Here is a 115,343-nt window from a genome sequence, read left to right as displayed (position 1 = left end):
CTTGATAGATCCCATGAATAGATTTTTATAATATCATCACCTTCCACCCGCAAAAACAACTGAGAATTCGCCTTAATCCAAGTTAACTTGTAAGTCACCCCTGTCTTGAATAACCCCGTATTATAAAAAGCAGGATTGACTTCTGTCTTGCTAAATTCATTGTGATTAACGGCGGGATATTTCCTGACTCTGATATAGTCGTTTTTTGGGTTGTTATTGACCATAGGAAATGCCGCTAAACTTATATGAATGGCATTCATATTGAGCCAATACTTGCTCATTGTAGGTACTTTTCGATAATCATTCCACCGAGTAATATCCTTACTAAATTCTTTTGTGCCAATACCTGTAGCTTGAATAAAAAGAATATTAACATTCACTATTTCACTATCTGTTCGCGTAAAGTGATATTGAATTTTTAAGTTGCCTTGAAAAGATTGCTTTGTCCATAATACCGCGTGGTGTGCATCATCCCGGTTAATTGGGCCTGCAATTAATTCCATGCCATGTTTGTTGTGTACTACTTGAGCTTTTTCTCCATCGAGAAACCAGTTATCTTTCCAGCTTTTAGCGCCTAAATCTGAAAATTTTAACTGCCAATTTTTTAATCCATTTAATTGCTCAAATTTGTCTTGCTTTGTTTTCGCTGTTAAGGAAAAATTTACAAGCAACATGATAGGTATCCATAATACCGCTTTTTTTGAGCATAAAATGGAATAACAAGTTCGTTTGTTTTTCATAGTGCATTGTCCCTGTTTAAGAATATATAAGCGCTTTAGTACAAGCTACAATCTCACGCTTCTTAAATCTCCAGCGGCAAAATGGGTTGTTTTTCCGTTGAGTTTAATCTTAACCGCTTCAATATTATGTAAATAATAATGCCCGTCCTTTTGCTGCAGAACAATATTACTCTTACTCTGACTAACAGAGCGAATGGATATGCCGTTAGCTGATAATTGACTACCATTACCTATAAACAAAGTGAAATTGTCATTATTTTCTTTAGTAATTACCGCATAAGTTGCATCCGTAATGACTTGTTTGTACTTCACCGTAGCCATGCCTGTTGTTGAAAAAACTAAATCTTCTCTGCCTGACTTATGTATAACGTTGAGTCCAATAAATTCAGGGTTTTTGTTTTCATCATCAAATGATTCTATCTGTTTAATGCTTTTACCCTTAGCAGATGTAAAAGGTTCAAAAACAGAAACAAAGGGGTGTTGCCAAGCCTCGCCATGTTGTCTTGCAGTTAATGTTAAATAGGGAGATGTGCCCACGTCGTACGGTAAAGCGTGGTTTTTTCTAAACGCTTTATTAGGCGGAGATTTAATAGAAAACACTTCTCTTCCTGCTGTTCCTTTCATCCAAAGATTCATGAAAACATCATCCTGCCCATCAGGCATGTCAATTTTCCATTCGGCCTGATAATCCTCATCTGTCTTTAAGGACTTTTTCTCCCACATGTAGTCAAGCGCATATAGATGCCCCCCAGCAAACCCCATATCTTCACTTGGTGAAAGAGACAATGGCTTTCCTGACGGGTCCATGATTTGCATACTTTGCCCCAGATTGTGGTAATAATAGTCGTGAAACTTATCACCCTTTTTTTGTTTTTTAGAGCGAAAAATATCAAGGTAATATCCGGTTGTTTCGCCAGTTTTTACTATGCTGACCAGTCGACTCTGATCGCTGCTAGTTTCAGGCTCTAAAAAATATACATCAGAATATGTAATGTCAGGATAAAAGCCTGATTTTTGCTCTGATTTGGGATATTCATTATTGAGATCGAAAGCATGATTACTAAGCATTTCGGTATAAGATGATGTGCCATCGACCATAACGGTATTATGTGCCGGAAATTGAGAATAGTATTCTAAGTATATAGGCTCTAGGTATCCTGCACCTTTGCCGGGATCTGCCCCTTGAACAATGCCTTTGCCATACAATTCCATGTTTATTCCATTGGCGTGCATATGGTTACCAAGAGAGGCATTTAACGACACCATCATGCCGTGTGTGCCAGTACCTATTCTCTGAGCATGCCAGCTAACATTGGGGGCGTAAAAAGTTTGCGTAATATAATCTTCTAGTTTTGCTTGAGGGAAATTGGGGTTTAATACCAGCGGTTTGCTTGCAAATAGATCATCAATAGCAGCCCTTGTTTTTTTACTTTTATCAGACGACTGTATGGGAGAACTAAACAAACGATACATCGCTGTATATTTGTGCTCCATATCAGTATCTTTATTTTTTTGTGCAATGCGGATCATGTCGCTTATTGGCTGAGTATTTAAAACATCGTAATAACTGTCTCCAAAAGCAATGGTTTGGCCATTAGGAAATAAATATTGAGGCAATACCTGTACGGCCTTATGCATCACAGGCGCATAAGGCAAAAGGTTATGGTCGAAGGTATTATCAAAATCCTTAATAAAATGTGTTAAAGCACGAGTAACACCTTGAGAGTATCCGGGGCTTTCGGCCCATACACCGTTATTTTGGTCATAACCGTAGTTTAAAAACTTACTCAAAGACCATTGTCTAGCAGAAGTTACATTGAGTAAATAATTGAGATAATACTCACGTCCTTGTTTATCTGCATAATAACCATCGTCTCTGAGTACCATAGCAGCTTTCAAAATGATGTTAGCTTGATGCAGATTCCAGTTATTTTGTGGTACACCATTTTTAATAATAAGGTTTATCCATTTTTTAATGGTTGCCTCATACATATCAATATTTTCTGGATGATTTTTCTTAATGTACGTATTTAAAAAATCATATAAAACCGCGATTTCTTGTAAAGTGTTTTCATGAATAACTTGAAAACTTGTCAAACCAACCAATGTTTGAATATGACCATTTAACAAGTCTATCGGCTCACTTCTATAGAACATTCCTTGCATATAAACATGAAAAATATCGTAAGCGAATTTAGCAAAATTAGTGTCGTTTTCTAACCAATATAAAAAAGCAGCATTACGAGCTAAGCCCACAATATCTTGGTTGATTTTATGAATAATAGAGCCTGTTTTAGCTTGTTCTACCCACTCAAAAGGCTGTCCTTTTTTGCTTTTATTAGGTAAATATAACCCCCGAGGATCATCCATATAAGGCAATATATCTTCCAGTGCTGGTTTAGCATATGATGTATGATGGCTACGTGCACCGGTAAACCTTACCGTTGGTTTTGGCGCTTTTCCATCTGCATGGGAATAAGATGCTCCATTAACATAAACATTTTTAGCTTGGGTTTTCCAATACATCTGTAGTCTAGATGGCATCCACTCATTGTCATGCACATGCCTTTTAACATGCTCATCCACTGTTTTATGAATTTCTTCTACAACCTTCTGCGCCCAAGCCTCTTTACGAATTGTATTTTCTAAAGCCTTTTTTTCTTTTAACGTGGTATATATTCTTGGGTAATCTTGTTCAAGCTGGTTTGGCATTGGTATCTTAGTTTCAGCCAATACGTTTGTACTTTGAAAGGTGAGTATAAAAAAGAAGATGATAGCTTTTGAATTGATAAAGTACTTTCGAACCTTAGCTTTTATCTTACTCAAAAACATATTGGTTGTATAAATGAACATCGCTTCACCTTACATTTATTATTTCAGAACAAAAATTTCAGTACAATGACATCAACAACTTACGATTAATTAAGTACCTATAGGGAAAATCACAGCAGAGCGTATAACTTCACTTCTCTTATCATAAAGCTATACGCTTTGGCTGTTATTTTTAGTGCTCAACCTGCCTTGTTTTAGAAAGGTCTATAAATTTATTATCCAAGTCTGATGAATCTTTATATTTAATTCTCAGTTCTTTTAGTTGCGTTTTTAAACTCTCGGCAATCGCTTTATATTCAGGTTTATTAAATACATTATTCATTTCCTGTGGATCGTTTATACGGTCATATAATTCCCACTCATCAATATCATAATAAAAATGAACCAACTTAAACTCTTTAGTTACAATGCCATAATGACGTTTAACCATGTGTACTGATGGGTATTCATAAAAGTGATAATACACAGCATCTCTGTCCCATTCCTTGTCATTACCAGTCAAAAGCGGGAGCAAACTTTCGCCCTGCATATCACTGGGGACCTTGATTTTCGCTGCCTCTAAAAATGTTTGAGCAAAATCAAGGTTTTGAACCATTTCATCATTGGTAGTACCAGCCGTGATTTTGTTGGGCCAGCGAATTAATAAAGGCGTTTTAAAAGACTCATCGTAAATAAAACGTTTATCAAACCAGCCATGCTCTCCAAGATAAAACCCCTGATCGGACGTGTACACCACAATAGTGTTTTCTGCTAAGCCACTTTCATCTAAATAATCTAATACCCTACCAACGTTATCGTCAACAGACTCAATAGTCGCTAAATAATCCTGCATATAACGCTGGTACTTCCATTGTATTTTTTCTTTATCTGTCATTGTTGGCCAATTGGCTTCAAAATCAGCAGAGATAGCATCTAGCGTCTCATCATATTGTGCTTTTTGCTCAGCATTAGCTCTAGCATAGGTTTTATAACCCCAAGTTGTATTTCCTGGAATGACAGGCTGAACGTCTCCCATACGCTCTATTGTTTCAGCTCTTACCTTATTGTCACTGCTATATTTCATATGTTTCAAAATATTCATTTCCGCCGTCTTAGCCGCAGTGCCTCGGTTTTCATAATCATCAAATAGAGTCGCTGGCTCAGGGAATGTTTTGGTAGAATAAGCTTTAAACTTTTCTGGGCTAGGCCACCAGTTACGGTGTGGTGCTTTATGTAAATACATCAACATAAATGGCTTTTCAGGATCACGCTTTTCTTTAAACCAATTAAGGGTAAGATCGGTAATAATATCGGTTACGTAACCCGTTATGGTTGTTCGTCCTTCTTTGCTGATAAATTCAGGGTTTATATAATCTCCTTGTCCTGGCAAGATCATAAAATCATCAACACCTTTTGGGTTATTTCCAAAGTGAAGCTTTCCGAACATAGCCGTTTGGTAACCCGCCTCCTGAAACAGCTGTGGAAAAGTTACTTGCGATGTATCAAATGGCGTTAAATTATCTATTTTCCCATTAATATGCGTATGCTTACCTGTCAAAATAGTTGCTCTGGATGGAGCACAAATAGCATTGGTTACACTTGCATTGGTAAACAACATTCCTTCTTTAGCTATGCGATCAATATTCGGTGTTGTGGTTAGTGTATTGTCATAAGCACTAATTGCTTGGTAAGCATGGTCATCAGACATGATAAATAAAATATTGGGTTGTTTCGATACGGTTGCAGGCTTTTCACTCTGACTTTGACTACACCCGCTTAAAACTGCCAATAATGGTAATGTCATTATAAAATTGATTTTATTATTCATTTTTATATTTTTGCATTGGTAAGAAATGCACCTTTTATTAGTTAGAAAGTTGAGTTAAGTATTATATTAATTACCTTAAAGTACAGTTGTCTCTATTGTAATATTAAATTAATTTTATTGATTGCAGGGGCAATACCATTTTTATCAACGGTAGATTTAAATTCAAAACCGAAACCATACCCTGCAGGTAGATGACTTAAATCAAGCTGAGCAGGAATTCTTTCAACATGTTTGGCAAACCCTTTCTTATGTTGATATTGCTCTGTTACTTTTTGCCAATCAGTCCATTGGTCTATTTTACCGTCATTAGTAATATCAACGCCTACTCTAACGGTGACTGTATCTACCCAGGGCCCCGTACTAACAAAGTCTTTAGCTTGAGTAATTAAATAAAACAATCCTTCGGCAAAGCCAATATCTGGATCTGGATGACCTGTTTCACCAAAGTCTCCTAATAGCTCAAATTCTTTAGCTAAGCTATCGGAAGTAAAACGTGCAATGCTCATTTTAGCTTCTGCTGCTTGTCTTTCTTTAACATTGTTTGGTGCATGTTCAGCTTTATCGTAATCACCAAATAAATAATATTGCCCGCCAATTTTAATCATGCACCAATCCCCAAACGCATCTTGTGCTGGGCTATGCACTTGGTATTCTCCAATATCAGTATCCCAATCTGGATGAGAAGCCCAATGAGGATGTTTATAGCTTTTTGTTTTACCTGTTGGTGTTGTTCGTAAATCAACCGCGGGAGGAAGAATGGTAAAATCATCAAAACCATTTTTACTCACTGCATGTCCAGCAAGTGGTGAATCCCAAGCGCGCATCTCCGCATCAACCGGTGTCCAGTCTTCATAAATGACATGCATGCTTCCATCGGTTTCTCTAAAAAAAACAGTATCTGAACCATGAGATGGATCGTTAAATATCATGCCCATATTTTTACCCGGTACGCCGTCAGTTAAGTCTTCATCAATATATACATGGGGGTTTTGATCGTTAGGATAGTCATAATAAATATAGGTTTTACCCTCTACATATTCAGCTGAAGTAACCCACCGAGAAAACCATTCTGTTACTGGACCATGATGTACCCAGGTTTTCATATCACTACTTTGCCACGCATGATAGCCACCAAGAGGCGCTTTTAATCCTCCTTGTGAATCAAACTGGTTAGGTAGTGAAGTAGTAAATAAGGGGATGTCATAACCAGGTAAAGTGGTTTTTTTAGCTTTGAAATTAGGATCATTAAGGGTTTCACCATATCGACCGAACAACCAATAATCATTTGGACCTTTGGTTAAAAATACCGGCGCACTTTTTAAATTGATTGGCCCTACTTCACTTACGGGGGTCCAACTACGCCAATCATGGGTCTGCTCAAAAATGATAGATCTGGCCATGCGCTTATCTGAGTATCGTTTTACAATACTTTGATAATTCGCTGGTTCGCTAGCCATAACAGCTGTATGTCCCTGAAAGCTCACATTATTGCTGTGCTTAGTCGCATTTTCCCACTCTTTTGCTGTTTCAATAGCCCATGTTTCAGCTACAGCATTCCAACTGACTACTTGTATTAAAGATAGGGTTAAGACGTTTTTTATCGTTGTCTTCATTGAAATTTCTCAGCGCAATGTATCAGTAGAATTAATTTTGACGTTCAGTAAAGAAGTTGATGACTGTTAGTTATATCTATTTACCAAAGTCAAACGGTATTAAATTATTAAAACCCGTTCTATATAAATTAGTAAGGCAGTGCCTCATTTTTTAATGTCAAATAGAATTAGCACTTAAATACCCAAGTGATACCAAAAACTTCTCTAATTCAAACAGCGTCTCTTCGTATTTATTGTTTTTCTTAAATGTATTAAAAAAACCATGGGGTTGGCCTTCATATAAGAATAAATCACAGCGCCTACCATTTTGCTCCATTTTGTGCTTAAAAAGCTGTACCGTTTCTACAGGGATTAATTTGTCTTCTGTCCCTAAAAATACAATAGAGGGTGGGACACTTTCATCCAAATTATGTAGTGGAGAAAAGGCCCGCCAATAACTTTTTACAAGGTTATAACCAACACCACCAGGGCCATTATCAAAGGCGGGGTTGAATAGCGCTAATGCGTCGGGCCGCGCACTGACTGACAGATTTTCATTATCTTCATTGAAATCTTTAAGCACAGCCGTTGCTATCGCCAAGTGGCCGCCGGCAGAGCCACCACCAGCGGCAATCATTTGGGCATTAATTCCTAACTCTTTAGCATGGGACCGTACCCAGCGCATAGCTGATTTACTGTCTTTTACCGATTCTTTAGGCGATGTGTTATGTAAATGTTTAATACGATATTCTGCTGAAATAGCAACCATGCCTCTTGAAGCAAGGTATTGACTTTGTTCATAAAACTGCTTTGGCGTTCCCTTCGTCCACCCCCCACCAAAGAAAAAAACAATCGCGGGTTTATTATCACCAGCTTTATGATTTATTGGGTTAAATATGTGCAGCTTTAAAGTGGTATCGTTTATCACTTTATAAGTAACCACTTTGTCTGGCTGTATACCTGGGGCTATGGATAGCTCCGCATAAGCCATAGGTGATGCGATCAAGAGAATGAGCGGTATACTCATAATGAGTTTTATTAAACAAGTTAAACTAATGGTTATTCTTCTATTCATGTCAATGTCACCATAAAGTAATAATGCTTCAACGCTAAAGATAACTCATGATGAAGCGTAAATATTCAGCATTTGATATATAAGATTATTTAGCCGTTTCTAATAATGCATGTAGCGCTTTAACAACGTCTGGATTATCACTATACAAATTAGTCGTTTCTTCGGGGTCGTTTTCCAAGTCATAAAGCGTACCAACTGCTTGACCGGCTGCTGGAACCATAGTTTGCGGCGCAGTAAACCCTCCAGATCCTAAATGTGGCGTGTATTTCCATTTACCTTGACGAATGGCAAACACTCCGTCTAATGAGTGATGAATACTATAATCATGAATAGATTCAGCCAGTTCCGGATTAATGAAAGCCGGCCACATATTATAACTGTCTTCACCTGCACCTTCTGGTAAGGCTTCACCTAAAAGACCAGCAACGGTTGCCAATAAGTCTGTCGTAATAAGCACTTGGTCAGAGCGACTACCTTGTTTAATGTTACCCGGCCAACGAGCAATAAAGGGGACTCGATGCCCGCCTTCATAAATGTCTGCCTTTTGTCCTTTATAATTTGCATTAGCATAATGACCAGTAGATGCTTTATCCGATTCTCTCCAGTTAGAGCCATTGTCAGATGTAAAGATAATTAAAGTGTCTTTCGCTAAATCCATGTCATCTAGTACATTTAAAATAGCAGCAACAGAACGGTCCACGTCTAACACAAAATCACCGTAACGTCCTGCCTGAGATTTACCTGTCACAGCATCTGTAGGCAGCCAAGGGGTATGCGGGGCACTCATTGGGAAATAAAGAAAAAACGGTTCATCCTTGCCTTTTCTCTCTTTAATATAATCCACTGCCTTTGCTGTGAAAGTGGGCATTACTTGGTGAAAATCAAAGCTTGGCTGTACTTCACCAGCACGCCAAAAAATACCACGTCCATCGTTTTTCTGGGTTTTTCCGTAAGTATATGCAGTTGGTAATTCAATCATTTTTTGATTTTCTAAGTAACCATAAGGACTCATATCTAATGAGGCTGGAATAATATAAGAATAGTCAAAACCTAAATCATTAGGCCCTCCTTGCACAGCTTTGCTAAAATCAACATTAGTGTCTAAACCTTTAGGAAATTTGTCACTATTAGAAATTTCAACGATTGGCTTACTTGGATCTTTCGCTTGCCAATCTAAGCCTAAATGCCATTTACCAACAATGCCGGTGTGATACCCTTGTTGTTGTAGAAACGATGCAACGGTAGTGCGTCCTTGTTCAATTAATGCTGGTGAATAGCCCCAAGTCACACCTTTTTTTAGACGCGTTCTATAGGCATATCTGCCCGTTAATAAACCATACCTTGTTGGTGTACAAACGGCAGAATTGGAATGTGCATCAGTAAAGTGAATTCCTTCATTAGCGATAGTATCAAGTGAGGGCGTTTGTATCTTTGACGCTGTATTTAAGCTACTTAAATCACCAACTCCTAAATCATCTGCTAATATCACAATTATATTAGGTTTTTTAGACTGAACAGTGTCAATACCTGTACTATTTTTGGTAACACTAATATCTTCTTCGTTGCTAGTACAGCCTTGTATTAATACAAGGCTGATACAACATAAAATAACTTTCGACACAATTTTATTCACAACACTTCTCCACGAATATTCTATCGCTGATATTAAAAAGCTTAGGCTCTGTTTTGTTGCACTAAGCTTTCATATATTACTTATTAGTCTTTAAAAAACTCTGATCGCCACTTACATCACTACCAGAATTTATTATGTATGTTTGAACCCCCACTCATTGTTGATGGTTGAATGAAGGCACAATAAGCACACCTTTAATTTTTATTGATTTTTACCTTAAGTTTGACGCCATTTAACACCATTAATGCACTCCAGTCTTTTCCACTCACAAGCCAAGCATTATCTTCAACTTGTTCCACAGATTTAATTTTTACAGAGTCAGACTGTAACGAAGGCTCATAAACAGACACAAAAGGATTATTCCATGCCTCGCCTTGTTGCCTAACCAGCATAGTTGGAATGCGCTTATTCCAATATTTTTCATCATAGTTATGTCGTGCAGCACGGTTAGCTGGCGCATCAACTGCAAATACAGTCCGCCCTTCCCCCCCTAAAAGCCACACATCCATAGCAACCTTGTCGGTTTCGATTGCTAATGGGAAACGAGCATGAATCGCAGTGTCCGTTTTAACCGATGTCTCGTTGCCAAAATAGTCGTAACCTTCCATGTTGCCATTTTTTGAGGTTAATTCTGCACTTGATTTAAGGAGAAGATTTTTCAGCGCTAAAGAGTCTGCCATACCATGGTATAGCCAGTCGTGGTATTCATCAGGCGTTGCTTTATTTAACCGAGAACGAAATACATCAAAATAAAAGGCTGTAGTGTCGTTGATACGTACAAGCGCCAAAGTTCTTTGTTGCGTTGCAGCCGGCTCTTTATATTCAAAGCTAGCGGTTACGTAGGTTAAGTGTTGCCCGTTAGCTTGCTTGTCAAATGCAGGTTCAACCGCTTTAACTTGCATCGCAATCGTTCCCTCGCCATGACTCGGGTAATCGGCATTTCCATTTGGAATGACAGTATTATGGCTAGGTAAGGTTCGATAATACTGACCATGATCTTTTTGCCAGTAACTGGTACCTCTTCCAGAGTCAACACCCAGTACATGCCCTGCGCCATATAACTCAATGGCAAGGCCATTAGTATGCGCATGCCCACCGTTTGTGCCTAGCATACTTGCCCCAAGTGCATAGTTAATATCACCCGAAGTGGGCATACTTTGCAACATAACCAAGTTAAGTGGCTCAGCGAAATAAGTAGGACTTTGCTTCAATACTGTAGAAGCTGGCTTAGGCAATCTAGCGGTATAATTAATAATATTAAAAAGGGTTGAATTGGCTTCTCGCGAGTACTTGCCTGCTAATATTTCTGCTTCTATTATTGCTGAGAACTCTGCTGCTGTTTTCGCATCGCCTTCTTTAAGTGACCAACTGAGCATTAATTCCACAGCATGCGTGTTAATTCGAGTGTAACTTGTATCTCCCATTCCATGAGATGCGCCATTTGGGTACATTTGTCTTAATTGGTTAAACACCGCACGTTTTACGATAGGGTCTTCGAGCACTTTACGACCATTTTTGTCATTTGATAATAAAGAGGCTACTTCAATAATATTAGCGGTTGTGTCAAAAGCATAACCTGGCGCTTCTCCCCAAATAGCTGATTTTTGGTCGTACCCTTGCTTAATGACATGCATTAAACCTAATTGTTCAGGTAATTGAGCATTCAAAACAATATCGACATAATACTCGCGCCCTTTCCCATCTTTATAATCGTTATTAGATTTAAGCGCTAAGGCACCATAAGTAATTTTAGAAGCCTGGTGGAGGTTCCAATTACCTCTATTAAAACCGCCTGTAACAACAACATCAACGATACGTTTAATTCCTGTTTCAATAACATTACCATCAATATCTGATTTGTCAGCAATGTAATCACGTAAAAAGTCATAAGAAATTGCAATGCTTTCTAAAATGCCTTCATGAATAACTTCATAAGAAGTGAGTCCGATAATTCTTGTTAATTTTTTGTCTTCTTCTGGTACAAAAGGAGGTTTTACATAAGAAAAACCGTGCATATAGGTCCATAAAATTGGGGCTGCAAATTCCGCATATTTCACATCACCAGTAACCCAATAAACAAAGGCAGCATCAGCCGCTAATTGCATCAACTCACCATTAATTTTTTCAATCGTGTGACCGGTAATAGAGGGCTTAACCCACTCATACTGACCTGTTTCTTCATTAATTAGTTGGATCAGACCATTGCGATCACTGTATGGCTTCAGCTTTTCTATTTCGCTTGGGTAGTAATTTGTTTTCCAATCTCTTGCCCCAGCAAAACGAGGTGTCGGTACAGGAGCCCGTCCTTCTCCGCCGATTGATCTAGAGCCTTTAGTTAAGGTTCGTGTATAGTGCGTTTCCCAATTCATTGCTAAACGCGAAGTAACCCAATCGGATTTAACCTCTGTTTTAGCAACATAAGTATCAACACGTTTTTTAAGTTTATCATATCCCGTTTTTGCCCAATCAACCGTTTGTACTTTCTTTACAATGTCAGCATGTTGCTTATCTGTAACAAGTACTTGTGGATTAGCCGATACACAAACAGGGATTAAAAAAAACCCAGTGATTAAGGGTAAAATACACCTTTTTATGATTAAATTAGCCTTGTTCATTTTATTATGTAAGCTCCATTAATATTTTTTGCTCGGTGACATAGCGAAAAAGAATGCTAATAAACTCAACATTCTTTTTCGCAGTACTACTCAACTGATTACGGTATGTAAATAGATAATATCGACATTTAGAATCTCGCGGTGATGCCAGCAGTAATTCTGCGATCTGTCAAACCTTGAGCACACATTAATGCATCTTCATTTATACACCATTTTGTCGCATCGCTACGAAGTAAGTTCACCCCTTCGATGCCAACAGTCACACTGTCAGTGAAATCATAACTTGCACTCACATTCAGCTGTCCACGAGCACCTAAGATCCCTGGTAAATCAAAGCTATTTTTACTTTCTGTTTTATACGCTGAGCGCCATGTGTAGCGGGTACGCACACTTATCCCATATTTTTCATAAAATAAAGTAAAGTTATACGCATTTTCAGATAAATTAAGCAACGTAACACGCTCTTGTACAATGTCATCATCCAAGGTTGCAGTTGTAAATATCCGTTCGCCATTCTCGTCGAAGGTTTCACCATCAGTACGCCCTAACAAAATATTTAACGCATTCGCATCACCCGTTCCATCGTTAAATGCATCAAGGCTGCCTCCTGCCTCTTGATACGTGTAGTTAGCAATAAACCCAAAGCCTGAAGCCCAACCTAATGTATCCTCATAAGCGGCAAGATCATGTTGCACAGCAAACTCAATACCTGTTTGTGTTTCACCACCTTCAACATTAAATGGCGTAGATAACCCCACGCATAACCCCTGGCCTGGGATAGGTGAATATACACCTCTGTCTAACACATTGGGGTTCCATATACCGCCACCTGGACATTCAGGATCTATTTCTCGTTCACCTTGACCGTCTGAACCTATGACCTCAAGCGCGTTATCTATTACCGTTTCATGCAAGTCTTTTCGTTCTTTGTGAAAAACACCAACACTAAAGAAAGTTGAATCAGACATATAATAATCTGCCGATAAATCATACGAAACAACGGTTTCCGGTTTTAGGTTAGGGTTACCCGTTGTTATAGTGTCAGCCCCTCGGCCAAAGTTAATGGAGCTCGCCGTTTGACCAAAATCAGGGCGTCGAATATCTTTGGCAATACCAGCACGTACAAGTACCTTCTCAGTCACCTCTGCAGCAATATTAAACCTAGGGAGAAAGTAGTTGTAACTTCCTGTTGCTTCTTTAACGGTAGCGACTCCATCTATAATTTCATTCCCCAATGAAGATATGTCACTTTGAATATACCTTGCGCCAATATTACCTGTAACAAATATATCCCCAAGCTCCGTTTCAAAGTTACCCTGCAAATATAAAGCAGTTGTTGCTTCACTAATATCTGAAAAAGCAGAGCTAGTAACATTTGGAGCAGCCAAAGTGCCATAAGCCGTTTCGGCGGTTAAATTTCCAGCGGCAATTTGCGCTGCATTATTGGCTGTAATACCGTCATTAATTGCATTAATTACTTGTTCAGGGTTTTCAAAAGAAAGATCTTTATCAACCATTAAGTAATGCTCAATAAAAAGTGTTCTGCCATCTGCGTCATCGTAATTGTCGGGCCCCGGAGAAACCACGCTTGCAAACAAATCAGCTGTAGGCCTGTACTGAAGATTACCAAAGCTAGTTCCTACTGTTTCGAATGAGCCAGCCGAGGTAGTTTCGTTCCAACGAAAGCCTGCATCAACATCTGTGAAGAAGGGCACCATATCAGAGACATCGTAGTTCACATCAACACGAAAAGCGGTATCACTATTATCTCTGCTGGTTTTGCTATTTCCTATATAGCGTAATGCATAATTTGCAGGGTCAAGTAGTTCTGCTGTCGACGGGGTATATTCTTGCCCCTGTGCAATACCAAATTGCACCATAGAGCCGGTAACATCAAACTCAATAGGGACACCATTATCTTTACCAAGTGTTTCTGATGGCTGTGGCCCATTCGGGTTAATAAAATCTAATACACTTCTTAGGTCTGGGTTTCTAGACTCTGAGTCTGAATAAGACAATTCTGCGCTAATTGTCATCTTATCGCCATTCCACTCACCACCAAAAGCAAAAACGTTGCCCTTAGTTTGGCGCGCGCCAGCAGATGTCTCACTACGTAAATTAGGGTCAATGGCATTAGCACTTACACCAACACCAAGTATGCCATGTGATACAGCTTGAATTTCACCCAACACAAGTGGGCCATTAGGGCCATCTATTGTACCAAGATCAATTGTCTGAAAAGCCGTATTAACTGTAGAATCAGCTACATGGGTACCACCAGTACCTGAAATAGGCAAATTAGAAGTTCTTTGGGATTGAACTTGGTCATTCACAGTAAGGTCTAAGTAAAAATTTGTGTTGTCATTGGGCTCAAATTCAAGAGAGGTGGAAAGGTTTTTTGTTTCATACTCCTGACGCAACAGATGTTGAACGAAGTACTGTGTTTTTAAGAAAGTAAAATCTTCAGAGCTAGCATTATCTGAATTTGCAACATTAACTCTATCGCGGTCATAACGAGGACTAAAAGAGGCTACGTCTTGCTCTGCGTAGCTGCCTGTCATTACCAAACCAAATTTACCGATATCTGTTTCCCAATTATCACCAAAGGTTGCTGATATTCTAGGCGTAGTACTTTGTGCTAAATCACTGTGTTCACCTTTAATATTCACTGATGCTACACGTTTATTTAAACTTAAACCGCGTAAAGTACTTAAATTAATTGTTCCCCCAACAGAGCCTTCAATAGTTTTAGCTTCTGGTACTTTAATTACCTCTACTGAAGAAATAAGTGCAGCCGGTATATCAGTAAAATTCACACCAGAGCGTCCAGTACCCGACCCCACTGTTGAGACACCATTTATTTCTACTCTGTTTGAATCAGTACCGCGTATTTGAACACCACTACCAACACCATTCTCTCGTGTAATTTGCACGCCAGTAACATTTTCCAGCACCTCTGCTAGATTGTTATCTGGTAATTTACCGATATCTTCTGCTTTAATAACTTCTTTAAGGCTTCCCGCAGAGCGTTTCTCTGCCAATGCACTCGCTAACGCACTACGAATACCAGTGACTTCAATAACTTCAACAGCTCTTTCCCCACTTTCTGCTTTTGACTCTTGCGCTAACGCAACGCCTGATAAACTGTTTAGTCCAGCAGCTACTGCTAACGCCAAACTTAGTTTTTTTGTTTTAATTTTATTATTCATTATTGTATGACCCATTGTTTGTGTTTCTGTTATATATTGTATTTTTCTTTGACCCATAACCAAACCACTTACTTTGTTTCATCTATTTACATCAAGAGATTAGCTAACATAAAACCACATGGCTATACTAAGCAAACGATTTGTTATCGATAACACACCTTAACATGATGTTTTATGAAACTACAATAGTTTTATACTCAAAAATTAAATTAAAGAGAGGTTACATACTATATTATAGACATCAAACACTAGAAAACATAAGAGATGCGCCACAATAAATAGCAAGAACACCCTTTAAATACAAGGTCTTACATCAAAATATAAAAATAAAAGTTTATTTACTATTGTAAATAAACTTTTGCTTATTACTCGATGAATATTTAGTGATATCGATATCTTTTAATGGTTTTTGTATTCGTTTGAATAAGGTCATTGCCAAAATGGGGGGAGTTTATACCCTAGTACACATAAATCTATTCAGCACCTCACTTACTTTATAAGTCAATATTATCTAGGTGATAAGAATCATTAAAACGTTAAGGGTAGAATGACGGGGTTAACCTACAGGGTGGATGAAAAGTGTCAGGTCTCAGTTATGGCTGATTTAAAGAAAGCATCACAATGATTTTTAAAAGGAGGGGCGCTAATTAGTCTTACCAGTACCTTTGTCGCTAGCTGATTATACAGCCAAACTACGCAGTTTTTACCCTGCGCACTAGGCGAGCTGGAAGACGGCCTAGAATCGCTTTGTGATTATTTTCTAAAACCGTCTACTGGACTATATTTTAAATTGCTACTTACTCAGATAGCGCTAGATGCAAATAAAAATTAGCATCACCTAGCAAGCCAACCGCCATCAACAGCTAATATATGACCATTCACATACTGGCTCGACTCGCTCGCTAAAAAAATTGCTGCGCCCACTAACTGTTCCGCTTCCCCCCACTCACCTGAAGGAATTCTTTTTCTAATTTCTTGATTTCTTTCTGGGTTATCACGGAGTGCTTGCGTATTATCCGTAGCAAAATAACCTGGGGCTATTGCATTAACTTGTATATTTAAACTAGCCCATTCATTAGCTAAGGCTTTTGTTAAACCCGCAATAGCATGCTTACTCGCTGTATAAGCAGGTACCGTTAATCCGCCTGTAAAAGATAACATAGAGGCAATATTAATAATTTTTCCATGCCCTTGGTCAATCATTTTTTTACCCAGCATTTGGCTAATCAAAAAGGCTGCATTAACATTTACGTCAATGACTTTTTTAAATTCAGTCATTGGGTATTCTGCGGCAGGAAAGCGAGATATAGTTCCGCCATTATTGATAACCACATCAATTGTGCCATGTTCGGCTAATATTGATTTAAGCATAGCTTCAAGCTCTTCTGTGTTTGCTAAGTCTGCATGCACGCCAACCGCTTTTCCGCCAAAACTTTCAATGTCAGCTAATGTTTCTGCCGTGCCACCAGCTTTAGAGCTTGCACAAATAACTTTTGCGCCCGCTTTAGCGAAGCCAATCGCCAAAGCTTTCCCAATACCTCGGCTAGCACCCGTGATAAAAACTGACTTATTTTCAACCGAAAATAATTGTAAATCTTTCATAATATACTCTCTTGTATTATTTCATTGTTCATAGACGGGAAACTTAATCCCACAGTCTGGCTGCGCCCCTAAGAGCCGATGACTCACCCCAAACAGTAGGTAGTACTTGACCATGCCAGGTATCACTTAAAACATATTTTTGTATAATTTCAGGTAACTCATCGTACAAACTATTGATATTCGATAAACCTCCACCTAATACAACAACATCAGGATCTATAACATTACAAATACAGGCAATCGCCCTACCAATTCGATTAGTTAATGCATTAATTTCAAAAATAGCATTTGATTCACCTTTTTTTGCCAATGCATAAATCTCTTTGCCTGATTTCTTTGTTTTCGTTCGTTTTTCGTAACATCGCGTTAGCCCTGTACCTGAAATCCACTGCTCTAAACACCCTTTAAGGCCGCAGTAACATTTAGGCAAGTTATTCTCATCATAAGTCGCCCAAGGTAATGGGTTATGCCCCCATTCACCTGCAATGGCATTCACACCAGTAATTAAGTGAGAGTCAATCACAATCCCCCCACCACAACCTGCACTTAACATAATGCCACACACTACTTTTTTATTTTTACCAGCCCCGTCATGTGCTTCAGACAGGGTAAAGCAATTTGCATCATTCTCTATCTTAACCGGGCGCTGTAATACCTGGGCAAGATCGGAGTTAAGATCTTTATCGTTTAAGTACAGTCGATTGGAGTTTTTAACCTTGTTAGTAGCAGTACAAACTGAACCAGATATAGATAAGCCTACTGATGCGCTAACACCTAACTTACTTTCAATTTTTTTTACCAAAAATCTAATCGTGTTTAAAGCGCCATCATAATTGTCGGGGGGTTCGGCTACAATGCTAGTGATAATGCTCCCCTTCACATCCATAGCCGCCGCTTCAACCTTCGTTTCACCAAAGTAAATGCCAATTTTTATCACCAATAAGGCTCCCACGTTTGTTTAAATCTCGTTAGAGCTTCTAAATAAAAATAGTCACCCCAAATGCAATACTCGTCGACACCAACATTATTAGGCTGGTGATAAACACCATGTTCAATTAAACCATTGCCTGGCGTATGATTATTACTGGTGTAATTCTTAATTAAGCTGACCATAATGCTTTTGGCAGCAGCTTCGTAAGTTTCTCTATCTGGATCTGTTAGCGGTAAGCTTTTAAGTAGCTCTAATATGCCGCAAACGGCGATAGCTGCAGAAGATGAGTCACGGGGTTGATCACCCTCCGTAAAGTCTAAATCCCAATAACAGACTAAATCTTCCGGTAAGCGATTAAGAAAATAATTAGTAACTCGACACGCTTGTTCAATTAATGCTGGTGCAGGATAAAATCGATAGACTAATGGAAAGCCAGACATGCCCCAGGCTTGCCCTCTAGACCAACAAGAGTTATCCGAAAAGCCTTGATGGGTAGCCCCTCTCAATGCTTCTCCTGTAACTGTATCAAGAAAATACGTATGAAATGTCGAAGCGTCTGCTCGTATCAGGTACCGTAATGACTGTTTTATATGACGATTAGCCGCGTCTTTATAATTACTATTACCCGTCTCTTCACTAGCCCAATACAAAAGCGGTAAGTTTAAATTACAATCAATTATCATCCTACCGGCTTCATTGGGATCGTTTAAATCACCCCACGCTTGAATAATACCGGCTGGCTCAAGAAAACGTTCTAATAAACAATCTGCAGCCAATATTGCCGCAGCTTTGGCCTCAGTGTTGCCTGTATTTTTATAAGCTGCAATACAAGATAATGAATACAAAAATCCGAGATCATGATGATCAACTTGTTCGCGGTTTTTAATTCTGTGAGAGTATGATTGAATCTGCTCTAAACCAGCATTAAGAAAGACTTCATCATTTGATAATTCATAAGCAAGCCATAACTGACCACTCCAAAAACCACTAGTCCATTCATTGTTAGCAATTCTTTTATAGATACCGTCAACAGATGAAGGCTCTGGGTAACTATCAGCAAAGAGGCTAATGTTACTCTTCACTTTTACCAAAGCGTTATCGATCGCGCTTTGTAAAAACTCAGATGTGAAATCACCGTCAAGGTTAAACTGTGCAGGATTATTAATTTTTTCTCTTATGGACGACTGACCAACATCCTCTGACTTTTCACGGAAGTTAAGCATAACTAATAGCCTCCACATTAATGTTCTTCATTCTGCTACTACCTAGCGTAATTACCACCTGATAACTAACTGAACTCACCTTTGCAACCGACAAAGAAGTTGTATTGAAATTTGCCATAAAGCCCTCTTGATAAAAAACAACTAATGTATTTAAGTGCTCGATTAAAAATACATTCATGTTGATATATTGAAGAACAACATTATCTTCCCAAGTATTAATGTAACTGATTCATTAAAGAGAAAAATTAATAACCCAAGGGCATATCAAAACTCAAGAAGATAAAAAACTTGTACTCGAAGCTAACTAATAACTAGTTAAAGCAATATCAACCTAAAGCACATGTTATCGATAACAATACAGGAGTTCAAGCTTTTTATTGTTATTTAGAGCAAGGGCGTTTATTAAAAGAATTATTGAAACCAAACAAATCAATAATTAAGATGATTTAACTTGATAAAAAATAGTAATATATTCCATACTGGTTATACCAGCTTTCAACCCCATTCTGGGATATGCTAATAAAATATGTTATTGTTAACTTTGTTTTTAAAATAATATTAGCTAATTGTTAGTAACAATAAAGTGAGAATTTGACTTGAAAAAGGGCCTTTTGTTAAATAAGCAAGGAATCACCATTCATGATGTTGCAGCCTATGCGGGCGTTTCATCCATGACAGTTTCCCGCGTGGTTAATAACTCAGATCGAGTTAGTGATAAAATGCGTAAGCGTATTGAAGATGTAATTAAAGAGTTAAATTACATCCCAAACTTAGCAGCGAGAGCAGCAAGAAGTGGTGTACAGCGAATTGGCATTATCTTTACCAACCCTGACTCTTCAAATTTGGGTAATTTTTTAATGGGTGCTTTGGGCTCAGCCAGTAACTTAAGCTGTGAACTACTCATTGAGCCTTTAGTGGCTCACTCTACACCAATTGAGGCATTACAAGCATTAATTAATAAAGGCGTACACGGTGTTATTTTACCTCCTCCAATATGTGATTCATTAGATGTACATCAACTAGCCAGAAAAAACTCGATAATGGTATTAAGCTTTGCCTCGGCTAGTCCAAAGCTCTACTCTCCTGCTGTGCTTATTGATGACTTTTCAGGGGCTTGTGCTATGACTCACTACCTATTACAACTAGGCCATGAAAAAATTGCTTTTATTCGCGGTGATGCAAGCCACTCACCTGCAAATAGTCGGTATGAAGGTTTTGTCGTTGCCATGAATGAGTCAAATATAGCCGTTAATGAAAAATGGGTAGTTGATGGCGACTTTAGTTATAAGAGAGGAATGGAAGCAGGAAGAGAACTCTTAGATAAACCTAAAGATGAGCGACCAACAGCAATATTTGCTTGTAATGATGATATGGCTACAGCCGTTATAGCCGTCGCTCATGGGTTAGGCTTAAAGGTTCCTGAAGATATTAGTATTGCTGGCTTTGATGATACCGCCATTGCTTCTGCTGTATGGCCACAATTAACGACTATTCACCAGCCAATCAAAGAAATGGCCGCTAAAGCTGTAAAACTTATTGATGAGTCAATTAAAAATAGTGATTCAGAGAAAAAACCCAATCACTTTATCGCCCCTTTTGAACTAAAAGAAAGAGGCTCAACAGCTCCTCTGACAAAGTGATTTTTCAAGAAAATTGAGTTGCGTTATTACGTTAATTATTAGCATAACTCGGCCTAAGAACGCAAAAATGGTCAATAACTATTAATAATATAGTTGTAGAGACTCTTAACTTCATATTCACCAAGTTTTCAACATTAGGCACCTTATTCTAGCGAGCTTAATCAATTATTCTATTTTCTTTTGAGGAAAACTGATACAAAAAGTGCTTCATTTGTAGGTTTGGGTTATTCTAATAAATTTAGAATAACCCAAACTTTTATCGAATGAAGCTATTTTGTAAAGTTTTAATCTTGATTAGTTTGTTTCAATCTCTATTGTATCTCCACAACATAACCGATTGATATTTATAAAATTATTCAACTGTAACCGATTTTGCAAGGTTGCGTGGTTGGTCAACATCTGTGCCTTTGATAATCGCTACATAGTATGAAAGTAACTGTAAAGGTATGGTGTAAACAATGGGCGCGATAATGTCGTCGCAATGCGGTACGTTAATGACTTTCATGGTTTCGTCGCTTTCAAACTTAGCGTCTATATCGGCAAACACATACATTAACCCACCACGAGCACGTACTTCTTCTACATTTGATTTTAATTTTTCAATTAAGTCATTTTTTGGTGCCACCACAATAACGGGCATTTCAGCGTCAATTAATGCTAATGGACCATGTTTTAACTCACCAGCAGCATAGGCTTCGGCGTGAATGTATGATATTTCCTTGAGCTTTAATGCGCCTTCCATTGCAATGGGGTATTGATCGCCACGGCCTAAGAATAGCGCATGTTGTTTGTCTGCAAAATCTTCAGCAAGGTCTTCAATTAACGGCGCTAACACCAGCACTTCTTCAAGCTTATTGGGTAAGGTTAACAACGAGGTGGCAATGTTTTCTTGCTGCGCTATAGACATACCGTGATGTTTACCAATGGCTAACGTCATCATTAATAAGCCAACAAGTTGCGTGGTAAAGGCTTTCGTTGAAGCAACCCCAATTTCAGCGCCGGCTTTGGTCATGAATGACAGATCAGATTCACGTACCAATGATGAACCCGGCACGTTACAAATACTTAAGCTTGAGGTGTAACCAAGCTCTTTTGCTAAGCGTAATGCTGCTAAGGTATCTGCTGTTTCGCCTGATTGCGATAATGTGACTATCATTGAATTTTTAGGCACAAATGATTTACGGTATCTAAATTCACTGGCGATTTCGATATTACAAGAGATTCCCGCGAGTGATTCTAGCCAGTAGCGTGCCACCATACCTGAGTGATAACTTGTACCACAGGCAATAATTTGTACGTGTTCAACATTTTTGAAAATATCATCGGCGCCATGGCCAAAGGTTTCTATAGTAAGCTCAGAGCCTGACAAACGCCCTGCTAAGGTGTTTCTAATAGCCGTTGGTTGCTCATAGGTTTCTTTAAGCATGTAATGACGGTATTCACCTTTATCACCACTGTCGTGATTTACTGACGCTTCTTTTGCTTCACGTGTTATGGGGTCACCGTTAAGGTCAAATACATTGACTTCAAAGCGTGTGACTTCAGCCACATCACCTTCTTCTAAAAATGCAAATTTACGGGTAACAGGTAATAAGGCCATCATATCTGACGCGATAAAATTCTCACCTAAACCATAACCTATTACCAGTGGGCTACCTGAACGAGCAACAATAATACGGTCTTTATCTGTGCTGTCCATCACCACAGTGCCATACGCGCCTTCAAGTTTTTTTACGGCTTTTTGCACGGCGGCTAATAGGTTCTCACTGGTTTTTAATTCATGATGCACTAAATGGCCAATAACTTCGGTGTCGGTTTGAGAAACAAACTCATAACCGAAACTTTGTAACTGACTACGCAAGGCTTGGTGGTTTTCAATAATACCATTGTGGACAACGGCGATATTATCACTAGAAAGGTGTGGGTGAGCATTCACTTCGCTTGGCGCGCCATGAGTAGCCCAACGTGTGTGAGCTATCCCGGTACCACCACTTAACGGCTTATTTTTTAATGCTTGTGCTAATGCTTCTACCTTACCTAAACGCTTAGTGTTATGCAGCTGGTTTTGATGGTCTATGGTTGCTATACCTGCTGAGTCATAACCTCGATATTCTAACCGCTTTAAACCTTCTACTAAAATTTCTGTTACATCACGCTGTGCTACTGCTCCGACTATGCCACACATAGTTTACTTCCTTTATTTTAATTGTCTGTCGTAGCGCATATTAAGTTTACGCCTTGAGCTAATAATTGTGCTTTAACTGATTCAGACAAGCCGTCATCAGTTATGAGGGTGTTTATTTGTTGCCATGATAATTCTAAGTTAGGTATTTTTTTTGTGAGTTTATCTGATTCAATCATGACGATAACTTCACAAGCCACTTCTGCCATTACCCGACTTAGGCCAATTAACTCATTAAAAGTAGTGGTGCCGCGTTCAATATCGATACCATCAGCGCCAATAAATAGCTGGTCAAAATCATACGAGCGAAGCACTTGTTCTGCTACTTGTCCTTGAAATGCTTCTGAGTTTTCATCCCAGGTACCTCCGGTCATCAATAAGGTAGGGGCATTTTCTAAGGCGTGAACTTCATTGGCGATACTAAGTGCGTTGGTCATCACTACTAAGCCCTTTTTACTCTCTAATTGACTCACTAAAGCGGACGTTGTTTGGCCACTGTCAATAATAATGCGACTATGATCTTTTACTAAGGTTGCGGCATAGTTGGCGATTATTTTTTTCTGATTAGAGAGCTGTTCTTTTTTAGCCTCAAGCACCTCGCTTGGCAAGGCGATGGCACCACCATAACGCCTTAATAATAGGCCGCTAGCTTCTAAGAAGGCTAGGTCTTTCCTAATCGAAACTTCTGAAATATCAAACTGTTTCGCTAAAGTGTCAACGCTCACTTCACCGCTAGCATTAAGCTCTGTAATAATGGTTTGACGACGCTGCTGGGTGTTTCTTTTAGACATAGTGTGTGGGTTCAACTACCTATTACCTTTCACTTTGATTGGTATTATGTTTCATTTCGAAAGCTAACGCAATAACTGATTATTTATTGGGTAGCGGGTTATTGAACAAGAAGAACAGGATATAGAGCGGTTTTAGTGAATTTATCTGCGGCTTGTTTTAACTGCTTAACTATTTTTTTATCTGAGTTTTTATTTATCGCAATATAGCTTACTCGCTGATTTTTAGCGGTTATTGCTTTATGTCTAATGGCAAGATGACGCTGATTGATAACCGCTAGATACTTTTTAACATTGTTCGGGTCGCTGTAAACTAAGTCTATTTTACCGTTAACCAATAACTTAGTGAGTTGCGCTTCTGATGAAAGTATATAGAGGTTTTTTTGTTCTGAAAATCCTGCCAGTTTAAGCTCTTCGTGCGCTGCTGAACCTAAAATAACACCGGTAATTTTTTCTTTTGCTTGCGCTATGGTATCGGTGTGGTTTTCTGGCTTACTTGCTAAAGAAATAAAAACTCGCGCTGCTTGGCTAACTTTAATTATCCAGTGAAAACTATCTTCTCGCTCTGGGGTTCTAAACATACTTAAAATCAAGGTGTTCGGGTTATTTTTAGCGGTTGAAAATGCACGTGCCCAAGGCATAAATTTAACATCAGCCGCTAGGTTTGCCTCTGATAACACAGCATTAAGAATTTCAATGGTGGGGCCTTTATTCTCGCCCTTTTCTTGGTATTGAAGTAGCGCATGGTGCTTGGCAACTGCGGTTAATTGAGTTGATATATTCTCTTTGCCGACAGAAGAAAAGGGCTGTATAACAAGTAGAAGGGATAACCACTTAACAAGGCTAAGTGGCATGAAAATTTTTAACGACATGACTATTATCCCTTTATGTCAAACTCAGTAGTTTACTTTTTTACTGGTCGTTGCCAGCTTGGTATATTGCGCTGTTTAGAGCGGCCAATGGCTAAATCATTATTTTCAACGGCTTTTGCAATGACTGAACCTGCGCCCACTGTAGCCGTTTCACCAATAGTAACTGGGGCAACTAATGAGCTGTTTGAACCAATAAATGCATTGTCGTTAATAATGGTTTGAGACTTATTAACCCCGTCATAGTTACAGGTAATAGTGCCTGCGCCTATGTTAACATGTTTACCAATTAACGTATCACCAAGGTAGGTTAAGTGTCCTGCTTTACTCCCCTCACCTAAGGTGGTTTTTTTCATCTCAACAAAGTTACCCACATGAGAATCTTTATGCAGGGTTGTACCTGGGCGAATACGAGCAAATGGGCCCACTGAGCAGTTTTCACCTATCACAGCGTCTTCAATAATTGAGTTCGGCTTAATTTCAGCATTCTCACTTACAGTGCAATTTTTAAGAATAGAATTTGCCCCTATTTTTACGCCATTCGCTAAGACAACTTTACCTTCAAAAATACAATTAATATCTATTGATACCTCTTGTCCCACGGTTAATTCGCCACGAACATCGATGCGATTAGGGTCACGTAAGCTTGCGCCAGCAATCATGAGCTCTTCTGCTTGACGTAGCTGATACGCACGCTCTAAGTTAGCAAGCTGTACGCGATTGTTGGCGCCTTCTACCTCCACTGCTGTTTCAGGGTGTGCGGTAGCAATTGCTTTTCCTTCATTGTGCGCGGTTGCTATTATATCAGTTAAATAATATTCACCTTGGGCATTGTCGTTTGAAAGGTTGGCTAACCAGCGTTTTAGGTCGCCACCGTTAGCTAATAATATGCCTGTGTTACATTCATTAATTAACAGTTGCTCTGCTGAGGCATCTTTTTGTTCAACAATACCAATCACGGTTGATTTTTCATCCCGCACTATTCGGCCATACCCAGTTGGATTCGCTAAGTTAACCGTTAATAGCGCCATGCCATTTGCAGGTTTCACTTGGAGTAAGCTTTCAAGTGTAGAGACTTTTGTCAGCGGTACGTCACCGTATAAAACCAACACATCTTCGTCGTCTTTTAGAAAAGGACTGGCTTGGTCAACCGCATGGCCGGTTCCTAATTGCTCGGTTTGTTCAACAAAAGTTAAATCGTTACCTGAATTATCACGGGTCAGCGTTGCTTTAAGCACTTCTGCACCAAAACCATAAACGAGGTAAATGTTTTTTGCCCCTAAATGGCGTGCACTATCAATAACATGAGAAACCATTGGTTTGTCAGCAACAACATGCAGAACTTTAGGTAAAGAAGAGTGCATACGAGTCCCTTTACCCGCAGCAAGAATAACAACAGAGAGTGACATGATAAATCCGTTCAAGTAGTTTTTTGTTATGCTAGATATTGTACCGAAGTTTTTGCTCGCTTTGTTATTAATTTTTATTTATAAGTTATTTAAAAAGCGTAATGAGCAACTAACACCAATTAAGAGTAAACTAACCCGAAGTACATTCAACATAACAACCCGTATGGAACTACAATGAAATATATTATTGGCGCTTATGCTACAGCCCCTTCTACCGTTGCTTGGGACAAAGATAAAGAGACTAACTATTATCAACAATTAAAAGCTATTGATAATATTGGTGGCCTTGAACACCCTTTTACCGGGCAATTACATCCTTATGATGATGATTGGTTTCTAGAAAATATTAACCCCCAATGGCAGTTTGTCTTTACCTCTATTCCTGGTGTTATGGGTAACCTTAACAAAAACCCGCATTTTGGTATTGCTTCAACCAACGAAGCGGGCAGGTTAGCTGCAATTGATTTTTATCAACAAGCACAACAAGCCATTGTAAAACTGAATAACTACACAAAGAGACAAGCAGTGACTTTTATTAAAGTACACACTGCGCCACAAATCACGGCTGAGGCACAATCGTCTATTGCAGCCTTAGAAGCTTCTCTTGAAACACTGCTATCGTGGGATTGGCAAGGAGCCAAACTCGTGATTGAACATTGTGATGCCTATATTGAAAACCAAGCAGCACAAAAAGGCTTTATGTTGTTAGCAGATGAAATAACCGCGATTAAGAATATTAATAACAAGTGCAATGCTGATGTGGGTATTAGTATAAACTGGGGGCGCTCGGCGATTGAAACACGCAGTGTAGAGGGGCCTTTACAACATATTAAACTGGCGCAGCAAAACAACGTGTTAAAGGGTATTATTTTCTCAGGTGCTTCTGGTGTTGCAGGGCCTTATGGACAATGGCAAGATACCCATATGCCTCATGAGCAAGCATTTGATGTACCAAGCTATGCACAGGGCTCTTGTTTAACCGTTAATGAAATACAGCGCTCGCTTGAGCAGTGCCAATATCAGCAACTTGACTTTATCGGGAGTAAAATATCATTACGACCAAACGAGGCCAGTGTGGATGAGCGCATTTCTTATATCAAAAGCTTAAATACCTTACTTGATATAGCCATTAAAAATGCCACTATAAATAACCAATAACTTACTGATAGGCAATAAGTTCACAGTACTTAAAGGCTATTAATGACTTGATTAAAATATTAATTCTAAAGAATAAATTATTTTAGGGAACTTTTATTACTTATAGCACTCTTAATTTATGTAAGTTTTATTTCCCCTTAGTGTTATATGTTTTATGCGTCTATTTTTATAGACGCATTTTTTTTTGCTAAAAATTTATCTTTTTAGGTTACTGTCACTTAACGTTAGTATTTTTAAGTGATAACGGAATGCCAGCCATAATAAAGTCAACGCGAGTTGCTATTACTGCAATTTTTTGATGTAACCAACCGGCTTGGTCAACAAAATTTCGTGATAACTCCCCCATTGGTACAATGCCATGACCAACTTCATTACTCACAAGTAATATATTTACCTCTCTTGTTTGTGCGTATTTTGGCAACAGCTCAAGTAAGGCCTTTTTTTGTTGTTGCCAACAATGTTGATGAGGTGAAGTTAAACAATTTGATAACCACAAGGTAAGACAGTCAACCAGTATTGTAATACTGTCTTTAGCTTCTTTTTTATGCTTATTTTGTTGCACTAATATTAACTGCTCAATCGCTTTTGCTAGCTCAATGGGTGACTCTGTTAGCGGCCAATGATCGGGTCTTTGTTGTTGATGCTGTTTGATGCGTGCGAACATTTCACTGTCTAGCGGTTGCGCTGTTGCCAAGTAGTGAACCTGTGATTGTGTGCTTTTTTGGTTTAACTTAGCTTGCTGTTCAGCAAATGAACTTTTACCTGAGCGAGCACCGCCAAGAATCAAGTGAATAGACATTAGCTAATAATTCCTGCACTAACCGGCAACACATCACTGCCATAACCTAAAATCAATAAAGTTAAATAAATAACAATTTCACTACTTTGCTGCGCTGCTCCTAAACAGTCTCCGGTATAACCCCCCAGTTGTTTAGTAAACCAGGTGGCTAACAAGGCTCTAAATATAAATAAAATAATAAACAATAAAATACATTCGCTAAAAGATAAAAAACAAACACTCACTACCAGCCCTGTCAGCAGTAATATCATTAAGCTATTGCGCGATAAATGTTGCGCTAGGGGTTTAACTTTTGATGTTGCGTCTAGTGATACATAAGGCATGTCGTAAATTAAGCTAGTAGCAATGACTCGGCTAAGCGTATTAGCCAAAATAAGCGCCATAACCGGTGATGCTAACGCCATTAAACTTTGAAACTTCAATAATAAAAGAATAAATAACGCTGCAGCGCCGTATGTGCCTAAGCGACTATCTTTCATAATGTCGAGTTTTTGTTCGACAGTCCAACCGCCCCCAAAACCGTCCCAAGCATCAGCCCAACCATCTTCATGAAAAGCGCCTGTCACCAATATGCTTGCTGCCATAGCCATCAGCACAGCAATTGTTTTGGGTAAATATTGTGCTGAAGCGGCATAAATTAACGCACAAATAATACCAACAAGCAGGCCAACAAGAGCAAAGTATCGACTTGCTTGATTGAGTTGCTCAGCACTAATTTCGTCAGGTAAACGCACCGGTATACGGGTGAAAAAACTAATGGCTAATAATAGTAGCGTCACTTGTGGGTTGATTTTTTGTCGAAAACTGCACACGATAAACTGTCCTTGGTAAGGTGGTTAATGCTAAACGACCTTAGTTACTGCGGCTTGTTCAAAACTTGCCATATCATTATAAAAACCCACTGCTGCTTGAATGAGCGGTAAAGCTAAAGCAGCCCCAGTACCTTCTCCTAAACGTAAGCCAAGATCTAATAGTGGTTTTACAGCCAGCCATGCCAGCATTTTGTCGTGCCCTTGCTCTCCAGAGCAATGAGCAAAAATCATGTAGTCTTTCACTACAGGGTTTATTTGCACAGCAACCATGGCGGCAGCGGTACAAATAAAGCCATCAACGAGTATAGTCATACCTTGCTCTGCTGCAGCTAGCATGGCACCCGTTATTTGCACAATTTCAAAGCCCCCTAAGCAAGCCAGTAATTGTATGGGATCTGCTAGTTTACTTGCATGTAATTTAAGCGCCTGTTCAACCACTTGCTGTTTTTTAATAACAACCTCAGCAGATATACCCGTACCTTTTCCCACTGTGTCTACTGCTGAGAGTTGCATAATGGCAGCCATAATCGCTGACGCAGCGGTAGTGTTGCCAATGCCCATTTCACCAAAGGCAATTAAGTTACAGCCGTTTTCCTTGGTTTTTTTGATCAAAGACTTCGCTTTGTTAAAACCTGCTGTAACGGTTGCTTCCGTCATCGCCATTTTTAGGTGTAAAGGCTGCGTAATACCGCCTAATCTTTGGTTAATTACATTTAACTGTGGCGCTGGCTTTTTCAAAATACCTGCATCAACTACACTTAATTGCCAGCCTAGCTGCCGACAAAATACACTAATGGCTGCACCGCCTGTAGCAAAGTTAGCCACCATTTGCCCTGTTACTTCACTTGGGGCAATAGAAACACCTTCAGCAGCAACACCATGATCTCCCGCAAAAATAATAAGCGTGGGTTTATCAATAGTTAATGGGACAAGTAACGTTGATGATTCAGGCTGCTCTGCGCTAGTTGCCTGTACTCGTGCTAAAGCTTTGGCAAGGGTTTCTAGTTGCCCTAGTGCTCCTAAAGGTTTCGTTTTACCGTCAATAGTGGCTTGAATTTGCTGATCAAAATTATTGGTTATCGGCGTAATTTTAAATTGCATGTTTGTCTATTTTTTTTATTTGTTTTGTTTATATGATCGGGAATACCAATGGCTTTTGTATAATTGCTCTAGTGAAATAATTTATGCGATAAGCCTTTGCATAAATTACAACACAATTTTCGGCCAAACTTTTCCACCTTCATCCCGATATAAAGTTACTTTAATCAAACTGGCATAAGATACGTCAATTGCGTGCATATGCACTGTGCCTGGCATAGGTAAATTTAACATTCTAGCAAGTAAATGTTTGATCACACCGCCATGGGTAAAAACCAGAGTATTATGGTGGTTGTTATTTGCGCAGAAACTTAGCCACCAGCTATCAACACGGTTAACAAAATCAGCCATTGTTTCACCATTAGGCGGCTGATTATGCCAAGGGTTTTGCCAAAAATCACCTATTGCGCTGGTGTTGGGTTGTTTATCTATTTGCCATAAAGCTTGATAACTTTTACCATCCCAGTCGCCAAAGTCCATTTCTTGTAATTTATTTTCCACCTCTAGTGATAAATTTTGTTGCTGGCAATAAATATTAGCTTGCTCATAACATCGAATTAATGGTGAGCTAATACAGCGATCTATATTGTTTAGCTGCTCTGTCGCCCGTGCTATTTGCTCAATCCCCACTGCTGATAAAGCCACATCTGTTTTACCGGCTAAAATTCCTGGTGTGGCAATTTCACCATGGCGTAATAGATAAAGTGTACTTTCACCTAAAAGTGCCTGTTTTGATATTTTCTTTTCCAATACTCATCACCCATCGTTGCGAATATAAAAGCCTAATAAAACAATTTAAATAAAAAATTATATTAAGGGAACTTTTTAAGATTTGATCACTCTTAATAAGTGTATGTTTTATTTCCCTTAGTGTTTTATTTTTATGCGCCTATGTTAATAGGCGCATTTTTTTTGCCAAAAATATACTTGTCAGTGGTCTTTAGCTGCACTCTCTTCTGCTACCTTATCGTTTGCCTGCTTTAATCGTACCGGCATTTACAGCAATCTTACTATTTATTTGCCTTTTTTATTGATTAATTTGCTATGACAGTAAAATTATTTTATCTAACGGTTGCCCCCCTTATTGTTATGTTATAACATATCAAACAGTAAGCGATACAATCATAATACTGGTGAATAAAATGCGAAGAATATCAAAAATAGCGGCCTTAATAGGCTTGCTATTACCGACTAGTTTATTAGCACAGTCGATCCAAGGAGAAGTAAGGAATAACAATGGCCAAGCTATTGCTGGGGCAGCTGTACGCGTTGAAGGTACAGATAAGGTAACCATCACAGATGAAAAGGGCCGCTTCGTTATTGACGGCCTTATTTCTGGCATGAATGAATTTCATATTACTGCGTCAGGTTTTGCGCACCTTCATCAAGATATTGTTTTGTCTGACGATGAAACAAAAACCTTATCATTGGTGTTAACCCGTTCACCTATTGAAGTAATAGATGTTGTTGCCACACCTATTCATATGTCGGTAATGGAATCTGCAGCACCAGTGAGTGTGCTTTCTGGCGAAGCATTACGTCGACAGCAAGCCGCTACGTTAGGCGATAGCCTAGAAAAGTTACCGGGTGTACAAACTAATTTTCATGGCAATGTCGCAAGTACACCGATTATTCGTGGTTTAAGTGGCCCTCGCGTAATGATTGCGCAAAATGGCTTAGACGCGAGTGATGTGTCAAGAGTGGGCCCTGACCACTCTGTTGCTTCTGAAGCGTCTACTTCTCAACAAATTGAAGTACTTCGCGGCCCAGCAACTCTATTCTATGGTAGCGGCGCTGTGGGTGGTGTTGTCAATGTGGTTGATGGCCGCGTACCGTCAGACAGCACAACACAAGGTGAGTGGTTACTTGAAACCAACTCTGTAGATGATCGTAAACTCGCGTCATTTAACTTAACCACAGGCACTGAGTCATTTGGCTTTTATGCTGATGGCTATTGGCGTGAGTCAAACGACTATGAAGTCCCCGTAGCTGCCGAGATAGACGAAGACGGGCATGAACATGCAGAGGAGCACAACACGGGCAAGTTTACTGTGGATAACAGTGCTGAAAAATCGAATGGTTTTACTTTAGGTACAAGTTACTTGTTTGACCAAGGTTATATTGGGGTTGCTGTAGAACAGTTTAACCGTGAATATGGTGTACCTGGTCACTCGCATGGCGACGAAAGCGTATATGCTGACTTAGAACAAACGCGAGTGCAATTGCTAGGTGAATATAACTTTAAAAATCAATTTATTAAAAAAGTAAAATTAGCCTCAGGTTTTACTGATTATGAACACGCCGAAATAGAAGGCGGCGTAGTAGGAACATTATTTGAGAACCAAACCCAAGAAGTAAAATTGGATGTTACCCACAATATTTTAAACCACTGGAATGGCGGCATTAGCTTTCACTTTAAAAATAGCGATGTAGCAGCACAGGGGGCCGAGGCTTTTACCCCTCCTTCAAAAGCACAGACGCTCGCTGTAGCCATCATGGAAGAAAGACATTTTGGCGATGTATTGTTGCAACTGGGTGCGCGAGCTGAACAGGTAAAACTCACCGCAGATAACGTGTTACTACCTACTTTAGAAGCCCATCACCACGAAAGTGAAGACGAGCATGACCACGCACACGACGAACAAACAAGCAGTACGCGAGTATTCGCTGTTGATCATAAGTTCACCCCGGTAAGTTTATCTGCAGGTTTAGTGTGGGACTTTACACCGGGCTACAACCTAGGGCTTTCGCTTTCGCGCTCTGAACGCGCACCGTCAGCGTCTGAGTTGCTGTCGTTTGGCCCACATATTGGTACTAGCTCTTACGAAATTGGCGCCTTGTTTTCAACCCATGCAGATAGTGGGTTAATTGGCTTATCAAACAAAGTAATTGACCTTGAAACCGCCAACAATATCGACTTAGCGTTTAGAAAAACACAAGGTGAAATCGCCTTTGTCTTTAATGCTTTCTATAATCAAGTCGACAATTACTATTATCAAGCTGACACTGGGCTTTATGCTGAAAGTGGACACGACCACGGTGATGAGGGGCACGATCATGACGAGCATAGCGATGAATTGCCGGTTTACCTTTTTCAAGCGGATGACGTAGTACTACACGGTTTTGAGGCACAAGTGGCTTGGCAAGTTAGTGATACTTTTAAAACAACCGTATTTTCTGATTATGTCCGCGCTAAATTAAAAGACGGTGGTAATTTACCACGTACACCACCACTGCGATTTGGCACACAATTTAGCTACGAAAATGAAAAGCTTAGTGCACACCTTGATATTACACGTTATCAAGATCAAAGCGATACGGCTGAATATGAAATGCCAACCGATGGTTACACCCTGGTAGATGCTAGCGTTTCTTACGACTTAGACCTATTAAATCATGATGTTGCGCTGTATTTAAAAGCAACTAATTTAACAGACACCGAAGCACGCGTGCATACCTCCTTTATTAAAGACATTGCCCCACGCCCTGGCCGTAGCATTGCTATTGGCATTAGAGGCTACTTCTAATAAAAACACTCATATCAATTTAGTAAAATTGACCAATTAAGGAAAATTATTTGTGAAAAAATCATTCCAACTTAACCTGATTGCGGCTTCTATCGCTGCCTTATTTCTCAGTGGCTGTGGCGATGCAGAAACAAACATCATTGAGAAAGAGCCAATCTCTGTGCCTGACGACCATGACCATGACCATGACCATGATGACGAATATACCATAGAGTCATTAGGACGATTAGCCGTGTTACCTGCACAGGGTAATACAGCAACTGTTTATGATTTAGACCAAGGTGATTTACTAGAGTCCTTCTCATTGATTCATGATGACAATACTTTAACCGCTTCAGCAAGCTACCGCTTTGCCGTAATTACTAATAGAGACAATGATTATGTTGGCTTTATTGATGGTGGCTTATGGCGTGAAGATCACGTTGCCCACCTACATGATTACCAACAAGCGCCTGTTATGAGTGAGTATCAACTCAATGGCAGTGCGCCTACGCACATCATGAAAAGTGATGATGACATGATTATATTTTATGACGGTGATGCAGACTCAGGTGTACCTGCGGCTGTTCAGGTGTTACAAGATACGGATATTAGCAGTGAAAAAAGCGAACTTGCTCATATTAATTACAGCATAAATATGCACGGTGTGGCCTTATCTCAGGATGATTATTTATTAAGTACTATTCGCCGTGACGCTGCTGATAGTACTTCTGCAGGAACCTTACCCGATCAAGTAGGTGTTTTTCATTTACATGGCACTGAATATGAACAAGAGCAAATTTTAGACCTAACCTGCCCCGATTTACACGGTGCAGCGCAAAATGATGACTATGTAGTTTTTGGTTGTAGCGATGGTGTATTAGTAACTCATGCACATGATGGAGAGTACGAAGCTGTTAAAATTGTGAATACCGAAGCCATTGGTACCTCCCGTATAGGTACTCTTTATGGCCATGAAGAAAGCAGCTCATTAATTGGTATTGCGTCAGACGCTTTAGTTGCCATCAACCCTAGCGTCAATACTATGGAAAAAATTGAGTGGCAACTAGCAGACGATGTTAGCGCTGTTTCTTATAGCTTTTCACATGAAGCAAAGTACTTTTTAGTCTTAGATAACACAGGCTACCTTAATATTCTTAACTCACACGCGCATGATGGCGAAGCACACTGGGAACTGGTGACGAGTTTAGATATTTCAACAGAAGATGTAACGACCATGCCTGAAGGCTTGTCTTTTAGTATGACTGTTGCCCAAAATGGTGATTACGTGTACGTTGCTGACCCTATAGCGCAACACGTGCTGCAAATAAACTTAGACACTTTAAGCATTGAAAAAGAATATGCGGTAGGGTTTTCACCAAAAGCACTCACTTGGCTAGGTATCGCTGAAGAAGCACATGATGATGACCATATTCACTAGTCACGCCGAGTAACTACGGACAGTTTAATAAAGGGTTTCAAGAGATGAAGCCCTTTTTTATGTCAATAATAAACTTATTACTTTATATTCATTACAATAGTAAACATTACTTGCTACAGTGCTTAATAGCTTCACAGGCATTAGCCAATAACACAACAAAAACATAAGGCTGAACCATAATTAACGCGTTAAGCGAAATGAATTTGAGAGCAAAATGAATAAAGTTGATAAAATTATCTTACATGCAGAACAACATTGTAAAAAAAATGGCACGCGGTTAACCCCTAAAAGAACGCAAGTGTTGTCATCACTCATTCAATCAGAAAAAGCCCTTTCTGCCTACGATATCATCGACTTACTTGAGCAAAACTTTGGTGAAAAAACACCAGCGATGTCGGTATACCGCATTTTAGAGTTTCTTGAAAAAGAACACCTAGTGCACAAGCTAAGCTTGGCTAATAAATACGTCGCCTGCTCTCATATTACCTGTGATCATGACCATGGTGTACCGCAATTTTTAATCTGTGGTACTTGCCACCAAGTAGAAGAAATACGCATTAATAAATCGATAATTGAAGGGTTAAAACAAAATATAGAGCAGGTAGGATTTCAACTGGTTAGCCCTCAACTAGAAATGAACTGTCTCTGTAAAAACTGCGCTGAAAAATAGCGCTACAATCACACTTACGCGCGAGTGACCTGCTTCAAGAAGCTCGCTTCACTACCACTTTATCTTTCACTCAACCTCGCTCCCCCCATATACCTGCTCTCGCCACCCTAACATAACCATAAATAAATCAATTTTTTGCTAGGGGAACAATTAACATCTATTGAAATTAACCACTAATTTTGGTTAAATGGGCAGGTGGCCTTACCAATATTATTAATTAATTAACTAAAAAGAGTGTATTCAATGTTAGAAACATGGCGATGGTTTGATGAAAACGATTCGATTTCTCTAAAAAAAATAGCACAAGCTGGCGCAAAAGGCATTGTTAGTTCTTTGAATGAAATACCTACTGGCGAAACCTGGCCTTTGAGTAATTTATTATCAAGAAAAGCAATGATAGAAGCGGCAGGTTTATCATGGAGTGTTATTGAAAGTATCCCTGTTCATAATGATATAAAAACCAGAAAAGGTAACTTTCAACAATTGATAGAAAACTATAAACAGTCCATTATCAATGCCGCTGAAGCAGGTATTAAAGTTGTTTGTTATAACTTTATGCCTGTGGTTGACTGGACCAGAACAAACCTAAACTTTCCAATAGAAAACACGGGGTCAGCATTACGTTTTGATATGGTTGACTTTGTTGCTTATGATATTTTTATTCTTGAAAGACCTAATGCCGCACAAGATTATTCAAGCGCGTTATTTCAAGAAGCACAAGCCTACTTCAATACCATGACCTCAGAACAAGCACGCTTACTTGAAGGGAATATTATTGCAGGCTTACCAGGGGGTGAAGGCTCTTATACCCGTGATTCTATTAAAGCAGCCATTGCTGAATTTATTGAGTTAGGCGAAGACGGCCTGAGAGAAAATCTTATTCTGTTTTTGTCAGAAATAGTGCCGGTTGCCGAATCTGTTGGGGTAAATTTATGTATTCACCCAGATGATCCACCATTTTCATTATTTGGTTTACCCCGCGTGGTTTCAACGCAAGAAGATATACGTAAACTATTTGCAGGCGTAAACAGCAGAGCAAATGGTTTAACCTTGTGTGCTGGCTCTTTTGGTGCGCGTGCCGACAACAACCTTGTTGCTATGGTCAAGGAGTTTGGCCCTAAAATTCACTTTGTGCACTTAAGAAATGTTATACGTGAAGATAATGGTTCTTTTTATGAAGCAGAGCACCTCGACGGTGACAATGATATGGTAGGTTTAATTGACGCATTATTGTCAGAAGAAGACAGAAGAAAAGCCTCAGGTGAAGAAATGAGCATTCCAATGCGACCTGATCATGGTCATTTACTCGATGATGAAGCAGACCAACCCGATGTTAAGCCTGGTTATTCTTATCTTGGCCGTTTAAAAGGTTTAGCGGAACTACGTGGTGTAATTCATGCAATATCACACCTAAAGCAAACACAACGCAGTTAGCAATATACAGCAATAAAGCCGACAGTTGCTTCGCTTCATTGACTGATATAACAGCAATGAAGTGAACAACTTTCAGGGTTTTTAACGCAACAAATATAAGGCGTTTACCTTAACCATGACGACATTACTCTCAAAAAACTCACAATTCAATAAAGATATACAAACAACGCAATACCCACCAACAAACACCTCGCCAGGCATAGTGCATATAGGCATTGGCGCTTTTCATCGCGCGCACCAAGCTGTTTTTACTGATGACTTATTAGCGTCTGGCGACACACAATGGAAAATAACAGCAGTTAGCTTACGCTCGCCAACAATTAGAAACATACTGCAACCACAAGATAATTTATATTCTGTGGTTGAGCGTTCTGTTGATAAAGATAATATTCGTATTATAAGTGCAATTGATCACGTACTTGTCGCGCCAGAAAACCCTCAAGCCGTGGTTAATGCTATCGCTGAACCCACAACAAAAGTTGTGACAATAACAGTGACAGAAAAAGGCTATTGCCGTGACAAAACGGGGCTTCATTTAGACAAGGATAATGCCTTAATTAAACATGACCTAAATAATTTAGCAATGCCTAAATCATTACCTGGTTTTATTGTTTCTGCTTGTCAAAAACGCCGCGTATCTAATGAAAAACTAACAATAATTAGCTGCGATAACTTACCGGCTAATGGCGACATTACCAAAGCTATTGTTATGGAGTTTGCCAACCATGTAGATCCCTCATTAGCGCATTGGATTACTGACAATGTGCACTTTTGTAACTCCATGGTTGACAGAATAGTCCCAGCAACCACCGATGAAGATATTGCGCAAATATCGACAATATTAGGATACCAAGACAATGGCGTGGTGATTACCGAACCCTTTAAACAATGGGTAATTGAAGATAACTTTGCCTCTGACAAGCCAAACTGGCAAAAAGCAGGGGCGATATTGGTTGATGATGTAACCCTGTATGAAGACATGAAATTAAGGCTTTTAAACGGGGCTCACTCTACATTAGCTTATATTGGCGCCTTAATCGGGTACGAGTATATTCATGAAGCAGTCAACGACGAACATTGCTTAGCCTTTGTAAAACTATTACAGCGCGAATTATTAACAACACTACACGATGTTCCCAATATAAACTTACCTGAATACGCAGCAACAATATTAACGCGATTTGCTAATAGCCGAGTACCTTACAAAACGATGCAAGTAGCGAGTGATGGTTCTCAAAAATTACCACAACGGTTGTTACAACCTGCTCAAGTTATTTTAGAAGCAGGTCGCGTACCTTTACCTATTTGCTTTGTTATTGCTTGTTGGTGCTACTTTCTCGAGGGAAAAAATGAGATGAAAGCGCCACTGGTCATTAACGACCCTCAAGCAGAAACATTAACAACGTTAGCAGTGCTGCATAAAGACAACGAGGTTAAGCAGGTAACCACAATTTTAGCAGCATCGGGTATTTGTCATAGTCAGCAATTAAATAATGACGCTTTTATTCACAGTATCGTCACATTTTTACGCAGTATTCATCAACAGGGTATCAAGCCGTCACTTATTGAGTTTCTTGCGACTAAATAATACAGGGTAAACAGCGTATAAACCTCACGAATAAGGGGGTACGCTGTACCAGAACCGCTCTTTTGTGCTAAAGCACTACCCTGATAGCCGACTTACTGATTACTTTTTATTACTTAAATCGTTGGCAAAATAATTGCTCGCGGCAACTGTTGCATTTTCAATATGTTTTTTCATGGCTTTTTTTGCTTTTGCTGGCGACCTTTGCTCTAAGGCAGCGACAATATCTTTATGATCTTGAATAGCAGGATGCACACCTTTTTCACGTAATCGAATGGCAAATGCTGAACTTAAATCTGACTGGCTTCTTAACTGCCATAGCCAGTCTACTACCGATAATATGGCGCTATTATGGCTTGCTTGCGCAATAATTTTATGAAACTCCCCGTCAGCTTTTTCAGAATTATCTGGACGCTTTTCTTCTTCTTCCATGTCAACAATCGCGTCTTTTAACTGCTTTATTTGCTCATCAGTAATATTTTTTGCGGCTAGGGCACACGCTTCTGACTCTAAAATAGCTCTAATTTCGAGAATTTCAAAAGGCCCTATACCCTTGTCTTCTAATGTAATAAAAGGTTTTTTTTGCGTAACATAAATACCCGAGCCTGTTCTAATTTCAATAATGCCTGAAAGCTCTAAAGCAATCATAGCTTCACGAATAGTTGGCCGGCTAACATTGAGTTTTTCAGCAAGATCTCGTTCAGAAGGGAGGCGACTTCCTGGTAATACCACCCCATCACTCACAAGCTTAGACAGTTGTTCTGCAACTTTCACATAGAGTCGCTCTGTCTTAATTACTTGTAATTCCATACATTTCCTTAATATAAATGTAAGTTCTCTGCGAACTTAGTCGTCAAATCACAACTATCACGAAACGCAATATATTACCAAAGTAAATGCTGTTTAGGGATAATCATTTAGATAATAAATTTAATTTTTTCTGGTCTATAAATTGTTTTTTATAGCAAGATCCATTATGGTAAAGTGGCTTGACCAATAGTAAAGTATTTAACAGACAAATTTAGAGTAAGTCAATTACCAATAAAGCTCGCTTTTACCTTTTTAATGAAATAAAAGCTAATGCAACGAGTAACAACCAATGGCAATGAACGAATGACAAAATTCAAAAGTAAATTTTCAAAAACTCTCGCCCTTTTCTTACCTGGCATCTTTCTTTTAGGTTTTAATATTGGCACAGGCAGTGTAACCGCCATGGCTAAAGCAGGGGCTACTTATGGTATGTCTTTATTATGGACTATTGTAGCTTCTTGTTTAACAACCTACTTTATGATCAATTTATATAGTCGATATACATTAGTCACGGGGGAAACTGCCCTGCAAGCCTTTAAAAAACATATTCACCCAGCCTTTGGTATATTCTTCATTATTGCACTCACCTCTGGGGTAACAGGTAGTGTAATGGGGGTAATGGGCATAGTTGCTGACATGTGCCATGCTTGGTCAAAAACGGTAGTTGATGGAGGCATTGCGCCCATCTATTTTGCTGTTTTCTTTATTTCGATGGTTTTTTATATTTTTTGGCATGGTAAAACACAGTTTTTTGAACGCTCATTAGCGGTAATTGTTGCCATTATGTCTGCATGTTTTTTAATAAACTTTTTTATTATGATGCCACCTCCTATGGAAATTATACAGGGAATGATACCCAATATTCCTGCCGTAACAGATGGAGACAAAGGCCCTTTTCTTGTTATTGCATCATTAGTAGGTACTACCGTTTTTTCCGGCTTATTCATTATTAGAACCACCTTAGTTAAAGAAGCTGGGTGGACTATTAACGACTTTGGTAAACAGCGAAATGATGCCATTGTTGCGGTAGTGTTAATGTTTGTGATCAGCGCATCAATTATGGCTGCAGCAGCAGGAACGCTTTATATTGAAGGTATAGGGCTAAGCAACGCATCTCAAATGATAAGTATTTTAGAGCCCCTTGCCGGTTCATTAGCAACGTCTATATTTGCTATTGGGATTATTTCGGCGGGTGTCTCGTCTCAGTTTCCTAATATTTTAATGTTGCCGTGGTTATTGTGTGACTACAACGAGTCTAAAAGAGACATGACTTTACCTAAATATCGAGTAATGGTGCTTATTATTTCGTTGCTTGGTTTAGTCGTGCCTGTGTTTGAAGCTCGTCCTATTTTTGTCATGATCATCTCACAGGCATTTAATTCCATTATTTTACCCGCCACGGTTGCAGGTATTTTTTATTTGACCAATAGAGCAGATTTAATGGGACAATATAAAAATACTCGAACAGCCAATGTGATTTTATTACTTATCCTACTATTTTCAATTTTCACTGCAAGCATAGGGCTTAAAGGTGTCTTTGAGTTATTGAGCTAATATTTATGAATAAAGAAATAAACGCGCTAGCATACGTGCCCCTAAAACAGCTAAACAATCGAGTGTGGAGAACATATAACGGTGGCGCTTTAATCGACCGCTGGAAAGGTGTTAGCCCAGAAATAGATGCTGACATGCCTGAACAATGGATTATGTCAACAATCACTGCTAGAGGCAAAGATCGACCTGAGGACGAAGGCCTCACTATGCTTAAAACCCCCCTTGGTGACATGAGTTTAAAAGACTTAATAGCATCAAATAAATCTTTATTTTTAGGTGAGCGTTTAGCCAATAAATTTGGTACAACTGGCGTATTGATAAAAATGCTCGACTCTAACGAACGACTTACAATACAGGTTCACCCAGATAAAAAATATGCTCAAGACATGTTTCAATCTAACTTTGGCAAAACCGAATCTTGGTATGTATTGAATACACGCGAAGTAGGTGGTGAAGACAGTGTAATTTATATGGGCTTTAAAGAAGGTGTCACCAAAGAGAAGTGGGCTGCACTTTTTAAACGCCAAGATATTCAAGGCATGCTTGATAGTTTACATAAATTTAATGTAAGCCCTGGAGACGCTTTTATGATTTATGGTGGCGTCCCTCATGCCATTGGTAGTGGCTGTTTTTTGATGGAGGTTCAAGAGCCAACTGATTACACCATGCGGGTAGAGAAAGTAACCCCTGCAGGGCTTGAAATAGCGGGCGTATCAATACATCAGGGCTTAGGCGAAGAGAAAATGTTAGACTGCTTTCATTATGATGCATGCACATTTGAAGAGGCGGCTAGACGTTGGAAGATAACGCCATCAGTATTAGCAGGCTCTGAGGATTTCACCTTAAAATCAGTCTTTAATGAAACCCATACAGACTGCTTTGGCCTGAAAGAGTTAGATGTAGACGGTAAATGCGCTATTAAAGGTAATGGTACTTTTTTTGTTGCGGTTATTTATTCTGGCGCTGGCACTATTCTATGTCACAATAAGGAATATTCTTTTAAACAAGGCGATGAAATATTTTTTTCTGCTGCCATTGAAAAGATAAGCTTTCATTCAGATGAACCGGCTAAAATTTTACTTTGTTACCCGCCTAATGTGCGTGATTAGTACCAACCTTAAGCCACTTATTTCCCAAACGGGTTTATTAATCCGTTTGGGTCTTAATGATAGCCACATCAATCTTTGTCTTGCTCACTTTAGTAACAATCATTAAAGATCTGGCTTAATACGCTTGTTTTCCTTACTTCATGCAAGCCAGAAAGTTCCCTAATAAAAAGTCTAAAATTAATCTAAAGACAGCTTACATATTTAGAAACAATTAGGCTGGTCTTAATCTACAAACAATGAAATTTATTGAATGCTTAAAAGGTCTTTTCAGTCACCCTCTTTTATAACCCCTTTTTACTTAACCTTATAGGCATTTTTTATCATGACACTCTTTAAACCCTTTCTAATTAGCGTGCTAATTTCACTGAGCTTTATGTCGGAAGTAGCACTAGCCAAAGATGTAAATATCGATGTAAAAATACAACCCAAAGTCATTTTTTTTGACGTTAACGAAACATTGTTAGATCTGGGTAATGTTGGTAAATCAGTATCTAAAGCACTCGGCGGACGAGATGAACTTGTCCCTTATTGGTTTACAACAATGTTGCATTACTCATTAGTCGGCAACATGATTGGTGAATACAATAGCTTTGGTGAAATTGGCATCGCCTCATTAGAGATGATTGCTAATCAGCAAAACATACCACTAACAAAAGAAGAAGCACGTAAGGCAGTACTTACTCCTTTTAGAGATTTAGCCCCTCACCCTGATGTAGTTGAAGGATTAACAAAATTACGTGCAATGGGTTATACCTTGATCACATTAACCAACTCGTCTGATGCAGGTATTGCTGCTCAACTAAAAAATGCCAAGCTAGCAGAGTATTTTGACGGTTCATTAACTGTGCAAAACTTACAAACCTTTAAACCTGACTTAAAAGTTTATCAGTGGGCGCAAGAGCGAATGAATGTTACTCCTGAAGATGCCATGCTAATTGCCGCGCATGCTTGGGATATAGCGGGTGCTGAAAAAGCGGGATGGCGCACAGGTTTTATTCTTCGCCCGGGCAAAGCGCTTTACCCGCTTGCCGGAAAACCAGACCTTACAGGTAAAGATTTATTGGAAATAGTTGACCAATTAGCAGCGAATAAAGCTGACTAACTTTATTCATTTAACTCGTATATATGTGCCACAAATCCTATTGTTGCACATATAATCAAATCACTAATTATTAATAAAGAAGGCAGAAATACACTCATTTACTATCACTTATCTTTACTTGGCACATAAATCAAACTGCCGTCTTCCATTTGATAAGTTTCTCCAGCCTTAGTGCCTTGCCCTTCGCCTATTTCACCATTAGATTCATAACGGGTAAGTTTTTCGCCATCTTTTACGGTTATTTTCATATCCACTTTACCAGGATTCTCAATAACAACAACGTCTTTATTAGAGAATGGACTTAAAGGATTCGCCGCAATTACTGCCAGTAAAATACCGATAATAACCAAAAACAAATCAACTAAATTAACCACCGACAGAATAGGGTCGTCTGCTTCGTCACTATCAAGAAAGCGCATTTACTTGCTCCTTCGCTTTACTTTCTCGCTCTAAATCACGTAATTCTTCTAACAAGAATCGACGTTTTACTGTCAGCACCGCAAAAGTAATACTCGCCGCAACCAAAGAAAGTATTACAGCAGAAAAAGCGACAACCATATTACTTGAAACTTCACTGACTTGACCTTCTCCTAATGCTAATAAAGCAGGGCCAATAGAAATCATCGTAGCAACTAGCCCTAACATTGGCGCAGTACGAGTAACAATACGTAAATTTTCTAAGCGTTTTAATATCCACAACTCTACATCATCACTGTTAAACGCCGCCAATGTCTGGCTAAAGTTTGCAACTTCAGACGCATAAGCTTTACGTTTACGCTGCCAACACTCCATGAGGAATGCTCCTAAGGCAAGTAGCGAGTAAGCTAACGAAATTAAGATTAATGACATGATGGGAAATAAGAAGAAACGTGTTAAATCGTATAATACACTTTCAAATTCGTTCATTTTCGGGTTCCTAAAGAGTTAATTCTGTGTTGATTCATTCGTTGCTGATGTATTACCCCCCCCATAATTAGCCCAAGCATAATTAAAGCAATGAATATACGAATAATATCTGACGATGTTTGTATAGGTTGTTCTGGCACTTGCTGCAAGGTTTGCCCTGCCACTGATTTACTACCACCGCTTTGCCCGGCATTCAGTCCATAACCGCCTACTAATTCAGATAAAAAGTCCGCTGTTTTTGGGGCTGCTTGATGTTGTGGGTTTTCCTCTAACAACTTTTCGTAGCGCATCGCTAGTGCCGTTTTTGCTTGATCACTTGCTTGCCAATAATCTTTACGAATTGCCTCTGCCATACGCTCAATAATTTGCATTTGGGCTATGGGTTGTTGTTCATCAAACCATTCGTTTAGACCTAATTCATATTTGTCTTCGACAAAAACCTCACTGATTGCTTCCCATTGATCGTTACGAATCATATCTGGCGCTGTTGCTTGCCAACCAAACACATTATTTACGGTATCTAAAATTTCTAATGCGCCAGCATAGCCCTCGCCTTGCATGGCGGTAATCCAATTAGGATTAAGATAGCGGGCTCGCATTTCTTCGCTAATAAAGTCTGCCGCGTTAACAACACGCCCGGTTGTTTTACGTAAGTCACTGACATATAACGCCGGTGACATTCCATTGATTGACCTTACCGCTGCAGCCATTCCTCCTAAAAATTCAAAAGGATGATCGGTTGATAACATGCCATGCAGATTACTTGACCGCGACATTATTGCGGCATCGACACCTTTCAATTGTTGACCAAATAAGTTGATTCCGTGGCCAACACTTACTCCCCAACCTTTGCGTCCATAGCCATATTGTAAACGTGCTAAATATTGTTCAGCTAATGCGCCATCACCTTCCCAAGAGGTTGAGTCCATCGCTAAACTCGTCACACCCGTGCCATAGTCACCAGGTTCATTACTAAAAATTCTAAGCTCAGCTAAGTCTTTGGCCTGCGCTTGAGTAATGCCCTTGCTCATTAGCTCAGTTTTCGTTACTTGTGCATTTAAAGCAATGACATTGCCGTCATCTAGATCAACTAACCGTGCAATAGCATCTGCCAACAAGCCCATAAAACCATCAAATTGATCGCGATAAACACTGGTTACCTGAATAACAACGTCGATACGTGAATGAGAAAGTTCAGCTTGTGGAATAATAGCAAGTCGACTAACTCGACCATTACGGCCCCAAACAGGTTTTAACCCTAAGGAACGTAATACTTGACCTTCAACAACCCCCATATGGCGCTGAGCCTCACCAGACCATAATGAAAAAGCAAGCTTGTCTGGATATTCTTGATGCTCTCTTTTATAACTTTCAATAAGCTGTTCAAGCATTGCTGCGCTGGCTTCATATGCCGACGGGGTAGGTATTTTAAGAGGATCAAAACCATAAAGGTTAGTACCATTCGTTGTTTCAGGCATACGCACAGGATCGCCCCCTAAACCCGCCGCAATAAAACCACCCTGTAGAGCTTTCAGTAATGCCGGTATTTCTTGATTATTAATAAGGTGTTGATAATTCAATTGCGCTGTTTTCAATAGCGCTATTAATGGTTCATTTTCTGTTGGTAAAACCCGACCAATAACGGCTTTCTTTAATAAAATCATTGCTTTGCTTTGTTTGATATTATCAATGTTTTTTGCTAAAAGCTCTTCGCCATTTTCGCCTGCGGCAATGAAGTAATCTGGCCCTAATTGTTGTAATACCGTCAACAATAAATGTTCCGACTCACTACTTTGTCCGTATGTATGTAAACCTAAAGGCGTAACCGTCGCTGCCAAGGCATGTAAATGGTTGTGCAATGCTTGATAAAAACTGTCAAAGTTAGCCTTTATTTGTTGCTCACTAAAACCCAGTTCAGTGTCCAACGACATATTTTTCGCTTGGGCTAATAACCTGGCTTGCACCTCATTCTTTACTTGCCCTTCTGATAATAATTCATACTCATGAACCAAGTCATGAATATCTAACAATTCTTTATATAACCCAGAAGGTGCAAATGAGGGTGTTTGATGACTAAGCGTTGTTGCACGACCGCGACGCCTTGCTTGTAAAGCTTCAGTGACATTATCTTGAATATAAGGATAAATAACCGGCATGTTACCTAAAGTTAAGAAAGGATAGTCATTGCTACTAAGTCCTCTCGCTTTACCGGGTGTCCATTCCTGAGTACCGTGTGTACCAAAGTGAATCAAGGCATCAGTTTGGCGTAATTGCAATGCAAGATACGCCGCTAAATAGTAATGATCTGGCGGTACTTTAGTATCATGAGTGTCTGCCCCGACTTTCCCCGATCGAGGTGGTTGCGGCATCACCAATAAACTTCCCCAACGCGCAGCGGGTATAATAAACGCAGATTTATTATTAATATTCCGTAAAGCCCAATGAGAATCAGGTTTTCCCCATTTATCAGTCACTTCTGTTTGAATCAATTCAGGTAGCTTCTCAAACCAAGCTAGATAATCATCAATAGAGAGGCTAATAGCCAAACCTTGTTGCCATAAATCGAGCAGTTTTTCAGGATGGTACAAACCGCCGAGTAATAACTTACCTTGACTAATAACCTCTTCCTCTGTTTTTGTATCGACTTGATATCCTGCAGCCGCTAAACCTTTAGTCACTAACGACACACTGGTTGGAATATTGAGATTTGAGGCTGACATGTTTTCTTCACCTGATGGTGTATTCCAAAACATCAACGCTAGACTTTTATCTTTATTAGGTAAGGTTTGTAAACGGACTAAGGCTTTTAATTTGCCTAGCAATAGAGATACTTGCTCATCAATAAGCTGTGCTTCACCATTATGTATTGCAGCGATAACGATGGGATCCGTCATACCCCAGCCTTCAGGCACAGCCATCAAAGTTGCAGCCGTATTCGACGCAAGCCCTTCTGGCGAAGACAACCAATCTTGCTCACTCCCATCGCGGTAAGTTAGCGCTTGCAATACGGGAACATTTAATTGTAAAAACTCGGCTTTGCGCGCTTCGCCATTTTGCATGTGGGTCATATTAACCATAACACTTGGGTTAGCATCTTGCCAAAATTGAGTTAACCCTTTATCTTCAGTGCTTTTAAACCACATAAGCACTGGTGTTAACCCTGCTGCTTTGGTGCGTACATACAAATCATCTAAAAAATTAGTTTGCATATCACGAATTAAACTATTAGAAATCACAAAACCAATAAGTGGTTTATCTTTTAGAGATACATCACTCGCTAAAAAATCAGTTAAGCTGGCATACACTACATTGGGTGTGTACACACCTTGCTCTTTTAGTTGAACAGCTGGTGCTAAGGTAATGCTGGTTTCACCATTGTATAACGTTGCCACAGCAGCAAATAAGTACTGATAGTTTTGCGTAGTTCCATTGGCATAATAACCAATGAAACTACGTGCAACTTGCGGTGATAGTTGACCAAAGCTTGGTCTACCACCACCGACTTGAATCCACGGTACTTTTAGACCTGCGGTACCTTCAGGTAATGCACCCTCCGCCGCTGCTCTATCTGAAGGTCTAGGTCCATCTAGAATAATTAACGCAGCACTATTGAGTTTTTGCTCTGATAGCACGCCTACATTTTGTGCATTCACATACTCAACCCTAACCCCGTAATCTTTGCTAATCAGTGCTAGTTGCTCAAATTTATCTGCTGAAACAAAGTTCGAAGCAACAACAAGTACTGTTTTTGAGGTATTAGCAAAGGTTGAACTAGCGATCAAACCAAGAAATAAAATAAAAACTTTACCCATCATTAAAAACTCACCTGAGTACCTAAATAAAGGGTACGACCTTGTTCAACAAATTCAAATTCCTCTGATTCATCAGGTAAATATACATCCGTTATATTTTCAATACTGGCACGTAATAACCATTGCGAATTCATTCGGTAGTTTGCGCTCAGGTGCAATAATTGATAACTCGGTAACTTGGCATCATCAAGGTATTGCTCACCAACATATTCTAAACGCAATTGCGTATCTACATTTTCAACTGGTTGCCAAACAATTTCCGCATAACCTGAAGTTCTAGGTTTATTTTCTAATACCCTATCTTCAGTATTATTACGTGCATCAAGGTAATTGACGTTAGTTGAAACACTCACTTTATTAGATATTTTCCAACCTGCGTTCATTTCTACACCCGACAAGGTCGCACTTTTAATATTTCGATAGTTACGCAAAGCACCACGGCCATCACACCCTGATATACAAAAAGTCTCAATCAGACCTTGTGCCTTTGTTTCAAACATCGTCGTCGTTACATGCCAATCCTTTTCACCATATCGTGCTGATAGCTCGTACGACTTATTTGTTTCTGGTTGTAAATCAGGGTTACCTACAATATAAAATAAACCGCCTGCGGCAGACGTTTCATATTCACTTGAAAGTTGCTTTAAACTCGGCGCTTTAAAACCTTCACCATAACCGCCTTTAATAACCCAATGACCTTGGCTCCAAACCAAATAAGCGCGCGGGCTTGACTCCCAACCATAGGCATCATGATGATCAAACCTTCCACCTAACAGTAGTGAAAATTCGTTACTTATTGCCCAATCATCCTGAATAAAAGCAGATTGCTGAATAGATTCAGTCTCGCCTCTAGTATTAACAACACTGTCTTTAAGGTTCTGACGTTGCCATTGACCACCAAACTGAAGATGATGCATATCTAGCGTAGTACCTAATTTAACATCAGCGATATCTTCTGTTATTTCACTTGGAGATGTGACTGATATGTCATTCGTTCGGGTGTTTTTACGATCAACTTTAGTGCGATAAACTCGAACACTTGAATCACCCCACGCCCAATTACCTTGATGCTGCAAAGATAATTGTAAACGGTCAACTTCATCCTTGAAAACATAATAAGTTGAACTTGAAATAGTATCCCGCCAGCGGTAATCATCAACCACAGCAACAGAACCATTTAACGTTTGATTTTCTGCTGCCGCCCAATTTATTTGCAAACGAACATTATCCTTTTTTTGCCCTTCGATATCTGATTGGTTTGGATCAACGCGGCTAGGAACATCCGTTTGGTATTCACGGACCGCGGACACTCTAACCGTTAAATCATCATTAATAGCACCCGATGTAGAGGCATTCACACTATAGCTTTTCGCTTCTTCATCAGATAATTGCTGACCACCATTTAATGCTAGATTACTACGCCATTCTTTACTGACTTTTTTAGTAATAACATTAATAACACCTCCCAACGCATCAGTGCCATAGAGTGCTGAAATAGGTCCGCGAACAACTTCAATTCGTTCAATGTCGTTGACTGGAATTGAACTAAGTTCAAAATTAGAATGAGCAATTAAATCTGTAGAGCCACCAACACGTTGGCCATCAATTAAAATCAAGGTTTGGTCTGAATCCATTCCTCTAATTTCAATACCTTTACGACCAAAACCTACCGCAGTCAAATTGAGACCGGTTTGTCCACGCAAAGCATCTGATAAATCCATGATCACACGTCGGTTTAAATCTTCTTGATTAATAACACTGATACTTGCTGGCGCGACACTGAGTAACTTCTCAGAAGAACTTGAAGTGACAACAATTTGTTCAATATTTTGATCAGCACTTGCTGCTTGAATGGATAAAGAGATAACGCTTAAAGAGAGTAAAGTTGGGATAAGTTTTTTCATAGTGATAGTGGCACTGCTACATAGTAATTTAACCAACAAACGTCGGTAAACAGGGTTAAAAAAGATGAATTTATAAACTCAAACGGGTAAATAAATTTAGTGAGTTATTAATTTATAGAAATAAATTCTATTTGATATGTTATAACATATCAATAGGTGTTCTTGCTAAGATCAAAAAAAAGATGCTTTTAGTTGATTAGTTAAATAGAACTTAGCCTGAGTGGCTTGAGGTACAACTACCCCATAATGAGAAAGATGTGAATATTAAAATTATAAAACAGAGGATAACAACAGAAATATTGAGCTAGACCTTGTGAACAAATTATTTACTCAATGTAGTAATGTTCAAAAAAGAGATAATTTCCGCAGCATAGGATGATAAGTGGCTATGTTTAAAGCATACAACCCTCTAGCTCTATGCTTTTTAATTTCTGATAAGTAGGAAATAACTTATAAACTTGGCATCCCTGCAAGGCTTTTTGATTGAGACAAACTGTAGAGAAGGAGAATCACTATTTTTAACCCTTGAGCAGGTTATCCAGTTCTTTTCTGGCTAAGTACTTGTCCATGGTTGAGCGCAATAACTTGTATAGTAAAATTGAGCCGTCAATTTCTTCTTTACGGTTGGTTAAACTTTCAATATTTAAACCTAATGGTAAATCATACGGCACTAGCGCATCTAATATCTGCTGTAAGCTATTACAACAAATACGAATAGACTCATACAAAGGTTTTTCTGCATTCAATATACGCAAGCTGGTTGCTTCTGGAACACGCACACCTAGCCAGTCAATAAACTCTAACGTTTTTTTACTGCCGCATGGTGAGAAGGTTAAAATAATACGCTGTGGCTTTAACCCCTGTTTTTGGCATTCAATAGCGTAACGAGTTAGCATGTCAATAGTGGCTTGTGGATCATAAATCGCTTGTGAAATAAAGAAGTTACAGCCTTGTTGATGTTTTTCTATTAAGCGTTGATGTTCATTACCTTTTTTAGCATGACGCTCAGCAATGGTTATGCCGCCAATAAAAAAGTTATTCTGGTTTTGTACCAGCGTTTGATAAGCTTCACCAAGCGGTAAGCTAATATCATTATTTTTTGATGGGCTCCCTACCAACACTACATCACGAACACCAAACTTGTCCCATGCTTCATCTGCCCAATTATTAAAGGCTGTAACGTCTGACTGCACCACACTTTTATAGGTGATCACTGGACGTTTTGATTTTTTGTTTAATAACGATGAATATAAGCGTGGATCATGGGTGCTTTTAAATGGGAAAGGACGAGGAACATTGGTTCTTGAATCTTCATCTTGAATGTCATAAATAATTAGCCCGTCAAAGTCTATATCGCTGACACGATCCAGTAATTTAGTGGCGATATCTTCTACTTGTTCAATAGGGGTATCACTTTTTGGCGGTGTAGTGCCAATAAAGTAAACACCACGGGAATTATCGTTATACCTAATTCTTAATTCTGATTCATTGTCTAGCATAATTATTTCGCAAGTTATGAGTGAAAGCCGATTTTAAAGAGGATGGCTTATTAATGAACAGCAGTATATCAGTAAATTTTATATTTTTAAATAGACGTTTAGCCGTCTAGAAGACAAAGTTTCGCTCACCTCATATATGAGTCACTGCCATATATGAGGTTAAATTAACGCTACTTTTAAAACTGGTAAGCGGCGGTTAATCGAATATCTCTTCCTGCTTCTTTAATCCCAACAATGCTTTCGTAGCCTTCAATATGGCCATAGTCTCCTACACTTCCATGGCTTCGATAAGATTCATCCAGCAGGTTTTGCACAGCCAAATCGAAAGTTAAATTGTCTATTGGTGAATATTTAACATAAGCATCCACTACTGTGTAACTCGGCTTATCAATTGTTTCAAGCTCAGTAAGCCATCCTAACTCAATAGAGCGATGAAACACTTCAATGTTATTTAAGCTGGCAACATAGTTGATGTTAACGCCCATTTCTAACGCATCAGTCATTTCATAATTAACATTTACGTTTAATGAATCACCTACTGCATTACCTAAACCACCATATTCATAGGCCGCTAAATCAACACCGTCTAAAACAACCGTGCTAAATCCTGATGCATCATTGGCATCAGGCCAAACAAATGGGGCATTATTCAACTCAACAGTATTGCTGCTATAACTAACGATTATGTTAAAATTATTGGTTTGATAACCAACCGCTAACTCAAAGCCGGTCGTTTCTAAGTCACCAATATTTTCATAAAAGACACCTTCGCTGCCTTTAAATTTATCAAAAACAACATCGCTAATTTCACTGATATACGCTGAAGCTTCAAAAATAAAGGTACCATCATTATATTCTAAACCAAGTTCTTGGTTGGCAACGTTTTCTGGCTCTAAGTTATTGTTATGGGTTAACTCTCCCACTGTGAACGCATCAGCAACTTGTCTGCCACGTAATGCTTCAGCATAGCTAGCAGACAATTTTAAGTTGTCGGTAAAGCTATAAGCCACACCAAAGTTGCTGCTAAAACCGTCTTGTTTTTTAGTTGAAAAGGTTTCGTTTGTTGTTATTGGATCCCCACTCGTATCCGTTTCAACAACCCAATTACCATCCACTTTTATCCAGTTGGCTGACTGGCCAACATGGTCTAGCTCGTAGGAGTCATGACGAATACCAAAACTAACGAGTAATTCATCATTAAGCTGCCAATGATCTTGCACATAAACACCGGTAACTGTCCCTTCTTCATCATAAATACCGCCAAACTCTTCATAAGATTGTGCATGTACTTTGTCAACTTTGCGTTCAACACCATAAGTTAATGAATGCTCACCTAAATCACTGGTATTACGGATATCAAAACCTGTGGTTTCTATTGAAGCATCCCAAGTGTACAACTCACGTTTAAATGATGAGTCGGTTTGATAGAGTGTAGTTTCTAAATTAAGTAAATCACTTGCATACCAAGTGTGGTTGAGTACTATGGTTTCACGCTCACCCCAAGATTCAAATAAAGGGTCGCCTGCTAGCGGCGCCCAGTTAGTTTGCTTGCCAAATTTTCCTTCTTCTTTACGCCTTTCATAACTAAGGGTCAGTATTTGGTTTTCGGTTAAGTCAGCATTTAGTTTTACAAAGGCGAGTGTTTGATCAGCCCCAGTGCCAGGAATTTCTTCACCGTCACCGTCGTCCATATTATCGCGGCTAACGTTAACAAAGGATGCTAAAACACCAACCTTTTCTGTCACTTTACCGTATAAAGAAATGCTTTCTTTATGACCACTATTGGTGAAGTAACTTGCTTTAGCCATACCGCCAAACTGCTCATTTTCACTCAGTAAGTTATCCGCACTTTTGGTTTTAAAGCGAATAGCACCACCAACGGCTCCGGTACCAGCTGTTGCTTCACCTGCGCCCGCTTGTACTTCAACACTTTGTAATAATTCAGGTTCAATTGATACACGGCCAATATGATGGAATAACGTGCTGGTTTGTGGCGCACCATCAACAGTTACATTAATCATTGAGTCTTCTAAACCACGCACATAAATTTTTTGCGCGATACTTAAAGAACCACCCACAGTTACCGCGGGGGTTTGGCGAAATATATCAGCTAAATCATGTGCCTGATATTTCTCAAGCTGATCTGGTGTGATGTTGGTGTTAGTCGTTGCACCAACTACAACAATTTTTTCAATCGCTTTTACTGCCGCTATATTTTCTTGTTCATTAGCATATACGCTTGTATGTAAGGTGGCTGCGGCAACGCTGGCACTAACAAGTGCCTGACGAAATACATCTTTTTTCTTTGGTGTAAATAACATGATAAGTTCTCTGTTGTTTTGTTAATGAGAATTATTACCATTTAAACCAGCTATTCATACAACTTTTACATTTGTTACATTTACGTAATAGGAATTATTATCGTTACCACAAGACCGCCTGCTTGATGATTTTGCGCAAAGATGTCTGCCCTAACACTTTTTAAAAAGCGCTTCGCTAGTGCTAGCCCCAAACCAAAACTGTCACTGCCTTCTTTACGTGAATTATCCACTCGAAAAAACGGCCTGAATATTTTATCTAAATATTGCACTGGTACGCCAGGCCCTTGATCAATGACCTCAATGCAATAATGACGAGTTTGCTGGCTTAATTTTACCCCTACTGTCTTACCCGTAGGGGTATAACGTAACGCATTTCGAATAATATTTTCTAATGCCGGACACAGCGCTTGGTGATTACTGTTACTAATAAGTGCATTGTTAGGTGTTTCAAGTATTAATTCTCGGTCTGCAAATTCAAATTTAGCATCATCAATAACAACATCTAATAAATCTACTAAGTCTACCGATTCACGCTGAATAATAGGTTTTTCATTCTCTAGCCAAGCAAGTGTTAACGTGTCTTCCACTAATTTGCGAATATAGGTCGACTCTCTTGATATGCGTGCAAGGTGTTGATGACTATTGTCTATTTCAAAATTATTTACGGCAATATCTAAGCGAGTTAATGGGGTACGTAATTCATGTGACAGATCTGAAATAAGTTGTCGCTGATTAGCAATTAATTCGCCAATACGGCTAGCCATTTGATCAAAAGTAGACGCTAAATGAGCAAGTTCGTCATTTCTGCTGCCTAGCAATTTTCTCACTCTAACGTCAAAATTTCCTTTACTAAACGCCGAGGTCGCTTTGTCTAATTGATGTAAAGGCGTGATAATATGTCGATACAGCCATGTAGCAAGTAAAACTAATACTGCTAAAGGTAAAATTATTTGTAATACGATTCGGGTAGTTAACCAGTAAGCGCCCGGCCTCATTCTATCGGGTAACTCTATTAAAAAGCTGGCGTTAGTGTCTAAAAACTGCAACTCCATTGTTGGGTTATGTTCAAAATATAAATGTATTTTCCAATCAATATTACGCCCAAAGTGTTGGCCTGTTATTAACTCTTCGCTTAGTTGGTCACCGGCAATATGCTCAACTGCAAAACTCGCTACCGCCACCCATGTATTTTCTTTTTTGTGTAAGGTGTCTAACCACTGGTTTAGACGCTTCTGGTCACCTAATGAATAAAGACGTTCGGCTTCTGCACCCCACGCTTTTAATTGCGTACGATCTTTTTCGGCAATAAAGCTCATGCCTTCTTCCGCTTTAGAAGTTAGCACGCTTACAATATAGAAAAAAGCAACGAGTCCGGTAGCAATAATTAAACATAGTTTCCATAGATATTGCCTATTCATTTAAAACAATATCCTTTGCCATGCACTGTTTGTAAACGTTCACCTAACCAATTAGCTTCAGTAAGTTTTCTGCGTACTCGACTTAAGTGCATATCTAAACTGCGGTCGTATACACCGAGTTTTTTATTTAATACCGCTTGATATAAATCTGCTTTACTAATAGTTTTATCCTGCTGTGATATTAACTCCCACAGTAACTTAAATTGTATAGGCGTAAATTCAACCTTCTCACCATTTACCTTAATGAGTTGTTTAGCTGCATTAAGTGTTAAGCCATCAACACTTATTTCAGTTGTGTTGTTTGGCAATACTTTTAGCTGGCTTCGTCTAAGTAAACCTTCTATTCTTAGCAATAACTCTTGGCTATTAAAGGGTTTAGTTACATAATCATCTGCACCATGAATTAGCCCCAAAATTCGCTCTTCTTCTGCCCCTTTGGCAGAAATCATAATCACCGGTTGTTGGCTCGTTTGTCTTAACGCTTTTAATACAGAAACCCCGTCTAATTTAGGTAACATTTTATCGAGCAAAATAAGCTGATGCTGCTGTGTTTGCGCCAGTTTCAGCCCTGAAACACCATCAAAACATTGCTCGACTAGGTAACCTGTCTTAGTAAGGAGATCAGCAAGATAATTATTTAGAATACTGTCGTCTTCAATTAACAAGACTTTTATTTTTGACACAATGTAAACACGACCCAATAACAAATGATAACTATTACCATTTGTAACACTAATATTAATGTCTGTAAAAGTAAAAATAGATTAAATAACATAGCAACACTTGGGCTAGAAGCACAAACCTATATACCTGCTGGTAATGCACAACCTAGGGATGAAGCATGGCTAGTTAAGTTTACGTTGAAGAACTTGGTACTAGGCTATGAAGAAGGCTTATGTGAAGCCGTGTATCTACAAATGGCTGAGCAAGCTAAGTGCCAGCCACCGGTTTGGCAGTTAATTGATGCACCACCAAGTAGTGGAGCAAAAGCTTGGCTAGCACTTAAATGTTTTGACAATTTACCCAAAGAGCAAGGGTTACTGGCAGATAAACTGCAGTTTCGTCGCGCTATGTTTAATTTATTTGCAGCTAACCAAAATGACCACAGTAAGCACCGCCAACAAGTTATAATGTTCTAACAACCATTCCCCTTCCTGCTTGCCTTCTAGGCCAACTGTTCTGAATTTCCGGTTAGGTGACCGAAATAGTAGGTTATTGACGAAGTGAATCGAAATAATTAGAAGTGAAAAACTGGCTAAATACAACATTTTTAACCAGTTATATAGTGACTAGATATGACTTGAAATATTAATCAATATTCTGAGTTTGAATGTTAATTTTCAATTTATTAGTTTATATATATCAAATAGTTGAGGCATGGCTCTGTACGTAATATTGATTGTTAACCACCGATTTAACCACCAGCTGGTTGGTTCTTAATGTATATGGGCGTTCACTAAAACTAGCACACTAAGAAATCTACTAGTTTGAAATATACCAGCTTTATACTCTTTTCTCCATAAATGCGCTTAACTTATAACTAATGGACATTACTGTATCCATAAACCACTTTTTTATACTATAATGGATATTACTGTATCCATTATGGTTAAATATGAAATTTTCACTTTTAGATGACACTGATGTTAGCCAAGCTTTTGCAGCGCACCTTCGTGGTTTACGTGAGCAGGCTAAACTATCGCGAGAGGCGCTTGCCCAGCGTAGTTGTGTGCCTGCGCCTACCATTAAAAAATTTGAACTCACTGGGCAAATTTCTTTTCGCCAGTTACTTCTCTTATGGCAGTCACTTGACTCACTCGATAGGCTTTATCGGCTAACCCAGGTAAGCACAGAGCGCAATGCTTTGCCTACCAGTATAGAAGAGGTCCTTAAAGATGAGTTTTAAATCAATTCAAAAGCTCAACGTGCAACGAACGCTTACAACGGGTGAGACTGTGCCGGTTGGCGTATTAGCTCAAAACCGCCAAGGAGTGTTCTTTCAGTACTTTGATGAATACATTAGTAAGTTTGGAAACCTATCCCCGTTTACTTTACAAGCAAATGGACAGCTCCAACAAGCACCTAAAGAACCTCACCACGGGATTCATGGCGTTTTTGGTGATAGTTTGCCTGATGGCTGGGGATTGTTGCTCCAAGACCGAATATTTCGCCAACAAGGTGTTTTACCTGCGCAAGTTACAGCGATGGATCGTTTAGCGTTTGTTGGCAGCCAAGGTATGGGGGGATTGTCTTTTACGCCCGTATCAGCGTTTTCCCCTGAACAACATCAAAATATTGATATAGCAACACTTGGGTTAGAAGCACAAACCTTATTTGATCTATCTTTATCTGAAGAGTTAGATGGTAATACACAACACGTTTTAGCAACTTTGGTTGCTGTGGGGAGCTCTGGTGGGGCAAGGCCTAAGGCACAAGTTTATATGCCTGCTGGTGACGCAAAGCAATGCCGAACGCATGCACAGCCAGGAGATGAGGCATGGTTGGTTAAATTTACGTCGAAGAATTTGGCACTAGGTCATGAAGAGGGCTTATGTGAAGCCGTGTATCTACAAATGGCTGAGCAAGCTAAGTGCCAGCCACCCGTTTGGCAGTTAATTGATGCACCACCAAGTAGCGGTGCAAAAGCTTGGCTAGCACTGAAACGTTTTGACTATTTACCAAAAGAACAAGGATTACCGGCAGATAAAGCCGATAGCGAACATCATGCAGGGCGTTTGCATATGCATAGTGCCTGTGGCTTATTAGATGCCGACTTTCGTGCTCCTAACTTAGACTATAGTGACCTTATAAAAGCCAGTCGTCAGTTGTGTAAGTCTCCTGCGGCAGGGCAACTTCAGTTTCGCCGCGCTATGTTTAATTTATTTGCAGCTAACCAAGATGACCACAGTAAAAACTGGGGCTTTTTGCAAGGGGATGATGGTAACTGGCAGCTAGCCCCCTTTTACGACGTTACATTTAGCCCTCATCCCTTTAATGAGCATGCAACAGCTTTTGCAGGGTATGGAAAAGCGCCGCCACTCAAAGTAATGCAAAAATTGGCAGCAAGTGCAGGCTTTGCTAATTGGAAAGAGGCCCAGCAATGTATTCAAGAAGTCGTTGAAGCGATTGGTAACTTTGCATCCCTTGCAACACAACAAGCGGTTAGTAAAACGACAATGTCTGCGATTATTAAAACTCTTGATCAGCGCAAACAGGAAAATGCAGCGCTTTTACACCACGCCTTTCGGAAAGGAAAAACGCTGTGCTAATTCTGTCACGACAATGGGTTAAGGAGTATGTAGCATACCTAAAGACCTAATCGCATCATTACATGACCACAGTAAGCACCGCCAACAAGTTATAATGTTCTAACAACCATTCCCCTTCCTGCTTGACTTCCAGGCCAACTGTTCGGAATTTCCGGTTAAGTGACCGAAATAGTAGGTTATTGACGAAGTGAATCGAAATAATTAGAAGTGAAAAACTGGCTAAATACAACGTTTTTAACCAGTTATATAGTGACTAGATATGACTTGAAATATTAATCTACATTCTGGATCTGAATAATCATTAATTTAGTTTATTCAGTAATACTTCCACCGCTTTTTCAATTTGTTTATCTTGCCCATTTGCTGACGATTCAGGGTCATTTTTTACTTGATAGTCTGGCATGGTTTGGCTATTTTCTAGGTAGTTTCCTTTGGTATCTTTCATGCCCACTTGTGGTACGCCAGCACGAAAATCTCCTGATATACCCATTTCCCACCACACTGCGGTCATGGTTCCTGGTACAGGCATGCCAACCATTTCACCTAAGTTTAGCTCGTCATAGGTGTACGAGAATGCATGGGCATCACTATAGTTACCTTCATTAATTAACAGCACTGAGGGCTTGTTCCATTGGTCAAGCGGGTCACCTGCATATTGACGGCCACGAACATGCATGGTGAAGTATTCGTTACCACTGAGTAGTTTAGCTAAGTCGTTGTGTAACCAACCGCCGCCGTTAAAGCGTGTGTCAACTACAACAGCTTCTTTGTCAAAATGTTTGCCTAAAAGGCGAGAGTATACTGCCCTAAAACTTGGGTCGTTCATGCTTCGCACATGAACATAAGCCAGTCGCCCTTTAGACAGTTTTTCCACTAATGCTTCTCGCGAGTTTACCCAGCGGTCATATAACAAATGAGTGATAGTTTGAGTAGAAACAGGTTTTATTACTTCGTCAAAGTGTTCTCCTTCAACACTTTTAAAGGTAAACCTGACACGCTTACCAACTGTATGATTGAGCAACTGATACAAATTCTGTGTTGGTGTTAATTCAACCCCATTAACGGCGATAAGCATGACGCCCGGCTTAACTTTACTGTTGGCAGTATCAAAAGCGCCTTTTGCTAACACTTCTGCTACTGCGAATTGTTTAGTGTCATCAAAAAACAAACCTAAGCGCCCTGTGTTGTCATCTGTTTTATTGGCTTTTGGTCGATAAGACGAACCTATATGCGAGGCGTTTAGTTCTCCGGTCATTTCTGCAAACATATTCGCAAAATCACGTCCGTGACCAATAGATGGCAATTTTTTACGATACGATTTGCCGATAGCATCCCAGTTTATGCCATGAAAATCGTCACGATAAAACTTGTCCTTAATTATTCGCCAGCTGTGGTCAAACATAAACTCACGCTCTGAAGCTTTTTTTAATGCCATCACGGGGTTTACGCTAATTGGTTTTAAGGTTATTTTTTTACCTACATCGCCTTGTTGTAGTTGACCGTCGGCAAGAATAAATATTTTCTTACCGTCTGCACTAAAAGACATACTTGCCGAGCGAGCGTCAAGTTTTGCCACTAATTCTGTTTTTTTGTCTCGAATAGATTGACGCCATAAGTCATAGCCTTTTTCAAAGCGAGCTAAGTAGTACAATGCTTTAGCATCTTTAGACAGGTATGCTTCGCTCAAGTTTGAAGAGTGCACGGTAAGGCGAACGGTACGACGCTCAATGTTATCCCACTCAATATTTAATGGCTCAACGTTCAGTGGTTCACTGTTTGGAGACTCACTACTTGGTGCTTTGTCTTTAGTAGAATCGCCATCTTCAGGCTGGTCTTTTTTAGCGTCTTCTTTTTTGTTTTCTAATTCTTTTTGTAGCGCATACTCTTCCTTTGACAAGTTAAACTTGTCGTAACTATCTTTTGTTAAAAAAGCGGCGAGCACGTCTCCTTCGCGCCCCCAACTGCCATGGTCACGCTGACCAAACCGAGCACTCCACCATAATACGGCTTCACCATCGGTATGCCATGTTGGTGCGTCGTCATTGTAACCAGACAAGCTAATGTCTTTCGGTTGTGCTGAGCCGTCAGATGGAAAAACACCAATATTATTAATAAACATACGGCCGCGTGGTGAGAAACTTGCTGTCATCCAGTAACTGTCTGGCGCCCAAGCAAAGGATATGTCGCCATCAGCATAGGAGTAATTGTGTTCTTTTCCTAAAGCGACATTCACTTTTTTACTTGCGCGGTCAATCACCTGAATTTCATCACGGTTTGATAAAAAGGCAACTTTTTTACCGTCAGGAGAATAAGCGGGCTGAAAGCTATCGGAGTCGGTTAAGTGAAGCACCTCTTCTTTTAGAACGGTAGCAGCAAAAAAGTAAGGCTCAGACTCATTTTCAATACTGGTTTCATATAAACCCCAGTGGCCTTCGCGCTCTGCTGCATAAAGCAGCGTTTTACCGTCGTTATGAAAAGACACTGAGCGCTCTTGCTGCGCTGTGTTGGTGATTGCCCGGGTTGTTTTAAATTCTGTGCTTGCAACAAATACTTCACCGCGAGCAATAAAGGCGACTTCTTTGCCGTTTGGCGATACGGCGTATTCTGTAATTTTTCCGCCTAAAGAAACAGGCAGCAAATCATCTTCTTGTACATCGTTAGCTATTGTTATTTTTACATGTTTGGTTGCGCCTTTTTTGTTGGTATATACGCTACCGTGGTGAACAAAGGCTAATGTTCCATTATCACTTATTGATAAACTACGTACTGGGTGTTCTTTAAAGTCAGTTATTTGTATTTTTTTGCTGCGATTGATATTGGCTTGCCAAACATTAAACACGCCTGATTTTTCTTCAGAGGTATAGTAAAAGGTATTTTTGTTTTGCCATACGGGGTTGTGATCCGCCCCTGCAAATGTTGTTAGCTGTTTGTGTGTACCAGAAATAGTATCGTACAACCAAATGTCGCGAGCAAAGGCTGATGTATCGTGTTTTCTAAATTGATTTTCATAGGACTTTTCATCGCGGTATAGTATTTGTTCTCCGCTGGGGGAAAATTGAAGTTCTGATGCTGGCGTAGTCGACAGTAGTGTTGGAGTACCACCTTGAACCGCGACAGTATAACTTTGAGTTAAGCGGGGGGTTGGAAATACAGTTGATAGTGTTGAACCCATACGACTTGAGGTAAACAATATCTGGTTACCATCCTTAGTGAAGTCTTGAGGAATATCATGGGCTGAGTGATAGGTTAGTCGCTTTGCTTTTCCACCAGTAGCTGGCATAAGGTAAATATCTAAATTGCCATTTCTGTCACTGGCAAAGGCGATATTTTTCCCATCTCGAGACCAAACAGGGTGGCCATCCCAAGCTTGATGAAGAGTTAAGGCACGCGCTGTCCCGCCTTTTGTTGGCACCGTATATATATCGCCTTTATAGGAGAAGGCGATAGTTTCGCTATTAGGTGAAATACTGCTATGTAAAAACCATTCTGAACTTATTTCAGTTGCGGTGGTAGCAGTGGTAAATAACATTAAAGCCCACAAAATATATTTTTTTGGCATGATAACTTCCTTTAGCAACATACGGTGTTTATAGTGTTTTGTATGTAGTTTTTTGGACAAGGGTGTTGATGTTATAGCATGGGCAAAAGCTATGCTAGCACCGATAAAAAAAGCTATGATGGATAAACTTTGTTAATGTACAATTTATTGCACGCGAGACTTAGTTAATTATTCTTTTTTAAGTACTGCAATTGGTTTAGTCGTTGTTATTTTTAAATAAACAGTTTGTTCATCTTCCAGTTTTATGTCGTGCCGGGTTCTTACTTTTAATAAGGTATTTGCCATCTTAATTTGATATAAACGGCTGCCACCTTCAAAACGCATTGAAAAAACTTTGCCTTCTCCGGTAGAGCCCGCTATAGGCTTAGTTGTTACGGAAAAGTCTTCTGGTCGTAATAATAAATCAACCTCGCCTATTAATGTTGTTGGGTCAAAAGACTGCTCAAAGCCTAGTTCAGCAATTACACATTTTTTGTCTGGGGTGATAACTGCAGGAACAAAGTTAGTTTCACCTAAAAAGCGTGCTACAAAATGGTTAATGGGTTGGTTATAACAGCGCTCTGGTTTATCTACTTGCTCTAGTTTACCAGCACGTAGTACGCCAATACGGTCACCTACTGATAGTGCTTCTTCTTGATCATGAGTCACCCAAATAGCAGGAATACCGGCCGTTTTTAGTGCGCTGCGAATTTCCCAACGTAAGTCATCCTTTAAGGCAGCATCTAAATTTGATAATGGCTCGTCTAACAACACAAAAGATGGTTGATGCGCTAGTGTACGTGCTAGTGCCACGCGTTGTTTTTGTCCGCCTGATAAGTTACTGGGTTTAACATGTCGAAAGTTTTGTAAACCTAACAATGCTATCCAGCGCTCTGCTTGGCTGGTATCACTTAACCTAAACGCTATATTTTGCTCTACCGTTAAATGGGGAAACAAGGCGAAGTCTTGAAAAACCATGCCAACATTACGTTTTTCTGGGGCCACATAGCGCGTGGTATTTGCCCGCCAACTTTGATGGCTGATGTCACCTGCAGATATTGGTATTAAACCCGCTAGCGCCTTTAAGATTGTTGATTTACCACACCCTGTAGGGCCAACAAGCATCAGTATTTCATCACTTGCTAGGTTAAGGTTTAAATTATCAACCACGGTAGTACCATCGTATTTAATGGCTAAGTTATTAATTGTAATCATTAACGGGGGGATCCTTCATTTAACGTAAGGCTACCCCAACGCTCTGTACTAAACATGACTGCTAACCCTAAACCAGAAATGAAAAAAAGCAAAAGGCCGGGAATAGCCGCTCTGCCAAAATAGCCTGCTTCGTAAACACGCCATAAGTAGGTAGATAAGGTTTCAAACTCTATCGGGCCTAATAATAGCGTAGCGGGTAATTCACGCATCACCTCTAAAAAGACTAAGGCCGCGCCTGCAACTACACCACGCATAGTAAGTGGTAAGGTAATACGACGATAAGCTTCCTTGGGTTTAGCCCCTAGAACACGCGCTGCACTTACTAAAGCGCTATCTAGCCTTTCGGTTGAACTGCGGATTGTGCCAACAGCCAAGGGTAAAAACCTTAGCACATGCGCCAACACCAACAAGCCCAATGTTTGATATAAAAATGGTAACTGTAGCCCTGCATAAACTAACGCTGTGCCCATTACTATGCCGGGAATGCCAAAACCAATAAAAGTTATTCTTTCCATAATACGCCCTACTCTCCCTTTAGTGGCAGCATAAGCTAAAGGTAATGCAAAAATAACAGCAACTAATGCGGCAAGTAAAGAAGCATAGGCTGAGTTGAAGGCATATTGAATATCAAAATAACTAACACCTTCACGCCATAACCATAAAGAAAATACCGCTAAGGGCAAAAATATCGCCAAGATCACTATTGGTAATGTCGCTAGCAATAACAACCTAGACTGCCAAGGGTTAGGCCAAAATGTTAAGTGTCTGCCTGGTGCCTCTTGGCCCACCTTAACTTTTGACTCCATATATAACATTAAGGCAACTACCGCTAATAATTGCAAAGACAGCATTGCTGCCTGACTTAGTCCAAACGCATTGTATTCAACATAAATTTCGCTAGTGAAAGTATCTAGTGCCATAATTGCTGGTGTGCCAAAATCAGACAAGGCATACATAGCAGCTAACAGTGCGCCGCCTGCTATTGCGTTACGAATACGTGGTAACACCACAAACCATATACTAGGCAGCAATGACATCCCAAGTGTTCTTGCTGCATAAACCTGGCTGGCGTCTAAACTACTTAATGCTGCCCTTGTACTGAGTAATACAAAAGGATAGGTGTATAGCACCATAATTAAACTGGAACCAAACAAACCACTTAGCACTGGGGTTGTAATACCAAACACATTTTCTATTTCACCCCCAGCGCCAAAGGCAGCATAAAAAGTAAATGCGCCTAAATAGCTTGGTAACGCCAAAGGTGCGGTTAATAAAATTAACCAAAAACGTCGCCAAGGAATATTAACGTAGGTCAGTATTAACGCCAAAGGTACGCCTATAATAACAGCGCCTAAACCAGTAAATAGCATTAATAAGAGGGTATTACTAAGAATATCAAGGTTACGCGCATCAAACATTTGTGCGTTATCTGATGCGAGCGTAAACAAAATAATGACAGGTAAAAAGGCCAATGATGCAATAATTAACGATAAACTATAAGATAATGGCCAGCGTTTAATGCAAAGGTTTAGTGTTTTAAACATAGTTTGCTGCATATTTGTCACTATAGCGCTTGTTATCATATAAATTATAAAACCCCTGCATTACGCATTAACACTAAGGTTGGCCTTAAATCAGCCAGTTTGGTTAAATCTATAACGGGCGGTGAAATTTCCGTCAAACTTGGAATACCGCCTGGTGGGAGCAGTTGCCCCGCTAAAGGGATCTCATAGGCTTCACTTGAAAGGTAATTTTGCACTTCTTTAGATAATAAATAGCGAATAAAGTCTGTTGCCGTTTTGTTGTCGCTCAGTGCTAACACGCCCGACGCATTGACTAAGCTGCCGGCATCGTTTTTAGTGAATGCTAAGGCTAAATTTGCCTGAGGCTTACCCGATTTAAGTCGTAAGGTGTAATAATGATTAGCTAGGCCTATGTCAACCTCGCCTCGCTCAACCGCCATAACAACGCCTAATTCACCGGCATATTTTTTAGCTTTTTTATTCATGGCTTTTAGCCACTTTGTTGTTGCTTCATCGCCTTCGAGTATACGCATAGCAGTTACAAAAGACTGAAATGACGCGTACGCAGGTGCCCAAGCTATCGATAAACCTGATTCTGGTAATGCCATAATATCATCAGGTATTTTGTCTACAGTTACCCGCTTAGGGTTATAAGGTAAGGTACGGATACGCCCAGAAATAGGCGCCCAATGACTAAACCGAAATTCACGTTGGAGTTGTTCAGTTAAATCTGTTGGTAACTGTTGTGCCAACCCTGCACCAACTATTTGGCCAATAGCACCGGAGTCTACAGCCCAAAATAAATCTGCTTGGCGCACACCTGCTTTAGCTTCTGCCATAATGGTATTTGCTAAAGCAGCCGTTGGCCCACGACGTACACGTAAGGTAAGGTTAGGATTGCGTTTTTTAATTGCCTCAAGAACATCTTCGTATAACCCACCCTCACCTCGGCCTAAGTATAAGGTTAGCTGCCCAGTTAACTCGGGTAAATCATCGACCGAAACATCTTGGCTAGGTGCAGCAAAGCTTAGTGCAGACAAAAAAGGCAACACAGTTATAGCCAAGATATACGCGAGGGTTTTCGTAAATGTTCTAGATTGCATAAATTAGAATATATCCTTTTTAGTTTTTGCTTTATTGGTCAATAAAATTTTAGCTTTCGTTAGTTTACCACTCATTACGGTTACAATATCACGTACTTGATCAACAGTTTTATTGTTTTTAATGGCTAGTGGTAAAGTTACGTTAAAATCTTTTTCTAAGCTTTCAACTAATTCAGCGTCTAAAGCGATCAACTCTCCTTCAACACCCTCAAATAAGTTAAGGTAGGTGTCATGCACCATATTTGTTGCAGTATCTGTTAGTTTTTCTGCATACTTAGCCACAACAGAATGTAATTTTTGGTCAATAATAACAAGGGCTTCAATTGAGTTTTTAGGTGCTTCATCCATTACGGCAACCTCGGCCAATAAACCTTCACTTTGAAACTTGGCCGCCATTTTAACCGCGCCTAATGCTTGCCAAAGGGCTCTTTGTAATTTTTCTTGCTCTGTTTTAACATTCGCAAGCGAAGATTTTTCATCAATAGCCGTTTTAACACCATATAAACCTTGCCAAATTGAAGCATAAATAAGCACATAGTTAGTTTCAATTGCCGCATGAAAATCAACCGCTTCCCAATGCGCTATTAAAGCTTCTGGCTGTGCCGCTTTAGCGCCACTTTTTTTATAAGTCGTGACTATGTTGTCGACCTTAGTGGCTAGCCAATTCACTTCTTCTTCATATTTTTTTATATTATCTGACAGGTGGTTAACATGTTCCCCAATGTTGCCATTAGCCAATGCTTGAAAGGCTGTAAAACCAGTGAGTAATACTAACGTTGACAACACCTTTTGAACTTTTTTTGAGCATAATTTCATTATTAAATTTCCTTAAGTAATCATGGTTACATTATATATAAATGATAATCATTCTCAAGTCTTGTCTTGCTAAAGAGAATGGTGTTCTCGGCAACAGTTCTTTTTAAACTTAGTTATTATCGTCACTAACAAAAATGCCCTGTCACTTTTGGTAACAGGGCATTTAACATTTAATTCACTAAACCTATAGTGTTTAACTTCATTAAAGCGTTTGTTTAGCTCTTTTTAGTTGTCACTTGAATAACACGTAATTGCGCAACTGCGCGTGCTAATTCAGCGGCGGCAGTAGCATAATCTACATCAGTGCCATGGGCATTCATGTTTGCTTCTGCACGCTGTTTAGCTTCTAAGGCGGCTTGTTCATCTAAATCACCAGCACGTGTTGCTACATCGGCAAGTACTGTTACATGATTTGGTTGAACTTCTAACATACCACCTGAAAGGTAGATAACCTCTTCGCTACCGTCCTTTTTAGTGATAAGTGCCATTCCAGGTTTTAGTGAGGTCAGTAAAGGTGCGTGACCAGGTAAAATACCTAATTCACCTTCACTACCTGTGATCTGTAATGATTTAATAAAGCCAGAAAATAAACTTTCTTGTGCGCTTACCACATCCAGATTAACAGTTAATAATGCCATTTGACTCAACCTCTTAAGTTGTAGGTTGGGCGTTAGCCTATCATAAATTTATATGACACCTTAAAAGGCAACCTACCGTTGATTACATCTTGTTAGCTTTCTCTACGGCTTCGTCAATAGAACCAACCATGTAGAATGCTTGCTCAGGCATAGCATCATATTCACCAGCCAAAATTCCTTTGAATCCTGCAATAGTATCTTTTAATGATACATATTTACCTGGAGAACCTGTAAATACTTCTGCAACAAAGAATGGTTGAGATAAGAAACGTTGAATCTTACGTGCGCGAGATACAGTTTGCTTATCTTCTTCAGATAATTCATCCATACCTAAGATGGCGATGATATCTTTTAATTCTTTATAACGTTGTAATACTGTTTGTACACCACGAGCTACTTCATAATGCTCTGCACCAACAACTAATGGATCTAGTTGACGAGAAGTTGAATCTAATGGGTCAATTGCTGGGTAAATACCCAGTTCAGCAATAGAACGAGAAAGTACTACAGTTGCATCTAAGTGAGCAAAGGTCGTTGCAGGGCTAGGGTCAGTTAAGTCATCCGCTGGTACGTATACCGCTTGGATTGACGTGATTGAGCCTTTGTTAGTTGAAGTAATACGTTCTTGTAGGATACCCATTTCTTCAGCAAGTGTTGGTTGGTAACCAACCGCTGATGGCATACGGCCTAACAGTGCTGATACTTCGGTACCGGCAAGGGTATAACGGTAAATGTTATCTACGAAGAATAATACATCACGACCTTCGTCACGGAATTTTTCTGCCATAGTTAAGCCTGTCATGGCAACACGTAAACGGTTACCCGGTGGCTCATTCATTTGACCATAAACCAGTGATACTTTATCAAGTACGTTAGAGTCGTTCATTTCGTGATAGAAATCGTTACCTTCACGTGTACGCTCACCAACACCAGCAAATACTGAGTAACCACTGTGTTCAATCGCGATGTTACGGATAAGTTCCATCATGTTTACTGTTTTACCAACACCAGCACCACCGAAAAGACCAACTTTACCACCCTTAGCGAATGGACAAACTAAATCGATTACTTTAATGCCTGTTTCTAACAATTCGTTAGACATTGACTGTTCTGCGTAGGCTGGTGCTTCACGGTGAATAGCCCAACGATCTTTTTCGCCGATAGGTCCTGCTTCATCGATTGGCTCACCTAGTACGTTCATGATGCGACCTAAAGTCTCAACACCAACAGGTACTTGGATACCATCTCCTGTATTTTCTACATTCAGGCCACGACGCAAACCGTCTGAGCTACCCATTGCAATAGTACGTACAACACCGCCACCAAGCTGCTGTTGAACTTCAAGTACTAAACCGGCAAGGTCGCCTTCGGTTATTTTTACTGCGTGGTATACCTGAGGTACGGCATCTTGTGGAAATTCAACATCCACAACTGCGCCAATGATTTGGACGACTTTACCTGTACTCATGTTTATTCCTCTTAATTTAAGCTAATCGACGCTTTGCGAAGTTAGCTTGTCGTTAAATTACGAAAACGTTGTGTACTTCACTTAACAAAGTGAAGCAAGTTATTCTTTAACCAACCGCTGCTGCACCTGCAACAATTTCACCCAATTCTTGAGTTATTGATGCTTGACGTGCTTTGTTGTATACCAGTTGTAAATCATCAATTAAGTCGCCAGCATTATCTGTGGCGGCTTTCATGGCTACCATACGGGCAGCTTGTTCACAGGCTAGGTTTTCTACCACACCTTGGTATACTTGCGACTCTACATAACGAACTAATAGTTTATCTAACAAAATGTTAGCATCTGGTTCGTAGATATAATCAAAGCGATGCTTAATATCAACATCGTCAGATTTAGGTAAAGGCAATAACTGATCAACAGTTGGTGCTTGAGTCATAGTATTAACAAACTTGTTGTACACTATAAACAACTTATCAATTTCACCATTATTATAAGCTCTGAGCATAACCTGCACACTACCAACTAAATCAGTGAGTGAAGGTTTATCACCTAAGCCAGATATTTGTGCAGTGACTTTAGCGCCCATGTTGTTGAAAAAAGAGGTTGCTTTTGAACCAACCACTGCAAATTCAACTTCAGCTCCTTGACCCTGCCAATTAGCAGCATCAGCTAGCACTTGTTTAAATAAGTTAATATTTAAACCACCACACAAACCACGGTCTGTTGATACAACAATATAGCCAACACGCTTAACTTCACGCTCTTCCATATAAGGATGGCGATATTCTAAGTTACCCAGCGCAATATGACCGATCACGTTTCGTATATTTGTTGCATACGGACGAGAAGCTGCCATGCTTTCTTGTGCTTTACGCATTTTAGAAGCGGCAACCATTTCCATAGCGTTTGTGATCTTTTGAGTGTTTTTTACACTCGCAATTTTGGTTTTTATTTCTTTACCAACGGCCATGACTCTCTCTCCGAAAAGATTACTTAATTAAAAACGTCTTACCAAGTTTGGGTAGACTTGAAATTTTCAAGTGCTTTTGTCAAACCTGCTTCAATGTCTTTATCGTAGTTACCTGACTCGTTGATCGTAGCCATAAGCTCAGCTGCTTCACTGTTCATGTAGCTTTGTAACGCGTCTTCAAAGTCATTAACTTTGCTAATTTCAACGTCGTTCAAGAAGCCTTTTTCAGCAGCAAATAAAGAAACAGCTGTTTCAGCCACAGATAATGGACTGTATTGTCTTTGCTTCATTAACTCTGTTACACGTTGTCCATGCTCTAATTGAGCACGAGTCGCGTCATCTAAGTCTGAGGCAAACTGAGCAAAAGCTGCTAATTCACGGTATTGAGCCAATGCTAAACGAACACCACCACCTAATTTTTTGATGATTTTCGATTGCGCTGCACCACCAACACGAGATACTGATAAACCAGCATTTACCGCAGGACGAATACCCGAGTTAAATAAATCAGACTCTAAGAATATTTGACCATCAGTAATTGAAATTACGTTTGTTGGTACGAAAGCTGATACATCACCGGCTTGTGTTTCAATAATAGGTAATGCTGTTAATGAACCTGTTTTACCTTTTACTTCACCGTTGGTGAATTTTTCAACATAAGCGGCATTTACTCTTGAAGCTCGTTCTAATAAGCGGCTATGAAGGTAAAAAACATCACCTGGGTAGGCTTCACGGCCTGGCGGACGACGAAGTAATAATGAGATTTGACGGTAAGCAACTGCTTGCTTTGATAAATCATCATAAACGATTAATGCGTCTTCACCACGGTCACGGAAGTATTCACCCATTGAACAACCAGCATAAGGTGCTAGGTATTGTAACGCTGCTGCTTCAGAAGCTGATGCTACAACAACAATAGTATTAGCAAGTGCGCCGTGCTCTTCTAAACTACGTACTACGTTAGCAACAGTAGAGGCTTTTTGGCCAATGGCTACGTAAATACACTTAATACCTGTGTTCTTTTGGTTGATAATGGCGTCTAATGCAATCGCTGATTTACCGATTTGACGGTCACCAATGATTAATTCACGTTGGCCACGACCAATTGGAATCATAGCGTCAATTGACTTAATACCAGTTTGTACTGGTTGGTCTACTGATTGACGGTCGATAACACCCGGTGCAACAACTTCTACAGGAGAGAAGCCATCGTTATCAATTGGGCCTTTGCCATCAATTGGTTCACCTAATGTGTTTACTACGCGGCCTAAAAGACCACGACCTACAGGTACTTCCAAAATACGGCCAGTACCTTTAACTTTTTGTCCTTCGGCTAAATCAGCATAAGGACCCATAACTACCGCACCGACCGAGTCACGGTCAAGGTTTAACGCGATAGCATAACGGCTACCAGGAAGTTCGATCATTTCACCTTGCATTACATCGGCAAGGCCATGGATACGAATGATACCGTCTGTTACAGAAACGATAGTACCTTCGTTGCGAGCTTCGCTGACAACGTTAAACTGTTCAATACGGTTTTTGATCAGTTCAGCGATTTCAGTGGAATTCAGTTGCATGCTCTGTTCCCTTATCTAGGATTGTAGTGTTGTTGCTAAACGGCTTAATTTACTTTGAATAGAGCCATCAATAACCAGGTCGCCTGCTTGGATAGTTAAGCCTGAGACAAGGTTTGCATCAATATTACAATTAAGCTTTACTTTACGTGCCAAGCGCTTTTCAAGCGCGGCGCTAAGTGCTGTTTTTTTCTCTTCTGTAATTTCTACAGCAGAGGTTACTTCCACAACAATTTCTTGTTCAAACTCAGCTTTTAACGCTAAAAAGTGTTCAAGAATAAGTGGTAGCACCAACAAACGTTCGTTTTCTGCCAAAATTTTTATAAAATTTTGGCCCTCACTGTTTACTTGCTCGCCACATACATTTAAAAATAATGTTTGTGCCTGCTCAACCGAAGCACCACCTGATAAATAACCTTGAATGGTTTTATCTTTTGCTACTTCAGCAGCAAAAGATAATTGGGAAACCCAGTTATCAATTGCTCCAGCTTCAACGGCGCTCTTTTGCTGAGCGAAATCGAACGCTGCTTTAGCATAAGGACGAGCGATGGTTGTCAATTCAGACATAGCTCTATCCTCTTAAAGTTCAGCGACGAATTTGTCTAAGATGTCGCTGTGTGCAGCGGCATCGATAGAACGTTCAAGAATTTTCTCGGCTCCGGCAATAGCAAGAATAGCGATTTGTTGACGCAATTCTTCTTTTGCACGGTTACGTTCAGTTTCAATTTCTGTGTGACCAGCCGCTAAGATTTTTATTTTCTCAGCTTCTGCTTTCACAGCAGCTTCTTCAACTATTTGCGCTTCACGTTTTTTTGCGACTTCAATAATTTCAGCCGCTTGCGCTTTCGCTTCTTTTAGTTGGGCCGTAGCTTTTTCTTGGGCTAATTCCAAGTCTTTTTCAGCACGGTCTGAAGCAGCTAAACCATCTACGATTTTTTTCTGGCGAGCTTCAATAACATTGTTTAATGGTGGCCATACAAACTTCATGCAGAACCAAACAAAAACGATAAATGCTATTAATTCACCAATTAGAGTGGCGTTTAAATTCACAACCGCTCCTCCTTAATAGTAAGCTGTTCAAAGAATGAAATTAAAGTACAAACAATAATACCATCGCGATACCAACACCGATCATTGCAACAGCATCGATTAAACCAGCTAAAATGAACATTTTAACTTGTAATGATGGTGCTAATTCTGGTTGGCGTGCACATGCTTCTAAGAATTTACCACCCATATTACCGAAACCGACAGCAGTACCGATAGCACCAAAACCGATTAGTAAAGCAACAGCGATAAACTTAACTGCTTCAGGCATTGTTAATAATTGTTCCATTTTTTTTCTCCAGAGTTTTTAATTATAAATTAAAGTTAAAGTTAAAGTTAAAGTTAAAAATTAGTGATTGTCCGAACTTGCCATACTTAAGTAAACAATCGTCAGCATCATAAAGAGGAATGCTTGCAATGTAATTACTAGTATATGGAACACAGCCCAAACAAAGTGCAACGGAAGTTGCATTAAACCTATACCGCCAATTAAGATGAAGATTAATTCACCAGCATACAGGTTACCGAATAAACGCAGTGCTAACGAGAATGGCTTAGCGAATAATGCAATTGTTTCAAGTAATAAGTTACAAGGTATTAAAAACACCATGGCAAGTTTATTATCTGAACTAAATGGGTGTAAAGTCAGTTCTTTGATGAAACCAACAAGCCCTTTGATTTTTATTGAATAAGCTATCATCAACAAAAACACACCTAAAGCTAAAGCTGCTGTCAGGTTAATATCTGTTGTTGGTACTATTTTCATATAAACATCATGTGAGTCCATACCAAATGCAGTTTCACCTACAAAACCAGCAAAGGCGGGTAAGAAATCAACAGGTATTAAATCCATTAAGTTCATTAAGAATACCCAAACAAATATAGTTAGGGCCAATGGAGCTATTAATTTACTCTTGCCTTGAAAGGTTTTGCTGGCATTATCACCAACAAATTCAATAATTATTTCAATAAAACATTGAAATTTTCCAGGTACACCTACAGTTGCTTTATTAGCTGCTCTACGGAAAAGCCATAAAAACAATAGACCTAAACCAATAGACCAAGCGAGGGTATCTACATGCCATGTCCAGAAACCACTGTCACTACATGCTTTATTAAATGCTAAACCACTATCGGTTGTACACATTTTTGCATTAGTTAAATGATGCTGGATATGGCTTGAGAGAGTAACTTCTTCTGCCATTTTATTATCCCAAAGTTAAAGTTTATAAATTTTTTTTACCAATATATTTAACGTTTTGTTAAAAATATTGGCTGTAGTAGTGGAAAAAAAACCACTACGCAATATGTACTTAAAAATGCTGAAGGTATAACTTCTAAAAACTTAAAAACCAACGCAAATAATAACGCGGTATATAGCATTTTCATTTTTACGCCGCTATAAAAGGACTCAACCACTTTTTTAGCCGACTGTGCCCCTGCATATTTAAATGCTTTAAAGGCGAAAATAACATTGGGTATTATGGCTACTGTGCCACCAACAAAAGCTGATTTGGCATGAGTAACACCCCATATAAGGTAAATTACCAAGACTGTTAATATCATTAAAGCAGTGGTGAATAATATGTGTGACAGGGCAAATTTACGCCCTGCTTTTACTAATCTATTACTCATAAACGTTACTAAAAAACTGGTTTTAAAAGCTATTAACAATAATCACTGTTTTATTACGAATACAATCGTATTTTAACGAGTCTTTTAAAGTAAAAACTTTAATGATAAAAAGTTTGCGCAAGTATACTTAAGTTGTCTTTTATTGCAAGAAAATAGGGCGTTTAACTCATTTTTTTTATGCTAATAATTAACATAAATTTAAAAAATACAACTAAAGTAGTAAAAGTTTACAATGAGAGTTACCAAAATGTAAAAAAGTTATCTTTTGTCGCTATAGCTAATGAAGTCAGTTGAATTAAACTATTTTGCATGAGCTCTATTTCTGCAATATTGTTCAAACATAATCCCCCTAACTTTATCCTTATGAGTATTATTTTATTTTAGACATAAACGCTTCTAATTCTGCTAAATTGGCGTACGAGATTACCAGCTTACCTTTACCTTTTTTATTATGAGAAACAGCCACTTTTAAGCCTAACTTTTCTGTCAGGTTTTGTTCAAAATCCATACTTACGGGGTCTTTTTCTTTTATCTTTTTTTCTTCTTTGGGGCTTTCTGAATTAGCATTTTGAATTTTTTTAATTAACGCTTCTGTTTCTCTAACAGTTAGCTCTTTTGTCGCAACTGTTCTTGCTGCCTCTGCTTGTAACGAATGCTCCAGTGCGAGTAATGCACGAGCATGACCCATTTCTATATCACCATTTTCTAAAAATGTTTTTACTTCACTGTCTAGGTTATTTAACCGTAGAAGGTTTGTTACTGTAGTGCGTGACTTTCCTACCGCTAAAGCTACTTCTTGGTGGGTGAGATCAAATTCACTTAATAAGCGATTTAATGCAACCGCTTCTTCCATGGCATTGAGATCTTCTCGTTGAATGTTTTCTATTAAAGCAATGGCTACCGCTGATTCATCTGGTACATCTTTTATTAAGCAGGGGACTTCTTTTAGCTGGGCTAATTGTGCAGCACGCCAGCGACGTTCACCGGCGATAATCTCATAAAACCTTTCACCATTACTGTCAGTATTAATTAACCGAACCACAATAGGTTGAATAATACCTTGCGACTGAATAGACAATGAAAGCTCTTCAAGTGCTGCATCAGACATATCTTTACGTGGCTGGTACTTGCCTGGCGACAATTTATTAGTGGCTATTTTACTTAAATCACCGTCTTTAAGCGTGTTTTTGTCGGTATTTTCTTCACTGTGTTCTTTTACTGGGGAAGTTTTTACTTGCGGTGTAAGTAATGCGTCGAGGCCTCTGCCTAAACCTCTTTTTTTTGCTGGGCTCATAATATTCCTTGACATTATTCTGCAGATTCTTGGCTAGTAATTGGCTTACTATTAGCGGTATTCGTTGTATTGTTTTTTTCAGTGTTATTTTTACGTAAAACTTCACCCGCTAATGCTAAGTAGGCTTTGGCTCCGGTTGAGGATTTATCATAATACATGACTGGTGAACCAAAGCTAGGTGCCTCAGCTAAGCGGACATTTCGGGGAATGACACTCCGATAGACTTTATCACCGAAATGACGCTTTAATTGTTCAGAAACATCGTTGGCTAAACGGTTACGCGGGTCATACATAGTGCGTAAAATACCTTCAATGTGTAGCTTGTCATTCACCACTGCGGTGAGTTTTGATATCGTGTCCATTAGGGCGGTTAACCCTTCTAAGGCATAATATTCACACTGCATTGGTACTAAAACTGAGTCAGCGGCTGTCATTGCATTTACCGTTAACATATTTAGTGAGGGTGGGCAGTCTATAATAATAAAATCATAATAGTTTTTAACTGGTGCTAGTGCGCTTTTTAAACGTTGTTCACGGGCAAAAACTTCCATTAATTTTATTTCCGCAGCAGTTACATCTGTATTTGCTGCAATTAAATCATATAGGCCGGTTGTTTCTTGCTGTACAACCTCTTCAACTGATTTTTCCTCTATCAGTAATTCGTAACAAGTGGCGGATACATTATTTTTATCGATGCCGCTGGCCATAGTTGCATTGCCTTGCGGATCAAGATCGATTAATAATATTTTACGTTTAGTCGCTGCTAACGAGGCAGCTAGATTAACTGCCGTTGTTGTTTTGCCGACACCACCTTTTTGATTTGCAACAGCTATTATTTTTCCCACAAATGCCTCTATTATTATTTTATAACGCCTACTTAAAGTAGGGTTAGCTATTCTGTAGCTTTTTCAAGATAAGCACATGACGTTCGCCTATTAATTCAGGCACCTTAACTTCATGGCTTGATACTAAAGTAATATTGTCTGGTAAATTAGACAATTCATCAATGGGGTATTGGCCTTTTAATGCAAAAAACTGACCTTGTTCACTTTCAATTAAATGGGAACACCAGGTAACCATATCATTAAGTGATGAAAAGGCTCTGCTTAATACACCGTCAAAAGGTAGTTCACCTTGGTATTCTTCAACTCGAGACTTAACTGCTTGAACATTGGTTAATTTTAATTGAAATATTACTTGCCTAAGAAAAGTTATACGTTTTCCTAAACTATCTAATAAAACAAATTTTCTTTGTGGGTATAAGATTGCCAGTGGGATACCGGGTAAGCCTGGGCCTGTACCTACATCAATAAAACGTTCGCCTTGTAAAAATTCACCAACCATTAAGCTGTCCATAATATGCTTAATAAGCATTTCTTGTGGATCTCGAACAGAGGTTAAGTTATAAGCTTTATTCCACTTATGCAACAGCTCAACATATTGAACAAGCAAGTCTACTTGTTGTGGTGAAAGTTGCAAAGTAGTTTTACTCAGTAAGCTTTCAAGTTTTGATATTAAGGTCATATTCGTTTTTCTAAATAAAATTATTATCGGATTTAGTTTAAGTACGGTTTTACGCTATTTTTTTACTGAGTAATCCATGCTTTTTCAAATAAACCAATAATAAGGAAATAGCCGCTGGTGTTATGCCTGAAATTCTTGAAGCTTTACCGAGTGTTTCTGGACGAGCATCTTTTAATTTAGCAATCACCTCATTTGAAAGGCCTGATATTTCTTGATAATTAAAATCTTTTGGGATCAAAGTATTTTCATTTCGCTTCTTTTTTGCTATTTCATCAAGTTGTCTGTCAATATAACCTGCATATTTTATTTGTATTTCGATTTGTTCAGCTGCTTGCGTGTCGGCAATTGCTGGACCTAAACCTTCTATTTTCATTAAATCTTCATAACGTACTTCTGGACGACGTATAAGATCTTCAAGGCTAGCTTCTTTACTCATAGGTGCTTTGAGTAATTTATTGACTTGTTCAATATTACTTTGATCTTTTTGCACCCAGTTATCTTTTAACCGTTGACGTTCTAGTTCAATGTTTTCCATTTTCTCGTTAAAACGTTGCCAGCGAAGATCATCTACTAAGCCAACTGATCGGCCTTTTTCAGTTAAACGAATATCAGCATTGTCTTCTCGTAATAATAAACGATATTCCGCTCGTGAAGTAAACATACGGTAGGGTTCTTTGGTCCCTAAGGTAGCTAAATCATCAACTAATACTCCCATGTAGGCTTGGTCACGGCCTAAGGTAAACTCATCCCGTTCTTTTACGCGGTTTGCTGCATTAGTGGCGGCAATTAATCCTTGCGCACCAGCTTCTTCATAACCTGTGGTGCCATTTATTTGCCCAGCAAAATATAAGTTTTCAATAAACTTACTTTCTAATGTTTGTTTTAAATCTCTTGGATCAAAGTAATCATACTCTATCGCGTAACCAGGGCGTGTAATAAATGCGTTTTCAAAGCCTTTTATTGAACGTACTAAATTCATTTGTACATCAAAAGGCAAGCTAGTTGAAATGCCGTTTGGGTAAATTTCATGGGTGGTTAGCCCTTCAGGTTCAACAAATATTTGATGTGATGTTTTATCAGCAAAGCGTGTTATTTTATCTTCAATGGAAGGGCAGTAACGTGGACCAATTCCTTCAATTACTCCTGAATACATCGGGGATCTATCTAAACCATCACGAATAAATTGATGTGTTTTTTCATTCGTATGGGTAATAAAACAAGAGACTTGTCTAGGATGATCCTTTGCTGATCCCATAAATGAGAATACCGAGTCTGGTGTGTCACCAATTTGTTCTTCCATTACAGAAAAATCTAGTGACCGGGCATCTAAACGGGGTGGGGTTCCTGTTTTTAAACGATCCATTCTAAAAGGCATATCGCGCATTTTAGTCGATAAATTCATGCTTGCAGGATCGCCAGCTCGCCCACCTTGGTAATTATTTAACCCAATATGTATTAAGCCTGATAAAAAAGTACCAACAGTAAGCACTACTGTTTTTCCTTTAAATTTTAGCCCCATTTGAGTAGAAATACCCACGACACGATCATTTTCTAAAATTAAATCGTCGCAAGGTTGTTGAAAAATAGTTAAATTTTCTTGGTTTTCTAAGTAATGACGAACAAAATTTCGATATAGTACTCGGTCTGCTTGTGCTCTTGTCGCTCTAACTGCAGGACCTTTACTTGCGTTGAGTGTTCTAAATTGAATTGCGCTGTGGTCTATTGCTGTGCCCATTAAACCACCGAGTGCATCAATTTCTTTTACCAAATGTCCTTTACCAATACCACCAATGGCAGGGTTACATGACATTTGTCCTAATGTATCGATATTATGGGTTAGCAAAAGCGTTTTACAACCCATTCGGGCAGATGCTAACGCAGCCTCAGTGCCTGCATGGCCACCACCAACAACGATCACATCATACGACTCTTGATACCACATAAATTTTAACCTTAGAAAATATAAGTAAAGAAAATAACTTTAACAAAAATTAGGAAACGTATTTTACCGTTTTTTTTCCAATTGTGAAACGATCAAATGCGTAAAAAGATCCTCGCTCGATCTCTCTAATATATATAAGATCTTTAAATAGATCTTATTACTTTTACTTATTAGGCAAGCCATTTTTTGTGGGTAAGTATCTTTTCTTTAATGATCCTATTGGTTTAACGCAATGATAACTTTGTGATCAAGAGATGATCAAGTCACTTATAAGCGGTGATCAGAAGTGGTAGTTATGCACAGGCTAATAAAAAACTTATTCTACACACGGAATAATAATAGTAAATTAATAGGTTATGCATGTTTTTATCCACAATATGGTTTTTTAAAGCACATTTTTGTGAGTAATTAATGTATAAAAAGTTATAAAAGATCTTTGTTTTGCGTTAACCATAATTGTGCAAGATCTTCTGGATCAATATCTTTACTCATATCCAGGGTTTTAACTTCTAGTAAGGCCTTACAACCCTTTGTTATTAATATGTTATTTAAATCAAAGCCGGCTTTGCAAAAGGTATCGTAACTAGAATCTCCTATGGCGATGATCATAAAACTTATTGAGGATAGATCTTGTTCACAATTTTTAAGATCTTTAACAAATTCTTGTATGTTGTCAGGAAAATCACCAGCGCCGTGAGTGGAAGTACAAATGAGCCAAGTGGTTTTTTTGGCAGGATCTTGTGAAAAAGTTGCTTTAAGGATCGAATTAAAATTAGGGTTTAAGTGTAAATTTACGTCATGGTTAAGTTTATTTAGCTGTTCTTCACAGGCTTCACCAACATATTCTGTGCCACCAAGCATGCTTCCTACGATTATTTGAAATGTATTCATGTTTAATTTTTGCTCATTAATGGGTTAATAATAGTCTTATTGTATTATTATAATTGCTTTAACTTAACTGATATTTTTGTTGTTTAGCTTTATGGTTTGATGCCAGATCACTTATCATTATGTGCTCGGTTGATGAGTTTATTATTGTATTAAATAATAGCGCTTACTTATGCACTATATATGCGACAATGAACATTACAGGTATTGGATCAATTTACAGATGTTGTTACTTTTGGTGTGATCAAATGGCAAGGCGGTAGAGAATATTTCAGTGTTAAGGTCGGGCAAGAAACTTTTTGTGTACAGTATGCGTACCGTTAAAATAGGTAAATATTTTAACGGTTTTATGTTAATTTAAGGTTTACTTTCCAATACAAAAAGAGCTAAATATTTTAGTTAGCAAGTCATCGCTGGTGAATTCACCGGTGATTTGATCAAGTTCCAACTGACAAATTCTTAGTTCTTCTGCAAGAATTTCACCGGCTACATAAGACTCTAGTTGATCTAACCCTGTCAGTAAATGCTGATGAGCATTATTTAAAGCGGTTAAATGGCGTCTTCTAGCCATAAAGCCACCTTCAGTGCTACCTTGGTAGCCCATAATCGCTTTTAAGTGCTCTTTTAAGCTGTCAACGCCTGCACCTGTTTTTGCTGATAAGGTAATTGAGATATGATCTTTATTATTTTCATCGGTAAACTCAGCTAAACCAATATCTTTTTCAAGAATAGCTTGGTTTAAATCGGCTTTATTTCTTACCAAGGTTAAACCAATGTTGTTGGGGAGCTTTTCAAAAAATTCAGGATAATAATCTTTAATATCTTGTTCGCTTTCTAAAATATCATGATTGGTACTGGCATCCACCATTAACAATACGCGATCCGCTTGTTTTATTTCTTGCCAAGCGCGTTCAATGCCAATTTGTTCTACTTTGTCATCACTATCGCGTAAACCAGCAGTGTCTATAATATGCAGCGGCATACCATCAATGTGAATTTGTTCTGTTAATACATCACGTGTAGTACCGGCAATATCGGTAACAATGGCACTTTCTTTACCGCTTAACGCATTGAGTAAGCTTGATTTACCAGCATTAGGCCGGCCGGCTATAACCACTCGCATTCCTTCACGAATAATGCTGCCTTGTTGTGCCTGTTTTCGAACCGCTTCAACATTACTAATGATGGCTTTTAGGTCAGTAACAATTTTTGTGTCGGCAAGAAAATCAATTTCTTCTTCTGGAAAATCAATAGCGGCTTCTACATACATGCGTAGATGAATGATATTTTCCACCATTTCGTTAACTAATTTAGAAAAGTTACCTTGTAGAGAGTGCAGGGCAGACCGAGCTGCTTGTTCTGAGCTTGAGTTAATTAAATCTGCAATAGCTTCTGCTTGTGTTAAGTCGAGTTTATCGTTTAAAAAAGCCTGCTCACTAAACTCGCCTGGCTTAGCCATCACAATATTAGGTAAGGCTAGAATAGCTTTTAATAACATATCTAGAATAACAGGGCCGCCATGGCCTTGAAATTCAATCACATCTTCACCTGTAAATGAATTAGGCGCTTTAAAGTACAAAGCAATCCCTTGATCAAGTATTTCATTGTTAGCATTTGAAAAAGGTAAGTATTCCGCTTTTCTTATTTCAGGAACTTTACCTAATATTGCTTGGGCAACATTTTTTGCTTCCGGACCTGAAACGCGAATTATACCAACGCCTCCGCGACCTGGTGCGGTAGCTTGTGCTGCAATAGTTGATTTTCCACTGGGTAATGATGTCATTGAGTAATTTATGCCTATAAATTGTTGAATCGTTGAAAATAATACTTGGTCTGTAGAAGTGACTACCTTCACATACGGCTAGGTTATTATTTTACGTTAATTTATTAAAACTAACAAAAAAGCGATTTCTTATTAAGAAATCGCTTTTTATCGTCAGTTTATTATCAGCTAAATTTATTAAGTTTTAGCTTTGTTCGCTAGTTTTTTCTTTTCAATGCCACTAAAGATTACTTTCATTTGTGCAATTGAAATGACGTTACTGATAAACCAGTAAAGTACTAAACCAGAAGGGAACCACGCCATAAAAATAGAGAATACAACGGGCATATATTGCATTATTTTTTGTTGCATTGGATCTTGTATTGTCATTGGCTGCATTTTTTGCATTACAAACATACTAATCCCCATTAATGCAGGTAATACGTAGTAAGGGTCCATTGCTGATAAGTCTTGAATCCAGAAAATAAAGGGGGCGTGCCTTAATTCAACACTTTCTAAAAATACCCAATAAAGCGCAAGGAAAATAGGCATTTGTAAAAGTAAAGGTAAACAACCACCCGCGGGATTTACTTTTTCTTTACGGTACATTTCCATGGTAGCTTGCGACATTTTTTGTCTGTCATCACCAAAGCGCTCTTTTAATTGTGCCATTTTGGGTGCTAATTCACGCATTTTTGCCATTGAGGTATATTGCGCTTTTGTTAAAGGGTACATAGCACCTTTTACAATTAAAGTAATAATTATAATAGCTACACCCCAGTTTGTAACAAAGCTTTGAATGGTTAGCAGTAACCAGAATAAAGGTTGGCTAATCATCCATAAAAACCCATAATCAATGGTTAAATCTAAGTTGGGTGCAATCTTTTCTAGTACTGCTTGATCTTTAGGACCAACATAAAATATAGCCGAAGTATTCCCTTGTTGACCTGCATCTATAGTAATCGCAGGCGCTTTAAAACCAATAGTCGCTTCTTGGTTATTACTATAATTAGTATAAAGCTGGTTGTTATCCGCACCATTAGGTACCCAAGCAGAAACAAAGTAATGTTCTAACATGGCAACCCAACCACCAGGTGTTGTTTTATTTAGGTTGGCTTCAGAAATATCGTCAAAATCATATTTTTCGTAACGGTCTTCACTGGTAGAGAAAGCAGCCCCACGGTATGTAGGCAACATGCCTGAAGAGGTGTCAGCAAGTGTAGACTGTTTTAGTTGGCCATACATCTGCACTGAAATGCTATTGCTAGTGTTATTTTTTATTAAGTAATTAACATCAACACTGTAGCTACCGGCAGCAAAAAGAAAGCGTTTTGTTACGTCTAGGCCATTGTTATCTTGAAAAGTTAAATCAACGGTTAAAGTATCACCTTCTAATTCGTAGTTACTCTGAACGCTGGTGTAAATTGGGCGACCTTTAATGACTCTATCTACCCCATTAGCACCGGTTAAACCAGATTGAGCAACATATTTTAGCTTACCGTCTTGCATAATAGTGTAGGGGATACTGCTGCCTTGCTCTGTTTCAAAATTAAGCAATTTAGCTTCAATAATATCACCACCGCGAGTATTAATTTTAATACGCAAAGTGTCGGTAGTTACACTAATGATTTTGGCACTTGAAGCAGTATTCTTTGTTATAGGTGCGGATGAATCGGTTGGTTCAGGAATAAATTCACCCTCTGCAGCAAGTTCATCGTTACTATGTTGGCTAGTAGTAGACAGTTCAACTGCGGGCGAATTTTCGGTTTGCCACTGACTAAAAAGTAAGTAAGTTACAACCATAAGCGCAATAAAAAGCAGACTGCGTTGAGATTCCATAAGATTTATTTCTCTTTATTTTGTGTTGGCACGAGGAGATTTCCTCTCGCATGTAATTTATATAGCAGGCATTTTAGACTAGGTTTAACTGCAAACCAATACTCTTTTAGCTTTCGTTTAAATTTGAGGCTATAAAAGAGCTCTGCTTTTGCTAACGCTAATATTATTTTTCTTTTTCAAGTGGTGGAACCGGATCATCACCGCCTTTATTTAACGGATGACACCTAAGTATTCTTTTACTTGCTAACCAGCTTCCTTTAATTATACCAAAGCGTTCTATTGCTTGGCTTGCATAACTAGAGCAGGTGGGTTGAAATCGACAGTTTGCGCCTAATATTGGGCTAATAAAGCGCTGATAGCCTTTGATACAGGCTAGTGCTAATTTTTGTGGCGCTGAATTATTTTTCGCCATATTTTTGTCAATTCTTTATTGATTTCTTTGTTCTCGAGTTGATCAATACCAGACTTTACCATAACAACCATATCGATAGCAGGTAATTCATGCTGATGTAAACGAAAGCTTTCTCTAATAATTCTTTTTATTCGGTTTCTTTGGACGGCAAGTTTAACGCGTTTTTTGGCTATAGCTAAGCCAAGGCGATTATTTTTACACGAATCATCAGGTAAATTGGTAGGAGTAATAAGTATTGTAAAGTGGCGAGAGCCAAATCTGATAGGTTTTTCAAAGACTGATTGAAAGTGACCGGGAGTCAATAAACGAGACTCCCGATTAAATTCATAAGTAACCTGATTGGTTACCATCTTAATTAAGCTTCTAACTTAGAAGTAAAATTAAGATTAAGCACTAAGGCTTGCACGGCCTTTGGCACGGCGGCGAGCTAAAACAGCACGACCACTTTTTGTTGCCATACGAGCACGGAATCCGTGGTTACGTTTACGCTTTAATACGCTAGGTTGAAATGTTCTTTTCATTACGCTAATCCGTCGGTTATTGTTGCCCTGACAAAAAAGTTGAGCACACAGGTCTAAAAAAAGAGGCCGAATTTTAAACCTAATTCGCCTTGTTGTCAATGTATTATATATACAATTTACTAAAAGATCCTTGGCGGATCACTGTGATCCGCCAAGGATCTAGCTGGAGTTAAATATTTATAGCTGATGCTAGCGTAAAAGGCATGATAATAATAAATATCCACAGGCTTATGCAAAGGTTTTGCTTAATCCTGTAGTTTTCTATTTTTATTCACATAAAAAATTGACTAAACCATATTATGTAGTGCTGTTTAAATCTGAAAAACCACCATTAAGCCAATTAAATTAACCTTTAGCTATTTATTATCAAAATAATTGCGAATAGTTGTCTGTCAATATTGCACTTGTGGATAAGTATAGAGATAATGGCAGTACATAATAAAAAACTTCCGTTTGTATTACTTTTTAGGTGATTTTATCGCCTGAAGTTATAAACAATGATCTTTTGTTTATTTACCAACTTTTTATTTTAAGTATTTACGTTAATAAAAAGGCAATATGAACAACAAACGGACAAAATTTTTTTCTTTGGAGTTTTGGTTGGAACACTCTCTTTGGCAGCGATGCCTATCTGTTCTTCAAGAAGAATTACCGGCACAGCAATTTAGTATGTGGATTCGTCCGCTACAGTGTGTTGTTACAGATAATATTTTAACGCTTTATGCACCTAATCGTTTTGTTTTAGACTGGGTGTGTGATAAATATGTTAATAGAATCAATGAATTGATTACTATGGCAGATGGCGGTGAGTCATATTTATTACGTTTTGATGTTGGCAGTAAGCCGCTAAATGCCCCTGCTAAAAAAAATACAGCTGTTTCAGGAAGTGCTAATTTCAGTCCTAATACCAAATCAGCGCCGGTTGTAGACGTAGAAACAAATATACCAAAAAAAGCCAACGTTCGTGTTAAATATACTTTTGATAACTTTGTTGAAGGTAAGTCGAATCAGCTTGCTAGAGCAGCGGCTTCACAAGTGGCTGATAATCCTGGCTCGGCCTACAATCCATTATTTATATATGGTGCAACAGGTTTAGGTAAAACACACTTATTACACGCTGTAGGTAATGGTATTTTACAAAATAACCCAAATGCTAAAATCGCTTATATGCATTCAGAGCGCTTTGTACAGGATATGGTGTTAGCGCTAAAAAATAATGAGATGGAAAAGTTTAAACAATATTATCGTAGTGTTGATGCGTTACTTATTGATGATATTCAATTTTTTGCCGGTAAAGACAGAACACAAGAAGAATTTTTCCATACCTTCAATGCGTTACTTGAAGGTAATCAGCAGATTATTTTAACCAGTGATCGTTACCCTAAAGAAGTTGCTGTTGAAGACCGTTTAAAATCACGTTTTGGCTGGGGCCTCACAATTGCTATAGAGCCGCCAGAATTAGAAACACGTGTCGCTATTTTAAAACGAAAAGGGCAAGAGAGTAATATTAATTTAGCCGATGAAGTGGCTTTTTTCATTGCTAAACGTTTACGTTCAAATGTGCGTGAATTAGAGGGCGCGCTTAACCGTGTTATTGCTAATGCTAACTTTACCGGTAGGGCAATAACGATTGACTTTGTTAGAGAAGCTTTACGCGATTTATTAGCTTTACAAGATAAGCTTGTTACTATTGATAATATTCAACGAACAGTGGCAGAATACTATAAGATTAAAGTCGCTGATTTACTCTCAAAAAGAAGAAATAGATCTGTCGCTAGACCTAGGCAGCTAGCAATGGCATTATCTAAAGAATTAACTAACCACAGTTTACCTGAAATAGGGGATGCTTTTGGTGGTAGAGATCATACAACAGTGTTGCATGCTTGTCGTAAAGTTAAATCTTTACGAGAGGAACTACATGATATTAAAGAAGATTACTCTAATTTGATTAGGACATTATCTTCTTAAAACTTAATGGTTTTTACTATACTAGTTGTATCATCTTTTATTTAATTTATAGCACTATAATTACCAACTAAAGTTTAACAACAATAAAATTTACTTATATGCAGGAACATCAATGAAATTTGCACTCAATAGAGAGTTATTACTTAAACCCTTATTGTTAGTTTCGGGCGCTGTTGAACGTAAAAGTACTTTACCCATTTTAGGCAATATTCTTTTTGATGTTCAAGGAGCCTCTTTAACATTAACAGCCACCGATCTTGAACTTGAAATGGTGTCGCACACGGAAATTGATAACCAAGGTGAAAATGGTAAAATAACTATCCCGGCTAGAAAATTACTGGATATTTGTAAAAGCCTTCCTGAAAACTCAATCCTTAATTTTACCACTGAAGGTGACACTGTTAAATTAAGCTCTGGTAGAAGTAGGTATTCATTATCAACACTCGCAGCAGAAGACTTTCCAAATATTGAAGAGTGGCAGGGTGAGGTAGAGTTCACGTTATTAAAGTCAGAATTATTACGCTTAATTGAAAGCACACATTTTTCAATGGCGAACCAAGATGTTCGTTATTATTTAAATGGTATGTCGATAGAAAGTGAAGGGAATGAAATACGTTCAGTTGCCACAGACGGTCATCGTTTGGCTATTTGTAAAATATCCAATGACTCACTTACGCTACCAGAAAGACAAGTTATTGTTCCGCGTAAAGGGATTTTAGAAATTATTCGATTACTGGCACCGGTAGATGAGACCATACAAGTTTACCTTGGTGCTAATCATATCCGAATTATTGATACCGAGTTTTCATTTACCAGTAAGTTAGTAGATGGCCGCTTTCCCGATTACCGACGTGTACTACCGCGCAATGGAGATAAAGTATTTGTAACGGAGAAAGAGCAATTACGTCAAGTGTTGTCACGTGCCTCTATTTTGTCTAATGAAAAATTTAAAGGTGTGCGTTTAAACTTTTTAAATTCGTTACTAAAAATTACCGCTAACAACCCAGAACAAGAGCAAGCCGAAGAAGAATTAGAAATAGATTTCCCTTATGAAGAATTGGAAATAGGCTTTAATGTGAGTTATGTATTAGATGTACTTAACGCGATTAAAGACGAGCAAGTTAAATTTACTTTAGCTGATGCTAATTCAAGTGTTGTTATTGAAGGTGCAGACTCAGGCGAAGCCCTTTATGTTGTTATGCCTATGCGTTTATAGCCTTGTGGTTATTGTTGAAATTAATTAGATGAGTGTTGCAAAATTAGTTACCCATAATTTTCGTAATTTAAATAACGCAACAATTGATTTACATCCAAAATTTAATTTTATTGTAGGCGATAACGGTAGTGGTAAAAGTAGTGTATTAGAAGCTCTATTTTTTCTTGGCCATGGTAAATCTTTTAGAACAAGTAAATTAGATGCGCTTGCTTGCCATGAGCAAAGCGAGTTTGTTGTCAGTGTTAAAGACAGCAATAGTCGTCAACTGGGGTTAAGTCGTGATATTAACGCGGGCCTAACAAAAATAAAAATTGATGGTGAATTTCAACGTCGCTTATCTGTTTTAGCAAAAAACATTGCAGTACAAATTGTTACCCCAGAAAGCTTTAAGCTCTTTTTTGGTGGCCCAAGAGAGCGGAGACGGTTTGTTGATTTAGGTATGTTTCACGTGAAACATTCTTTTGCCCAGCAATGGAAAAGCTTTAATAGGGTCCTAAAACAGCGAAATGCTTGTATAAGATTGGGTAGTAACTCACGTGAAGACAACGCTATGCTGATGTATTGGACCGAGCAGTTTTGTCAAATGTCTATTGAAGTTGCTAGCGTAAGAGAAGAATATAGCGCAGCTGTTATAAATGAACTTGAACACTGGTTAACGATTTTATTACCAAGTTTGAAAAATAGGGTAACAGTACAATATTTACGAGGTTGGCCACAAAAAAAAACATTACAAGAAGTGCTTTTTAATAACCAAGAACGAGAAGTGAAGTATGGTTATAGCCTATATGGTGCGCATAAGTTCGATGTAAAATTCCTTCTTGATAAACAACCACTAGAAACCCAGCTGTCCAGAGGGCAGCAAAAGTTGTTTTTACTGGCTTTAACTTTTGCACAAGTTAACTTAATTGCAAGCGTTGAGCGAGTAAAGCCAATTTTATTAATTGATGATATTGGTTCAGAATTAGATATTAACTCTCGTAGAGCACTGTCAGAAGCGCTAGAATTACTTGATTGCCAAGTAGTGATAACAGCCATTGAATGTGATGTATTAACGCCATTTTTTGATAAGTTCAGTTTGGTTACTGACAAAATTACTGAAACCAGCGCTACGACTGTTAATGAAAATTCAAATAAAATAGAAAGTTACAAAGTGTTCCACGTGAAACATGGTGAAGTATCTACTGTGTATCCAGATGAATCTGACGTAAAATCAGAAAAAGCAATTGAATAGGCTAAAACTATGACAATAGAAAATGAATATGACTCGGCCAGTATTAAAGTATTAAAAGGACTTGATGCAGTACGAAAAAGACCTGGTATGTATATCGGCGACACCGATGATGGTACTGGTTTACACCACATGGTTTTTGAGGTTTTAGATAACTCAATTGATGAAGCCTTGGCGGGGCATTGTAATGAGATTGTTGTTACTATCCACTTAGACGGTTCTGTTTCTGTAAAAGATGATGGCCGTGGTATACCAACGGAAATTCACCCGGAAGAAGGTGTCTCTGCGGCTGAAGTTATCATGACTGTATTACACGCAGGTGGTAAATTTGGTGGTGAAGACTCTGGTTATAAGGTTTCTGGTGGACTTCATGGGGTAGGAATTTCAGTAGTTAATGCGTTAAGTAGCAAACTAAAGCTGAATATTCGTCGTGAGGGTAAACTTTACGAGCAGTATTATCAAATAGGTGAGCCACAGTCACCTTTAACTGTTGTTGGTGAAAGTGACAGAACAGGAACAGAAGTACGTTTTTGGCCAAGTACAGATACCTTTACCAATGTAACTTTTCACTACGATTTGTTAGTAAAACGTATTCGAGAGCTATCATTTTTAAACTCAGGAGTTTCTATTCGTTTAATTGATGAACGTGAAGAAGGCAAGGAAGATCACTTCCATTTTGATGGTGGTATTCAAGCATTCGTTGATTATTTAAATACAAATAAAACGCCTGTAAATGAAGAAATTTTCTACTTTGACCTCGCACGTGAAGATGGCATTATTGTTGAAGTTGCTATGCAATGGAATGATGGCTTCCAAGAAAGCATTCACTGCTTTACGAATAACATCCCACAGCGCGATGGCGGCACGCATTTAAGTGGCTTTAGAACGGCATTAACGCGCACGCTCAATAGTTACATGGTTAAAGAAGGCTTAAATAAAACTAAAAAAGGTGGCACGGAAACTAATGCTTCCGGAGATGATGCTCGTGAAGGGTTAACAGCTGTTATTTCAGTTAAGGTACCAGATCCTAAGTTTTCTTCTCAAACCAAAGATAAACTCGTATCTTCAGAGGTGAAAACTGCTGTTGAGCAAGCAATGGGTGAAAAACTAGGTGAATACCTATTAGAGAAACCAGCAGTAGCTCGTACTATTATAATGAAAATAGTTGATGCAGCTAGAGCGCGTGAAGCTGCCCGAAAAGCGCGTGAAATGACACGTCGTAAAGGGGCACTAGATATTGCAGGCTTACCAGGTAAGTTGGCTGACTGTCAGGAAAAAGACCCAGCACTATCTGAACTCTATATTGTGGAAGGGGACTCTGCTGGCGGCTCTGCTAAGCAGGGACGAAACCGTAAAAACCAAGCAATTTTGCCGTTAAAAGGTAAGATATTAAACGTTGAAAAAGCGCGTTTTGACAAAATGATTTCTTCGCAAGAAGTTGGTACATTAATAACAGCTTTAGGTTGTGGTATTGGCCGCGATGAATATAACCCTGAAAAGTTGAGATACCATAGCATTATTATTATGACCGATGCTGATGTGGATGGCTCTCATATTCGTACACTATTATTAACATTTTTCTATCGTCAAATGCCTGAAATTATGGAGCGTGGACATATATTTATTGCTCAGCCACCTTTGTATAAGGTTAAAAAGGGTAAACAAGAGCGTTATATTAAAGATGATGAAGGCTTAACGGAATACTTAACAACCTTAGCCTTAGATACAGCCTCTATCCATGTTAATGAGAGTGCACCTGCTATTTCTGGGCTAGCTTTAGAGCAACTTGTTAATCAATTTCGCAATACCATGGAAACGATAAAACGTATTTCTAGACAAATCCCTAGTGATATTTTAGAAAAAATGATTTATAGCAATAATATTGCGAAAGAAGATTTTTCTGATAAAGCGAAAGTAGACGCTTGGGCGAAAGACTTAATTACTCAACTTGATGAACAAGATGGTAATGGCTCGCTTTATACACTTAGCGTAGAACATAATATTGAGCGTAATATTTACTACCCACAATTTATCGTACGTAAACATGGTATTGATAAAGTGTATAGCTGTAATTATGACTTTATTGAGTCGAATGAGTTTGCCGCTATCATCGCATTGAATGATGCAATTAATGGCTTAATGGAAGAAGGTGCTTATGTTAAACGTGGCGAGAAAGTAAAGCCAGTTGCTACTTTTGAAGAAGCACTAAATTGGTTAATGGCTGAATCGAAACGAGGACAGTACATACAGCGCTATAAAGGGTTAGGTGAGATGAACCCAGAACAGTTATGGGAAACCACCATGGATCCAGAAACACGTCGTATGTTGCAGGTAACCATTGAAGATGCTATTGCAGCAGATCAACTATTTACTACTTTAATGGGTGATCATGTAGAGCCACGCAGACACTTTATTGAAGATAATGCATTAAATGTTTCTAATTTAGATTTTTAAGTGCTGTGTATTTACGCCCAATATATAATTACAGTAATATATAAGTGCCGTATAGTTACGCCCATGTAATTAAAGGTACAGATGAAACACAAAATTTTATCTAACCCATATACATTGTATGCTCGGTCATCAAAAACTGAGCATTTCTTTTTTCAAAAACGACATGTTATTACTTCGTGTTAATTTATAACTTATAGTGAATTTGAAAACCCATGACTAGTTTCAATTGTAAAACATTCCAAGGCCTAATCTTGCAATTGCAAGATTACTGGTCAAAACAAGGCTGCGTAATAGTACAACCCTTAGATTTAGAAGTGGGTGCGGGTACATTTCATCCGATGACTTTTTTACGCTCTATAGGTCCTGAGCCTATCAGCAGCGCTTATGTTCAACCTTGCCGACGACCTACTGATGGGCGTTATGGTGAAAACCCTAATCGACTACAGCATTATTACCAATTTCAAGTAATGTTAAAACCATCACCAAAAAATATCCAAGAGTTATACCTTAACTCATTGAAAGAGTTAGGAATAGATCCACTAGTTCATGATATTCGTTTTGTTGAAGATAATTGGGAATCTCCTACCTTAGGTGCTTGGGGCTTAGGTTGGGAAGTTTGGCTAAACGGTATGGAAATTACACAGTTTACTTACTTCCAACAAGTAGGTGGCTTAGAGTGTACACCCGTTACCGGTGAAATTACCTACGGCTTAGAGCGCTTAGCTATGTATATTCAAAATGTCGACAGCATATATGATTTAGTATGGACTGACGGCCCAATGGGTACAGTATATTATGGTGATGTTTTTCATCAAAATGAAGTGGAACAGTCAACCTATAACTTTGAATATGCTGACGTAACGGCATTATTTAATCAATTCGATCAATGTGAACTAGACAGTCAAAAATTGATAGAGGCTAACTTACCCTTACCGGCGTACGAGCAAGTAATGAAAGCATCACATGCATTTAACTTACTTGATGCACGTAACGCCATTTCGGTAACAGAAAGACAACGTTATATCTTACGTGTGCGTACTTTATCAAAAGCTGTAGCTGAAGCTTATTACCAAAAGCGTGAAGCGCTAGGGTTCCCATTATGTAAAAGTAATGAAGAGCAAAATAATAAAACCGCCAACAATGTTGTAACCAAAGGAGATAAATAATGACAACAGAGACTCTCCTTATTGAGCTAGGCACTGAGGAGCTGCCACCAACATCACTAAAAACATTAGCGACAGCTTTTTATGATGGGATTAAAAGTCAACTTGATGCGAACGATTTAACCTATTCACACATAAAGTGGTTTGCAACACCACGCCGTTTAGCCGTTCAAGTGACTGAACTAGTAGGGAAGCAAGCCGATAAAGTTGTTGAAAAACGCGGCCCTGCAACTAATGTAGCTTTTGACGCACAAGGCCAGCCAAGTAAAGCCGCTATAGGTTGGGCTCGCTCAAATGGTATTACTGTTGAACAAGCTGAGCGTTTAACTACACCAAAAGGTGAGTGGTTATTACATAAGGCAACAGTGACAGGGAAAACCATTAGTGAATTAGTGCCTAACATAGTCACTACAGCCTTAAATAAACTACCTATTGCTAAGCCCATGCGTTGGGGTGCTGAGCGTATACAATTTATTCGTCCAGTCCATACATTAACTTTAATGTACGGAGAAGATATTATTCAAGGCGCAGCCTTAGGTGTTAACTCAAGCAACCAGATACAAGGCCATCGTTTTCATCACCAAGGGCTAATTACCCTTAAGCATGCCAATGATTACCAAGCAGAATTAGCTAAAGCTTTTGTTGAAGTTGACTATCAAGCGCGTCAAGAAAAAATTATTGCGCAAGTAGAAAAAATTGCGACCGATATGTCAGCGGTTGCGTTAATAGATGAGGATTTACTCGAAGAAGTAACTTCATTAGTTGAATGGCCAGTTACGTTAGTAGGAACCTTTGATAAAGATTTTCTTAATGTACCCGCTGAGCCATTGATATATTCGATGAAAGATCATCAAAAATACTTCCCAGTGACCAATAATGAAGGTGAATTAATTAATAAATTTATCTTTGTTACCAACATTGAGTCGAAAGACCCTAGTAAGGTTGTTTTTGGTAACGAAAAAGTTATTCGTCCAAGACTAGCCGACGCAGAGTTTTTCTTTAATAAAGATCAAAAGCAAACACTTGAATCAAGGTTATCAACACTTGAATCAGTATTATTTCAAAAACAATTGGGTACGGTAAAAGCAAAGTCAGTGCGTATTGCACAACTGAGCCAAATTATTGCCGAACAATTAGGTGAAAATAGTGCTGATGCATACCGTGCGGGCTTGTTGAGTAAAACAGACTTAGTGTCTGATATGGTGTCGGAATTTCCACAAGTGCAGGGCACTATGGGAAAATATTATGCGCTTAATGACGGTGAAAATGCGGCAATTGCACAAGCATTAGAAGATCAATATCGTCCACGTTACTCTGGCGATAGCTTACCTGAAGCCAATATAGGGTGTGCAGTTGCTATTAGTGATAAAGTTGATACCTTGGTAGGTATCTTTGGTATTAATCAGCCACCTAAAGGCGATAAAGACCCCTTTGCGCTACGAAGAGCAGCCATTGGTTTGATACGTATTATTATCGAAAAACAACTTGATTTAGACCTAGCAGATTTGATTAATCAAAGTATTGAGCTGTTTGGCGACAAGTTAGCCAATAAAGATACTGCCAGTAATGTTTTAGATTTTATTATGGGCCGTTTCCGCGCATTTTACCAAGAGCAAGGTATTAGTATTGATGTTATTCAAGCGGTGTTAGCGAAAAAACCAAGTGCACCCTTGGATTTCGACAAACGTATTAAAGCCGTTACTTTCTTTGGTGAATTACCTGAAGCCGCAACATTAGCCGCAGCAAATAAACGTGTTGGAAATATTCTTGCGAAGTTTGATGGTCAGCTTTACTCTACATTTAAATCCGAATTGGCAAGTGAGCAAGCAGAGCAAGACCTGGCGAAAACATTAGAAGAGATTAGCTTAAATGTTGCACCGCTTGTAAATAGCAAAAATTATCAAGCAGCACTAACAGAGCTAGCGCAATTAAAAACACCTATTGATAACTTTTTTGATAACGTGATGGTAATGAGTGAAGATGAGGCGGTGAAGGTTAATCGTTTAACTTTGCTTAATGAGATACGTAATAACTTTTTTGCTATTGCAGATATATCACTATTATAGCTGAAGCTAGGTGGTGACAAAGACATAAAAAAGGGCATAGTAATATGCCCTTTTTTATGGAAAAACAACAGCCATCGTTGGTTTTTAATTAGCAAAGCCCATTAAAAATAATTAAGACTTTTGACGCCTTACAGAAGCAAACGCTAATAAACTTAAAGCAAAGATAAAAACAGTTTTAGGCTCAGGAACAGGCACCTTACCGACAACAATGTTATCTAACTCAAAAGCGACACCGCTAGTATGAAATTGAAAAGCGGTAAATGTATCTGCTGGACTAAAGTGCACATTTACATAAATACCTTCGTTGGTTCTATCGCCTGAAGTTAAGTTAAACTCATTAATGATAGAGTTTCCAGCTAGTTCAGTATTAGAGATGAAATTGGCTCCATCCATATAACCAAAAGACATACTATTGTAGGTGTCAATAGAAGCAAACCACATGCCTATATAGTTAAACGAGGTTAAATGAGAAATATTCAGTAAAGCAGTGTAATCAATCGTTACTGTTGTGCTGGATATATTGTTTAAACCACCTAATATAGGGGTATAGCCATAACATGTACTATTAGAAGTATCATGAGCGGCATGAGTATTTTGACCCGAGGTAACACCAAAACCACCAATGCCAGCATCAATGGCTAGAGGGCCATTACCTGAATTAATAGTACAGCCGTCAGTGATACTGAAAGGACCACCACTTACACTTGAATAAAATTGCTCAGTGTTGCCATCAAATGTTTCTAGAAAAAAATCACTATTTATATCTAGTATATTGGCAGCGTCTACGTAGTTGCTGGTGATGGTGCCATCATCAGCATCTTGGCCACCGAAGGATATTAGCGCACTATGTGCTGTGCTGGCAGCAAATATAATAGAGATTGCCGCAAGTTTAAAAGCCTTGGTTACTTTATTCATAAATTTCACCTTTTTATATTGCTATTAAATTAATTTACATCAAGGTTGAGTCACCCTATAAAGGTAAGCATATAATGCGCCATAATTTATTGTTATTTTAAGTGATTGTTTTTTTAGAGGTTTGTTTTTGGTCGCCAAGTTTTATCTAAAAAGTGTAAATTTTTAAGACACTTATATTAGAGTTTTTCGATTACATATAAATAAGGCTTTTTGTCGACTCTTTTAGCAATGAGTTTATGTTCCATAAACTGACAAAAGCTAGGTATATCACGTGTAGTCGAAGGGTCGTCACAAGTGATTAATAGCGTTTCACCTCTTGCTATTTTCCGGATATTTAATCGAACCATCATCACTGGCTCTGGGCAGCGTAATCCTATTGCATCAAGTTGATGGTCAGTTTGTTGAAAAATGTCGCTTAGCATAGATACCTAAATAAGAACGTAAAGGGGATTTAGTCAAAATGTCTTTATGGTACTATTCTACTTCATTTTTATTTAAACTGCTTTGCCTTTATGCTTAAGCAGAAGGACCTTTAGTGCTTGGCATTCGCCTATTAGCTTTGTTTGGGTATATACTTTCACTAGGTAGGAAATATGTTTTTGGAAAAGAGAGATTAATGCTGAGTCGTATTGTAGTAAAACTAGTATTTACCTTAACTATCATTAGTTATAGCTTACAGGCGAGTGAGCCATTAACTATAACAATAGATAAAACACAGCAACAAAATTTTATTAAAGCAGAGAAACTGATTTACAAAAGTAATTCGGTACAATATCAAAGGCTTTATCAGCAACTTCATTATTACTCTTTGCAACCCTATTTAGACCAACGGCGTTTAATGAATAATATGCGTTTGTCTGCTGCTAAAGAAATATCAGATTTTTTAGCAAAGTATGAAGGCACACCACTGGATTGGCCATTAAGAAAAAAATGGCTAACTTATTTGGCAAAGAGAAAAAAAGGGGCGTTATACTTACGAGATTATAAGCCTACTTCAAATGCAACTTTAGTGTGTCATCAATTAAGTTTTGCTTTGAAGTCAGGGGTAGCAGAAAGTAAAATTTTACCGAAAATTACTAAATTGTGGGTCGTAGGTAAATCACAAGATAAAGCTTGCGATCCCTTATTTGAGCGTTGGCAAAAAGCAGGGTATCGAACAAACGCCTTAGTGTGGCAACGTATAGGTTTAGCCGCTGACGGAGGACAACATACACTTATTCCTTACTTAACTAAGTTATTACCACCAGAGCAGCAATACTTAGCCAGTTTGTGGCACAAAGTTAGGCGTGACCCCTCTATGGTGAGTAAGCTTAAATATTTCCCGAATAACTCAATAAGAGAAACAGAAATACTAACTTATGGGTTTAAGCGACTTATCTGGCACTATCCTGACTCAGCCATTCGTAGCTATAAAAAAGCGCAATTAAGGTTTTCTTTTACCCCAGAGCAACAACAGCAAATTACTGAAAAATTTGCCTTAGCGTTATCTTCTAAAGATCATCCAAGTGCTCAACTGTGGCTAGATAAACTAGATTTTAACCTTTTAAATGAGGGCATGTTGCAACGACGTTTATCAGAAGCGTTAAAGCAGAATGATTGGGAAAGATTAATTGTTGAACTAAAACAACTACCGAGTACGCAAAAAGATGAATTAAAGTGGAAGTATTGGTATGCGCGTGCATTAATTGCAACAGGCGCTTCGCAACGTGGTCAATTTTTATTGCAGCAGTTAGCGAATGAACGCCATTACTATGGCTTTTTAGCAGCTAGTTACTTAAAAATGCCGGTAAACTTACAAGACAAACCACTTAAATTTACTTTAGCAGAGAAACAAAAAGTGATTAACTATCCTGCTGCTAAAAGAGCTTTTGAGTTTTATTCTTTAGGGCGTCACTATCATGCCCGTTCAGAATGGAACTACTTACTTCGAACACTAAATAACCGTGAGAAACTCATTGCTGCAAAAATAGCAAATGAAAACCAATGGTTTGATAGAACAATTTTCACCTTAGTAGATGCAGGTTATTTGGATGACGTGGGTTTACGCTTTCCCAAAGCCTTCAATAAAGAAATAAACCACTACGCTAGCATGCAAGAAATAGCGCCTGCTTGGGCTTTTGCTATTGCAAGAAGAGAAAGTTCTTTTATGAAAGATGCTCATTCCCCAGTGGGCGCTAAAGGATTAATGCAATTAATGCCCAATACGGCAAAAAGTCTCAATAAAGGCAGGTCTAGTAACCGCTATTTATTGAACCCTGAGAATAATATTCAACTGGGCACGAAATACTTAAAAATATTGTTAAGTAAAAACAAAGGAAACCAAATACTTGCAACGGCTTCTTATAATGCTGGGCCTTATAGAGTTAGCACCTGGGTCGATGATATCAAACCTGTTCCTGCTGATATTTGGATTGAGACTATTCCTTTTAAAGAAACCCGAAACTATGTAAAAAGTGTTTTAGCATACCAAGAAATATATCAAAACAAGCCAGGACAGGTAAGCGAGTTATTTGAAAAAGTCATCAATATGAGTATTGGGGGTTAATGACAAAGTATGGTCAGTAAAAAGAAACGCTGTAACAAAAGTTGCACAACTTGAAAATGAGCACAATAGTTGGATAATAGCTTGAAAATACAGGGCTATGCTATGATAGATAAAAATTTAAGTAAGGCTTTATAAGTATGCTAACCAGTAAATTAAAAGAAGAGTATTCAGCACATATCAACTGTTTACAACACAGAACAAAGCAGGCGTTATTATGTGATAATTTTTCAGGTGTTGTTATTCATTCAGGCCAAGAGATAAAAGCATTTCTTGATGATAATGCCTATCCATTCAGAGTAAACCCCCATTTTAAACATTGGTTACCGCTAATAGATATTCCTAATTGCTGGCTTATTGTTAATGGCGAAGACAAACCTACTCTGATTTATTATCAGCCAGTTGATTTTTGGCATAAGGTTATTCCGCTTACTGAAAGTTACTGGAGTAATTTTTTTCATATTGAAATACTGCGCAAAGCAAGTGATGTTGATAAATTACTACCTTATGATAAAAAAGACTTTGCTTATATTGGTAGCCATATTGAAGTAGCGAAAGCTTTAGGTTTTGAAGAGATTAATCCCGAGCCCTTGTTAAACTACTTTCATTATCATCGTGCTTATAAAACAGCTTATGAGCAGGTTTGTTTACGTGAGTCGAATAGATTAGCAGTAAAAGCACATAATGCGGCTAAAGAAGCTTTTTTGAGTGGCGCAACAGAATATGATATTCAACAAGCTTATCTTAGCGCTATAGGGTATACAACTAATGAAACGCCTTATAGCAATATTATTGCCTTAAATGAAAACTGCGCTGTTTTACACTATATGGCGTTAGATAAAGAGCCACCAGCAGTGCATAAATCTTTTTTAATTGATGCTGGCGCGAACTTTCATGGCTATGCCGCTGACATTACACGTACCTATGCTTTTAAACAAGGAAGGTTTGCAGAATTAATAGCACGTATGGATCAATTAATGTTAAAGGCCGTTGAAGGCTTAAAACCAGGCATTAGTTATGTAGATTTGCACATTGCCACCTATCGCGAAATTGCCCAGGTATTAGTGGAGTTTGATTTGATTAATGTAAGTGCCGATACAGCCGTTGAAGCGGGTATTGTTAGCACATTTTTCCCTCACGGACTTGGGCACCATTTAGGTTTACAAGTGCATGATGTAGGTGGTTATATGGCCGATGAGCGCGGTACTCATATCAACTCTCCAGACAATCATCCTTTCTTACGGACTTCAAGAACTATAGAGGCGGGGCAAGTGTTTACTATAGAGCCAGGCCTTTATTTTGTTGACTCTTTGCTGGCTACATTAAAAGAGTCAAACAACAGTGACCAAATAAATTGGCAAAACATTGAAGCAATGCGTGGCTTTGGTGGTATTCGTATTGAAGATAATATTATTGTTCACCAGTCATATAATGAGAACATGACCCGTGATCTAGGGTTAATGTAAAATAAGCATTTATGACAAAGTCTTATAAAATAGCGGTGAACAAGGTCGAACATGAAACACTTGTTAATCGCAGCCGGTTTATTTGCTATTTAGCTCCTTGTGCTAATATTGACGAAGCTAAGGCGCAAGTTAAGCAATGCCAACTTGCGCACCCGCAAGCAAGCCATCATTGTTATGCTTTTTTAACCAAAGCAGCAGATGATAGCTTAGGATATGGTTATTCTGACGATGGTGAGCCAAGCGGTACCGCAGGGAAGCCCATGCTAGCTGTATTACAAGGGGGCGGTATTGGACAGGTCTGTGCGGTAGTGGTGCGATATTTTGGTGGTACTAAGTTAGGTACTGGCGGATTACAGCGCGCTTATGGAGATAGTGTACGCCAAGGTTTAAAGTTTTTACAGTCTAAAACAAAAATAGCAATGGCGACAAAAACCTTAGCATGTCAATATAGTCAAGTTGATGATGTGTTACATATTATTAACCAAGTAGCAGGGCAGGTTATTGAACAAGAATATTTACAAACAGTGCAATTTAAGTTGTTATTACCGCAAGCGGAATTAGCTTTGGTTGAAGAAAAGCTGCAAACCTTGTCGGCCGGAAAGTTAACCTTGCATTCTGTTGACGATACATAAACAAATCAAATAACGATGTTAAAATAAAACGTGCAATATAAAAATATTATTCGAATATTAGGTTTGTTAGTCGCACTGCTCAGTGTCACTATGCTACCACCAGCCATGGTTTCTATGATCTATCGCGACGGCGGTGGTGTCCCTTTTTTAATGGGCTTTTTGTGTTGTCTATTTACTGGCTTCTTGGCTTGGTATCCCTTTAAAAATGAAAAAAAAGATTTAAGATCTCGAGAAGGCTTTTTAATTGTTGTACTTTTTTGGTTAGTGCTGGCAAGTTTCTCCGCTATTCCGCTTATTTTATTAGATCAACCGTCCTTATCGGTTACCGATGCCTTTTTTGAATCATTTTCGGGGTTAACTACTACAGGCGCAACCATTTTAAATAAAATAGATGGCTTACCCCATTCTGTTTTGTGGTATAGGCAACAACTACAGTGGTTAGGTGGCATGGGGATTATCGTTTTAGCCGTTGCGGTATTGCCTATGCTAGGTATTGGTGGCATGCAGTTGTATCGAGCAGAAATACCTGGGCCAGTGAAAGATTCAAAAATGACGCCGAGAATTGCCGATACAGCTAAACACTTATGGTATATCTATTTATCATTAACAATTGCCTGTGCTATTGCCTATTGGTTGGCAGGCATGTCGGGTTTTGACGCAATATGTCATTCATTTGCAACTGTCGCTATTGGTGGTTTTTCTACGCACGATGCGAGTATGGGGTACTTTAATAGCCCGACCATTAATTTGGTGTGTGTGTTTTTCTTGATTATCGCAAGCATTAACTTTTCCTTGCATTATGCGGTAGTTCAAAGTAAATCCCTTAAAAATTACTTTAATGACCCTGAGTTTAAAGCCTTTCTTGCTATCCAAATTACCCTAACATTGATCTGTTTTACTGTGCTGCTTAATTTTGGTACTTATGAAAATGCTGACCAAGCATTTGACCAAGCATTATTTCAGTCTGTTTCAATTAGTACCACCACAGGGTTTACTACTACCTCTTTTGCAGACTGGCCAACACTACTACCTGTATTACTTATTCTCTCTAGCTTTATTGGTGGTTGTGCTGCTAGTACGGCAGGGGGCATGAAGGTTGTTAGGGTGTTATTACTTTACTTGCAAGGGGTGAGAGAGTTGAATAAGTTAGTGCATCCTAAAGCAATATTTAAGATAAAAATGGGTAAAAAGGTTTTGCCTGACCGTGTTGTTGAAGCCGTGTGGGGTTTTTTCTCTGCCTACGCAGCCGTCTTTGTTATTTGTATGTTATTGCTTTTAGCGACCGGCATGGATGACATTACTGCCTTTACAGCGGTTGCGGCCACTATTAACAACCTTGGCCCTGGTTTAGGTGAAGTAGCGGTTAACTTTTCTAGTATTACTGATGCAAGTAAGTGGGTATTAATTATGGCAATGTTATTTGGTCGGTTAGAAATTTTTACTCTATTGGTCTTGTTTACTCCTGGATTCTGGCGTACTTGATGTTTGTAACATCAGAAATAAATAGCACTGACTTGGAAAAGTTTTTCAACATTACCAATATAACGCTTATTTACTAAAAACAAAATAACATGGTCTTCTTCCATAATAACAGTATTAGAGTGCGCAACTAAAACTTCTGTGCCTCGCACAATAGCCCCAATGGTTGTCCCTGGTGGTAGTTTAATGTCTTTAATAGCTTTGCCCACCACGTTAGAAGATCTCTCATCGCCCTTAACAACGATTTCAATTGCTTCAGCAGCTCCACCTCGAAGGCTATAAACATTTTTAATAGTACCTCGCCTAACATGGGTTAATAGTGCAGAAATTGTTGCTTGTTGGGGGGAAATGGCTATATCAATAGCACCACCGTGCACTAAGTCTATGTAAGCATCACGCTGAATAAGTACCATAGTTTTGCGAACACCAAGTTTTTTAGCAAGCAATGAAGACATAATATTTGCTTCGTCATCATTAGTCACGGCGATAAACACATCGAACTGGTCGATATTTTCCTCTTTTAGTAATTCAATATCAGAAGAGTCACCATGAAAAACTAACGTTTTGTTAAGTTCAGAAGTGAGTTTTTCTGCGCGTTTGGCTGAGCGTTCAATTAATTTAACTTGATGGTTATTTTCTAATATGCGGGATAAACCAGAGCCAATATTACCGCCACCAATAATCATAATGCGTTTGTAAGCAGGTTCTAATTTTTGCAGTTCATTCATTACTGCGCGTATGTGAATGCTAGCAGCAATAAAAAACACTTCGTCATCAGCTTCTATGACTGTTGTAGCTAATGGGCGAATGGGTTTGCCATGACGATAAATTGCGGCCACACGCGTATCAACATTGGGAATATGGTCTCTTAAGGTTGATAACGCATGGCCAACGAGTAAGCCGCCATAGTATGCCTTTACGGCAACTAGGCTAACACGCCCGCTGGCAAACTCTAACACTTGCAATGCGCCTGGGTAGTCAATTAAGCGTGCAATGTCACGAGTAACGAGTTCTTCAGGGGCGATAACATGGTCAACCGGAATATGGTGTTTATGGAATAATTGGGTTGAATACTTTAATATTTCGCTTGAACGAATACGGGCAATTTTTTTATGGGTGTTAAATAAAGAAGAACAAACTTGGCAGGCGATCATGTTGGTAGCATCGTCAGAGGTTACGGCAATAATCATATCTGCATCTTCAGCGCCGGCACTTTGCAATACATTGGGGTGGCATCCTTGGCCAGTAACCACTTTAAGATCCATTCTGTCCTGTAGTTCGCGTAGCTTCTCTCCGTCAGTATCCACAACAGATATTTCGTTATTCTCGCCAACAAGGTTCTCTGCTAATGTTCCGCCGACCTGGCCTGCACCAACTATAATTATTTTCATCTATTGCTACTATTTCAAATTTAACTTTATGAGGGTTAATGCAAACGCATTTTATTCGGCTTTTATTTTTTGCAATTTAGCATAATAAAAACCATCCATATTGTCTTCGCCGGGTAATATTTGCCAACCAATGGCTTCTTTACTTTGAACGCCAGTGATAGGAATTAATTTTGCATCAGGAGTATTTTCAAAAAAACGTAATATTTGCTCATTGTTTTCTTGCGGTAAAATACTACAAGTTGCATAAAGTAAAGTACCACCGGGCTTAAGTAATGACCATGTTTCTTTTAAAATTTGCTGTTGCAGAATAACTAAAGCGTCTATGTCGCTAGCTTTACGTAACCACTTTATGTCAGGGTGGCGACGAATAACACCAGTGGCAGAGCAGGGGACATCTAATAAAATACGGTCAAATTGTTGACCTTGCCACCATGTTTTAGCGTTAGCTGCATCAGCAGCAATCACCTGGGCTTCTAAACCTAAACGCGTGAGGTTTTCTTGTACCCTAACTAAACGACTCGCCTCTATGTCTAGGGCGGTCATTGAAGCTATCGTTGGGGCTTGTTCTAAAATATGACAAGTTTTACCACCTGGTGCAGCGCAGCAATCAAGAACTGTGTCGCCCTTTTGGCAACCTAATAACCGGGCAGCTTGTTGTGCAGCAGCATCTTGAACAGACACCCACCCTTGCTCAAAGCCCGGCAGTTTTAGTACATCGCTAGCTTGTGCTAACTCTATCGCTTGGCTTAATGGCTCAACAGATTTTACTGCAATATCAGCCGTTGCTAAAAGTGCTTGGTAATTCGCACTACTATGATGCCTTGCATTAGCCCTTAGCCACATAGGAGGCTTTTGTTGGTTATTATTCAGTATTTGTTGCCACTGTTCAGGGTAGCTTTTTTTTACTTTTTTAATAAACCAACTGGGATGATTATATTGTATTGAAAGTGGTGGCGTGGTGTCTAAAGCTGATGGGCTTGTCGCTGCGCTTTTTTCTCTCAAACGCACAAAGTTACGTAATACGCCGTTGACCAACGCTTTCATTTGACGGTTTTTAAGGGGGCCTGTGGCGGCGACTGTTTCACTGACTGCAGCATGGTTTGGAATGCGCATATATTTTACTTGATAGACGCCGACCAATAATAAAAAATGAAAAACACGTTGTTTACCCGTTAATGGCTTTTGCATCAAACCACGCACATCATGCTCTAATTCAGGTAAATAACGCATAATGCCATAACAAATCTCTTGTAATAAGGCTCTGTCTTTTGCTAACGCCTTATCTTGTTGTTTGGGAAGTTCGTCACCTAAGCTGCGTCCTTGGTCAATTACGCTATAACAACATTTAGCGGCTAAGGCTCTTATATTTACTGGCTTGGGCTTATTTTGTTGGGGAGCTATTATTGTCATTTAGTTCACAACACTGTTGATATTGGCGCCATTAATAAAAGCACCGACGTTAAACCAGTCGGCTCGACCATTTAATATGTCTTGGACAGGTAAGGCTTTTTTATTGGGTAATTGTAAAACTTCCAAACAGATTGCACCTTGGCTTGTTGCAACAACAATACCTTCTTTACTTGCTGAAATGATGCTGCCTATAGGGCTACTTGTTTTAATATTTTTAACTGAAGCTTGCCAAACCCGAATTCTTTGTTGTTTATTAGGTTGAGCATCATCAGTAAAGGTAAATTGTGCGATAGGCCAAGGAATGTAAGCACGAATTTTTCGATCTATCTCATCTGCTGTTAAGTGCCAGTTTATCTCAGCTTCAGTTTTATCTAGCTTATGTGCATAAGTTGCCATCGTATCATTTTGGCGAATGGCTTTATGGCTGCCCGTTGCCATTAGTGCTAACGTATCGACTAACGCTTTAGGGCCAAGCTGTGCTAGTTTTTCATAAAGGCTAGCACTGGTGTCAGTCTTTTCAATTTTACACTCGGCGGTTAAAATCATATCACCGGTATCCAGGCCTTTATCCATTTGCATGATGGTGACGCCAGTTTTTTCATCGCCTGCCTCTAGTGAGCGTTGAATAGGAGCCGCTCCTCGCCATTTGGGTAATATAGAGCCATGTACATTAATACAACCTAGGCGTGGCGTTTGTAGAACTACCTCGGGCAGTAATAAACCATAAGCCACTACAACCATTACATCAGCATGATATTGTGCGAGTTGTTGTTGAGTGCTTATTTCTTTAAAGTTAATAGGTTGTTCAATGGGGAGGTTGTGTTCAAGCGCGAGTACTTTAGTTGCACATGCAGAGAGTTTTTTACCGCGACCAGCGGGTTTATCAGGTGGGCAATACACAGCAACAATATTGTGTTGGCTATTGATAAGTGCCGCTAAATGCTGAGCAGCAAAATCGGGTGTTCCTGCAAAAATAATATTTAATGGTTTTGACAAGGTAGTTCCTAAAGGTTGTGGCACGTTGCTATGATTTACACGTTAGCTAAACGCTCTTCTTTTTCTAATTTTGCTTTAATTCGCTGGCGCTTAAGTGGCGATAAGTAATCAACAAATAAAACGCCATTTAAATGGTCAAGTTCATGCTGAATACAAATGCTTAACAAACCTTCGCCTTCCAGCGTAAATTCCTCACCGTTTTTATCTAAAGCTTTTACCGTGCAGCTGGTATGTCGATCAACTTTGGCGTAAATACCTGGCACAGACAAACAACCTTCTTCATTAATCAAGGTCTCTTCACTTTTAGCAATAATTTCTGGATTAATAAGGACAATGGGTTGATCGCCATTTTCAGAAACATCCATCACAACAATGCGCTGATGTATATCAACTTGCGTGGCGGCAAGTCCAACGCCATTTTCGTCATACATAGTTGCTAGCATGTTATCTATAATGGTTAGTGTCTCGCCTGTAATGTCATTTACAGGCTTAGCTTTTGTTTTTAAACGCGGATCTGGAAACCGCAATACAGTTAAAATAGTCATAATATTACAAATGTTTGGTAAAAAAATTAGCGATAATGCTTTTAGGGTGTTATGTTTATCATTATAACAACTAATAATACAGCATTTCTATAAAAGCATGAAATACCCCCACATCAAGATAGGAAATAAAGGAACTAGCCACATGCTAAAAAAAATAATGTTAACAGTGACTCTGTTTGCATGTTCTTTAGTAACATTAGCGGAACAATTAACAATTAATGATGAGGCCCCAACGACTTATGTTGTAAAAAAAGGTGATACTTTATGGGATATTTCCGCTATATTTTTAAATCAGCCATGGCTTTGGCCTAAGCTTTGGCGTTTAAACCCTGAAGTAAGTAACCCTCATTTAATTTACCCAGGTGATATTCTTTCACTTGTTTTTGATGAAAATGGCGAGCCTAGATTGGTGCTTAATGCCGCAGAAGGTAAGCCTACCTATAAATGGTCTCCTAAGATTCGTCAAAAAAACAAACAAGATACCGCAATACAATTACTGCCTTTAGAAGTGATAGCTCCCTTTATCAAGTATGACCATCTATTTAGTGAAGAAGCGCTTAAGCAGCTACCATATGTAATTGGTAGTGACGAAGGCTATAAATCAAGTATTAATGGCTTTAATGTTTATATAAATCAAGACTTATCACTCGCAAAAACCTATGCGGTTTATAATAAAGGTGAAGAAATCATTGATCCAAACACAGGGGAGTCACTAGGCTTTTATGTTGACTTAGTCGCGACCGGGCAAGCAACTGTTAGTGGAAACATGGCAGAGAAGATCCCTGCAACACTTAAAATAAGTACAGCTAAGCGTGAAATACGCGCTGGTAATTATGTTGTCCCTGTACATGAAGGGCAAATATTACCTTCTGCTTTTAACATGAAACCGGTTAATAAAGAATTTCGTGGCTCAATTATTAAAGCCGCAAGTAATGGTCGAGAATTTGGTAAATTAGAAGTTGTAATGCTTAACCGTGGTGTTGACCATCAAGTAACGGCAGGTGATGTGATGGCAATAAAGCGCTTAAGTCCGGCCGTGGTAGAAACAAGTAAGGGCCCTAAATATACAAAGGAAGCATCGCGATGGGATCGTCTACTAACTTCGAGTGGTTCAGATTATAAAATGCCCGAAGAGCATTTGGGGGAATTAATTGTTTTTAAAGTATACCCTAAGGCGAGTATGGCACTAATATTAAGAACCGACAAAGCGGCACGGTTAAACGATATACTTACCGCGCCATAATCACTGTAACTCGATAGCGTTTTGGGCTAAAGGTAAGTGTCTTAGGGAGAAGACAAATGCATAAAAACAAAGTTCAATACTGGCTAGCTTTAAAGTTGGTACCACGACTATCTATTGATAAAAAATTAGCGCTCGTTGAACACTATGGTTTAACAGCGCTTTTTTCATTCTCGAAAAAATCACCCTCTAGTTTAACGTCAGCCAATAACTTATCAGCAAAGCAACTCGCAGCATTTCATCAGCCTGACTGGCAAAAAATAGATGAAATTATTTATCACAGTGAACGTTGCCAAAGTGAAATAATTACCTATGATGAGCCTGCCTACCCACAACGGCTAAAAGAGATTTATGACCCACCCTTAGTGCTTTTTATAAAAGGTAATAAGGCCTTGTTAAATAAGAGACAATTGGCAGTTGTCGGTAGTCGCTCAGCCAGTATTAACGGTAAAGAAACGGCTTTTGAAATAGCACAACAATTGGTAGTTAGGGGGTTAGTGATTACTAGCGGGTTAGCTTTGGGAATTGATGCTGCAGCACATAAGGGAGCATTATCTTATACTGCTAGCACGATTGCTGTTGTGGCGACAGGGCTAGACCAAGTTTATCCTTCAAGGCACCGTGCACTGGCAGCAGAAATCATTGAAAAAGAAGGCGTTGTAGTTAGTGAATATATACCTGGGACAACCCCTAGGCCAGGTAACTTCCCAAAACGTAACCGTATCATTAGCGGCTTAAGTGAAGGGGTGTTAGTCGTAGAGGCAGCTTTACAAAGTGGTTCATTGATAACAGCTCGTAGCGCTCTAGAGCAAAACCGTGATGTTTTTTCAATTCCCAGTGGTATTAATAATCCGCAAGCAAAGGGGTGTCATTGGTTAATCAAACAAGGTGCTAAACTTGTTGAGGAGTCTGCCGATATAGTAGAGGAGTTGGCATTTATTGAAAATTCTGAACTACACTTAAAGCAAGAGCAAAAAGCACAACCAAAGGTAAACAGTAAAAATTATGAAAAAAGCCTAAATAAGGGCTTGTGTGTTGATGAATTGTTGGCTAGTGTGGGATTTGATATTACGCCAGTAGATAAAATAGTTTCCCGCAGTAAACTACCGGTAGCAGAAGTGCTAACCCGGCTAACAAAGCTAGAGTTAAATGGTTTAGTTAGCGCAGTACCAGGGGGCTACTTTAGATTACAGTAAAACTATTTTTAAGTATTCATAGGTGATAAGGGGCTAGTTATGTTCGATATTTTAATGTATTTATTTGAAAATTATATCCATAGTGAAGCCGAAGTCATGGTTGACCATGACATATTAACTGATGAATTAACCCGGGCAGGTTTTCATCAAGATGAAATATATAAGGCGTTAAACTGGCTAGAAAAATTGAGTGCTTTGCAAGACTCGGATGTTTATCCTTACTTAACACGAGTAGGTAATAAATCATTTCGTGTTTATACCGAAGATGAAATGCTGTTACTTGATACAGAAAGTAGGGGGTTTATCTTATTTTTAGAGCAAGTTAATGTACTCGATTTCACTACGCGTGAAATGGTCATTGACCGTGTAATGGAGCTAGATACGAACCATTTCACAATTGACGACCTTAAATGGGTTATTTTAATGGTGTTATTTAATGTGCCAGGCCAAGAAAGTGCCTATTCAAAAATGGAAGATCTTATTTTTGACGAACAAGAAGGCCCATTACATTAACATCAATATCGTCATTATATTGCTAGTTAGCAAAAGCGTTCACTGCCTTAACTCTTAAGCCAGTGAACGTAGGGCATATTGTTTAATCAACCAATATGCCATAATAGCTGCCTTGTTATTTTCATCGCTGTTATAAACCAAAAAAATGCCTAAGTCAGATAATCCTTTATTTTCTCATCACGAACATGCTTTAAAGAAAGAGTATCAACAATGCCCAGAGTGTGGTTCTGAACTTGCTATTAAGCAGGGTAAGAGCGGGGCTTTTTTAGGATGCACCAAGTACCCAAGCTGCACCTATACTCGAGCTGTTGTAGAGCAAGAGCGTGTAGAGGATACCCCTTTACCCGGCAGTGAATGTCCGTTATGTAAACAAGAACTAGCGGTAAAAAAGGGTCGTTATGGTATGTTTATCGGGTGTACTAACTTTCCTGATTGCAATTATATAGAGCAGGATAAGACAAATGACTCAACAGATATTTTATGCCCTAGTTGTTCAAAAGGTGCACTTAAAGAAAAAATAAGCCGTTATGGCAAGAAGTTCTACGCGTGCGATGCCTACCCTAAATGCAAGTTTGTTGTAAATTATGAACCCTTTGAAGGTAAGTGTGAAAAATGTCAATACCCTCTATTACTGGTAAGGCATATGTCGGCTGGCGTTAAATATCAATGTGCGGACAAAAAGTGTTCTTATATGCAGAAAGTTATACAGTAATAAAGCTGTAAACTAAGTAAACAAAAAAACGCCTATTACTGCAGCCAGTATTAGGCGTTTTTTTTATTATATTTGAGCAAGCAAGCTTTAGCGTTGTTTACTCTGATAGTTTTGTGCAAACTCGACTAGGTCTGGAAATGCTTGTGTAGAAAGTAAACCAGCTAATTGTTGTAAACGTTCAGCAAGTTGGTGCTCGCTATCACCACTAACATTGATATGACCCATTTTACGACCGGCACGCTTTCCTTTGTGATACCAATGTATAGTTACACTCGGTACTGAAAGTACGTCGTTAGGTACACTATCTTCACCAATTATATTGATCATGGCCGTAGGGCGAATAAGTTCAGCGCTACCTAAAGGTAAGTCGCAAATAGCACGCAAATGATTTTCAAACTGACAAGTATCAGCACCTTGTTGCGTCCAGTGTCCTGAGTTATGAACGCGAGGAGCAATTTCGTTTACTAGTAGTTGTTCGGCAACTTGGAAAAACTCAATTGCTAAAACGCCAACATAATTTAATTTATCAGATAATGCTTGAAATACAGCGCTTGCTTGTGCTTGTAATTTCGAGTCGACAGGTGCTGCAACCGAGACACTTAAAACACCATTGGTATGATGGTTTTCAGTTAATGGATAAACTGCAACATCGCCATTAACACGACGAACACCTATCAATGACAGTTCACGGTCAAATGGCACCATTTGCTCGGCAACAATACCTTGAGTCTCTTTTGCGGAAGTTAGAAATTCAGAAATTTCTTGCCAAATTAATTCGACATCGTCAGCTGACTTTAAGCGCCATTGCCCCTTGCCATCATAACCCTCAAGGGCAGTTTTAAAAATAATGGGTAAAGATAAACACTCAAGCGCGTTATCAAAGTCAGCTTTTGAATTGACAAAGTGGTGTTTTGCATTTGCCACGTTACATGATTCAAGTAATGCTTTTTCTAAACGCCTGTCGCCACCTACTTTAATGCTAGCACTACTAGGAAATAATTTACCAGAGGCTTCACACTCGGCTAGTACATCATGCGCAACATGCTCAAACTCGGCAGTAATAACGTCGACATTACCAATGCCTTGTTTTAAATCGCCGTAAAGGCGATCGGGATAAATAGGGCTTATTACGTTATCACTTCTTACATCAAATGCTTTAACATCTAAATTTAAAGGGGAGCCTGCTAACTCCATCATTCGAGCTAATTGACCTGCGCCAAGTACGAGAACTTTATTCATAAGTTATTTTTATTCTGCTGGGTTTGGGTTGGCAAGGATTGTTTCGGTCTGGTTTTTACGAAACGCTTCAATGTTTTTCATAATCTCAGGATTATGGCTACCAATAATTTGTGCAGCCAGTAAGCCTGCGTTTGCTGCACCTGCTGTACCTATGGCTAACGTACCAACAGCAATGCCTTTTGGCATTTGCACTATAGACAACAAAGAGTCTTGTCCGTTAAGCGCTTTAGACTGCACTGGCACCCCTAAAACAGGTAAAGGGGTGTAAGCTGCTGTCATACCTGGTAAGTGAGCAGCACCGCCTGCGCCACCAATAATCACTTTAATACCCCTGTCCTTCGCGCCTTGAGCATATTCAGCTAATAAGTGAGGAGTGCGGTGCGCTGAAACAACTTTAGTTTCATAGTTAACACCTAATAAATCAAGCATTTCTGCTGCGTGTTGCATTGTTGGCCAATCTGATTTTGACCCCATAATGATACCCACTGTCATGAATTTATGCCCTTTAAAAAGAATTGGATACTCTTCTTTTACGAAGAAATTGAAAAATAAGCCTGTAATTATAACCTTGTTTTTCACAATACGGAATGATGAAGTGTTTCTTCTATTAATTTTATTAATTTGTTATTAGGTGTGCTTAGTCAATTTTGTTAATATTAACGCAGAGTTATTATTAGAAAGAGCATATTGTGAACAAAACTTCAGTTGTTGATGTATTTTTGGCTGGCGGTATTATTGCGTACCCTACCGAGGCTGTATTTGGCTTGGGGTGTGATCCCGACAATGAACTGGCCGTTGAAAAACTATTAACCCTAAAGCAGAGACCAGTAGAAAAAGGCTTAATTTTGCTAGCGACAAGTTATGCGCAATTGATGCCTTATATTGACGATCATGCCATCCCCCAAGAAGTAAAGTTAGCAATTTTATCTCGATGGCCTAACGGCGTTACTCAAGTGTTACCTAAAAATCAGTTTACGCCAGCTTGGTTGACGGGGAAATTCAATACCATTGCCGTACGGATAACTGATCAACCCGATGTTATTGACCTGTGTAGCCGTACAAACAAGCCTATTGTATCAACCAGTGCTAATTTGTCTGGGCATGAGCCAGCTAGAACTTGGCAGGCAATAGAAGAGAACACGGGTTTAGCATCGAAAATAGACTACATAGTTAAAGGAAGCACATTAGGCTTTATCCAACCGTCAACTATTATTGATGCGCTGACAGGGGAGACATTTAGACAATAAACCCGCGCTTTAAAAGATTATAAGCATGAATAAAAAACACTTTAACAATTAACCATATGTGTAGCTAGCTGAGCAAAGGCTCGTTTTAAATGTTGTTCAATAGCACTGTCGTTAATCACCTTTTTCATCGCATTACTCATGCATAACATCCATAAGTCACGCTGCTTTTTAGTAACCTTAAAAGGCATATGTCTAGCTCTAAGTTGAGGGTGACCATACTTATCTTCGAATAAACTTGGCCCGCCAAGCCAGCCTGAGAGAAACTCAAAAAATTTCAGCCTGATACCATCTAAAGGTTGTTTATGAATAGCCAGTAACGCTTGCAGGTGAATGTTACTTTCCATTTCATCATAAAATGCATTAGCTAAATGTCGAGTGACTACTTCTCCTCCAATGAGTTGATATAACGTAATGTTTTGTAGGTTATGGTTATTTGATGTACTGAGCATATTAATAAGGACGCTGCTACTTTAATGATAGTGAAGAATTATATAGTGCTATGCACTAATTTAAAGGTAAATAAGTTTAATAAAGAATAGGTTTTGACAAAAAGCGCGCCAATAAGCTCAGCATACATAAGCATTATCATGGTTGCTCTGGGAAAACAGTCGTAATTAGAGTAATTACTTGATTGAAATCAATGTTGAAATAAATCGTATTTAACTAACCAAAAAACATTGATACATATCAAGGTATTTAATGTGGTTGGTATTACTATACCCTTAAATAATTTAAGGGTATAAAACACATGAAACATTCTATATTAGCAGTCGCAATCTTATCACTTTCTTTACCATCATTAGCCAATCAAGCGGGCGATATGCTTGTTCGCGGTGGCGCAACAATGGCTTCTCCCGATTCTAGCGCAGCAGGTGTAGCATTAGATGATGCACACACCTCATTAGCGCTAACGGTAGATGACAACAGCCAATTAGGGTTGAACCTGGTTTATTTTTTTGATAGTAACTGGGCAATAGAGTTGCTCGCAGCTACCCCATTTACCCATGATGTCATTTTACAAGACCCAGCAAGCTTAACAAATGATGTGTATGGTATTGACCTCAATGGTGCCAACCTCGCTGAAGTTACTCATTTACCACCAACGTTAAGTGCACTATATTATTTTAATACAGGGTCAGCCTTTAAGCCCTATATTGGTGCTGGTATTAATTATACCGTCTTTTTTGAAGAAAAATTTACCTCTATCCCTACCAACGCTGGTTTTCAGGATCTAAAACTAGATAATTCATTTGGCTTCTCTGTTCAGGTAGGTATGGATTATGAAATTACTAAAAATTGGTCGGTGAATGTTTCCGCACGCTATATAGATATTGAAACAGAAGCCACATTTGAATTAACGGATCCTTTGAGTGTAAACTTAGCAGGCCAAGGCAGTGCAGCTGTTGATATAAACCCAATGGTATATTCGGTAATGCTTGGTTATAAGTTTTAATACGATTAGACTATAGTAATCATATTTAAAGCAGTAATTTATTACTGCTTTTTTGTGTTTTTAACACATAATTCCGTTAGGCTATTTATTACTATTTTTATCAGGTAAATTTTTTATGGATCAATATCGCGTTTTTGGTAACCCAATAAAACAATCTCGCTCACCTTTTATTCATCAGGCGTTTGCACTTTCGACCAAGCAAGTAATGAATTACGACATTCAATTTGCAGAGTTAGATGGTTTTACTAGTGCAGTGAATAAATTTATTGCTCAAGGTGGTAAGGGTGCTAATGTAACGGCCCCTTTTAAAGAGCAAGCGATGGCAATGTGTGATGAGTTAACTGAGCATGCAAAGTTTTCAGGTGCTGTAAACACGCTCACCTTTAAAAATGGTAAAATATATGGTGATACTACCGATGGAGTTGGTTTAGTTAATGACTTGCTTGCCCATGAAGTACAGCTTAATAATAGTCAGATACTATTAATTGGTGCAGGTGGTGCTTCAAAAGGTGTGGTGTTACCACTCTTAAATCAAAAACCACAAAGCTTAACTATTGCTAATAGAACAGTTTCCAAAGCGCAGGCTATTGTTGAGCAATATAAAAATCAACCACTTGTCGCCTGCTCATTTGATGAAGCAAACGCACAAGCGTTTGATATTATTATTAATGCTACCTCTGCAGGTTTAACAGGTGGTGGCTTACCTATTGCCGAAAGCTTAATAACAGAAAACACCGTTTGTTATGATATGACGTATGGCAAAGTGCTAACCCCATTTTTACAAAAAGCAAAAGAGCTTAAAGCTAGCAAGATTATTGATGGGTTAGGCATGCTAGTTGGGCAAGCTGCAGAAAGCTTTTATATTTGGAGAGGCGTAAGGCCAAATGTTGATTCGGTAATGTTAAATTTAAAAGCGGCAATTGCTCAGGAGTAAACTATTGAACCAAGCAATACTCTTTAATGACGACTTAGTTTTTGATGCAAAAGAAGCTGCGTGGTCTTTCACTGCCCAAATCACAGGGCAAAAAGTGAAGATCTATTTTCATTCTAGGGATCTCAAGCAAGTAGATGCTATTGATAAATGCACTAAGTTTGATCTAGAAGAAATTGCAGAACTTTGGTTAGAAAAAAATGAACTAGACGGAAATGTTATTCATATACATATATGATGACCCAGTAAACGGCCTTTTTTCAAAAGGCTAGGGTCATCAGATAATGCTAGGTTGTTGTTTAGCTTTCCTGATTTAAATAATCATTTTTTAAAGCAACATAGTTTGAAGCGGATTTTTTAAGAAACTCCGCTTCGCCTTCTTTTAGCTTTCTTGCGAGTTTAACTGGGTTACCAACATATAGGTTACCACTTAATAGTTTTTTATTGGGTGGCACTAAACTGCCAGCACCAATGAAGACATCATCTTCGACAATAACACCATCTAAGATTATAGCTCCCATTCCAACGAGCACTCGGTTACCTAAAGTGCACCCATGTAACATACACTTATGGCCTATCGTTACATCATCTCCGATAACAAGCGGATAACCAGCAGGGTTAGATTTGTTTTTATGGGTTACATGTAAAACAGTACCATCTTGAATGTTAGTTCTTGCACCAATGGTTATAGTATTAACATCACCACGAGCGGCAACCAATGGCCAAACACTCACGTCATCTCCTAAAGTAATATCACCAACAAGTACTGAAGAAGAGTCAATATAATTTGCATGACCTAGAGTAGGAGATATCCCGTTAAACTTTCTTAAGCTAGACATAAAACACCTTAAATAAACATTTAAATAATATATCAATAAAATAGCATAAAAGTAGGCACAAGATAATAAACAAACGATAGAACCCATACCGTAAGGTTCTGAACTCGCCATCTAGGTAGTAGTTTAATGTTACCCGTATAAATCAAACTGATTGTTTAAACGGCATAATCAGTAAGGTTTGTATGTTTGTTGAACGCTTAGCCCGTATTTGACAAAAAAAGTGAATTAAATTGAAATTTACGCTTGACCTCTAACGATAACTCTATACAATGCGCTCCAGTTCCAAGGGGTTCAGCCAAAAAGCTTAATCAACAGGACGTTTTAATAAGTTATCTTAGTGCTTTTTAAGTAAATAAGTTAACTTAACGTGTTATTAACAGGTTTTGAAAGTTTTAAATAAACTTTTAAAAAAATGAAAATAAACGTTGACATTAAA

92 protein-coding genes and 1 pseudogene (1 of these 93 running past the window's edge) are annotated in these 115,343 nt (G+C 38.8%); 31 read left to right on the top strand and 62 right to left on the bottom strand.

Annotation, left to right across the window (positions count from 1 at the left end):
* From AC0UA9_RS13275 to AC0UA9_RS13225, 11 genes are all read right to left on the bottom strand, one after another.
* Positions 1-740: the 5' portion of a DUF1961 family protein gene (locus AC0UA9_RS13275; protein WP_475660583.1), read on the bottom strand. The gene continues 94 nt to the left of window position 1, outside the view; only the first 740 of its 834 coding nucleotides appear in the window; its start codon is at positions 738-740; its stop codon lies beyond the left edge, outside the window.
* Positions 741-785: 45 nt separating this feature from the next.
* A complete protein-coding gene (locus AC0UA9_RS13270) occupies positions 786-3,593 on the bottom strand; it encodes an endo-acting ulvan lysase-like protein (protein ID WP_475660582.1) in 2,808 nt (935 codons plus the stop codon).
* A gap of 151 nt (positions 3,594-3,744) precedes the next feature.
* Positions 3,745-5,379: a sulfatase family protein gene (locus tag AC0UA9_RS13265; RefSeq protein ID WP_475660581.1), complete on the bottom strand. Its 1,635-nt coding sequence runs from the start codon at positions 5,377-5,379 to the stop codon at positions 3,745-3,747.
* Between the two features lie 92 nt (positions 5,380-5,471).
* The gene (locus tag AC0UA9_RS13260; RefSeq protein ID WP_475660580.1) at positions 5,472-6,992 is read right to left on the bottom strand and encodes a hypothetical protein; all 1,521 of its coding nucleotides are present in this window, start codon (positions 6,990-6,992) and stop codon (positions 5,472-5,474) included.
* A 157-nt stretch (positions 6,993-7,149) separates the two neighbouring features.
* Positions 7,150-8,046: an alpha/beta hydrolase gene (locus AC0UA9_RS13255; protein WP_475660579.1), complete on the bottom strand. Its 897-nt coding sequence runs from the start codon at positions 8,044-8,046 to the stop codon at positions 7,150-7,152.
* Between the two features lie 85 nt (positions 8,047-8,131).
* Positions 8,132-9,679: a sulfatase family protein gene (locus tag AC0UA9_RS13250; protein WP_475660578.1), complete on the bottom strand. Its 1,548-nt coding sequence runs from the start codon at positions 9,677-9,679 to the stop codon at positions 8,132-8,134.
* Between the two features lie 194 nt (positions 9,680-9,873).
* Positions 9,874-12,294, bottom strand: coding sequence for a heparinase II/III domain-containing protein (locus AC0UA9_RS13245; RefSeq protein ID WP_475660577.1), 2,421 nt, complete (start codon positions 12,292-12,294; stop codon positions 9,874-9,876).
* 128 nt (positions 12,295-12,422) lie between these two features.
* Positions 12,423-15,503, bottom strand: coding sequence for a TonB-dependent receptor (locus AC0UA9_RS13240; RefSeq protein ID WP_475660576.1), 3,081 nt, complete (start codon positions 15,501-15,503; stop codon positions 12,423-12,425).
* Between the two features lie 834 nt (positions 15,504-16,337).
* On the bottom strand, positions 16,338-17,105 hold the full coding sequence (locus AC0UA9_RS13235) for an SDR family NAD(P)-dependent oxidoreductase (protein WP_475660575.1): 768 nt from the start codon (positions 17,103-17,105) through the stop codon (positions 16,338-16,340).
* A gap of 43 nt (positions 17,106-17,148) precedes the next feature.
* Positions 17,149-18,042 carry an ROK family protein gene (locus AC0UA9_RS13230; RefSeq protein ID WP_475660574.1) on the bottom strand — a complete coding sequence of 298 codons (894 nt, stop codon included), beginning with the start codon at positions 18,040-18,042 and terminating at the stop codon, positions 17,149-17,151.
* Complete coding sequence (locus AC0UA9_RS13225) at positions 18,039-19,259, bottom strand: glycoside hydrolase family 88 protein (protein WP_475660573.1); 1,221 nt, start codon at positions 19,257-19,259, stop codon at positions 18,039-18,041. The genes AC0UA9_RS13230 and AC0UA9_RS13225 overlap by 4 nt, the downstream gene beginning before the upstream one ends.
* A gap of 596 nt (positions 19,260-19,855) precedes the next feature.
* On the opposite strand from AC0UA9_RS13225, the gene AC0UA9_RS13220 reads away from it, so the two are divergent.
* Positions 19,856-20,899 carry a LacI family DNA-binding transcriptional regulator gene (locus AC0UA9_RS13220; protein WP_475660572.1) on the top strand — a complete coding sequence of 348 codons (1,044 nt, stop codon included), beginning with the start codon at positions 19,856-19,858 and terminating at the stop codon, positions 20,897-20,899.
* Positions 20,900-21,251: 352 nt separating this feature from the next.
* Here the strand turns inward: AC0UA9_RS13220 and glmS are convergent, their stop codons facing one another.
* The 4 genes from glmS to glmU all read right to left on the bottom strand — a co-directional run bounded on the left by glmS (position 21,252) and on the right by glmU (position 26,147).
* Positions 21,252-23,084, bottom strand: coding sequence for a glutamine--fructose-6-phosphate transaminase (isomerizing) (gene glmS, locus AC0UA9_RS13215; RefSeq protein ID WP_475660571.1), 1,833 nt, complete (start codon positions 23,082-23,084; stop codon positions 21,252-21,254).
* Between the two features lie 17 nt (positions 23,085-23,101).
* Positions 23,102-23,872: a DeoR/GlpR family DNA-binding transcription regulator gene (locus AC0UA9_RS13210; protein WP_475660591.1), complete on the bottom strand. Its 771-nt coding sequence runs from the start codon at positions 23,870-23,872 to the stop codon at positions 23,102-23,104.
* Between the two features lie 98 nt (positions 23,873-23,970).
* Entirely contained in the window at positions 23,971-24,741 is a 771-nt protein-coding gene (locus AC0UA9_RS13205; RefSeq protein WP_475660570.1) for a substrate-binding periplasmic protein, read from the bottom strand.
* 32 nt (positions 24,742-24,773) lie between these two features.
* Positions 24,774-26,147 (bottom strand): bifunctional UDP-N-acetylglucosamine diphosphorylase/glucosamine-1-phosphate N-acetyltransferase GlmU, encoded by a 1,374-nt coding sequence (glmU, locus tag AC0UA9_RS13200; RefSeq protein WP_475660569.1) that lies wholly within the window; start codon positions 26,145-26,147, stop codon positions 24,774-24,776.
* Positions 26,148-26,321: 174 nt separating this feature from the next.
* Here glmU and AC0UA9_RS13195 point away from each other — a divergent pair, with 174 nt between their 5' ends.
* The gene (locus AC0UA9_RS13195; protein WP_475660568.1) at positions 26,322-27,305 is read left to right on the top strand and encodes a DUF4862 family protein; all 984 of its coding nucleotides are present in this window, start codon (positions 26,322-26,324) and stop codon (positions 27,303-27,305) included.
* A 214-nt stretch (positions 27,306-27,519) separates the two neighbouring features.
* Here AC0UA9_RS13195 and cobU read toward each other — a convergent pair whose 3' ends face one another.
* The 4 genes from cobU to AC0UA9_RS13175 all read right to left on the bottom strand — a co-directional run bounded on the left by cobU (position 27,520) and on the right by AC0UA9_RS13175 (position 30,764).
* Positions 27,520-28,104 (bottom strand): bifunctional adenosylcobinamide kinase/adenosylcobinamide-phosphate guanylyltransferase, encoded by a 585-nt coding sequence (gene cobU / locus AC0UA9_RS13190; RefSeq protein WP_475660567.1) that lies wholly within the window; start codon positions 28,102-28,104, stop codon positions 27,520-27,522.
* The gene (locus AC0UA9_RS13185) at positions 28,104-28,916 is read right to left on the bottom strand and encodes an adenosylcobinamide-GDP ribazoletransferase (protein ID WP_475660566.1); all 813 of its coding nucleotides are present in this window, start codon (positions 28,914-28,916) and stop codon (positions 28,104-28,106) included. The genes cobU and AC0UA9_RS13185 overlap by 1 nt, the downstream gene beginning before the upstream one ends.
* A 30-nt stretch (positions 28,917-28,946) precedes the next feature.
* Positions 28,947-30,017: a nicotinate-nucleotide--dimethylbenzimidazole phosphoribosyltransferase gene (cobT, locus tag AC0UA9_RS13180; RefSeq protein WP_475660565.1), complete on the bottom strand. Its 1,071-nt coding sequence runs from the start codon at positions 30,015-30,017 to the stop codon at positions 28,947-28,949.
* Positions 30,018-30,122: 105 nt separating this feature from the next.
* Positions 30,123-30,764 carry a histidine phosphatase family protein gene (locus AC0UA9_RS13175; protein WP_475660564.1) on the bottom strand — a complete coding sequence of 214 codons (642 nt, stop codon included), beginning with the start codon at positions 30,762-30,764 and terminating at the stop codon, positions 30,123-30,125.
* 392 nt (positions 30,765-31,156) lie between these two features.
* Between AC0UA9_RS13175 and AC0UA9_RS13170 the strand changes: the two genes are divergently transcribed.
* From AC0UA9_RS13170 to AC0UA9_RS13150, 5 genes are all read left to right on the top strand, one after another.
* On the top strand, positions 31,157-33,541 hold the full coding sequence (locus AC0UA9_RS13170; RefSeq protein WP_475660563.1) for a TonB-dependent receptor: 2,385 nt from the start codon (positions 31,157-31,159) through the stop codon (positions 33,539-33,541).
* Positions 33,542-33,593: 52 nt separating this feature from the next.
* Entirely contained in the window at positions 33,594-34,961 is a 1,368-nt protein-coding gene (locus tag AC0UA9_RS13165) for a 5-methyltetrahydrofolate--homocysteine methyltransferase (RefSeq protein WP_475660562.1), read from the top strand.
* 214 nt (positions 34,962-35,175) lie between these two features.
* Positions 35,176-35,631, top strand: a complete 456-nt coding sequence (locus AC0UA9_RS13160) for a Fur family transcriptional regulator (RefSeq protein ID WP_475660561.1) — start codon at positions 35,176-35,178, stop codon at positions 35,629-35,631.
* A 243-nt stretch (positions 35,632-35,874) separates the two neighbouring features.
* Positions 35,875-37,065: a mannonate dehydratase gene (gene uxuA / locus AC0UA9_RS13155; protein WP_475660560.1), complete on the top strand. Its 1,191-nt coding sequence runs from the start codon at positions 35,875-35,877 to the stop codon at positions 37,063-37,065.
* 115 nt (positions 37,066-37,180) lie between these two features.
* Positions 37,181-38,653 (top strand): mannitol dehydrogenase family protein, encoded by a 1,473-nt coding sequence (locus tag AC0UA9_RS13150; RefSeq protein WP_475660559.1) that lies wholly within the window; start codon positions 37,181-37,183, stop codon positions 38,651-38,653.
* A 99-nt stretch (positions 38,654-38,752) separates the two neighbouring features.
* On the opposite strand, the gene AC0UA9_RS13145 is transcribed toward AC0UA9_RS13150, so the two are convergent.
* Entirely contained in the window at positions 38,753-39,460 is a 708-nt protein-coding gene (locus AC0UA9_RS13145; protein ID WP_475660558.1) for a FadR/GntR family transcriptional regulator, read from the bottom strand.
* Between the two features lie 303 nt (positions 39,461-39,763).
* Between AC0UA9_RS13145 and AC0UA9_RS13140 the strand changes: the two genes are divergently transcribed.
* From AC0UA9_RS13140 to AC0UA9_RS13130, 3 genes are all read left to right on the top strand, one after another.
* Positions 39,764-41,014: an Nramp family divalent metal transporter gene (locus AC0UA9_RS13140; protein WP_475660557.1), complete on the top strand. Its 1,251-nt coding sequence runs from the start codon at positions 39,764-39,766 to the stop codon at positions 41,012-41,014.
* A gap of 5 nt (positions 41,015-41,019) precedes the next feature.
* Positions 41,020-42,123, top strand: coding sequence for a type I phosphomannose isomerase catalytic subunit (locus tag AC0UA9_RS13135; protein ID WP_475660556.1), 1,104 nt, complete (start codon positions 41,020-41,022; stop codon positions 42,121-42,123).
* A gap of 322 nt (positions 42,124-42,445) precedes the next feature.
* Positions 42,446-43,225, top strand: a complete 780-nt coding sequence (locus AC0UA9_RS13130; RefSeq protein WP_475660555.1) for a haloacid dehalogenase type II — start codon at positions 42,446-42,448, stop codon at positions 43,223-43,225.
* Positions 43,226-43,329: 104 nt separating this feature from the next.
* Here the strand turns inward: AC0UA9_RS13130 and AC0UA9_RS13125 are convergent, their stop codons facing one another.
* The 8 genes from AC0UA9_RS13125 to AC0UA9_RS13090 form a co-directional block, all read right to left on the bottom strand.
* Positions 43,330-43,644: a DUF2149 domain-containing protein gene (locus AC0UA9_RS13125; protein WP_475660554.1), complete on the bottom strand. Its 315-nt coding sequence runs from the start codon at positions 43,642-43,644 to the stop codon at positions 43,330-43,332.
* Positions 43,631-44,131, bottom strand: a complete 501-nt coding sequence (locus AC0UA9_RS13120) for a MotA/TolQ/ExbB proton channel family protein (protein ID WP_475660553.1) — start codon at positions 44,129-44,131, stop codon at positions 43,631-43,633. Before AC0UA9_RS13120 ends, AC0UA9_RS13125 begins: the two co-directional genes overlap by 14 nt.
* Positions 44,128-47,946: a cobaltochelatase subunit CobN gene (cobN, locus tag AC0UA9_RS13115; protein ID WP_475660552.1), complete on the bottom strand. Its 3,819-nt coding sequence runs from the start codon at positions 47,944-47,946 to the stop codon at positions 44,128-44,130. Before cobN ends, AC0UA9_RS13120 begins: the two co-directional genes overlap by 4 nt.
* Positions 47,946-49,847, bottom strand: coding sequence for a TonB-dependent receptor domain-containing protein (locus tag AC0UA9_RS13110; RefSeq protein ID WP_475660551.1), 1,902 nt, complete (start codon positions 49,845-49,847; stop codon positions 47,946-47,948). The genes cobN and AC0UA9_RS13110 overlap by 1 nt, the downstream gene beginning before the upstream one ends.
* Positions 49,848-50,365: 518 nt before the next feature.
* Positions 50,366-51,346, bottom strand: a complete 981-nt coding sequence (locus tag AC0UA9_RS13105) for a hypothetical protein (protein ID WP_475660550.1) — start codon at positions 51,344-51,346, stop codon at positions 50,366-50,368.
* Between the two features lie 176 nt (positions 51,347-51,522).
* On the bottom strand, positions 51,523-53,667 hold the full coding sequence (locus AC0UA9_RS13100; RefSeq protein ID WP_475660549.1) for a TonB-dependent receptor domain-containing protein: 2,145 nt from the start codon (positions 53,665-53,667) through the stop codon (positions 51,523-51,525).
* An 80-nt stretch (positions 53,668-53,747) separates the two neighbouring features.
* Positions 53,748-55,085 carry a HAMP domain-containing sensor histidine kinase gene (locus AC0UA9_RS13095; RefSeq protein WP_475660548.1) on the bottom strand — a complete coding sequence of 446 codons (1,338 nt, stop codon included), beginning with the start codon at positions 55,083-55,085 and terminating at the stop codon, positions 53,748-53,750.
* A complete protein-coding gene (locus AC0UA9_RS13090; protein WP_475660547.1) occupies positions 55,082-55,768 on the bottom strand; it encodes a response regulator transcription factor in 687 nt (228 codons plus the stop codon). Before AC0UA9_RS13090 ends, AC0UA9_RS13095 begins: the two co-directional genes overlap by 4 nt.
* 108 nt (positions 55,769-55,876) lie before the next feature.
* Between AC0UA9_RS13090 and AC0UA9_RS13085 the strand changes: the two are divergent.
* The 3 genes and pseudogenes from AC0UA9_RS13085 to AC0UA9_RS13075 form a co-directional block, all read left to right on the top strand.
* Positions 55,877-56,200, top strand: a pseudogene (locus AC0UA9_RS13085) (type II toxin-antitoxin system HipA family toxin); the annotation flags it as partial.
* A gap of 500 nt (positions 56,201-56,700) precedes the next feature.
* The gene (locus AC0UA9_RS13080; RefSeq protein WP_475660546.1) at positions 56,701-56,991 is read left to right on the top strand and encodes a helix-turn-helix domain-containing protein; all 291 of its coding nucleotides are present in this window, start codon (positions 56,701-56,703) and stop codon (positions 56,989-56,991) included.
* Positions 56,981-58,354: a type II toxin-antitoxin system HipA family toxin gene (locus AC0UA9_RS13075; RefSeq protein WP_475660545.1), complete on the top strand. Its 1,374-nt coding sequence runs from the start codon at positions 56,981-56,983 to the stop codon at positions 58,352-58,354. The genes AC0UA9_RS13080 and AC0UA9_RS13075 overlap by 11 nt, the downstream gene beginning before the upstream one ends.
* A gap of 301 nt (positions 58,355-58,655) precedes the next feature.
* Here AC0UA9_RS13075 and AC0UA9_RS13070 read toward each other — a convergent pair whose 3' ends face one another.
* The 24 genes from AC0UA9_RS13070 to rpmH form a co-directional block, all read right to left on the bottom strand.
* Positions 58,656-61,913, bottom strand: coding sequence for a S41 family peptidase (locus AC0UA9_RS13070; protein WP_475660544.1), 3,258 nt, complete (start codon positions 61,911-61,913; stop codon positions 58,656-58,658).
* A gap of 168 nt (positions 61,914-62,081) precedes the next feature.
* The gene (locus AC0UA9_RS13065) at positions 62,082-63,107 is read right to left on the bottom strand and encodes an ABC transporter ATP-binding protein (protein ID WP_475660543.1); all 1,026 of its coding nucleotides are present in this window, start codon (positions 63,105-63,107) and stop codon (positions 62,082-62,084) included.
* Complete coding sequence (locus AC0UA9_RS13060; protein ID WP_475660542.1) at positions 63,107-64,651, bottom strand: ABC transporter permease; 1,545 nt, start codon at positions 64,649-64,651, stop codon at positions 63,107-63,109. Before AC0UA9_RS13060 ends, AC0UA9_RS13065 begins: the two co-directional genes overlap by 1 nt.
* A gap of 44 nt (positions 64,652-64,695) precedes the next feature.
* Positions 64,696-65,733, bottom strand: coding sequence for an extracellular solute-binding protein (locus AC0UA9_RS13055; RefSeq protein ID WP_475660541.1), 1,038 nt, complete (start codon positions 65,731-65,733; stop codon positions 64,696-64,698).
* Positions 65,734-65,736: 3 nt separating this feature from the next.
* Positions 65,737-66,549, bottom strand: coding sequence for a hypothetical protein (locus AC0UA9_RS13050; protein WP_475660540.1), 813 nt, complete (start codon positions 66,547-66,549; stop codon positions 65,737-65,739).
* Positions 66,550-66,764: 215 nt separating this feature from the next.
* Positions 66,765-67,187, bottom strand: coding sequence for a F0F1 ATP synthase subunit epsilon (locus AC0UA9_RS13045; protein WP_475660539.1), 423 nt, complete (start codon positions 67,185-67,187; stop codon positions 66,765-66,767).
* 82 nt (positions 67,188-67,269) lie between these two features.
* Positions 67,270-68,655 (bottom strand): F0F1 ATP synthase subunit beta, encoded by a 1,386-nt coding sequence (gene atpD / locus AC0UA9_RS13040; protein ID WP_475660538.1) that lies wholly within the window; start codon positions 68,653-68,655, stop codon positions 67,270-67,272.
* Positions 68,656-68,761: 106 nt separating this feature from the next.
* A complete protein-coding gene (atpG, locus tag AC0UA9_RS13035) occupies positions 68,762-69,625 on the bottom strand; it encodes a F0F1 ATP synthase subunit gamma (protein WP_475660537.1) in 864 nt (287 codons plus the stop codon).
* 38 nt (positions 69,626-69,663) lie between these two features.
* Positions 69,664-71,205: a F0F1 ATP synthase subunit alpha gene (gene atpA / locus AC0UA9_RS13030; protein ID WP_475660536.1), complete on the bottom strand. Its 1,542-nt coding sequence runs from the start codon at positions 71,203-71,205 to the stop codon at positions 69,664-69,666.
* A gap of 15 nt (positions 71,206-71,220) precedes the next feature.
* A complete protein-coding gene (gene atpH / locus AC0UA9_RS13025) occupies positions 71,221-71,769 on the bottom strand; it encodes a F0F1 ATP synthase subunit delta (RefSeq protein ID WP_475660535.1) in 549 nt (182 codons plus the stop codon).
* Between the two features lie 12 nt (positions 71,770-71,781).
* On the bottom strand, positions 71,782-72,252 hold the full coding sequence (atpF, locus tag AC0UA9_RS13020; RefSeq protein WP_475660534.1) for a F0F1 ATP synthase subunit B: 471 nt from the start codon (positions 72,250-72,252) through the stop codon (positions 71,782-71,784).
* Positions 72,253-72,292: 40 nt separating this feature from the next.
* Positions 72,293-72,538 carry a F0F1 ATP synthase subunit C gene (gene atpE / locus AC0UA9_RS13015; RefSeq protein WP_475660533.1) on the bottom strand — a complete coding sequence of 82 codons (246 nt, stop codon included), beginning with the start codon at positions 72,536-72,538 and terminating at the stop codon, positions 72,293-72,295.
* A gap of 60 nt (positions 72,539-72,598) precedes the next feature.
* Positions 72,599-73,453: a F0F1 ATP synthase subunit A gene (gene atpB / locus AC0UA9_RS13010; protein ID WP_475660532.1), complete on the bottom strand. Its 855-nt coding sequence runs from the start codon at positions 73,451-73,453 to the stop codon at positions 72,599-72,601.
* Positions 73,454-73,500: 47 nt separating this feature from the next.
* Positions 73,501-73,884 carry an ATP synthase subunit I gene (locus AC0UA9_RS13005; RefSeq protein WP_475660531.1) on the bottom strand — a complete coding sequence of 128 codons (384 nt, stop codon included), beginning with the start codon at positions 73,882-73,884 and terminating at the stop codon, positions 73,501-73,503.
* 370 nt (positions 73,885-74,254) lie between these two features.
* Positions 74,255-75,178, bottom strand: coding sequence for a ParB/RepB/Spo0J family partition protein (locus tag AC0UA9_RS13000; RefSeq protein ID WP_475660530.1), 924 nt, complete (start codon positions 75,176-75,178; stop codon positions 74,255-74,257).
* Positions 75,179-75,192: 14 nt separating this feature from the next.
* The gene (locus tag AC0UA9_RS12995) at positions 75,193-76,023 is read right to left on the bottom strand and encodes a ParA family protein (protein WP_475660529.1); all 831 of its coding nucleotides are present in this window, start codon (positions 76,021-76,023) and stop codon (positions 75,193-75,195) included.
* 43 nt (positions 76,024-76,066) lie between these two features.
* Complete coding sequence (gene rsmG, locus AC0UA9_RS12990) at positions 76,067-76,702, bottom strand: 16S rRNA (guanine(527)-N(7))-methyltransferase RsmG (protein ID WP_475660528.1); 636 nt, start codon at positions 76,700-76,702, stop codon at positions 76,067-76,069.
* 49 nt (positions 76,703-76,751) lie between these two features.
* Positions 76,752-78,644: a tRNA uridine-5-carboxymethylaminomethyl(34) synthesis enzyme MnmG gene (gene mnmG / locus AC0UA9_RS12985; protein WP_475660527.1), complete on the bottom strand. Its 1,893-nt coding sequence runs from the start codon at positions 78,642-78,644 to the stop codon at positions 76,752-76,754.
* 423 nt (positions 78,645-79,067) lie between these two features.
* Positions 79,068-79,535, bottom strand: a complete 468-nt coding sequence (locus AC0UA9_RS12980; protein ID WP_475660526.1) for a flavodoxin domain-containing protein — start codon at positions 79,533-79,535, stop codon at positions 79,068-79,070.
* Between the two features lie 361 nt (positions 79,536-79,896).
* A complete protein-coding gene (gene mnmE, locus AC0UA9_RS12975) occupies positions 79,897-81,315 on the bottom strand; it encodes a tRNA uridine-5-carboxymethylaminomethyl(34) synthesis GTPase MnmE (protein ID WP_475660525.1) in 1,419 nt (472 codons plus the stop codon).
* 177 nt (positions 81,316-81,492) lie between these two features.
* Positions 81,493-83,133 carry a membrane protein insertase YidC gene (gene yidC / locus AC0UA9_RS12970; RefSeq protein ID WP_475660524.1) on the bottom strand — a complete coding sequence of 547 codons (1,641 nt, stop codon included), beginning with the start codon at positions 83,131-83,133 and terminating at the stop codon, positions 81,493-81,495.
* Positions 83,134-83,296: 163 nt separating this feature from the next.
* A complete protein-coding gene (gene yidD / locus AC0UA9_RS12965) occupies positions 83,297-83,545 on the bottom strand; it encodes a membrane protein insertion efficiency factor YidD (RefSeq protein ID WP_475660523.1) in 249 nt (82 codons plus the stop codon).
* Entirely contained in the window at positions 83,512-83,895 is a 384-nt protein-coding gene (gene rnpA / locus AC0UA9_RS12960) for a ribonuclease P protein component (protein WP_475660522.1), read from the bottom strand. Before rnpA ends, yidD begins: the two co-directional genes overlap by 34 nt.
* Before the next feature lie 36 nt (positions 83,896-83,931).
* On the bottom strand, positions 83,932-84,066 hold the full coding sequence (rpmH, locus tag AC0UA9_RS12955) for a 50S ribosomal protein L34 (protein WP_448249561.1): 135 nt from the start codon (positions 84,064-84,066) through the stop codon (positions 83,932-83,934).
* Between the two features lie 600 nt (positions 84,067-84,666).
* On the opposite strand from rpmH, the gene dnaA reads away from it, so the two are divergent.
* The 6 genes from dnaA (at position 84,667) to glyS (ending at position 94,161) form a co-directional block, all read left to right on the top strand.
* Complete coding sequence (gene dnaA / locus AC0UA9_RS12950) at positions 84,667-86,034, top strand: chromosomal replication initiator protein DnaA (RefSeq protein WP_475660521.1); 1,368 nt, start codon at positions 84,667-84,669, stop codon at positions 86,032-86,034.
* Positions 86,035-86,146: 112 nt separating this feature from the next.
* On the top strand, positions 86,147-87,250 hold the full coding sequence (gene dnaN / locus AC0UA9_RS12945; RefSeq protein WP_475660520.1) for a DNA polymerase III subunit beta: 1,104 nt from the start codon (positions 86,147-86,149) through the stop codon (positions 87,248-87,250).
* Positions 87,251-87,278: 28 nt separating this feature from the next.
* The gene (gene recF, locus AC0UA9_RS12940; protein ID WP_475660519.1) at positions 87,279-88,481 is read left to right on the top strand and encodes a DNA replication/repair protein RecF; all 1,203 of its coding nucleotides are present in this window, start codon (positions 87,279-87,281) and stop codon (positions 88,479-88,481) included.
* A gap of 9 nt (positions 88,482-88,490) precedes the next feature.
* Positions 88,491-90,932 carry a DNA topoisomerase (ATP-hydrolyzing) subunit B gene (gene gyrB / locus AC0UA9_RS12935; protein WP_475660518.1) on the top strand — a complete coding sequence of 814 codons (2,442 nt, stop codon included), beginning with the start codon at positions 88,491-88,493 and terminating at the stop codon, positions 90,930-90,932.
* Between the two features lie 212 nt (positions 90,933-91,144).
* On the top strand, positions 91,145-92,098 hold the full coding sequence (gene glyQ / locus AC0UA9_RS12930; RefSeq protein WP_475660517.1) for a glycine--tRNA ligase subunit alpha: 954 nt from the start codon (positions 91,145-91,147) through the stop codon (positions 92,096-92,098).
* A complete protein-coding gene (gene glyS / locus AC0UA9_RS12925; protein ID WP_475660516.1) occupies positions 92,098-94,161 on the top strand; it encodes a glycine--tRNA ligase subunit beta in 2,064 nt (687 codons plus the stop codon). The genes glyQ and glyS overlap by 1 nt, the downstream gene beginning before the upstream one ends.
* Positions 94,162-94,272: 111 nt before the next feature.
* Here glyS and AC0UA9_RS12920 read toward each other — a convergent pair whose 3' ends face one another.
* Together AC0UA9_RS12920 and tusA are read right to left on the bottom strand one after the other, a co-directional pair.
* Complete coding sequence (locus tag AC0UA9_RS12920) at positions 94,273-95,076, bottom strand: Npun_F0296 family exosortase-dependent surface protein (RefSeq protein WP_475660515.1); 804 nt, start codon at positions 95,074-95,076, stop codon at positions 94,273-94,275.
* Between the two features lie 176 nt (positions 95,077-95,252).
* Positions 95,253-95,498, bottom strand: a complete 246-nt coding sequence (gene tusA, locus AC0UA9_RS12915) for a sulfurtransferase TusA (RefSeq protein WP_475660514.1) — start codon at positions 95,496-95,498, stop codon at positions 95,253-95,255.
* Positions 95,499-95,692: 194 nt separating this feature from the next.
* Here tusA and AC0UA9_RS12910 point away from each other — a divergent pair, with 194 nt between their 5' ends.
* From AC0UA9_RS12910 to AC0UA9_RS12895, 4 genes are all read left to right on the top strand, one after another.
* Positions 95,693-97,621: a transglycosylase SLT domain-containing protein gene (locus AC0UA9_RS12910; protein WP_475660513.1), complete on the top strand. Its 1,929-nt coding sequence runs from the start codon at positions 95,693-95,695 to the stop codon at positions 97,619-97,621.
* Positions 97,622-97,758: 137 nt separating this feature from the next.
* Positions 97,759-99,084, top strand: a complete 1,326-nt coding sequence (pepQ, locus tag AC0UA9_RS12905; RefSeq protein WP_475660512.1) for a Xaa-Pro dipeptidase — start codon at positions 97,759-97,761, stop codon at positions 99,082-99,084.
* An 11-nt stretch (positions 99,085-99,095) separates the two neighbouring features.
* Complete coding sequence (locus AC0UA9_RS12900) at positions 99,096-99,716, top strand: YigZ family protein (RefSeq protein WP_475660511.1); 621 nt, start codon at positions 99,096-99,098, stop codon at positions 99,714-99,716.
* A gap of 30 nt (positions 99,717-99,746) precedes the next feature.
* Positions 99,747-101,198: a TrkH family potassium uptake protein gene (locus tag AC0UA9_RS12895; RefSeq protein WP_475660510.1), complete on the top strand. Its 1,452-nt coding sequence runs from the start codon at positions 99,747-99,749 to the stop codon at positions 101,196-101,198.
* Positions 101,199-101,209: 11 nt separating this feature from the next.
* Here AC0UA9_RS12895 and trkA read toward each other — a convergent pair whose 3' ends face one another.
* The 4 genes from trkA to def are packed head-to-tail and all read right to left on the bottom strand — an operon-like array spanning position 101,210 to position 105,537.
* Positions 101,210-102,586: a Trk system potassium transporter TrkA gene (gene trkA / locus AC0UA9_RS12890; protein WP_475660509.1), complete on the bottom strand. Its 1,377-nt coding sequence runs from the start codon at positions 102,584-102,586 to the stop codon at positions 101,210-101,212.
* Positions 102,587-102,637: 51 nt separating this feature from the next.
* Positions 102,638-103,996 carry a 16S rRNA (cytosine(967)-C(5))-methyltransferase RsmB gene (gene rsmB / locus AC0UA9_RS12885; RefSeq protein ID WP_475660508.1) on the bottom strand — a complete coding sequence of 453 codons (1,359 nt, stop codon included), beginning with the start codon at positions 103,994-103,996 and terminating at the stop codon, positions 102,638-102,640.
* A complete protein-coding gene (gene fmt / locus AC0UA9_RS12880; protein WP_475660507.1) occupies positions 103,997-104,992 on the bottom strand; it encodes a methionyl-tRNA formyltransferase in 996 nt (331 codons plus the stop codon).
* A 35-nt stretch (positions 104,993-105,027) separates the two neighbouring features.
* A complete protein-coding gene (gene def / locus AC0UA9_RS12875) occupies positions 105,028-105,537 on the bottom strand; it encodes a peptide deformylase (protein WP_475660506.1) in 510 nt (169 codons plus the stop codon).
* 142 nt (positions 105,538-105,679) lie between these two features.
* On the opposite strand from def, the gene AC0UA9_RS12870 reads away from it, so the two are divergent.
* From AC0UA9_RS12870 to AC0UA9_RS12855, 4 genes are all read left to right on the top strand, one after another.
* Positions 105,680-106,780: a LysM peptidoglycan-binding domain-containing protein gene (locus AC0UA9_RS12870; RefSeq protein WP_475660505.1), complete on the top strand. Its 1,101-nt coding sequence runs from the start codon at positions 105,680-105,682 to the stop codon at positions 106,778-106,780.
* Between the two features lie 56 nt (positions 106,781-106,836).
* Positions 106,837-107,973: a DNA-processing protein DprA gene (dprA, locus tag AC0UA9_RS12865; RefSeq protein WP_475660504.1), complete on the top strand. Its 1,137-nt coding sequence runs from the start codon at positions 106,837-106,839 to the stop codon at positions 107,971-107,973.
* Between the two features lie 39 nt (positions 107,974-108,012).
* Positions 108,013-108,486 carry a DUF494 family protein gene (locus AC0UA9_RS12860; protein ID WP_475660503.1) on the top strand — a complete coding sequence of 158 codons (474 nt, stop codon included), beginning with the start codon at positions 108,013-108,015 and terminating at the stop codon, positions 108,484-108,486.
* Positions 108,487-108,631: 145 nt separating this feature from the next.
* Complete coding sequence (locus AC0UA9_RS12855) at positions 108,632-109,198, top strand: DNA topoisomerase family protein (RefSeq protein WP_475660502.1); 567 nt, start codon at positions 108,632-108,634, stop codon at positions 109,196-109,198.
* Between the two features lie 87 nt (positions 109,199-109,285).
* Here the strand turns inward: AC0UA9_RS12855 and AC0UA9_RS12850 are convergent, their stop codons facing one another.
* Positions 109,286-110,437: a 5-(carboxyamino)imidazole ribonucleotide synthase gene (locus tag AC0UA9_RS12850; protein WP_475660501.1), complete on the bottom strand. Its 1,152-nt coding sequence runs from the start codon at positions 110,435-110,437 to the stop codon at positions 109,286-109,288.
* A gap of 9 nt (positions 110,438-110,446) precedes the next feature.
* Positions 110,447-110,929, bottom strand: a complete 483-nt coding sequence (gene purE / locus AC0UA9_RS12845; protein ID WP_475660500.1) for a 5-(carboxyamino)imidazole ribonucleotide mutase — start codon at positions 110,927-110,929, stop codon at positions 110,447-110,449.
* A gap of 197 nt (positions 110,930-111,126) precedes the next feature.
* Here purE and tsaC point away from each other — a divergent pair, with 197 nt between their 5' ends.
* Positions 111,127-111,684 (top strand): L-threonylcarbamoyladenylate synthase type 1 TsaC, encoded by a 558-nt coding sequence (gene tsaC, locus AC0UA9_RS12840; protein WP_475660499.1) that lies wholly within the window; start codon positions 111,127-111,129, stop codon positions 111,682-111,684.
* Positions 111,685-111,725: 41 nt separating this feature from the next.
* Here tsaC and AC0UA9_RS12835 read toward each other — a convergent pair whose 3' ends face one another.
* The gene (locus tag AC0UA9_RS12835) at positions 111,726-112,133 is read right to left on the bottom strand and encodes a group II truncated hemoglobin (protein WP_475660498.1); all 408 of its coding nucleotides are present in this window, start codon (positions 112,131-112,133) and stop codon (positions 111,726-111,728) included.
* A gap of 299 nt (positions 112,134-112,432) precedes the next feature.
* On the opposite strand from AC0UA9_RS12835, the gene AC0UA9_RS12830 reads away from it, so the two are divergent.
* The 3 genes from AC0UA9_RS12830 (at position 112,433) to AC0UA9_RS12820 (ending at position 114,306) form a co-directional block, all read left to right on the top strand.
* Positions 112,433-113,137 carry an OmpW/AlkL family protein gene (locus AC0UA9_RS12830; RefSeq protein ID WP_475660497.1) on the top strand — a complete coding sequence of 235 codons (705 nt, stop codon included), beginning with the start codon at positions 112,433-112,435 and terminating at the stop codon, positions 113,135-113,137.
* A 115-nt stretch (positions 113,138-113,252) separates the two neighbouring features.
* Positions 113,253-114,071 carry a shikimate dehydrogenase gene (aroE, locus tag AC0UA9_RS12825; RefSeq protein ID WP_475660496.1) on the top strand — a complete coding sequence of 273 codons (819 nt, stop codon included), beginning with the start codon at positions 113,253-113,255 and terminating at the stop codon, positions 114,069-114,071.
* Positions 114,058-114,306 (top strand): hypothetical protein, encoded by a 249-nt coding sequence (locus AC0UA9_RS12820; protein WP_475660495.1) that lies wholly within the window; start codon positions 114,058-114,060, stop codon positions 114,304-114,306. Before aroE ends, AC0UA9_RS12820 begins: the two co-directional genes overlap by 14 nt.
* Before the next feature lie 61 nt (positions 114,307-114,367).
* On the opposite strand, the gene AC0UA9_RS12815 is transcribed toward AC0UA9_RS12820, so the two are convergent.
* Entirely contained in the window at positions 114,368-114,907 is a 540-nt protein-coding gene (locus AC0UA9_RS12815; RefSeq protein ID WP_475660494.1) for a gamma carbonic anhydrase family protein, read from the bottom strand.
* Positions 114,908-115,343 lie beyond the last annotated feature (436 nt).

The sequence above is a fragment of the Colwellia sp. F1 genome, from assembly GCF_056238625.1.
The sequence above is the reverse complement of the archived record's forward strand: the minus strand, read 5'-3'. Positions and strand labels throughout refer to the sequence as shown.

What these genes read in the sequence shown, in the direction of transcription:
- AC0UA9_RS13270 (WP_475660582.1), bottom strand. Translation starts at nt 3,593, where the DNA reads ATGTTCATTTATACAACCAATATGTTTTTGAGTAAGATAAAAGCTAAG.
- AC0UA9_RS13265 (WP_475660581.1), bottom strand. Translation starts at nt 5,379, where the DNA reads ATGAATAATAAAATCAATTTTATAATGACATTACCATTATTGGCAGTT.
- AC0UA9_RS13260 (WP_475660580.1), bottom strand. Translation starts at nt 6,992, where the DNA reads ATGAAGACAACGATAAAAAACGTCTTAACCCTATCTTTAATACAAGTA.
- AC0UA9_RS13255 (WP_475660579.1), bottom strand. Translation starts at nt 8,046, where the DNA reads ATGAATAGAAGAATAACCATTAGTTTAACTTGTTTAATAAAACTCATT.
- AC0UA9_RS13245 (WP_475660577.1), bottom strand. Translation starts at nt 12,294, where the DNA reads ATGAACAAGGCTAATTTAATCATAAAAAGGTGTATTTTACCCTTAATC.
- AC0UA9_RS13240 (WP_475660576.1), bottom strand. Translation starts at nt 15,503, where the DNA reads ATGAATAATAAAATTAAAACAAAAAAACTAAGTTTGGCGTTAGCAGTA.
- AC0UA9_RS13235 (WP_475660575.1), bottom strand. Translation starts at nt 17,105, where the DNA reads ATGAAAGATTTACAATTATTTTCGGTTGAAAATAAGTCAGTTTTTATC.
- AC0UA9_RS13225 (WP_475660573.1), bottom strand. Translation starts at nt 19,259, where the DNA reads ATGCTTAACTTCCGTGAAAAGTCAGAGGATGTTGGTCAGTCGTCCATA.
- glmS (WP_475660571.1), bottom strand. Translation starts at nt 23,084, where the DNA reads ATGTGTGGCATAGTCGGAGCAGTAGCACAGCGTGATGTAACAGAAATT.
- AC0UA9_RS13210 (WP_475660591.1), bottom strand. Translation starts at nt 23,872, where the DNA reads ATGTCTAAAAGAAACACCCAGCAGCGTCGTCAAACCATTATTACAGAG.
- AC0UA9_RS13205 (WP_475660570.1), bottom strand. Translation starts at nt 24,741, where the DNA reads ATGTCGTTAAAAATTTTCATGCCACTTAGCCTTGTTAAGTGGTTATCC.
- glmU (WP_475660569.1), bottom strand. Translation starts at nt 26,147, where the DNA reads ATGTCACTCTCTGTTGTTATTCTTGCTGCGGGTAAAGGGACTCGTATG.
- AC0UA9_RS13195 (WP_475660568.1), top strand. Translation starts at nt 26,322, where the DNA reads ATGAAATATATTATTGGCGCTTATGCTACAGCCCCTTCTACCGTTGCT.
- cobU (WP_475660567.1), bottom strand. Translation starts at nt 28,104, where the DNA reads ATGTCTATTCACTTGATTCTTGGCGGTGCTCGCTCAGGTAAAAGTTCA.
- cobT (WP_475660565.1), bottom strand. Translation starts at nt 30,017, where the DNA reads ATGCAATTTAAAATTACGCCGATAACCAATAATTTTGATCAGCAAATT.
- AC0UA9_RS13170 (WP_475660563.1), top strand. Translation starts at nt 31,157, where the DNA reads ATGCGAAGAATATCAAAAATAGCGGCCTTAATAGGCTTGCTATTACCG.
- AC0UA9_RS13160 (WP_475660561.1), top strand. Translation starts at nt 35,176, where the DNA reads ATGAATAAAGTTGATAAAATTATCTTACATGCAGAACAACATTGTAAA.
- uxuA (WP_475660560.1), top strand. Translation starts at nt 35,875, where the DNA reads ATGTTAGAAACATGGCGATGGTTTGATGAAAACGATTCGATTTCTCTA.
- AC0UA9_RS13150 (WP_475660559.1), top strand. Translation starts at nt 37,181, where the DNA reads ATGACGACATTACTCTCAAAAAACTCACAATTCAATAAAGATATACAA.
- AC0UA9_RS13145 (WP_475660558.1), bottom strand. Translation starts at nt 39,460, where the DNA reads ATGGAATTACAAGTAATTAAGACAGAGCGACTCTATGTGAAAGTTGCA.
- AC0UA9_RS13140 (WP_475660557.1), top strand. Translation starts at nt 39,764, where the DNA reads ATGACAAAATTCAAAAGTAAATTTTCAAAAACTCTCGCCCTTTTCTTA.
- AC0UA9_RS13135 (WP_475660556.1), top strand. Translation starts at nt 41,020, where the DNA reads ATGAATAAAGAAATAAACGCGCTAGCATACGTGCCCCTAAAACAGCTA.
- AC0UA9_RS13130 (WP_475660555.1), top strand. Translation starts at nt 42,446, where the DNA reads ATGACACTCTTTAAACCCTTTCTAATTAGCGTGCTAATTTCACTGAGC.
- AC0UA9_RS13125 (WP_475660554.1), bottom strand. Translation starts at nt 43,644, where the DNA reads ATGCGCTTTCTTGATAGTGACGAAGCAGACGACCCTATTCTGTCGGTG.
- AC0UA9_RS13120 (WP_475660553.1), bottom strand. Translation starts at nt 44,131, where the DNA reads ATGAACGAATTTGAAAGTGTATTATACGATTTAACACGTTTCTTCTTA.
- cobN (WP_475660552.1), bottom strand. Translation starts at nt 47,946, where the DNA reads ATGATGGGTAAAGTTTTTATTTTATTTCTTGGTTTGATCGCTAGTTCA.
- AC0UA9_RS13110 (WP_475660551.1), bottom strand. Translation starts at nt 49,847, where the DNA reads ATGAAAAAACTTATCCCAACTTTACTCTCTTTAAGCGTTATCTCTTTA.
- AC0UA9_RS13105 (WP_475660550.1), bottom strand. Translation starts at nt 51,346, where the DNA reads ATGCTAGACAATGAATCAGAATTAAGAATTAGGTATAACGATAATTCC.
- AC0UA9_RS13100 (WP_475660549.1), bottom strand. Translation starts at nt 53,667, where the DNA reads ATGTTATTTACACCAAAGAAAAAAGATGTATTTCGTCAGGCACTTGTT.
- AC0UA9_RS13095 (WP_475660548.1), bottom strand. Translation starts at nt 55,085, where the DNA reads ATGAATAGGCAATATCTATGGAAACTATGTTTAATTATTGCTACCGGA.
- AC0UA9_RS13080 (WP_475660546.1), top strand. Translation starts at nt 56,701, where the DNA reads ATGAAATTTTCACTTTTAGATGACACTGATGTTAGCCAAGCTTTTGCA.
- AC0UA9_RS13075 (WP_475660545.1), top strand. Translation starts at nt 56,981, where the DNA reads ATGAGTTTTAAATCAATTCAAAAGCTCAACGTGCAACGAACGCTTACA.
- AC0UA9_RS13070 (WP_475660544.1), bottom strand. Translation starts at nt 61,913, where the DNA reads ATGCCAAAAAAATATATTTTGTGGGCTTTAATGTTATTTACCACTGCT.
- AC0UA9_RS13065 (WP_475660543.1), bottom strand. Translation starts at nt 63,107, where the DNA reads ATGATTACAATTAATAACTTAGCCATTAAATACGATGGTACTACCGTG.
- AC0UA9_RS13060 (WP_475660542.1), bottom strand. Translation starts at nt 64,651, where the DNA reads ATGTTTAAAACACTAAACCTTTGCATTAAACGCTGGCCATTATCTTAT.
- AC0UA9_RS13055 (WP_475660541.1), bottom strand. Translation starts at nt 65,733, where the DNA reads ATGCAATCTAGAACATTTACGAAAACCCTCGCGTATATCTTGGCTATA.
- AC0UA9_RS13050 (WP_475660540.1), bottom strand. Translation starts at nt 66,549, where the DNA reads ATGAAATTATGCTCAAAAAAAGTTCAAAAGGTGTTGTCAACGTTAGTA.
- AC0UA9_RS13045 (WP_475660539.1), bottom strand. Translation starts at nt 67,187, where the DNA reads ATGGCATTATTAACTGTTAATCTGGATGTGGTAAGCGCACAAGAAAGT.
- atpD (WP_475660538.1), bottom strand. Translation starts at nt 68,655, where the DNA reads ATGAGTACAGGTAAAGTCGTCCAAATCATTGGCGCAGTTGTGGATGTT.
- atpG (WP_475660537.1), bottom strand. Translation starts at nt 69,625, where the DNA reads ATGGCCGTTGGTAAAGAAATAAAAACCAAAATTGCGAGTGTAAAAAAC.
- atpA (WP_475660536.1), bottom strand. Translation starts at nt 71,205, where the DNA reads ATGCAACTGAATTCCACTGAAATCGCTGAACTGATCAAAAACCGTATT.
- atpH (WP_475660535.1), bottom strand. Translation starts at nt 71,769, where the DNA reads ATGTCTGAATTGACAACCATCGCTCGTCCTTATGCTAAAGCAGCGTTC.
- atpE (WP_475660533.1), bottom strand. Translation starts at nt 72,538, where the DNA reads ATGGAACAATTATTAACAATGCCTGAAGCAGTTAAGTTTATCGCTGTT.
- atpB (WP_475660532.1), bottom strand. Translation starts at nt 73,453, where the DNA reads ATGGCAGAAGAAGTTACTCTCTCAAGCCATATCCAGCATCATTTAACT.
- AC0UA9_RS13005 (WP_475660531.1), bottom strand. Translation starts at nt 73,884, where the DNA reads ATGAGTAATAGATTAGTAAAAGCAGGGCGTAAATTTGCCCTGTCACAC.
- AC0UA9_RS13000 (WP_475660530.1), bottom strand. Translation starts at nt 75,178, where the DNA reads ATGAGCCCAGCAAAAAAAAGAGGTTTAGGCAGAGGCCTCGACGCATTA.
- rsmG (WP_475660528.1), bottom strand. Translation starts at nt 76,702, where the DNA reads ATGACCTTAATATCAAAACTTGAAAGCTTACTGAGTAAAACTACTTTG.
- mnmG (WP_475660527.1), bottom strand. Translation starts at nt 78,644, where the DNA reads ATGTGGTATCAAGAGTCGTATGATGTGATCGTTGTTGGTGGTGGCCAT.
- AC0UA9_RS12980 (WP_475660526.1), bottom strand. Translation starts at nt 79,535, where the DNA reads ATGAATACATTTCAAATAATCGTAGGAAGCATGCTTGGTGGCACAGAA.
- mnmE (WP_475660525.1), bottom strand. Translation starts at nt 81,315, where the DNA reads ATGACATCATTACCCAGTGGAAAATCAACTATTGCAGCACAAGCTACC.
- yidC (WP_475660524.1), bottom strand. Translation starts at nt 83,133, where the DNA reads ATGGAATCTCAACGCAGTCTGCTTTTTATTGCGCTTATGGTTGTAACT.
- yidD (WP_475660523.1), bottom strand. Translation starts at nt 83,545, where the DNA reads ATGGCGAAAAATAATTCAGCGCCACAAAAATTAGCACTAGCCTGTATC.
- rnpA (WP_475660522.1), bottom strand. Translation starts at nt 83,895, where the DNA reads ATGGTAACCAATCAGGTTACTTATGAATTTAATCGGGAGTCTCGTTTA.
- rpmH (WP_448249561.1), bottom strand. Translation starts at nt 84,066, where the DNA reads ATGAAAAGAACATTTCAACCTAGCGTATTAAAGCGTAAACGTAACCAC.
- dnaN (WP_475660520.1), top strand. Translation starts at nt 86,147, where the DNA reads ATGAAATTTGCACTCAATAGAGAGTTATTACTTAAACCCTTATTGTTA.
- recF (WP_475660519.1), top strand. Translation starts at nt 87,279, where the DNA reads ATGAGTGTTGCAAAATTAGTTACCCATAATTTTCGTAATTTAAATAAC.
- gyrB (WP_475660518.1), top strand. Translation starts at nt 88,491, where the DNA reads ATGACAATAGAAAATGAATATGACTCGGCCAGTATTAAAGTATTAAAA.
- glyQ (WP_475660517.1), top strand. Translation starts at nt 91,145, where the DNA reads ATGACTAGTTTCAATTGTAAAACATTCCAAGGCCTAATCTTGCAATTG.
- glyS (WP_475660516.1), top strand. Translation starts at nt 92,098, where the DNA reads ATGACAACAGAGACTCTCCTTATTGAGCTAGGCACTGAGGAGCTGCCA.
- AC0UA9_RS12920 (WP_475660515.1), bottom strand. Translation starts at nt 95,076, where the DNA reads ATGAATAAAGTAACCAAGGCTTTTAAACTTGCGGCAATCTCTATTATA.
- tusA (WP_475660514.1), bottom strand. Translation starts at nt 95,498, where the DNA reads ATGCTAAGCGACATTTTTCAACAAACTGACCATCAACTTGATGCAATA.
- AC0UA9_RS12910 (WP_475660513.1), top strand. Translation starts at nt 95,693, where the DNA reads ATGCTGAGTCGTATTGTAGTAAAACTAGTATTTACCTTAACTATCATT.
- pepQ (WP_475660512.1), top strand. Translation starts at nt 97,759, where the DNA reads ATGCTAACCAGTAAATTAAAAGAAGAGTATTCAGCACATATCAACTGT.
- AC0UA9_RS12900 (WP_475660511.1), top strand. Translation starts at nt 99,096, where the DNA reads ATGACAAAGTCTTATAAAATAGCGGTGAACAAGGTCGAACATGAAACA.
- trkA (WP_475660509.1), bottom strand. Translation starts at nt 102,586, where the DNA reads ATGAAAATAATTATAGTTGGTGCAGGCCAGGTCGGCGGAACATTAGCA.
- rsmB (WP_475660508.1), bottom strand. Translation starts at nt 103,996, where the DNA reads ATGACAATAATAGCTCCCCAACAAAATAAGCCCAAGCCAGTAAATATA.
- def (WP_475660506.1), bottom strand. Translation starts at nt 105,537, where the DNA reads ATGACTATTTTAACTGTATTGCGGTTTCCAGATCCGCGTTTAAAAACA.
- AC0UA9_RS12870 (WP_475660505.1), top strand. Translation starts at nt 105,680, where the DNA reads ATGCTAAAAAAAATAATGTTAACAGTGACTCTGTTTGCATGTTCTTTA.
- dprA (WP_475660504.1), top strand. Translation starts at nt 106,837, where the DNA reads ATGCATAAAAACAAAGTTCAATACTGGCTAGCTTTAAAGTTGGTACCA.
- AC0UA9_RS12860 (WP_475660503.1), top strand. Translation starts at nt 108,013, where the DNA reads ATGTTCGATATTTTAATGTATTTATTTGAAAATTATATCCATAGTGAA.
- AC0UA9_RS12855 (WP_475660502.1), top strand. Translation starts at nt 108,632, where the DNA reads ATGCCTAAGTCAGATAATCCTTTATTTTCTCATCACGAACATGCTTTA.
- AC0UA9_RS12850 (WP_475660501.1), bottom strand. Translation starts at nt 110,437, where the DNA reads ATGAATAAAGTTCTCGTACTTGGCGCAGGTCAATTAGCTCGAATGATG.
- purE (WP_475660500.1), bottom strand. Translation starts at nt 110,929, where the DNA reads ATGACAGTGGGTATCATTATGGGGTCAAAATCAGATTGGCCAACAATG.
- AC0UA9_RS12835 (WP_475660498.1), bottom strand. Translation starts at nt 112,133, where the DNA reads ATGCTCAGTACATCAAATAACCATAACCTACAAAACATTACGTTATAT.
- AC0UA9_RS12830 (WP_475660497.1), top strand. Translation starts at nt 112,433, where the DNA reads ATGAAACATTCTATATTAGCAGTCGCAATCTTATCACTTTCTTTACCA.
- aroE (WP_475660496.1), top strand. Translation starts at nt 113,253, where the DNA reads ATGGATCAATATCGCGTTTTTGGTAACCCAATAAAACAATCTCGCTCA.
- AC0UA9_RS12815 (WP_475660494.1), bottom strand. Translation starts at nt 114,907, where the DNA reads ATGTCTAGCTTAAGAAAGTTTAACGGGATATCTCCTACTCTAGGTCAT.